Annotated in this window: 102 protein-coding genes, 2 rRNA genes and 2 riboswitches (2 of these 106 running past the window's edge); of the genes, 81 read left to right on the top strand and 23 right to left on the bottom strand. The window is 38.2% G+C overall.

The window, feature by feature from the left end; translation table 11 throughout:
• The 15 genes from AC3WSO_RS21615 to purD form a co-directional block, all read left to right on the top strand.
• A 23S ribosomal RNA gene (locus tag AC3WSO_RS21615) occupies positions 1-2106 on the top strand (it extends 822 nt beyond the left edge of the window).
• A gap of 186 nt (positions 2107-2292) precedes the next feature.
• Positions 2293-2408: ribosomal RNA gene (gene rrf / locus AC3WSO_RS21610) — 5S ribosomal RNA — on the top strand.
• Between the two features lie 821 nt (positions 2409-3229).
• Entirely contained in the window at positions 3230-3424 is a 195-nt protein-coding gene (locus AC3WSO_RS21605; protein WP_476427856.1) for an NETI motif-containing protein, read from the top strand.
• A gap of 93 nt (positions 3425-3517) precedes the next feature.
• A riboswitch (purine riboswitch) is annotated at positions 3518-3616 on the top strand.
• A 189-nt stretch (positions 3617-3805) separates the two neighbouring features.
• A complete protein-coding gene (gene purE, locus AC3WSO_RS21600; protein ID WP_492533555.1) occupies positions 3806-4294 on the top strand; it encodes a 5-(carboxyamino)imidazole ribonucleotide mutase in 489 nt (162 codons plus the stop codon).
• Positions 4291-5415 (top strand): 5-(carboxyamino)imidazole ribonucleotide synthase, encoded by a 1125-nt coding sequence (gene purK, locus AC3WSO_RS21595; protein ID WP_492533553.1) that lies wholly within the window; start codon positions 4291-4293, stop codon positions 5413-5415. Before purE ends, purK begins: the two co-directional genes overlap by 4 nt.
• 13 nt (positions 5416-5428) lie before the next feature.
• Positions 5429-6724: an adenylosuccinate lyase gene (gene purB, locus AC3WSO_RS21590; protein ID WP_492533552.1), complete on the top strand. Its 1296-nt coding sequence runs from the start codon at positions 5429-5431 to the stop codon at positions 6722-6724.
• Between the two features lie 216 nt (positions 6725-6940).
• Entirely contained in the window at positions 6941-7651 is a 711-nt protein-coding gene (gene purC / locus AC3WSO_RS21585; RefSeq protein WP_492533551.1) for a phosphoribosylaminoimidazolesuccinocarboxamide synthase, read from the top strand.
• A 2-nt stretch (positions 7652-7653) separates the two neighbouring features.
• On the top strand, positions 7654-7902 hold the full coding sequence (gene purS / locus AC3WSO_RS21580; protein WP_079562648.1) for a phosphoribosylformylglycinamidine synthase subunit PurS: 249 nt from the start codon (positions 7654-7656) through the stop codon (positions 7900-7902).
• Positions 7903-7904: 2 nt separating this feature from the next.
• Positions 7905-8588, top strand: coding sequence for a phosphoribosylformylglycinamidine synthase subunit PurQ (purQ, locus tag AC3WSO_RS21575; RefSeq protein ID WP_492533550.1), 684 nt, complete (start codon positions 7905-7907; stop codon positions 8586-8588).
• Positions 8575-10809 (top strand): phosphoribosylformylglycinamidine synthase subunit PurL, encoded by a 2235-nt coding sequence (gene purL, locus AC3WSO_RS21570; protein ID WP_492533549.1) that lies wholly within the window; start codon positions 8575-8577, stop codon positions 10807-10809. The genes purQ and purL overlap by 14 nt, the downstream gene beginning before the upstream one ends.
• Positions 10785-12209, top strand: a complete 1425-nt coding sequence (gene purF, locus AC3WSO_RS21565; protein ID WP_386829760.1) for an amidophosphoribosyltransferase — start codon at positions 10785-10787, stop codon at positions 12207-12209. Before purL ends, purF begins: the two co-directional genes overlap by 25 nt.
• A 67-nt stretch (positions 12210-12276) precedes the next feature.
• Positions 12277-13332, top strand: a complete 1056-nt coding sequence (gene purM, locus AC3WSO_RS21560; RefSeq protein WP_492533548.1) for a phosphoribosylformylglycinamidine cyclo-ligase — start codon at positions 12277-12279, stop codon at positions 13330-13332.
• On the top strand, positions 13332-13901 hold the full coding sequence (gene purN / locus AC3WSO_RS21555; protein ID WP_492533546.1) for a phosphoribosylglycinamide formyltransferase: 570 nt from the start codon (positions 13332-13334) through the stop codon (positions 13899-13901). Before purM ends, purN begins: the two co-directional genes overlap by 1 nt.
• A gap of 108 nt (positions 13902-14009) precedes the next feature.
• A complete protein-coding gene (gene purH / locus AC3WSO_RS21550) occupies positions 14010-15536 on the top strand; it encodes a bifunctional phosphoribosylaminoimidazolecarboxamide formyltransferase/IMP cyclohydrolase (protein ID WP_492533544.1) in 1527 nt (508 codons plus the stop codon).
• 74 nt (positions 15537-15610) lie between these two features.
• On the top strand, positions 15611-16867 hold the full coding sequence (gene purD, locus AC3WSO_RS21545; protein ID WP_492533542.1) for a phosphoribosylamine--glycine ligase: 1257 nt from the start codon (positions 15611-15613) through the stop codon (positions 16865-16867).
• A gap of 576 nt (positions 16868-17443) precedes the next feature.
• Here the strand turns inward: purD and AC3WSO_RS21540 are convergent.
• Positions 17444-17890 (bottom strand): hypothetical protein, encoded by a 447-nt coding sequence (locus tag AC3WSO_RS21540; RefSeq protein ID WP_492533541.1) that lies wholly within the window; start codon positions 17888-17890, stop codon positions 17444-17446.
• Positions 17891-18090: 200 nt separating this feature from the next.
• Here AC3WSO_RS21540 and AC3WSO_RS21535 point away from each other — a divergent pair, with 200 nt between their 5' ends.
• From AC3WSO_RS21535 to AC3WSO_RS21450, 18 genes are all read left to right on the top strand, one after another.
• Positions 18091-19812, top strand: a complete 1722-nt coding sequence (locus AC3WSO_RS21535) for an adenine deaminase C-terminal domain-containing protein (protein ID WP_492533540.1) — start codon at positions 18091-18093, stop codon at positions 19810-19812.
• Between the two features lie 70 nt (positions 19813-19882).
• Entirely contained in the window at positions 19883-20938 is a 1056-nt protein-coding gene (locus AC3WSO_RS21530; protein ID WP_492533538.1) for a DUF3048 domain-containing protein, read from the top strand.
• 15 nt (positions 20939-20953) lie between these two features.
• On the top strand, positions 20954-21274 hold the full coding sequence (locus tag AC3WSO_RS21525; RefSeq protein WP_004225717.1) for a YerC/YecD family TrpR-related protein: 321 nt from the start codon (positions 20954-20956) through the stop codon (positions 21272-21274).
• A gap of 110 nt (positions 21275-21384) precedes the next feature.
• The gene (gene pcrB / locus AC3WSO_RS21520) at positions 21385-22074 is read left to right on the top strand and encodes a heptaprenylglyceryl phosphate synthase (RefSeq protein WP_492533536.1); all 690 of its coding nucleotides are present in this window, start codon (positions 21385-21387) and stop codon (positions 22072-22074) included.
• Between the two features lie 155 nt (positions 22075-22229).
• Entirely contained in the window at positions 22230-24482 is a 2253-nt protein-coding gene (gene pcrA / locus AC3WSO_RS21515) for a DNA helicase PcrA (protein WP_492533534.1), read from the top strand.
• Positions 24483-24496: 14 nt separating this feature from the next.
• A complete protein-coding gene (ligA, locus tag AC3WSO_RS21510) occupies positions 24497-26503 on the top strand; it encodes an NAD-dependent DNA ligase LigA (protein WP_492533532.1) in 2007 nt (668 codons plus the stop codon).
• A 147-nt stretch (positions 26504-26650) separates the two neighbouring features.
• Positions 26651-27784 (top strand): CamS family sex pheromone protein, encoded by a 1134-nt coding sequence (locus AC3WSO_RS21505; protein ID WP_492533531.1) that lies wholly within the window; start codon positions 26651-26653, stop codon positions 27782-27784.
• A 410-nt stretch (positions 27785-28194) separates the two neighbouring features.
• A complete protein-coding gene (gatC, locus tag AC3WSO_RS21500) occupies positions 28195-28482 on the top strand; it encodes an Asp-tRNA(Asn)/Glu-tRNA(Gln) amidotransferase subunit GatC (protein WP_010857153.1) in 288 nt (95 codons plus the stop codon).
• Between the two features lie 24 nt (positions 28483-28506).
• Positions 28507-29970 (top strand): Asp-tRNA(Asn)/Glu-tRNA(Gln) amidotransferase subunit GatA, encoded by a 1464-nt coding sequence (gene gatA, locus AC3WSO_RS21495; protein ID WP_197143595.1) that lies wholly within the window; start codon positions 28507-28509, stop codon positions 29968-29970.
• Position 29971: 1 nt separating this feature from the next.
• The gene (gene gatB, locus AC3WSO_RS21490) at positions 29972-31399 is read left to right on the top strand and encodes an Asp-tRNA(Asn)/Glu-tRNA(Gln) amidotransferase subunit GatB (protein WP_492533529.1); all 1428 of its coding nucleotides are present in this window, start codon (positions 29972-29974) and stop codon (positions 31397-31399) included.
• 354 nt (positions 31400-31753) lie between these two features.
• Positions 31754-32314, top strand: coding sequence for a thioredoxin family protein (locus tag AC3WSO_RS21485; RefSeq protein ID WP_492533527.1), 561 nt, complete (start codon positions 31754-31756; stop codon positions 32312-32314).
• A gap of 125 nt (positions 32315-32439) precedes the next feature.
• Entirely contained in the window at positions 32440-33357 is a 918-nt protein-coding gene (locus AC3WSO_RS21480) for a diacylglycerol kinase (RefSeq protein ID WP_492533525.1), read from the top strand.
• A 468-nt stretch (positions 33358-33825) separates the two neighbouring features.
• Positions 33826-35172, top strand: coding sequence for a cytochrome ubiquinol oxidase subunit I (locus AC3WSO_RS21475; RefSeq protein ID WP_492533524.1), 1347 nt, complete (start codon positions 33826-33828; stop codon positions 35170-35172).
• The gene (locus tag AC3WSO_RS21470; protein WP_492533522.1) at positions 35169-36194 is read left to right on the top strand and encodes a cytochrome d ubiquinol oxidase subunit II; all 1026 of its coding nucleotides are present in this window, start codon (positions 35169-35171) and stop codon (positions 36192-36194) included. Before AC3WSO_RS21475 ends, AC3WSO_RS21470 begins: the two co-directional genes overlap by 4 nt.
• A gap of 13 nt (positions 36195-36207) precedes the next feature.
• On the top strand, positions 36208-36330 hold the full coding sequence (cydS, locus tag AC3WSO_RS21465; RefSeq protein ID WP_256469478.1) for a cytochrome bd oxidase small subunit CydS family protein: 123 nt from the start codon (positions 36208-36210) through the stop codon (positions 36328-36330).
• A 180-nt stretch (positions 36331-36510) separates the two neighbouring features.
• Entirely contained in the window at positions 36511-37884 is a 1374-nt protein-coding gene (gene rlmD, locus AC3WSO_RS21460; RefSeq protein ID WP_492533521.1) for a 23S rRNA (uracil(1939)-C(5))-methyltransferase RlmD, read from the top strand.
• Positions 37884-38072, top strand: a complete 189-nt coding sequence (locus AC3WSO_RS21455; RefSeq protein WP_132363450.1) for a hypothetical protein — start codon at positions 37884-37886, stop codon at positions 38070-38072. Before rlmD (AC3WSO_RS21460) ends, AC3WSO_RS21455 begins: the two co-directional genes overlap by 1 nt.
• A 512-nt stretch (positions 38073-38584) precedes the next feature.
• Positions 38585-39553 (top strand): tRNA dihydrouridine synthase, encoded by a 969-nt coding sequence (locus AC3WSO_RS21450; RefSeq protein WP_492533519.1) that lies wholly within the window; start codon positions 38585-38587, stop codon positions 39551-39553.
• 75 nt (positions 39554-39628) lie between these two features.
• On the opposite strand, the gene AC3WSO_RS21445 is transcribed toward AC3WSO_RS21450, so the two are convergent.
• The gene (locus AC3WSO_RS21445) at positions 39629-39826 is read right to left on the bottom strand and encodes an alpha/beta-type small acid-soluble spore protein (protein WP_079562673.1); all 198 of its coding nucleotides are present in this window, start codon (positions 39824-39826) and stop codon (positions 39629-39631) included.
• Positions 39827-40032: 206 nt separating this feature from the next.
• On the opposite strand from AC3WSO_RS21445, the gene AC3WSO_RS21440 reads away from it, so the two are divergent.
• The 4 genes from AC3WSO_RS21440 to AC3WSO_RS21425 all read left to right on the top strand — a co-directional run bounded on the left by AC3WSO_RS21440 (position 40033) and on the right by AC3WSO_RS21425 (position 42111).
• Positions 40033-40527 carry a YehS family protein gene (locus tag AC3WSO_RS21440; RefSeq protein WP_197143587.1) on the top strand — a complete coding sequence of 165 codons (495 nt, stop codon included), beginning with the start codon at positions 40033-40035 and terminating at the stop codon, positions 40525-40527.
• 262 nt (positions 40528-40789) lie between these two features.
• Entirely contained in the window at positions 40790-40987 is a 198-nt protein-coding gene (locus tag AC3WSO_RS21435) for a hypothetical protein (RefSeq protein WP_079562675.1), read from the top strand.
• A 146-nt stretch (positions 40988-41133) separates the two neighbouring features.
• The gene (locus AC3WSO_RS21430) at positions 41134-41256 is read left to right on the top strand and encodes a hypothetical protein (RefSeq protein WP_492533517.1); all 123 of its coding nucleotides are present in this window, start codon (positions 41134-41136) and stop codon (positions 41254-41256) included.
• 174 nt (positions 41257-41430) lie between these two features.
• Positions 41431-42111, top strand: a complete 681-nt coding sequence (locus tag AC3WSO_RS21425; RefSeq protein WP_492533515.1) for a hypothetical protein — start codon at positions 41431-41433, stop codon at positions 42109-42111.
• Positions 42112-42203: 92 nt separating this feature from the next.
• Here the strand turns inward: AC3WSO_RS21425 and AC3WSO_RS21420 are convergent, their stop codons facing one another.
• Together AC3WSO_RS21420 and AC3WSO_RS21415 are read right to left on the bottom strand one after the other, a co-directional pair.
• Positions 42204-43898 carry a methyl-accepting chemotaxis protein gene (locus tag AC3WSO_RS21420; protein WP_492533513.1) on the bottom strand — a complete coding sequence of 565 codons (1695 nt, stop codon included), beginning with the start codon at positions 43896-43898 and terminating at the stop codon, positions 42204-42206.
• Positions 43899-44303: 405 nt separating this feature from the next.
• Positions 44304-45305 carry a M23 family metallopeptidase gene (locus AC3WSO_RS21415; protein ID WP_492533511.1) on the bottom strand — a complete coding sequence of 334 codons (1002 nt, stop codon included), beginning with the start codon at positions 45303-45305 and terminating at the stop codon, positions 44304-44306.
• Between the two features lie 172 nt (positions 45306-45477).
• On the opposite strand from AC3WSO_RS21415, the gene AC3WSO_RS21410 reads away from it, so the two are divergent.
• The 4 genes from AC3WSO_RS21410 (at position 45478) to AC3WSO_RS21395 (ending at position 51808) form a co-directional block, all read left to right on the top strand.
• Entirely contained in the window at positions 45478-46743 is a 1266-nt protein-coding gene (locus tag AC3WSO_RS21410; RefSeq protein WP_492533509.1) for a saccharopine dehydrogenase NADP-binding domain-containing protein, read from the top strand.
• 220 nt (positions 46744-46963) lie between these two features.
• A complete protein-coding gene (locus tag AC3WSO_RS21405; protein WP_492534447.1) occupies positions 46964-48859 on the top strand; it encodes a PrkA family serine protein kinase in 1896 nt (631 codons plus the stop codon).
• 360 nt (positions 48860-49219) lie between these two features.
• Positions 49220-50377: a sporulation protein YhbH gene (gene yhbH / locus AC3WSO_RS21400; RefSeq protein ID WP_349661055.1), complete on the top strand. Its 1158-nt coding sequence runs from the start codon at positions 49220-49222 to the stop codon at positions 50375-50377.
• Between the two features lie 33 nt (positions 50378-50410).
• A complete protein-coding gene (locus AC3WSO_RS21395) occupies positions 50411-51808 on the top strand; it encodes a SpoVR family protein (protein WP_492534445.1) in 1398 nt (465 codons plus the stop codon).
• A gap of 159 nt (positions 51809-51967) precedes the next feature.
• Here AC3WSO_RS21395 and AC3WSO_RS21390 read toward each other — a convergent pair whose 3' ends face one another.
• Positions 51968-52333 (bottom strand): hypothetical protein, encoded by a 366-nt coding sequence (locus tag AC3WSO_RS21390; RefSeq protein ID WP_492533507.1) that lies wholly within the window; start codon positions 52331-52333, stop codon positions 51968-51970.
• Positions 52334-52520: 187 nt separating this feature from the next.
• Between AC3WSO_RS21390 and AC3WSO_RS21385 the strand changes: the two genes are divergently transcribed.
• Entirely contained in the window at positions 52521-53396 is an 876-nt protein-coding gene (locus AC3WSO_RS21385; RefSeq protein WP_492534443.1) for a radical SAM/SPASM domain-containing protein, read from the top strand.
• A 199-nt stretch (positions 53397-53595) separates the two neighbouring features.
• Here AC3WSO_RS21385 and AC3WSO_RS21380 read toward each other — a convergent pair whose 3' ends face one another.
• Positions 53596-53985: a helix-turn-helix domain-containing protein gene (locus tag AC3WSO_RS21380; protein WP_492533505.1), complete on the bottom strand. Its 390-nt coding sequence runs from the start codon at positions 53983-53985 to the stop codon at positions 53596-53598.
• 212 nt (positions 53986-54197) lie between these two features.
• Between AC3WSO_RS21380 and AC3WSO_RS21375 the strand changes: the two genes are divergently transcribed.
• Positions 54198-54833 carry a restriction endonuclease subunit S gene (locus tag AC3WSO_RS21375; RefSeq protein ID WP_492533503.1) on the top strand — a complete coding sequence of 212 codons (636 nt, stop codon included), beginning with the start codon at positions 54198-54200 and terminating at the stop codon, positions 54831-54833.
• A 71-nt stretch (positions 54834-54904) separates the two neighbouring features.
• On the opposite strand, the gene AC3WSO_RS21370 is transcribed toward AC3WSO_RS21375, so the two are convergent.
• Positions 54905-56578: a ribonuclease J gene (locus tag AC3WSO_RS21370; protein ID WP_492533501.1), complete on the bottom strand. Its 1674-nt coding sequence runs from the start codon at positions 56576-56578 to the stop codon at positions 54905-54907.
• Positions 56579-56747: 169 nt separating this feature from the next.
• On the opposite strand from AC3WSO_RS21370, the gene AC3WSO_RS21365 reads away from it, so the two are divergent.
• Complete coding sequence (locus AC3WSO_RS21365) at positions 56748-57512, top strand: DUF2935 domain-containing protein (RefSeq protein WP_492533499.1); 765 nt, start codon at positions 56748-56750, stop codon at positions 57510-57512.
• Between the two features lie 138 nt (positions 57513-57650).
• On the opposite strand, the gene AC3WSO_RS21360 is transcribed toward AC3WSO_RS21365, so the two are convergent.
• Positions 57651-58145: a L,D-transpeptidase family protein gene (locus tag AC3WSO_RS21360; RefSeq protein WP_492533497.1), complete on the bottom strand. Its 495-nt coding sequence runs from the start codon at positions 58143-58145 to the stop codon at positions 57651-57653.
• Positions 58146-58435: 290 nt separating this feature from the next.
• On the opposite strand from AC3WSO_RS21360, the gene AC3WSO_RS21355 reads away from it, so the two are divergent.
• The 5 genes from AC3WSO_RS21355 to AC3WSO_RS21335 all read left to right on the top strand — a co-directional run bounded on the left by AC3WSO_RS21355 (position 58436) and on the right by AC3WSO_RS21335 (position 60143).
• The gene (locus AC3WSO_RS21355; protein WP_197143573.1) at positions 58436-58669 is read left to right on the top strand and encodes a hypothetical protein; all 234 of its coding nucleotides are present in this window, start codon (positions 58436-58438) and stop codon (positions 58667-58669) included.
• Positions 58670-58713: 44 nt separating this feature from the next.
• Positions 58714-58926 carry a YczO family protein gene (locus AC3WSO_RS21350; RefSeq protein WP_492534441.1) on the top strand — a complete coding sequence of 71 codons (213 nt, stop codon included), beginning with the start codon at positions 58714-58716 and terminating at the stop codon, positions 58924-58926.
• 15 nt (positions 58927-58941) lie between these two features.
• Positions 58942-59139 (top strand): gamma-type small acid-soluble spore protein, encoded by a 198-nt coding sequence (locus tag AC3WSO_RS21345; RefSeq protein ID WP_492533495.1) that lies wholly within the window; start codon positions 58942-58944, stop codon positions 59137-59139.
• A gap of 132 nt (positions 59140-59271) precedes the next feature.
• Positions 59272-59457: a cysteine-rich CWC family protein gene (locus AC3WSO_RS21340; protein WP_492533493.1), complete on the top strand. Its 186-nt coding sequence runs from the start codon at positions 59272-59274 to the stop codon at positions 59455-59457.
• 104 nt (positions 59458-59561) lie between these two features.
• Positions 59562-60143, top strand: coding sequence for a DUF305 domain-containing protein (locus AC3WSO_RS21335; RefSeq protein ID WP_492533491.1), 582 nt, complete (start codon positions 59562-59564; stop codon positions 60141-60143).
• 111 nt (positions 60144-60254) lie between these two features.
• On the opposite strand, the gene AC3WSO_RS21330 is transcribed toward AC3WSO_RS21335, so the two are convergent.
• Positions 60255-60851, bottom strand: a complete 597-nt coding sequence (locus AC3WSO_RS21330; protein ID WP_492533489.1) for a metallophosphoesterase family protein — start codon at positions 60849-60851, stop codon at positions 60255-60257.
• A gap of 389 nt (positions 60852-61240) precedes the next feature.
• Between AC3WSO_RS21330 and AC3WSO_RS21325 the strand changes: the two genes are divergently transcribed.
• From AC3WSO_RS21325 to AC3WSO_RS21285, 9 genes are all read left to right on the top strand, one after another.
• The gene (locus AC3WSO_RS21325; RefSeq protein WP_492533487.1) at positions 61241-62743 is read left to right on the top strand and encodes a class I adenylate-forming enzyme family protein; all 1503 of its coding nucleotides are present in this window, start codon (positions 61241-61243) and stop codon (positions 62741-62743) included.
• Positions 62744-63025: 282 nt separating this feature from the next.
• Positions 63026-64012: a C39 family peptidase gene (locus AC3WSO_RS21320; protein ID WP_492533485.1), complete on the top strand. Its 987-nt coding sequence runs from the start codon at positions 63026-63028 to the stop codon at positions 64010-64012.
• Positions 64013-64208: 196 nt separating this feature from the next.
• Positions 64209-65438, top strand: a complete 1230-nt coding sequence (locus tag AC3WSO_RS21315) for a carboxylate--amine ligase (RefSeq protein ID WP_492533483.1) — start codon at positions 64209-64211, stop codon at positions 65436-65438.
• Entirely contained in the window at positions 65438-66139 is a 702-nt protein-coding gene (cuyB, locus tag AC3WSO_RS21310; protein WP_492533481.1) for a cysteate racemase, read from the top strand. The genes AC3WSO_RS21315 and cuyB overlap by 1 nt, the downstream gene beginning before the upstream one ends.
• A gap of 261 nt (positions 66140-66400) precedes the next feature.
• Positions 66401-67549, top strand: coding sequence for a DEAD/DEAH box helicase (locus tag AC3WSO_RS21305; RefSeq protein ID WP_492533479.1), 1149 nt, complete (start codon positions 66401-66403; stop codon positions 67547-67549).
• Between the two features lies 1 nt (position 67550).
• Positions 67551-68780, top strand: a complete 1230-nt coding sequence (locus AC3WSO_RS21300) for an aminopeptidase (protein WP_492533478.1) — start codon at positions 67551-67553, stop codon at positions 68778-68780.
• A 30-nt stretch (positions 68781-68810) separates the two neighbouring features.
• Positions 68811-69731 carry an SGNH/GDSL hydrolase family protein gene (locus AC3WSO_RS21295; protein WP_492533477.1) on the top strand — a complete coding sequence of 307 codons (921 nt, stop codon included), beginning with the start codon at positions 68811-68813 and terminating at the stop codon, positions 69729-69731.
• A 231-nt stretch (positions 69732-69962) separates the two neighbouring features.
• Entirely contained in the window at positions 69963-71120 is a 1158-nt protein-coding gene (locus tag AC3WSO_RS21290) for an exonuclease SbcCD subunit D (protein ID WP_492533475.1), read from the top strand.
• Positions 71117-74197, top strand: a complete 3081-nt coding sequence (locus AC3WSO_RS21285) for an AAA family ATPase (protein ID WP_492533473.1) — start codon at positions 71117-71119, stop codon at positions 74195-74197. Before AC3WSO_RS21290 ends, AC3WSO_RS21285 begins: the two co-directional genes overlap by 4 nt.
• Before the next feature lie 42 nt (positions 74198-74239).
• On the opposite strand, the gene AC3WSO_RS21280 is transcribed toward AC3WSO_RS21285, so the two are convergent.
• Both AC3WSO_RS21280 and AC3WSO_RS21275 read right to left on the bottom strand, forming a co-directional pair.
• The gene (locus AC3WSO_RS21280) at positions 74240-74356 is read right to left on the bottom strand and encodes a hypothetical protein (RefSeq protein WP_492533472.1); all 117 of its coding nucleotides are present in this window, start codon (positions 74354-74356) and stop codon (positions 74240-74242) included.
• 48 nt (positions 74357-74404) lie between these two features.
• Positions 74405-74737 carry a magnetosome magnetite crystal formation protein family gene (locus AC3WSO_RS21275; protein WP_492533469.1) on the bottom strand — a complete coding sequence of 111 codons (333 nt, stop codon included), beginning with the start codon at positions 74735-74737 and terminating at the stop codon, positions 74405-74407.
• A 126-nt stretch (positions 74738-74863) separates the two neighbouring features.
• Positions 74864-74971, top strand: a riboswitch (TPP riboswitch).
• 130 nt (positions 74972-75101) lie between these two features.
• Between AC3WSO_RS21275 and thiT the strand changes: the two genes are divergently transcribed.
• Both thiT and map read left to right on the top strand, forming a co-directional pair.
• Positions 75102-75662, top strand: coding sequence for an energy-coupled thiamine transporter ThiT (thiT, locus tag AC3WSO_RS21270; protein ID WP_492533467.1), 561 nt, complete (start codon positions 75102-75104; stop codon positions 75660-75662).
• Positions 75663-76087: 425 nt separating this feature from the next.
• On the top strand, positions 76088-76843 hold the full coding sequence (gene map / locus AC3WSO_RS21265) for a type I methionyl aminopeptidase (protein WP_492533466.1): 756 nt from the start codon (positions 76088-76090) through the stop codon (positions 76841-76843).
• A 22-nt stretch (positions 76844-76865) separates the two neighbouring features.
• Here map and AC3WSO_RS21260 read toward each other — a convergent pair whose 3' ends face one another.
• Positions 76866-77579 (bottom strand): TspO-related membrane protein, encoded by a 714-nt coding sequence (locus tag AC3WSO_RS21260; protein ID WP_492533465.1) that lies wholly within the window; start codon positions 77577-77579, stop codon positions 76866-76868.
• A 203-nt stretch (positions 77580-77782) separates the two neighbouring features.
• On the opposite strand from AC3WSO_RS21260, the gene AC3WSO_RS21255 reads away from it, so the two are divergent.
• Together AC3WSO_RS21255 and AC3WSO_RS21250 are read left to right on the top strand one after the other, a co-directional pair.
• Positions 77783-78613 (top strand): polyphosphate kinase 2 family protein, encoded by an 831-nt coding sequence (locus tag AC3WSO_RS21255; RefSeq protein ID WP_492533463.1) that lies wholly within the window; start codon positions 77783-77785, stop codon positions 78611-78613.
• A gap of 394 nt (positions 78614-79007) precedes the next feature.
• The gene (locus tag AC3WSO_RS21250; protein WP_492533461.1) at positions 79008-79595 is read left to right on the top strand and encodes a GNAT family N-acetyltransferase; all 588 of its coding nucleotides are present in this window, start codon (positions 79008-79010) and stop codon (positions 79593-79595) included.
• Between the two features lie 51 nt (positions 79596-79646).
• Here AC3WSO_RS21250 and AC3WSO_RS21245 read toward each other — a convergent pair whose 3' ends face one another.
• Both AC3WSO_RS21245 and AC3WSO_RS21240 read right to left on the bottom strand, forming a co-directional pair.
• Positions 79647-80210 carry a beta-class carbonic anhydrase gene (locus AC3WSO_RS21245; RefSeq protein ID WP_427484247.1) on the bottom strand — a complete coding sequence of 188 codons (564 nt, stop codon included), beginning with the start codon at positions 80208-80210 and terminating at the stop codon, positions 79647-79649.
• Between the two features lie 179 nt (positions 80211-80389).
• Entirely contained in the window at positions 80390-80524 is a 135-nt protein-coding gene (locus AC3WSO_RS21240; RefSeq protein WP_276569504.1) for a hypothetical protein, read from the bottom strand.
• A 910-nt stretch (positions 80525-81434) separates the two neighbouring features.
• On the opposite strand from AC3WSO_RS21240, the gene motA reads away from it, so the two are divergent.
• On the top strand, positions 81435-82238 hold the full coding sequence (motA, locus tag AC3WSO_RS21235; RefSeq protein ID WP_079562711.1) for a flagellar motor stator protein MotA: 804 nt from the start codon (positions 81435-81437) through the stop codon (positions 82236-82238).
• Positions 82222-82992, top strand: coding sequence for a flagellar motor protein MotB (motB, locus tag AC3WSO_RS21230; protein WP_492533460.1), 771 nt, complete (start codon positions 82222-82224; stop codon positions 82990-82992). The genes motA and motB overlap by 17 nt, the downstream gene beginning before the upstream one ends.
• A gap of 66 nt (positions 82993-83058) precedes the next feature.
• Here motB and AC3WSO_RS21225 read toward each other — a convergent pair whose 3' ends face one another.
• Positions 83059-83280, bottom strand: a complete 222-nt coding sequence (locus tag AC3WSO_RS21225; RefSeq protein ID WP_079562713.1) for a DUF1128 domain-containing protein — start codon at positions 83278-83280, stop codon at positions 83059-83061.
• Positions 83281-83604: 324 nt separating this feature from the next.
• Here AC3WSO_RS21225 and AC3WSO_RS21220 point away from each other — a divergent pair, with 324 nt between their 5' ends.
• Both AC3WSO_RS21220 and AC3WSO_RS21215 read left to right on the top strand, forming a co-directional pair.
• Positions 83605-83931, top strand: coding sequence for a YtxH domain-containing protein (locus AC3WSO_RS21220; protein WP_197143553.1), 327 nt, complete (start codon positions 83605-83607; stop codon positions 83929-83931).
• A 24-nt stretch (positions 83932-83955) separates the two neighbouring features.
• Positions 83956-84894: a YihY/virulence factor BrkB family protein gene (locus AC3WSO_RS21215; RefSeq protein WP_492533459.1), complete on the top strand. Its 939-nt coding sequence runs from the start codon at positions 83956-83958 to the stop codon at positions 84892-84894.
• A gap of 55 nt (positions 84895-84949) precedes the next feature.
• On the opposite strand, the gene AC3WSO_RS21210 is transcribed toward AC3WSO_RS21215, so the two are convergent.
• Together AC3WSO_RS21210 and AC3WSO_RS21205 are read right to left on the bottom strand one after the other, a co-directional pair.
• Positions 84950-86854, bottom strand: a complete 1905-nt coding sequence (locus AC3WSO_RS21210; protein WP_492533457.1) for a heavy metal translocating P-type ATPase — start codon at positions 86852-86854, stop codon at positions 84950-84952.
• Positions 86855-87245: 391 nt separating this feature from the next.
• Positions 87246-88784 (bottom strand): fumarate hydratase, encoded by a 1539-nt coding sequence (locus AC3WSO_RS21205; protein ID WP_492533455.1) that lies wholly within the window; start codon positions 88782-88784, stop codon positions 87246-87248.
• 391 nt (positions 88785-89175) lie between these two features.
• Here AC3WSO_RS21205 and AC3WSO_RS21200 point away from each other — a divergent pair, with 391 nt between their 5' ends.
• The gene (locus AC3WSO_RS21200; RefSeq protein WP_492533454.1) at positions 89176-89967 is read left to right on the top strand and encodes a YwqG family protein; all 792 of its coding nucleotides are present in this window, start codon (positions 89176-89178) and stop codon (positions 89965-89967) included.
• A 288-nt stretch (positions 89968-90255) separates the two neighbouring features.
• Here AC3WSO_RS21200 and AC3WSO_RS21195 read toward each other — a convergent pair whose 3' ends face one another.
• Positions 90256-90441 (bottom strand): SE1561 family protein, encoded by a 186-nt coding sequence (locus AC3WSO_RS21195; protein WP_049668848.1) that lies wholly within the window; start codon positions 90439-90441, stop codon positions 90256-90258.
• Positions 90442-90810: 369 nt separating this feature from the next.
• On the opposite strand from AC3WSO_RS21195, the gene AC3WSO_RS21190 reads away from it, so the two are divergent.
• The gene (locus AC3WSO_RS21190; protein WP_492533453.1) at positions 90811-91989 is read left to right on the top strand and encodes an MFS transporter; all 1179 of its coding nucleotides are present in this window, start codon (positions 90811-90813) and stop codon (positions 91987-91989) included.
• Positions 91990-92557: 568 nt separating this feature from the next.
• Here AC3WSO_RS21190 and rlmD (AC3WSO_RS21185) read toward each other — a convergent pair.
• Together rlmD (AC3WSO_RS21185) and AC3WSO_RS21180 are read right to left on the bottom strand one after the other, a co-directional pair.
• Entirely contained in the window at positions 92558-93937 is a 1380-nt protein-coding gene (gene rlmD, locus AC3WSO_RS21185) for a 23S rRNA (uracil(1939)-C(5))-methyltransferase RlmD (RefSeq protein WP_492533452.1), read from the bottom strand.
• A gap of 44 nt (positions 93938-93981) precedes the next feature.
• On the bottom strand, positions 93982-94800 hold the full coding sequence (locus AC3WSO_RS21180; RefSeq protein ID WP_492533450.1) for a polysaccharide deacetylase family protein: 819 nt from the start codon (positions 94798-94800) through the stop codon (positions 93982-93984).
• 311 nt (positions 94801-95111) lie between these two features.
• On the opposite strand from AC3WSO_RS21180, the gene recX reads away from it, so the two are divergent.
• From recX to AC3WSO_RS21165, 3 genes are read left to right on the top strand one after another with little or no spacing between them, the layout of a single operon-like run.
• Entirely contained in the window at positions 95112-95915 is an 804-nt protein-coding gene (gene recX, locus AC3WSO_RS21175; protein ID WP_492533448.1) for a recombination regulator RecX, read from the top strand.
• The gene (locus tag AC3WSO_RS21170; protein WP_492533447.1) at positions 95912-96241 is read left to right on the top strand and encodes a YfhH family protein; all 330 of its coding nucleotides are present in this window, start codon (positions 95912-95914) and stop codon (positions 96239-96241) included. Before recX ends, AC3WSO_RS21170 begins: the two co-directional genes overlap by 4 nt.
• Positions 96242-96511, top strand: a complete 270-nt coding sequence (locus tag AC3WSO_RS21165) for a YfhJ family protein (protein WP_492533445.1) — start codon at positions 96242-96244, stop codon at positions 96509-96511. It begins immediately after the preceding gene.
• 39 nt (positions 96512-96550) lie between these two features.
• Here AC3WSO_RS21165 and AC3WSO_RS21160 read toward each other — a convergent pair whose 3' ends face one another.
• On the bottom strand, positions 96551-97537 hold the full coding sequence (locus tag AC3WSO_RS21160; RefSeq protein ID WP_492533443.1) for a metal-dependent hydrolase: 987 nt from the start codon (positions 97535-97537) through the stop codon (positions 96551-96553).
• A gap of 217 nt (positions 97538-97754) precedes the next feature.
• Here AC3WSO_RS21160 and mutY point away from each other — a divergent pair, with 217 nt between their 5' ends.
• The 9 genes from mutY to nikC all read left to right on the top strand — a co-directional run bounded on the left by mutY (position 97755) and on the right by nikC (position 108230).
• Positions 97755-98789 (top strand): A/G-specific adenine glycosylase, encoded by a 1035-nt coding sequence (mutY, locus tag AC3WSO_RS21155; protein WP_492533442.1) that lies wholly within the window; start codon positions 97755-97757, stop codon positions 98787-98789.
• An 82-nt stretch (positions 98790-98871) separates the two neighbouring features.
• Positions 98872-99048 (top strand): gamma-type small acid-soluble spore protein, encoded by a 177-nt coding sequence (locus AC3WSO_RS21150; protein ID WP_492533440.1) that lies wholly within the window; start codon positions 98872-98874, stop codon positions 99046-99048.
• A gap of 354 nt (positions 99049-99402) precedes the next feature.
• Positions 99403-99951, top strand: a complete 549-nt coding sequence (gene ntdP / locus AC3WSO_RS21145; protein WP_349661097.1) for a nucleoside tri-diphosphate phosphatase — start codon at positions 99403-99405, stop codon at positions 99949-99951.
• Positions 99952-100202: 251 nt separating this feature from the next.
• Positions 100203-101948, top strand: coding sequence for an ABC transporter ATP-binding protein (locus tag AC3WSO_RS21140; RefSeq protein ID WP_492533438.1), 1746 nt, complete (start codon positions 100203-100205; stop codon positions 101946-101948).
• Positions 101949-102499: 551 nt separating this feature from the next.
• Positions 102500-103513, top strand: a complete 1014-nt coding sequence (locus AC3WSO_RS21135; protein ID WP_492533436.1) for an ABC transporter ATP-binding protein — start codon at positions 102500-102502, stop codon at positions 103511-103513.
• Positions 103488-104477 (top strand): ABC transporter ATP-binding protein, encoded by a 990-nt coding sequence (locus tag AC3WSO_RS21130; RefSeq protein ID WP_492533434.1) that lies wholly within the window; start codon positions 103488-103490, stop codon positions 104475-104477. The genes AC3WSO_RS21135 and AC3WSO_RS21130 overlap by 26 nt, the downstream gene beginning before the upstream one ends.
• Before the next feature lie 21 nt (positions 104478-104498).
• Complete coding sequence (locus tag AC3WSO_RS21125; RefSeq protein ID WP_492533432.1) at positions 104499-106118, top strand: ABC transporter substrate-binding protein; 1620 nt, start codon at positions 104499-104501, stop codon at positions 106116-106118.
• Positions 106119-106316: 198 nt separating this feature from the next.
• Positions 106317-107321, top strand: coding sequence for an ABC transporter permease (locus tag AC3WSO_RS21120; RefSeq protein ID WP_492533430.1), 1005 nt, complete (start codon positions 106317-106319; stop codon positions 107319-107321).
• Between the two features lie 15 nt (positions 107322-107336).
• Positions 107337-108230, top strand: coding sequence for a nickel transporter permease (gene nikC, locus AC3WSO_RS21115; RefSeq protein ID WP_492533428.1), 894 nt, complete (start codon positions 107337-107339; stop codon positions 108228-108230).
• 174 nt (positions 108231-108404) lie between these two features.
• On the opposite strand, the gene AC3WSO_RS21110 is transcribed toward nikC, so the two are convergent.
• A complete protein-coding gene (locus tag AC3WSO_RS21110) occupies positions 108405-109493 on the bottom strand; it encodes an FUSC family protein (RefSeq protein WP_492533426.1) in 1089 nt (362 codons plus the stop codon).
• Between the two features lie 306 nt (positions 109494-109799).
• Positions 109800-111086: a glutamate-1-semialdehyde 2,1-aminomutase gene (locus AC3WSO_RS21105; protein WP_492533424.1), complete on the bottom strand. Its 1287-nt coding sequence runs from the start codon at positions 111084-111086 to the stop codon at positions 109800-109802.
• A 131-nt stretch (positions 111087-111217) separates the two neighbouring features.
• On the opposite strand from AC3WSO_RS21105, the gene bcp reads away from it, so the two are divergent.
• A protein-coding gene (gene bcp / locus AC3WSO_RS21100; protein WP_492533422.1) for a thioredoxin-dependent thiol peroxidase crosses the window boundary here: on the top strand, positions 111218-111376 show its 5' portion. 318 nt of this gene lie beyond the right edge of the window; 159 of the gene's 477 nt are visible here — the first part of the coding sequence; the start codon lies at positions 111218-111220; the stop codon falls past the right edge of the window.

Here is a 111376-nt window from a genome sequence, read left to right as displayed (position 1 = left end):
CGGAGAAATTCCAATCGAACTTGGAGATAGCTGGTTCTCTCCGAAATAGCTTTAGGGCTAGCCTCGTGATGAGAATACTGGAGGTAGAGCACTGTTTGGACTAGGGGGCCATCCCGGTTTACCGAATTCAGACAAACTCCGAATGCCAGATATTTATACACGGGAGTCAGACTGCGAGTGATAAGATCCGTAGTCAAAAGGGAAACAGCCCAGACCACCAGCTAAGGTCCCAAAGTAATCGTTAAGTGGAAAAGGATGTGGCGTTGCACAGACAACCAGGATGTTGGCTTAGAAGCAGCCATCATTTAAAGAGTGCGTAATAGCTCACTGGTCGAGTGACGCTGCGCCGAAAATGTATCGGGGCTAAACGATTCACCGAAGCTGTGGATTGACATCTACGATGTCAGTGGTAGGAGAGCGTTCTAAGTGCGTTGAAGTCAGATCGGAAGGACTGGTGGAGCGCTTAGAAGTGAGAATGCCGGTATGAGTAGCGAAAGACGGGTGAGAATCCCGTCCACCGTATGACTAAGGTTTCCTGAGGAAGGCTCGTCCGCTCAGGGTTAGTCGGGACCTAAGCCGAGGCCGATAGGCGTAGGCGATGGACAACAGGTTGATATTCCTGTACCACCTCCTCACCGTTTGAGAAATGGGGGGACGCAGTAGGATAGGGTAAGCGCGCTGTTGGATATGCGCGTCCAAGCAGTAAGGCGTGTGTGTAGGCAAATCCGCACACTGTAACGTTGAGCTGTGATGGCGAGTCCGTATGGACGAAGTTCCTGATTTCACACTGCCAAGAAAAGCCTCTATCGAGGTGAGAGGTGCCCGTACCGCAAACCGACACAGGTAGTCGAGGAGAGAATCCTAAGGTGTGCGAGAGAACTCTCGTTAAGGAACTCGGCAAAATGACCCCGTAACTTCGGGAGAAGGGGTGCTCTTGAGCGTGCAAGCGCATGAGAGCCGCAGTGAATAGGCCCAGGCGACTGTTTAGCAAAAACACAGGTCTCTGCAAAACCGTAAGGTGACGTATAGGGGCTGACGCCTGCCCGGTGCTGGAAGGTTAAGAGGAGTGGTTAGCGCAAGCGAAGCTGCGAATTGAAGCCCCAGTAAACGGCGGCCGTAACTATAACGGTCCTAAGGTAGCGAAATTCCTTGTCGGGTAAGTTCCGACCCGCACGAAAGGCGTAACGATCTGGGCACTGTCTCAACGAGAGACTCGGTGAAATTATAGTACCTGTGAAGATGCAGGTTACCCGCGACAGGACGGAAAGACCCCGTGGAGCTTTACTGTAGCCTGATATTGAATTTTGGTACAACTTGTACAGGATAGGTAGGAGCCAGAGATTTCGGAGCGCCAGCTTCGAAGGAGGCGTCGGTGGGATACTACCCTGGTTGTATTGAAATTCTAACCCATGCCCCTTAGCGGGGCAGGAGACAGTGTCAGGCGGACAGTTTGACTGGGGCGGTCGCCTCCTAAAAGGTAACGGAGGCGCCCAAAGGTTCCCTCAGAATGGTTGGAAATCATTCGTAGAGTGTAAAGGCACAAGGGAGCTTGACTGCGAGACCTACAAGTCGAGCAGGGTCGAAAGACGGGCTTAGTGATCCGGTGGTTCCGCATGGAAGGGCCATCGCTCAACGGATAAAAGCTACCCCGGGGATAACAGGCTTATCTCCCCCAAGAGTCCACATCGACGGGGAGGTTTGGCACCTCGATGTCGGCTCATCGCATCCTGGGGCTGTAGTCGGTCCCAAGGGTTGGGCTGTTCGCCCATTAAAGCGGTACGCGAGCTGGGTTCAGAACGTCGTGAGACAGTTCGGTCCCTATCCGTCGTGGGCGTAGGAAATTTGAGAGGAGCTGTCCTTAGTACGAGAGGACCGGGATGGACACACCGCTGGTGTACCAGTTGTCTTGCCAAAGGCATCGCTGGGTAGCTATGTGTGGACGGGATAAGTGCTGAAAGCATCTAAGCATGAAGCCCCCCTCAAGATGAGATTTCCCATTACGCAAGTAAGTAAGATCCCTCAAAGACGATGAGGTAGATAGGTTCGAGGTGGAAGTGTGGTGACACATGGAGCTGACGAATACTAATCGATCGAGGACTTAACCAACATGTTTGAAACATTCAATGAACCGTTTATCCAGTTTTGAAAGAACAATTTTTTTCATATAGGGTTTCAAGATACGAGTAGTTCGAGGAAGCGATGGAGAGAGGGAAGGAGCGTACTTAAGTACGTGACTGACTGAACGACTGAAGCTGACGAAGAAATGCGACGTATATTGAAAGCCGAAAATAGTCTAGTGATGATGGCAAAGAGGTCACACCCGTTCCCATACCGAACACGGAAGTTAAGCTCTTTAGCGCCGATGGTAGTTGGGGGCTTCCCCCTGTGAGAGTAGGACGTCGCTAGGCACTTGGAAAAGTCGAGGATATATTCCTCGGCTTTTTTGTTTTATAAAAAGATAAAATTATTTAAAGATAGAATTCACATAATGAATTAGGTTGTATACTATACGTTGAGAAATGACTATAATGGTCCGTCACTCCTGCCGAGAAAACTGTCATATCAGACTGTCTGTGTAGTGTTTCTGGAGGAAGCTACGAATGAAGTAGGGCGAGTTTTACTAGCAAATTATGTAGTTGAAAATTGTTTATAAATAGGAGGACTAGGAATAATTAGTGCAATTTTTGGCTTTAAAGCTACTATTCGTAGAGTTCTTATTGTGCTTAATATTTTTTTATTGTTCCTTTTCTTAGGTGTATACGTACTGGGGTTTCAAAACCTTAATAAAGAACTGCAGATTTTGTCTCTGCAGTTCTTTTAATTTTTCTTGAAATAGTAACTGTAAAGCACAGATCACCCAAAAATAAGAATGGCATTTATTAAACGTATACCATTACCAAGTAGTTAATGTGGAGGTGTTCGGCTCCTTACAAAATAGCGTCACAGACGAGTCCCTGTAGAGAGCTAGAAGGGAAACGAAGGTTGAGCCTATCTTGTCCTGTGAGGACGCCTTCGTGACCAACATCACGTCGTTACTGCGCACATCTACTGGCACAAGCCGCTCATTGGATACCAACAGGAAAGTGCCTAACAGAATGGAAATCGATCTAACGTTAGGGTGAAGAGCATTTTATTAACAAATCAAACATACTAATGGGGCAAACTAAAGGTATAATGAAACTCATAAGAGTAAAAAATTATTGGATACAAGATCGAAAGGAAGAAAGATTTGGGAAAAAAACAAATTTGGTATGAAGTAGAAGAAAATGAGTCAATTGAAGATTGTTTGGAAAGAATGCGTCAAGATGGCTATATGGCAGTGGGAAGAAAAGAAGAACCTATTTTTCACTTAGTCAATGGAGAACCAACGTATTTGCGTCAAAAAATACAATTTAAAGCGATGAACTGCCAAGATTTTGAGTGATTTTGACTAAAATCCGAACGTTTATAAATGCCTAAAATAAATTGTTCGTATTTTTGTATTGACGATAGGGGAATGACTTGTTAAAATGTGAGAAGGAAAAACAAATAAATCCCACATATATGCTAGAGGATTGGCTCTAGTGTCTCTACCCGGCACCGTAAATGCCGGACTATGCGGGAAAGCACTTTTGGCATGTTACGGGAAGGTTTATGTGCAGAAATGTACATTTTCATATTCTTTTCATAATAAGTCCTCAAGTAAGCTGCTTTCACGTGTATGGTAGGGAGTAGTTTATTTGAGGATTTTCTTTGTTATAAAAAGAAAAGAATGTAGCTATATAATATTTGATCATTTTTCTAACGTTAAAAAGGAGCGACAATCATGAATCCGAAAATCGGTGTCATTATGGGGAGTTCAAGTGACTGGGAAACAATGAAACATGCATGTGATATTTTAGATGAATTACAAGTACCGTACGAGAAAAAGGTAGTGTCTGCACATCGTACTCCTGACTTAATGTTTGAGTATGCAGAATCAGCACGTGAGCGAGGAATTCAAGTAATTATCGCTGGTGCAGGTGGAGCTGCACATTTACCAGGAATGGTAGCAGCTAAAACAACGTTACCGGTAATCGGAGTACCTGTGCAATCTCGTGCTCTTAACGGTCTTGATTCACTATTATCAATCGCTCAAATGCCTGGAGGTGTACCTGTAGCAACAGTAGCGATTGGCAAAGCAGGAGCGACGAATGCAGGCTTGCTTGCAGCGCAAATTTTATCGACAACAGATGCACTGCTTGCTAATCAACTAGATGCTAGACGTGAAGCCACGAAGCAAAAAGTACTGGAAAGCACAGGTGACTTAGTGTGACAAAGATCATTTATCCAGGGCAGACGATAGGCATTATCGGAGGAGGGCAACTTGGTCGTATGATGGCACTTGCTGCAAAAGAGGCAGGCTTTAAAGTTGCTGTTCTTGAACCATTAATGGATTCACCATGTGGACAGGTTGCGGATGTTCGTATTGTAGCACCATATGATGATGAAGCAGCTTTAGAAGAACTTGCTGAGGTAAGTGACGTTATAACGTATGAGTTTGAAAACATCGATTATGATGGCTTAAAACGTTTAACACAAATGGCTTACGTTCCACAAGGAGCAGAGCTAGTACGCATTACACAAAACCGTGTGACTGAGAAAGAAGCGATTATGAACGCAGGTTGTCCGGTAGCCCCTTATTTGGTTGTAAATACATATGAAGAATTACTAGCCAATATCGATAGGATTAGTTATCCTTGTATAGTCAAAACAGCAAGAGGTGGTTACGATGGCAAGGGGCAGCAGCTTTTAAAATCTGCAGAAGACCTATCGTTAGCAAAGGGGCTTTTCTCTCATTCACAATGTATTGTTGAGGGATTTGTACCTTTCGTTAAAGAGGTGTCTGTCATTGTTCAAAGAAACGGTAATGGTGAATCATATTGTCAACCAGTTGGAGAAAATATTCATGTTCATCATATTTTACACGAAACGATTGTGCCAGCTCGTATAAAAGAGGAAACAGCACGGGCTGCAGAGCTCGAAGCTTTGAAAATTGCTGATTACTTAAATTTAGTGGGTACATTAGCAGTAGAAATGTTTGTATTAGAAGATGGTGGAATTGTTATTAATGAATTAGCACCAAGACCTCATAATTCAGGTCACTATTCAATAGAAGCATGTAATGTTTCACAGTTCCATCAGCATATACGTGCTATTTGTGGTTGGCCATTACGTAAACCACAACTTTGGGCACCATCAATTATGATAAATGTTTTAGGGCAGCATGTCATGCCACTTAGTAACTCAATTGCTAAATATCCTGAATGGTCTATACATCTTTATGGGAAAGATGAAGCTAAGGTGAACCGTAAGATGGGCCACGTAACGATTATGACGAAAAACTTAGAAGAAACACTACAACAAATCGAGAGTTCTGGCATTTGGCCAGAATAGAAGGAGAAACGCAATGATCGAACGTTACACAAGACCCGAAATGGGCGCAATTTGGACAGAACAAAATAAATATCAAGCTTGGCTAGAAGTTGAAATTTTAGCATGTGAGGCTTGGGCAGAATTAGGCGACATTCCAAAAGAAGATGTAGCTAAAATACGTGAAAATGCTTCATTTGATGTGGATCGTATTTTAGAGATTGAAAAAGAAACACGTCATGATGTTGTAGCATTCACTCGTGCCGTATCTGAAACACTTGGCGAAGAGCGAAAATGGGTGCACTATGGTTTAACTTCAACGGACGTAGTTGATACAGCCCTTTCTTTTTTAATTAAACAAGCGAATGATATTTTACGTAAAGACATCATGAATTTCATTGACATTATCGCAGCGAAAGCGAAAGAGTATAAGCATACTGTCATGATGGGACGTACACACGGTGTTCATGCTGAGCCAACAACTTTCGGTTTAAAATTAGCTTTATGGTATGAAGAAATGAAGCGTAACTTAGAGCGCTTTGAAGCAGCAGCAAAGGTAATTGAAACAGGAAAAATGTCCGGTGCAGTTGGAACATATGCCAATATCGATCCTCGAGTTGAGCAATATGTATGCGATAAATTAGGACTTACAGCATCACCTATTTCAACACAAACATTACAACGTGATCGCCATGCACAGTATTTTGGGGCGTTGGCATTAATCGCAACATCAATAGAGAAATTTGCAACAGAGATTCGCGGCTTGCAAAAATCTGAAACACGTGAAGTTGAGGAAGGATTTGCAAAAGGACAAAAAGGCTCGTCAGCGATGCCTCATAAACGTAATCCAATCGGATCTGAAAACATGGTTGGTATGTCACGTTTAATGCGTGGCTATATGCTAACTGCTTATGAAAACGTAGCATTATGGCATGAGCGTGATATTTCACATTCATCTGCAGAGCGTGTTATTTTACCGGATGCAACAATTACACTTAACTATATGTTAAATCGCTTCGGTAACATTGTGAAAAACTTAACAGTATTCCCTGAAAATATGAAACGTAATATGGGTCGCACTTTTGGTCTAATTTACTCTCAACGCATCTTATTAGCACTTATCGATAAAGGGTTAGTGCGTGAGGAAGCGTATGATACAGTACAACCTTTAGCGATGCAGGCGTGGGATGAGCAAGTTCAGTTCCGTACGTTGGTCGATGCAAGTGAAAAAATTACATCGTATTTAACGAAAGAAGAGCTAGATGAGTGCTTCGACTACAACTACCATTTACAGCATGTAGATATGATTTTTGAGCGTCTTGGACTTAACTAACATTTATCTTCATTCAGCAACTGAATGAAGATAATGCCTCCGGCGGATGTCACGAATTTTGAATTGTGCCAGACAATTCAAAATCCGGACGCAATTACGCCAAGGCGAAATTGATAGAGTAGAGCCACTAGCGGATGTTACAGAATTGAATCGTATACGTACGATTCAATTCTGAACAATACGTGTGTATTTCATAATATCAGGGGGAGTAACGAAATGACTACAGGTCAACTTTTGTATGAAGGTAAAGCAAAAAAATTGTATACAACAGAGGAACCAGATGTGTTACTCGTTGAATACAAGAATAGTGCAACAGCATTTAATGGTGAGAAAAAAGAAGAAATTGAAGGTAAAGGCATATTAAATAATCGCATTACCTCTCTAATTTTCGAAAAATTGCAAGCTAACGGAATTGCGTCACATTTCGTAAAACAATTATCTGATACGCAGCAGCTTGTAAAAAAGGTAGATATTATTCCAATAGAGGTCGTAGTTCGTAATATAGTAGCAGGTAGCTTAGCGAAACGTCTTGGCTTGGAGGAAGGTTCACCATTAAAACGCCCAATCGTTGAGTTTTATTATAAAGACGATGAACTAGGCGATCCGCTCATTACAACGGAGCATATTGACGTACTTGATCTTGCAACACCTGAGGAAGTGACAGCCATTTATGATGGGGCACTTGCAGTTAACGAAGTTATGCAACCTATATTTGCAGATATCAACGTTACACTAATTGACTTTAAATTAGAGTTCGGACGTGACAATGATGGAAATGTACTGCTGGCAGATGAAATATCACCAGATACATGCAGACTTTGGGATGCAACTACAAAGCAAAAGTTAGACAAAGATGTTTTTCGTAGAGACCTTGGTAATTTAACTGAAGTTTATACTATTATACTTTCTAGACTCGGAGGCAAATAACAATGAAAAAAGTTAAAATTTACGTAACATTACGTGAGAGCATTCTTGATCCACAAGGTTCAGCTGTACAAGGTTCTTTAGTGAAAATGGGTTACGCTGAAGTAGAAGATTTACGTATCGGTAAATATCTTGAACTAGCAATTAAAGATACAGAACGTGATATTGATACTCTAGTAAAAGAAATGTGTGAAAAGGTTTTAACTAACGTTGTAATCGAAGACTACCGTTACGAAGTCGAGGAGGCTAATTAATCATGAAATTCGCAGTACTCGTGTTCCCTGGGTCAAACTGTGATATCGATATGTATCATGCGATTAAAGACGAGCTAGGTGAAGAAGTAGAATATGTATGGCATACAGCAACAGATTTAAGTGGCTTTGATGGTATTTTAGTACCGGGAGGCTTCTCATACGGAGATTACCTTCGCTGTGGTGCGATGGCCAATCAATCTAATATTATGGCAGAGGTCAAGAAGGCAGCAGATGCTGGTAAGCCGGTATTAGGAGTATGTAATGGATTCCAAATCCTAACTGAAGCAGGTTTATTACCAGGTGCATTACTTCGAAACAAAAATTTGAAATTCATGTGCCGCACAATCCAGCTTAAAGTTGAAAACAATAATACATTATTCACAAATCAATATGAGCAAGGTCAAATGATCAATATTCCAATCGCACACGGAGAAGGTAACTACTACTGTGACGAGGAAACTTTACAAGCATTAAAAGATAACAATCAAATCGTGTTCACATACTCAGGCGAAAATCCAAACGGTTCTTTAGAAGATATCGCGGGGATTATAAACGAGCGCGGCAATGTACTAGGTATGATGCCTCACCCAGAGCGAGCAGTTGATGCACTGGTGGGCGGAGCAGACGGTCTAGCAGTATTTAAATCAATTGTGAAGCAGTGGAGGGAAAATCATGTCAACAACTAAGTTTGAGCCAACAGCACAGCAAATTAAAGAACAAAAGCTATACGCTGGTATGGGGATGTCAGACGAAGAATTTGCAATGGTAGAAGGTATTATTGGACGTCTACCAAACTGGACAGAGACAGGTCTTTTCTCAGTAATGTGGTCTGAGCACTGCTCATACAAAAATTCAAAACCAGTGTTACGTAAATTCCCTACGAAGGGTCCACAAGTTTTACAAGGTCCAGGTGAAGGTGCTGGTATCGTAGACATTGGTGATGAACAAGCAGTTGTATTTAAAATGGAATCGCATAACCATCCTTCAGCAATCGAGCCTTATCAAGGTGCTGCCACAGGTGTTGGTGGTATTATCCGTGACGTTTTCTCAATGGGGGCACGTCCAATTGCTATGCTGAACTCACTACGCTTTGGCGAATTAAAGTCAGCGCGTGGTAAATATTTATTTGAAGAAGTCGTTGCTGGTATTGCAGGTTACGGTAACTGTATCGGAATTCCTACAGTAGGTGGCGAGATTCAATTCGATCCTTGCTATGAAGGCAATCCATTAGTTAATGCAATGTGTGTAGGTTTAATTGACCACAAAGATATACAACGTGGAATCGCGGCTGGTGTAGGGAATACAGTCATGTATGTTGGCGCTAAAACAGGTCGTGACGGTATCCATGGTGCAACATTCGCCTCTGAGGAGTTAACAGAAGAATCTGAGAACCAACGTCCGGCAGTACAAGTAGGAGATCCATTTATGGAGAAACTTTTACTTGAAGCATGTTTAGAAGTTGTAAAATCTGACGCTCTAGTAGGTATTCAAGATATGGGTGCTGCTGGTCTTACTTCTTCATCAGCAGAAATGGCTTCTAAGGCTGGCTCTGGTGTAGAAATGAACTTAGACTTAGTACCTCAACGTGAAACAGGTATGACGGCATATGAAATGATGCTATCTGAATCTCAGGAGCGTATGCTACTTGTTGTGAAAAAAGGTCGCGAAGATGAAATTAAAGCGATTTTCGATAAATATGATTTAGACGCTGTGGCAATTGGTCGCGTGACGGATGATAAAATGCTTCGCCTTTTACATAATGGCGAAGTTGTAGCGGAAGTACCTGCTGATGCACTTGCAGAAGATGCACCAGTTTATCATAAGCCATCTGCAGAGCCTGCTTACTATGCAGAGTTCCAAGCGATGGAAAACGCAGAACCAGCGGTAACAGATTACAAAGAAACATTAAATGCACTTTTACAAGCACCAACAGTTGCTTCAAAAGAGTGGGTTTACGATCAATATGATTATCAAGTTCGTACATCAACAGTCGTTGCTCCAGGTTCTGATGCAGCCGTTATCCGTGTTCGCGGTACGAACAAAGGATTAGCGATGACTACAGACTGTAACTCTCGTTATATTTTCCTAGATCCTGAAGTAGGTGGTGCCATTGCTGTAGCTGAGGCGGCTCGTAATATTGTAGCAACTGGTGGTACACCATTAGCGATTACTGACTGCTTGAACTTCGGCAATCCTGAGAAACCAGAAATCTTTTGGCAAATTGAAAAATCAGCTGATGGTATTTCAGCTGCTTGTACAGCACTGAATGCACCAGTAATCGGTGGTAACGTGTCTCTTTATAACGAACGTTCTGGTGAAGCGGTTTACCCAACACCAACAATCGGTATGGTTGGCCTAATTGACGATTTAGCACATGTGACAACTCAAGAAGTAAAAGCTGCTGGTGATGTAGTATTTGTAATCGGCGATACAAAAACTGAATTCGGTGGTTCGGAGCTTCAAAAGTTGTTAAATGATGGGGTTATTTCAGGGAAAGCACCAGCGATTGACCTACAGATTGAAGCTGCCCGTCAACAAGCATTACTTAAAGCAATTAAAGCAGGAATTGTACAATCTGCACATGATGTAGCAGAAGGTGGTCTTGCAGTGGCGCTAGCTGAAACAACATTTGGCGCTAATGACTTAGGTCTTGATGTGACATTAATAGGCTCTGCTACAACAGCATTATTCAGTGAAACACAATCTCGTTTCGTTGTAACAGTGAAAGAAGAAAATGCATCTGCATTTGTAGAAATTGTAAAAGACGCAAAGAAAATCGGTGTCGTAACAAACGATGCGCTTGTTAAAATCAACGGTGACAACGGTGTGCTTGTAGAAGGTACAGTGGAGGAATTCCGTTCTAATTGGAAAGGAGCAATCCCATGCTTGCTGAACTCAGAGGCTTAAACGAAGAATGTGGGGTGTTTGGTATTTGGGGTAACCCGAATCCAGCACACCTTAGTTATTACGGGCTTCATGCTCTTCAACACCGTGGCCAAGAAGGCGCTGGGATCGTCGTTTCTGACGGTCAGCATCTTCGCGCGGTGAAAGGCGAAGGACTGGTTAATGATGTTTTCAACGAAGACAAATTAAAGGCAGTGGACGGAAAAGCAGCAATTGCCCATGTCCGTTATACGACTGCTGGAGGTGGCGGTATTGAAAATGTACAGCCGTTATTATTCCACTCGTCAACTGGTAGCCTTTCAATTGCTCATAACGGTAATTTAGTCAATGCAACGCACTTAAAACAGTATTTAGAGCGCCAAGGGAGTATTTTCCACTCTAGTTCCGATACTGAAGTGCTTGGGCATCTTATTAAGAAAAGCTCGCTTTCGCCATTCCGTGCAAAGGTGAAAAATGCCCTTTCATTATTAAAGGGTGCTTACTCGTTCTTAATTATGACTAAAGATGAAATGCTTGTCGCACGTGATCCACATGGTTTACGTCCATTATCTCTTGGAAAGCTAGGAGATGGTTGGGTTGTAGCCTCTGAAACTTGTGCATTTGATTTAATAGGTGCAGAATTTGTTCGCTCTGTTGAACCTGGTGAGTTATTAATTATTAACGATGAAGGTGTAAAATCTGATCGTTTTGTAGAGATGGATAAACGTGCAATGTGCGCGATGGAGTACGTATATTTAGCGCGTCCTGATTCTGATATTGATGGTATTAACGTCCACATGGCGCGTAAACGTATGGGAAAACAGCTTGCTCGTGAATGTGCACATATTGAAGCTGATGTTGTTACAGGTGTTCCAGACTCAAGTATTTCAGCAGCAATCGGCTTTGCAGAGGAAAGTGGAATTCCATATGAACTAGGTCTTATTAAAAATCGTTATGTAGGCCGTACATTTATCCAACCGACACAGGAATTACGTGAACGCGGTGTGAAAATGAAGCTTTCTCCAGTTGTTCAAGTTGTAAAAGGTAAACGAGTAGTGATGGTGGACGATTCGATTGTTCGTGGTACAACTTCACGTCGTATTGTAAAAATGTTAAAAGATGCAGGGGCAGCAGAAGTTCATGTTGTGATTTCTTCGCCACCGATGACGGATCCTTGCTATTATGGCATCGATACTTCAACACATGAGGAATTGATTGCCTCTAGCCACAATGTAGATGAAATCCGTGAAACTATCGGAGCCGATTCACTAACATTCCTTTCCGTTGAGGGCATGGTGGAGACGATTGCAAGACCTTATGAAGATGAAAACCGCGGATTATGCCTAGCATGCTTTACAGGTAAATATCCAACAGAAATTTTCCCAGATACAATCTTACCGCATGAAAAAGAACTATTACGTTAAGAAAAACATCTAAATACATCTAGCAATGATGACTGATCTAGATTTGGGTGATAAGGAGGAACTCTGCGTGTCAAAAGCATATGAACAAGCAGGTGTAAATATTGAAGCAGGCTACGAAGCCGTAAAACGAATGAAGTCTCATGTTGAACGTACAAACCGTCTAGGTGTGATGGGCACGTTCGGTGGTTTTGGTGGTATGTTTGACTTGTCAGAACTAAATCTTAAGGAACCTGTTCTTATTTCAGGTACAGATGGTGTTGGGACAAAGCTAAAGCTAGCGTTTATGGTGGACAAGCACGATACAATTGGTGTGGACTGTGTAGCGATGTGTGTCAATGATATCGTAGCGCAAGGTGCAGAACCATTGTACTTTTTAGATTATGTAGCCCTTGGCAAGGCAGAGCCAGCGAAAATTGAGCAAATTGTAAAAGGCGTTGCAGATGGCTGTGTGCAATCTGGTGCGGCATTAATCGGTGGTGAAACTGCAGAGATGCCAGGTCTTTACGAAGAAGATGAGTATGATTTAGCTGGTTTTGCAGTAGGAGCCTGTGAAAAATCAGCCATCGTAACGGGTGAGAAAATCGTAGAGGGTGACGTACTTGTTGGTATTGCTTCAAGTGGGGTGCATTCAAACGGTTACTCATTAGTGCGAAAAATTGTCTTTGCGGATAATCAGTACGCTGTTGATTCGATTGTGGATGGCTACGAGGATCTTGGTCCTATTGGGGAAGCCTTGTTAGTGCCAACAAAATTATATGCGAAACCTGTACTTGCATCTTTAAAAGTAGCAGACGTTCATGGTTGTGCCCATGTAACGGGCGGTGGCTTTTATGAAAACCTACCACGTATGATGCCAGAAGGTTTAGCAACTGAAATTGACTTAGGTTCTTGGCCAGTCTTACGTATTTTTGAGTTTTTAAAAGAAAAAGGACAGTTAGAGGACAAGGATTTATATAATGTCTTTAACATGGGCATTGGCTTCGTGTTAGCTGTACCTGCAGCTGAAGTAGATAAAGTGCTTGCTACAGTAGAGGCAAATGGTGAAAAAGCATACAAAATTGGTCGCGTTGTGAAAGGCGAAGGTGTTGTATTCAATGGCTCACATGATGGGAGTTTAGTGTAATGATTGCACCGACTAAAATTGCCGTTTTTGCTTCAGGTAGCGGCAGTAACTTTCAAGCTATTCAAGAGGCCATTGAACGTGGCGAACTACATGCAAAGATTGAACTTGTTGTGACAGACAAGCCTAGCGCATTTGTAGTGACACGTGCTGAAAACTATAGTATTCCAGTGCTAGCTTTAAGTCCGAAAGAGTTTTCATCAAAAGCAGATTACGAAACTGCTATTATCGAGGCTCTTCACGAACGTCATGTAGAATGGATTGTGCTTGCAGGTTATATGCGCTTAATTAGTGAAGTATTGCTATCTGCCTACCCACAGCGCATTGTGAATATTCATCCTTCACTATTACCGGCCTTCCCAGGTAAAGATGCCATTGGTCAAGCGATGGAACACGGAGTCAAGATAACTGGGGTAACAGTCCATTTTGTAGATGAAGGTATGGATACAGGGCCTATTATTGCACAAGCGGCAGTTCAAGTCGTTGAAGGTGACCGTGAGGCAACAGAAGCGGCAATTCATCAAAAAGAGCATGTACTCTATACAAAAGCTTTAGAGCAACTATTAAAGTAATAGATTGATGAGAGAGTTAGGTATTGCCTGATTAAAACCTAACTCTGTCCGACCAATAATAGCAAGACATATTCGTGGCTAACACGATAAAATTAGGAGGATTTCGTTGTGACAAAACGTGCATTAATCAGTGTTTCCAATAAAGATGGTATTTTAGAATTTGCAAAAGAACTAGTAGCATTAGGTTATGAAATTTTATCAACTGGTGGTACGAAAAAAATGTTACAAGACAATAATGTTGCCGTAACAGCAGTAGATGAAGTAACTAAATTTCCAGAAATTTTAGATGGCCGTGTAAAAACTTTAAATCCAATGATTCACGGTGGACTATTAGGAAAATTTGACGATGCTTCTCATCAAGCACAAATGAATGAGCATGGAATTGAGCCAATCGAGATTGTTTGTGTCAATCTTTACCCGTTTGTTGAAACAATTTCAAAGCCTAATGTAACATGGGATGATGCGATCGAAAATATTGATATCGGTGGTCCAACAATGTTACGTTCTGCAGCAAAAAACCATCAATATGTAACAGTAATTGTGGATAGCAATGACTATGCGAACGTATTAGAGGAACTGAAAGCTAATGGTGCAACGACTATTGAAACACGTCGTAAATTAGCTGCAAAAGTTTTCCGTCACACAGCCGCTTATGATTCATATATATCAAACCACTTAACAGAAGAAGAGTTCCCAGAGAGCTTAACAATGACATATGAATTAAAACAAAACTTACGCTATGGTGAAAATCCTCATCAAAAAGCAGCGTTCTATCAAAAACGTCTAGGTTCTGATTTTTCATTAGCTTATGCAACGCAATTGCATGGTAAAGAGTTATCATACAACAATATTCAGGACGGGAATGCAGCATTGCAAATTGTGAAAGAGTTTGAAATGCCTGCTGCTGTAGCTGTAAAGCACATGAATCCTTGTGGTGTTGGAACTGGCGCAACATTAGAAGAAGCGTTTGATAAAGCATATGAAGCAGATTCAACGTCTATTTTTGGTGGCATTATTGCTTTAAATATGGAAGTTGATGCAGCAACTGCTGAAAAATTAAGCCATATATTTTTAGAAATTATTATTGCACCAGCATTCTCTCAAGAAGCACTTGATATTTTAACGAAGAAGAAAAATATTCGTTTATTAATAATTCCTTTCGAGCAAGCAAAACAAGACAAATTCAATGTTGTATCAGTTGAAGGCGGCCTTCTTGTACAAGAACCAGATCGCTATGGCTTTTCTAATGCAGATATTAAAGTTGTCACAGACCGTGAACCGACAGCACAAGAATGGGAGGCATTACAACTAGGCTGGGCAGTTGTGAAGCATGTTAAATCTAATGCTATCGTCGTTACAGATTCTCAAATGACACTGGGTGTTGGCGCTGGCCAAATGAACCGTGTTGGAGCAGCTAAAATCGCATTTGAACAAGCTGGCGAAAAAGCAAAAGGTGCAGCGCTAGCATCAGATGCATTTTTCCCAATGAGTGATACTGTAGAAGCAGCTGCAGCGGCTGGTATTACAGCCATTATTCAACCAGGCGGCTCTATCAAAGATCAAGATTCAATCGATAAAGCAAATGAATACGGCATTGCAATGGTATTCACTGGCGTACGTCATTTCAAACACTAATCAGAACATGTTAAAAACTAGACCGAGATGTTGGTTCATCTCGGTCTTACTTACAAATAGGAGGATTCCCTAAAATGAACGTATTAGTAATTGGAAGCGGCGGTCGTGAGCATGCTATCGCCAAACAATTTAGTATTTCACCATCTGTGAATAAAGTATTTGTAGCTCCTGGTAATGATGGCATGAGAAATGATGCGGAAATCGTTGCGATAGATACGATGGATTTTGCAGGTCTTGCACAATTTGCAAAAGAAAATGCAATAGATTTAACCTTTGTAGGACCTGAGCAACCACTTGCTGGAGGTATAGTAGATTTCTTTAATGCTCGCGGTTTACGAGTATTTGGTCCAACAAAGGCAGCGGCACAAATCGAAAGCAGTAAATCATACGCGAAAGATATTATGAATAAATATAATATCCCAACAGCGGCCCATGAAACGTTTACTGAGGCTGCAAAGGCTATCGCTTATATTAAGGAACAAGGTGCACCAATTGTGATCAAAGCGGATGGATTGGCAGCTGGTAAAGGTGTAGTTGTCGCAATGACCGAAGATGAAGCAATTGAAGCTGTAAAGGATATGATTGGGAATCAACGTTTTGGTGAATCATCTTCACGTGTTGTCATTGAAGAATTCCTGGACGGAGAAGAATTCTCCTTTATGTCATTTGTCCATAAAGGTCACATATATCCAATGGTCATTGCTCAAGATCATAAACGTGCTTATGATGGCGATAAAGGACCGAACACAGGTGGTATGGGTGCCTATTCGCCGGTGCCTCAAATTTCACAAAACGTAGTGGATGAAGCGTATAAGACAATTGTCGAACCGACCGTGAAAGGTATGGAGGCAGATGGTGTATCATTTACAGGAATTTTATATGCAGGATTAATCTTAACGAAAAACGGTCCAAAAGTGATTGAGTTTAATGCACGCTTCGGCGATCCAGAAACACAAGTAGTTTTACCACGTATGGCATCTGACTTTGGAGAATTTATGATGGCATTAATGGATGAAAAGCCATTTGTTTTGCAATGGTCTGAAGAAGCAATGCTTGGTGTAGTCATTGCCGCTGAAGGCTATCCGGGGGACGTTGAAAAAGGAAATACATTACCTAATTTAGAAACTCTATCAGCTTCACATGAAGTATTCCATGCAGGTACAAAGATTGTAGATGAGAAGTTTGTCGGTAATGGTGGACGAGTATTATTAGTTGGAGCAAAAGCCTCCACATTAAAGGAAGCACAAGAAAAAGTATACGCTGGGATTGCAACTGAAACATGGGACAATTTCTTCTACCGCAAAGATATCGGTTGGCGCACGTTTAAGTAGCAGTTGAGTAACTGATAAAATAAATATCAAGCGTAAAGAGTAGGGAAATATAGAGATTTATAATTGTCCGATAGAAGGATAATTTTTTTACATTTTGCTTTATCACCATAGCGTGTGGTTGATTCCGTTCCGACTGGGCGCTTTGTAGCTGCCGCTTCGCTTTCGCACAGAAAACATCCGCTTCGCTGCAGGGTCTCGGGCCAACAGGATGTTGGTCACTAAATCTAATTAGAATAAGCGGGTTTGCGTTGCGGGTTACTAAATGATTAATGAAACAAATCAAGCTTGTCGATTAGGGAAATATAGTTATTTTATTTAGTGATAAAAGGATTTTTTGTTGATATTTCGCTAATATATGTCCATTTTAACTGATTGTAGCGAAGGGCTACTCGACGCTCGCCCGCAGGAAAGCGAGTAGCCCGTAAAGGAAATCTGAGCATTTGAATTAATGAAAATGATTAATATCGTACCTAAATTAAATATTTAATCATACTATGAAACTTCTTGTTGTTTTTAAACGTATGATTTACAAGGGTGAAAGCCGTCTCAACTATATAGTTGAGACGGCTCCTTTGACTAAGAAGGATTTTGTGCATTATTTGTGGAACTTTTACTTTCTGAGGAAGTTTGATTGGAAGTGCTGGAGTCAGATTGCTTTGACGCAGTTGCGGTTGCTCCTGACATATTTCCAGTTATAACGGAGGAGAAATCCTTCATGAGTTTTTCGATTTGTTCAGATGACATAGAATTTTGGCCACTGAGCATACTTTGCATAGAAGAGTTGCTATTATTGTTGCTGTTGTTCATAGCGCTCTCCATACTTGAGCTCAGTAAAGATTTAGTAGGGCAATACTTAAAAATACCCTCTGCCATTTTCATGGCACCAAAAGCAATCATCAATCGACCTGCCGTACAGTTAGGATTTCTTGAGACCTTAGCGATACCAAATGCCGTTAAACTCGTACCCATTGCAAAGCGACAGAAGGCATTTTTTTCGCTTAAATTCGTTTCCTGCATCATCATCATATTTCCTCCTTTAGTCATTGTGGAAAAAATAAAGCGGGGGGCACTTTGCTTTATGAAAGTGCTGTGTTACGATTGAAACAAGATGATTGCATAAAGCACTAAATTTATGAAAGAAAGCGTTTATGCAGTAGTAGTATGTGATTTCAAATAGGATTTACACGATGAAATTTTACGTAAATTAGGAAGGGGCGAATAGAATGGATCCAGTATGGAAAATTACAGAATTACGCCAACAATTAGCTGTAATTGATGGTAAAAAGGCACCTGATATTGTATTAAAAAATGCGCGTTATTTACATAGCATGCTCAAACAATGGGTAGTAGGGAACATTTGGATTTTAGGAGATCGTATTGTCTATGCTGGTGATAGAATGCCTCCGTTATCAGAGGGAACAGAGGTGGTCGATTGTACGAATAAAACAATTGTGCCAGGATATATTGAGCCACATGTTCATCCGTTCCAATTATACCATCCACAATCTTTTGCTGATTTTTGTGGACAGCTAGGCACTACAACTTTTATTTCAGATAATTTAAGCTTCGTTTTATCTTTAGAAAATAAGAAAGCGTTTTCAATTTTGGATGATTTGAAAAAGCTACCGTTTTCATTTTATTGGTGGACTCGTTTTGATTCGCAAACTGAAATGGAGCAGGAGGAAGAGATTTTTTCTAATACGTCCATTTTAGAATGGTTAGAACGAGATGACGTTTTACTTGGTGGAGAATTAACAGGCTGGCCAAGGTTGTTACATGGAGATGACCAAATGCTTTATCGCATGCAAATGGCTAAGGGCTACGGAAAAAAAATAGAAGGGCACTTCCCTGGCGCATCAGAACGAACTTTAGCACGTATGAAGCTACTTGGTGCCGATGGTGATCATGAAGCTATGACAGTGGAAGAAGTGGAGCGACGTATTATGCAAGGATATGCTGTAACGCTGCGTTATTCTTCAATACGTCCTGACTTACCACATCTATTAAAAGGAATTGTCGAAAAAGAACTGCCTATTTTTGATCATTTAATGATGACAACAGATGGCTCAACACCTTCTTTCCATGAAGATGGCGTGATGGATAAATGTATTCAAGCAGCTTTAGATGCAGGTGTAGCACCAATCGATGCTTATCAAATGGCTTCCTATAATGTGGCACGCTATTATAATATGACCAGCTTACATGGCTTTATCGCAACTGGTCGATTTGCTTCCCTAAATATTTTACAAGATGAATGGCACCCAGTTCCTGAGAGTGTACTATCGAAGGGGGTTTGGTTAAAACGCGATGGAGAGCAAGTGCAAAGACTTGCTGCAATTGACTATTCAGCGTTCCCTGCGTTTGACTTAGATTTTTCATTAACATCTCATGATTTTCAATTCTCGATGCCGTTTGGAATTGAGTTAGTAAATGATGTTATTACTAAACCATATAACTCATTAGTTACTAGAGAAGGGCAGCTTGCAAATCATGATGAATGTTATTTAATGCTTATTAATAGAGATGGCAATTGGCATGTTAACACGATGATTAAAGGTTTTGCTACTAGTGTTCAAGGCTTTGCTTCATCTTATTCGAATACAGGCGATATTTTGCTAATCGGAAAAAATAAAGATGATATGATTACAGCTTTTGAAGAAATGAAGGCAATGCGTGGTGGGATTGTACTTGCTGAAAAGGGTGAAGTAATTGCAGCTATTCCATTAACTATTGGTGGTCTTTTACATGATGGCGATGTTAAGGAGCTATCGGAAAAAGAGAAGGCCTTAAAACAAGCATTAGCGGAACGTGGTTACCACTTAGGAGACGCAATTTATTCTTTATTATTCTTACAATCTACACATTTACCATATATTCGGATAACACCAAAAGGGATTTTTGATGTTATGAAGAATAAGTTATTATTACCAGCAGTGATGCGCTAGTTGAAGCTTCCTTATGGTATAGCCACAACAAATACAGTTAGATGTAATTGATTAAAGGAGAGTAATGCTTGTGTTCAAATCGAAGAAACTATTTACCGTAATGGCTTTTAGTACTTTATTGATAGGAGGATGTTCTAAAGATTCGTCGGAAGTAAATAAAGACGATACGAACAAGGTTGATGAAGAAACTGCTATTGAAGAGCCTTTTCAAAAGGGGGATAAGGTTGCTCCATTAACAGGTGAAGCTGTGAAGGAAGAAATTACGCAACGCCCAATTATGGTTACAATTAATAATCATCCGAAAGCACGGCCACAATCAGGAATTGAAGCGGCGGATATTATTTATGAAATGCTAGCTGAAGGTGATGTTACGCGTTTATTAGCAGTGTATCAAAGTGAACTGCCAGAAACTGTAGGTCCAGTTCGTAGTGCTCGATCTTATTTTATTGATCTTGCAAAAGCCTTTGATGCATTTTATGTAGCACATGGCTATAGCCCTGAGGCAAAATCGATGCTTACTAATAATGTAGTCGACAATATAAATGGCATGGATTATGATGGAACTCTTTTTAAACGTTCAAAAGATCGTGTTGCTCCACACAACTCATATATTACATCTGAAAATATAGTAAATGGAGCAAAAAAAGTAGACGCTTCAATGAGTTACCGTGAAAAAGTAAGTCAGGCTTTTTATGAACCTGATGAACGTGGTAAAATAGGCATTGAAACAAGTCGAATTGACGTTACCTACGGAAATAGTGAGTATTTCCATAATTCGTATTTGTATGATCATCAAAGTAATCATTATGGACGACAATCGGCTGGCGTAGACACAAAGGATATGTTAACAGGCGACACATTATCAATTGCAAATGTTCTATTTTTTGAAATGAAACATCGAACGATTGATAATGAGGGGCGCCAAGAAATTGATTTAACTTCTGGTGGAAATGCGTATGTATTTCAAAATGGCTATATGAGAGAAGTCAAATGGGCTAATATTGATGGAATACCAATGGCTGTAGAAGAGTCTGGGGAACTTGTGAAGCTAGTACCAGGGAAGTCTTGGGTTCACTTCATACCAACTTCACCAGGGTTAAAAGCAATGGTGAAAACTCAGCCTTAAAGGGAGGAAGATTGCATGCAAATCGAAAAAATTCGTGGGCATCAAACAGATCAATTATTTAAAGCAGTATTAGAGCTGAAAGATATCGAAGAATGCTATAAGTTTTTTGATGATTTATGCACGATTAGTGAAATTCAATCGTTAGCACAACGCTTTGAGGTTGCACATTTACTACGTTTAAAGAAAACCTACGAATCAATTAAAAAGGAAACAGGTGCAAGTACAGCAACTATTTCGCGTGTACGTCGTTGCTTTGATTATGGGAACGATACATATGATGAAATGTTAGGTCGTTTGTATCCAGATGAAAAGCCATTTCAAGCACCAAAAGAATAGTAGGTAAAGAGGCTGGGTAGAGGTTCTGCTCAGTCTTTTTCATTTTTTTGTAGACTGTCATAAGCTATACTTGTAAACGAATAGATAGAAAATGATAGGTGGTAAAATAGATGGATTATTTAGAATGGAGACATGTGTTCAAGCTTGACCCAGCTAAGGATATTTCAGATGAGGCACTAGAAAGAATTTGTGAATCAGGGACAGATGTTATTATAGTTGGTGGAACAGACAATGTAACTTTAGATGGCGTATTAGATTTGCTTGTTCGTGTAAGACGCTTTGAAGTACCGATAGCGCTTGAAATTTCTAATATTGATTCGGTAACACCAGGTTATGACTATTATTTCATTCCAACCGTGTTAAATAGTGATGATCCAAAGTGGATTAAAAATCTACACCATGAAGCAATTAAAGAATATGGAGATATCATGGTATGGGATGAACTAGTAGCTGAAGGTTATTGTATTTTAAACCCGACTTGTAAAGTAGCGGAAGTAACGAAGGCAAAAACCGATATATCTATTGATGATGTTGTTGCCTACGCACGTATGGCTGAAAATTTCTTTAGATTACCTGTATTTTATGTAGAGTATAGCGGTACTTATGGGGATATTGAGGTTGTAAGTGCTGTTAAAAATGAACTGAAACATACCCGACTATTTTACGGTGGAGGCATTACATCTGCTAAGCAAGCAGCAGAAATGGCAAAATATGCAGATACAGTAGTAGTTGGTAATGTTATTTACGAAGATTTAAAAGCTGCACTTGCGACTGTTAAGGCTGTAAAAAATATTATATAATTTAACTTTTTCAGCAGGTGTCCAAACACCTGCTCAAAGAAGTTAAAGCCTCCGGCGGATGTTACGGGATCGGCTTTGTGCAAGCACAAAGCCGATTCCGGACGCAATTATGCCGAGGCATAATTGATAAATAAACGTTTGTAAGGCGGTGCGAAATGGAGCAGTTAACGAAAAACTTATTAGCAGGTATGAACACTGAGCAGGAAAATGCGGTCAAAACAACTGAAGGACCGCTCCTAATTATGGCGGGTGCTGGATCAGGGAAAACACGTGTGTTGACACATCGTATTGCATACCTAGTCATCGAAAAAGAGGTATATCCGTCAAAGATTTTAGCAATCACATTTACAAATAAAGCTGCACGTGAAATGCAAGAGCGTATAGATGGCATTCTCGGTAATGGAACTGGCGATAGTATGTGGGTATCGACCTTCCACTCCATGTGTGTGCGAATTTTACGACGCAATATCGATCAGCTAGGGATATCACGTAACTTTTCAATTTTAGATTCGACTGATCAGCTATCAGTTGTTAAAAATGTTATGAAGGATGAAAATATTGATACGAAACGTTTTGAACCGCGTGCGATTTTAAATGCGATTAGTTCGGCAAAAAACGAATGTATAGCTGCGGACGATTATGCAGGTCAAATCAATGAAAATAATCCTTACGAAAAAACGATTGCCCGAGTTTATAAAGGGTATGAAAAAAGACTACGCCGCAATCAATCACTCGATTTTGATGATTTAATTATGACGACTATTACCTTATTCAAGCGTGTACCAGAAGTGCTTGAATACTATCAAAATAAATTCCAATATATCCATGTAGATGAATATCAAGATACGAATAAATCTCAATATTTACTTGTTCAAATGCTTGCCAAGAAATTTAAAAATATTTGTGTTGTAGGTGATTCTGACCAATCGATTTATCGTTGGCGTGGTGCGGACATTGGCAATATTCTTTCATTCGAAAAGGATTATCCAAGTGCTAAGGTCATTATGCTTGAGCAAAATTACCGCTCCACAAAACGCATCCTACAAGCAGCAAATGACGTCATTCAAAATAATACAACACGTTATCCAAAAGAACTGCGTACAGAAAATGCTGAGGGTGAAAAAATCGTATTGTACAAAGCGTATAACGAGCAAGAGGAAGCACAATTCGTTGTACAAACAATCCAACAGCATATTCAACAAGAAAATCGTTCATTTGATGACTTTGCAATACTCTATCGTACAAATGCGCAGTCTCGTGTAATGGAGGAAGTACTTGTTAAGTCTAATATGGCTTATCAAATAGTTGGTGGTACTAAGTTCTATGATCGTAAAGAGATTAAGGATTTACTTGCCTACTTGCGTCTTATTGCCAATAACGATGATGATTTATCACTTGCTCGTATTATTAATGAACCTAAGCGTAGTATAGGTGCAACTTCCTTTGAAAAAATGGCGCGCTATGCGATTGATCAAGAGCGCTCAATTTTTGATGCCATGAATGATCTTGTATTCATGGGGCTTACAGGGAAAGCTGCTAATTCAGCGGAGCAATTTTATTCGATGATTAAAGGTTTTACAGAAATGCAAGAATATTTATCGGTGACAGAAATTGTAGAGCAGGTCATTGATAAATCTGGTTATCGTGCAATGTTACAAAACGAGAAGACAATTGAAGCAGAAAGCCGCTTAGAAAACATTGAAGAATTTTTATCTGTAACAAAGGCTTTCGAGGAGCGTAGTGATGATAAGAGCTTAGTTGCCTTTTTAACAGATTTAGCGCTAATTGCAGATATTGATGCACTTGATAAAGATGATGCATCGAAGGGCAACATTATTTTAATGACAATGCATGCTGCAAAGGGCTTAGAATTCCCAATCGTCTTTATCATTGGAATGGAGGAAAATATCTTCCCGCATTCTCGTTCACTTGATGATATGGATGAAATGGAGGAAGAACGTCGTTTAGCGTACGTTGGTATAACACGTGCAGAAGAACGTTTATTTTTAACGAGTGCACAAAGTCGTACGATTTTTGGTCGTTCTAGCTATAACAATGTCTCTCGTTTCTTAGGTGAAATTTCGGAGGATATTACCCAATCGATTTCCAGAGGTGGTACGAAGCCTGAAGTTCCGTTTGCCTCTAGCAATCGTTCAGCAGGCGGCTATCAAAAGCGTACACTTGGTGCAATTCAGAAAACACAGCCTGCAACAGCTCGTTTACAAACAACTGGTGGAGACCAATTTGGCTGGAAGGCTGGGGACAAAGCAATCCATAAAAAATGGGGAACAGGTATGGTTGTTAGTGTAAAAGGTGAGGGTGATAGTACAGAGCTAGATATTGCCTTTCCACAACCTATTGGTATTAAGCGATTACTAGCACAATTTGCACCTGTTGAAAAAGGGTAACCGGGGGAACTTAAATGAACGAAATTGAACAGCGCGTTGTTGAATTAAATAATTTGTTACATGAATATGGTCATGCCTATTATGTGTTGGATAAACCTGTCGTAGCAGATAGTGTTTATGATCAATTATTACATGAACTTATTGCGTTAGAGGAATCGAATCCGTCACTTATTTATCCAGATTCACCGACTCAGCGTGTTGGTGGAGCAGTGGTAGAAGGCTTTAAAAAAGTGACACACGATTACCCTATGCTAAGTTTATCAAACGCTTTTAATGAAGAAGACTTACGTGAATTTGACCGTAAAGTGCGTCAAGCAATCGGTGATAAATTCTCCTATGTTTGCGAGCTGAAAATCGATGGTCTTGCTATTTCTTTAAAATACGAAAACGGCGTTTTTGTACAAGGAGCAACACGAGGAGACGGTGTTGTAGGGGAAGATATTACAGCAAATTTAAAAACGATTCGAGCAATACCACTTCGATTGAATGAGCCACTTACAATTGAAGTACGTGGTGAGGCGTATATGCCTAAAAAATCCTTTGAAAAATTGAATGCTCTTCGTGCTGAAAATGGAGAAGAATTATTTGCAAATCCAAGAAATGCGGCTGCAGGTTCTTTACGCCAGTTAGATCCTAAAATAGCAGCGAGTCGTCAACTATCTACCTTTATTTATGCAATTGGAGGAGATGGTGAGGCATATGGTATTGACGGTCATGCAGAGATGCTTGATTATTTAGAGGGACTAGGTTTCCCATCGAACAAAGAGCGTCAACGCTGCTCAACGATTGAAGAGGTACTAGCATTTATCGAAAAATGGACTGAAAAACGTCCGAATTTAGCCTATGAAATTGACGGAATTGTCATTAAGGTGGATCGTTATGCCCAGCAGGATGAGCTAGGTTATACAGCAAAGAGTCCACGTTGGGCAATTGCTTATAAATTCCCTGCTGAGGAAGTAGTCACAACATTACTTGATATTGATTTAACTGTTGGGCGAACAGGGGTTGTTACACCAACTGCTATTTTATCGCCTGTTCAAGTGGCAGGTACGACAGTTCAACGTGCATCATTACACAATGAGGATTTAATTCGTGATAAAGATATTCGTCTAGGGGATACAGTCATTATCCGAAAAGCCGGAGACATTATTCCACAAGTTGTCGGTGTAATACTAGAGCAGCGACCTGAGGACTCAGTTCCGTATATAATGCCTGAAAATTGTCCTGTTTGTGATAGCGAACTTATTCGAATTGAAGGGGAAGTGGCTTTACGTTGTGTAAATCCTGCGTGTTTTGCACAAATCGCGGAGAGCATTAAATATTTTGTATCGCGTAATGCGATGAATATCGACGGACTTGGTGATAAGGTCGTTGAGCAATTATTACGTGCAGATTTAATTCATGATGTCTCTGATTTGTATCACTTAACGGAAGAACAGCTAGTCGAACTTGAGCGTATGGGAGAAAAATCAGCGGCGAATTTAGTCAATGCTATCCAGGCTTCTAAGGAAAATTCAATGGAGCGTTTACTAATTGGATTAGGAATACGACATGTTGGTGAAAAGGCTGCAAAAATTGTTTCAGAGGAGTTTGGAACAATGGAAGCGGTGATGGCAGCAACAGAGGAGCAACTCGTGGCGATTTACGAAATCGGCGATAAAATGGCTTCATCACTTGTCGAGTATTTTTTAAATGAGGATGCACGTGCAGTCATCGGGCGCCTTGCTGAAGTAGGCGTCAATATGACGTATAAAGGTAAAAAGGTAGAGGTAGCTGTAGGGGATAATCCTCTTGCAGGAAAAACAATCGTATTAACTGGTAAACTTGAGCAATTGACACGTAACGAAGCAAAGGCGAAAATAGAAGAGTTAGGTGGTATTGTTACAGGCAGTGTCAGCAAAAAAACTGATCTTGTTATTGCAGGAGCAGATGCGGGTTCTAAACTAACAAAAGCTGAGCAGTTAGGTATTGAAGTTTGGAATGAAGAACGCCTGATCGAACAATTTAACCTTGTCCAATAATGGATACTATCAAAATTGAAAAAGATGAATTAACTTAGTTTCTTAGTGGAAAGTAGAGGCATTTTATAAATGTCTCCTTCTGTCCACAGGCAGGTATGAACAATTCGTCAAGCAAAATCTGAACATCAGTAAAGGAGTACTAAAATAATGAAGTCATTTCGACTCATTCCAGCAATTATCGCTGCTGCAATGCTAGTCGGCTGTGTGCCTTCTGATAAGAAGGAGACAGAGCTAACACAGGAGACGCAACAGGAAAAAGCGGAAACAACAATTATTCCAAGCTTACAGATTGATAAATCATATTATAGAACGCTAACACCCTATAAAGAAAGTGCTAGTAGGGGATTAGTAGTTTCAAATATTTTTACAAAATATGATATGAAGGAAGTTGAAACAGGTTTAATGCGTCTTTCTCAAAATGAGTTCGACACAGAGAACTATTTCTTCCAAGAAGGGCAATATTTAGCGGAAAACACAGTAAAAAATTGGCTTCACCGTAGTTCACAAAAGAAAGAAGGCTTAAATCCTCCAACGACGGACTCAATGTCGGCAGAGGAACGTGCAACAAAGGCCCCAATCTATTTATCACATATTATTGAGCAAAATTATTTAACAAAAACTAGTGATAACAAAGTTAAATTAAGCGGTATTTCGATTGGACTTGCCTTAAACTCTATTTATTACTATCAAAAAGAAAAGTATGGGGAATACTATGAGCAACCAATTCCGGAGGCAGAACTGATTGAGCAAGGGAAGAAGATGGCTTCAGAAATTGTGTCTCGTCTAAGAACCCGTGATGAATTGAAAGATGTACCGATTGTAGTAGGCTTATTTAAACAAAAAGCGCGCAATGATATTATTCCAGGAACGTATTTTAACTATGGCGTAGCTAAAGCTGGACAAAACGAGGTAACTGATTGGAAAGCTATGGATGAAGAATATGTACTGTTCCCAACGAGTGAATCACAGGATGTATACCGTGATGATAGCAAAAACTTTCAGAATTTTAAACAAGATGTAGATAAGTATTTTTCAAACTATACTAGTGTAGTAGGAACAGGCTTTTACCAAAACAAAAAAATTCAAAAGTTATCGATTGAAATACCCATCCAATTCTTCAGTAAACTTGAAATTATTGGATTCACTCAATATTTAACAGGTGTTCTGATCAATCAATTTGATAACATTCATGTTGAAGTAAGCATCACTTCAATGAATGGTCCAGAGGCATTAATCGTAAAGGATGCCAACGAGAAAGAACCATACGTCCATATCTATTAAAAATATAGTCAGCCTTATGCTGACTATATTTTTTTATGGAATGAACGTGGAAGAGAGTATGAAGTGACAAAGCAAAAGCGACGGAAAGCCTCCACGAAGTGAAGGAAAACCTCATCGATATGATGGATAGAAAAGCAAAAATGGATAGACTCCTCAAAGTGCGGATACACAAGAAAGCACAAATAACGCGATCGTTGCTCCGCTCACAAATAGCAAAGCCTTAATGGAGGACTCTAAAAACAGTCCATAAAGACGACACTTCGTCATAGTAGTGAAAGTTTCTTTATTTTTGGTGAAAGTTGTGATTTTTAATATGAAAAATGTTATGATTATTTGCATGGTTAACTTTATTCAACCCTATTGTTATCGACAAAAGCAATGAATTGAATGCGTATTCGGAGGTGTGAAAAATGGCAAAATTAACAAAAGAAGAAGTTAAGCACGTGGCAAACTTAGCACGTCTTGCAATTACGGAAGAGGAAGCAGAGAAATTTGCTGAACAGCTTGGTAAAATTACTGACTTCGCAGAGCAACTAAACGAGTTAGATACAACGAATGTTGAACCAACAACTCACGTTTTACCACTAGTAAACGTAATGCGTGAAGATGTAGCAACAAAAGGTTTAGACCGTGAAGTAATGATGTTAAACGTAAAAGAACAAGAAGATGGTCAAGTAAAAGTACCAGCTATCATGTAATACTAAAACATAGGAGGATTCCTCATGACGTTATTTGAACGTTCAGCGAAGGAGCTACAAGCTGATATTAAAGCGGGTAACTTAACAATCGCTGATTTAACAAAAGAAGCATTCGAACGTGTGGCGAAGCTTGACGGCGATGTACAAGCTTTCCTTGCTTCAAATGAAGAAAAAGCAACTGCACAAGCAGCTGAAATGGATAAAGTGCCATTTGAAGAGCGTGGACCACTTTTCGGTCTTCCTATCGGTGTTAAAGACAACATCGTGACAGAAGGCTTAGAAACAACTTGTGCTTCTAAAATTTTAGAAGGCTTTATGCCAATTTACGATGCAACAGTAGTTAAAAAGCTACGTGATGCAGGTATGGTCACTATCGGTAAATTAAACATGGACGAGTTTGCAATGGGTTCTTCAAATGAAAACTCATACTATAAAACAACAAAAAATCCATGGAACTTAAACCACGTACCAGGTGGATCTTCAGGTGCGTCTGCAGCAGCAGTAGCAGCAGGTGAAGTACCATTCTCACTTGGTTCTGATACTGGTGGTTCAATCCGTCAACCAGCTGCTTATTGCGGTGTTGTAGGGATGAAGCCTACATATGGCCGTGTATCTCGTTTTGGTCTAGTTGCATTTGCATCTTCTTTAGACCAAATCGGACCAATTACACGTAATGTTGAAGACAATGCCCTTTTACTTGAAGCAATCGCAGGATTAGATGCAAACGATTCTACTTCTGCAGACGTAGAAGTACCAAACTACGCAGCAGCACTTACTGGTGACGTAAAAGGCTTACGTATTGCTGTGCCAAAAGAATTCCTTGGTGAAGGTGTTGGCGAAGCAGCACGTCAATCAGTGCTTGATGCATTAGAAGTATTAAAAGGCTTAGGTGCTACAGTAGAAGAAGTATCGCTTCCTCACTCGAAATATGCACTTGCAGCATACTATATTCTTTCTTCTTCTGAAGCGTCTTCTAACCTTTCTCGTTTTGACGGTATCCGTTATGGTTTCCGTGCAGAAAACGTTAATAATTTGATGGACCTTTATAAAGAAACACGTGCACAAGGCTTTGGTGATGAAGTAAAACGTCGTATCATGCTTGGTACTTACTCGCTAAGTGCAGGTACGTATGATGCTTACTACAAAAAAGCTCAACAAGCACGTACACTTATCAAAGCAGACTACGACAAAGTATTTGAAGACTTTGACGTGATCATTGGACCAACTTCTCCTACACCAGCATTTAAAATTGGTGAAAACGTTGATGATCCAATGACGATGTATGCAAATGATATTTTAACGATTCCTATGAACTTAGCTGGTGTACCAGCCATCTCAATCCCATGTGGTATTGAAAATGGTCTACCACTAGGCTTACAAATTATCGGTAAATATTTCGATGAAGCAACAATTTACCGTGTAGCTCATGCTTTTGAACAAGCAACGGAGTTCCATAAACAAGTTCCTCAAATTTGGGAGGGAAAATAACATGAACTTTGAAACAGTCATTGGTTTAGAAGTACACGTTGAGTTAAAAACGAACTCAAAAATCTTCTCACCAGCACCAGCTCACTTCGGTGCTGAACCAAATACAAATACTACAGTTATCGACCTAGGCTATCCTGGTGTCCTACCTGTACTTAATAAAAATGTTGTAGATTTCGCAATGCGTGCAGCACTTGCACTAAACATGGAGATCGAACAAGAAACAAAATTTGACCGTAAAAACTACTTCTATCCAGATAATCCGAAAGCTTATCAAATCTCTCAATTCGATAAACCAATCGGTAAAAATGGCTGGATTGATATCGAAGTAGATGGTTACACAAAACGTATCGGTATTACGCGTCTTCATATGGAAGAAGATGCAGGGAAGCTTTCTCACTCTGGTGACCACTCTTTAGTTGACTTTAACCGTCAAGGTACACCACTTGTGGAAATCGTTTCTGAGCCAGATATTCGTACAGCAAACGAAGCGTATGCTTACCTAGAAAAATTAAAATCAATTATCCAATATACAGATGTATCTGACTGTAAAATGGAAGAAGGTTCACTACGTTGTGACGCCAACATTTCAATTCGTCCATATGGTCAAGAAGAATTTGGTACAAAGACAGAGCTTAAAAACCTTAACTCTTTCAACTATGTTCGCCGTGGTATAGAGCACGAGGAATTACGCCAAGCTGATGTCCTTCTTTCAGGTGGGGTAATTGATCAAGAAACTCGTCGCTTCGATGAAAAAACAGGTAAAACAATTCTTATGCGTGTGAAAGAAGGAACAGACGATTATCGTTACTTCCCAGAGCCAGACTTAGTTCGTCTATCGATCTCTGATGAATGGTTAGAGCGAGTAAAATCAGAAATTCCTGAGCTTCCAGATGCTCGTAAAAAACGCTATGCAGATGAATTAGGCTTAACACCATATGATGCAGGAGTTCTTGTTATTTCAAAAGAAATCTCAGACTTCTTTGAGGCAATGGTAGCTAAAGGTGCGGATGCAAAGCTTTCAGCAAACTGGCTTATGGGTGATGTTTCTGCATACTTAAATGCAGAACAAAAAGACCTTAAAGATACTGCATTAACGCCAGAAAACCTTGCAGAAATGGTGAAATTAATCACTGACGGTACAATTTCTTCTAAAATCGGTAAAAAGGTATTTGCTGAATTAGTAGAAAACGGTGGTTCTGCAGGAGAAATCGTTAAAGCAAAAGGGTTAGTTCAAATTTCTGATGAAGGTGCATTACTTGCTATCGTTACAGAAGTTCTAGACAACAATGCACAATCGATCGAAGACTTCAAAAATGGTAAGGATCGCGCTATAGGCTTCTTAGTTGGTCAAATTATGAAAGCAACTAAAGGTCAAGCGAACCCACCTATGGTCAATAAATTATTACAACAAGAAATTGCAAAACGTTAATTTCAATTTCAAAGGAAGGTCAAGAGAGCAAATTTGCTTCTTGGCCTTTTATATTTAAAAATTAATACATACTAAAGAATCTTTAGGGCATCTATAACAATAAATGACCTTTACGAGTAAAGTATCAACAGGCTTAATGCTGATTTATAAAAAAGCGCAAATCTACAAAAATTCTAGATAATTTTTGAGTAGAGGCTGGGCGATTCCAGGAAAAGCTCAGCAGGAACAGAAATAAACTCGATTTTATGGAGAAAAGAACTAAAAAATACCAAATTAGCACTTTATAGTTGTCTAAATGGAGTATTCATAGCAAAATATAGAATAGAACATGATAAAACTTTAGGGGGTCTATCAATGAAAACTGAACAACAATATTTCAATGATGCGATTTCAATTCAACAATATATGGATCATATGACGACGTTAAAAGAGGAAAGCTTCCGTATTTACGATGGTTTCGAAGTGCCATTAAACGATGGCTTTATCGAACTATTGAAAAATAAGCAACCAAAAATATTAACAATTACTGAGGACTGGTGCGGGGACGCAATGTTAAACAATCCAATCATTCGCCGAGTTGCAGAGGCAGCAGAACTAGACATGCGCGCAGTATTACGTGATGCGGATACAGATTTGATTGATCGTTATTTAACAAACGGTGGCCGTGCAATTCCAGTTTATATTTTATTAGATGATGCTGGTCAGGTTGTAGGAAAATGGGGACCACGAGCACCAGAATTACAGGAATTAGTAGTAAGTAAACGAGCTACTTTACCTGATAAAGAAGACCCTACATTTGAAGATGCACAAAAAGCGCTATATGCAGAAATTCGTGAAGAGAATATGACGAATAAATCATATTGGAAATATGTTTACGAGGATTTTAAAAAGAAAGTAATAGCTGCATTGCAATAATTGTAAATCACAAGGCTTCATGTCAGAAAAATGTGGACATGCCTTGCTATTGTTGACTTCAATGCAACATTTAAAAGAATAATTCGTTGAAAGAAATAGAATCTTATGAAGCAGGAAGGTATGTTATGAAACGAGCAAGAATCATTTATAATCCTACATCTGGGCGTGAAGTGTTTAAAAAGCATCTACCAGAAGTATTGGCAAAATTAGAGGTAGCAGGCTACGAGACATCTTGTCACGCAACAACCTGTGAAGGCGATGCGACCATTGCTGCAAAAAATGCAGTAGAACGTGGCTTTGATATAATTATTGCAGTTGGTGGAGATGGCACATTAAATGAAGTTGTTGCAGGTGTAAGTCCATTTGAGAACCGGCCGAAAGTAGGTCTAATTCCGATGGGCACAACGAATGACTTTGCCCGTGCCGTGCACATTCCTCGAAATATTGAAGCTGCCGTTGACATTATTATTAAAGGTGAATCGTTACCAGTAGATGTTGGTTTATTAAATGGGGAACGCTATTTCATCAATATTGCTGCTGGCGGACGTATTACAGAATTAACTTATGAAGTGCCAAGTAAAATGAAAACAATGCTAGGACAGTTAGCTTATTACTTAAAAGCAGTGGAAATGATCCCATCGATTAAAGCTTCACACATGCGTATTGAATACGATGGCGAAGTGTTTGATGGGGATGCCATGATGTTTTTATGTGGCTTAACAAATTCGGTGGGTGGCTTCGAAAAGCTTGCCCCAGACGCAAGTATTAATGATGGCTACTTTACTTTAATCGTATTGAAAAAAGTAAATCTGCCTGAATTTATTCAGCTTGCTGCGATGGCATTAAGAGGCGAGCATTTAAATGATGATCGTGTAATTTATAAAAAGGCGAGTGTCGTCAAAGTATCTACTGAAGATGAAATTCATTTAAACCTAGATGGTGAATATGGTGGGGACGCGCCTGCAACATTTGAAAACTTAAAGCGTCATATTGAAATTTTTGTTCCACTAGCAGATATTCGTGAGGAAGACCGTATCCAATAAACATAAAAAGGGTTCTGCTTAATTTAGGAGTGAGCATCGCGAGTGAAGCGGCTCATCGGACACCCCAGGAAGCTCTGCGCGAAGGCGAAGCGTCAGCAATAAAGCGCCCAGTCGGAACGGAAATCAATCACACGTTTTGGTGATGATTCATATTAATAGGTTAATCACCATATTTATGAACATTCTCATCCTTTAATTGGTATTGTGAATGAATTAAGAAAAATGTTTGGCAAATGTGAGTATAATACTTGAACAAAATTTGAAACCTTTATAATAGGCCGAAATTCCGGCCCATTATAAAGGTTTTTTTCATTGCTATAGTGGAAAATGGGTATAGATAAGGGAAAGGAAGTGTTGCCGTTGTATAAGTCACAGGAAAGAAAGCTCATTTGGCTAAGCTTTGGTGTTGCAATTATCATGCTACTTTCCATACTTGGAAGAATATTTGGAGGTTAGGGGGGCAATGAAATGGTGAATGAATCAGCAGTCTTTTGGAGTAGAGCATTAACGGAGCTAACTTTATCGTTCCATATTATTTATGCAACGATTGGTGTTGGTGTCCCATTAATGATTATGATCGCGCAATGGACTGGGTATAAAAAGAATGATGAGCACTATATTTTAATGGCAAGACGTTGGGCACGAGGTTTTGTTATTACAGTTGCCGTCGGAGTTGTAACAGGGACAGCAATTGGCTTACAGTTGTCTTTACTATGGCCGAATTTTATGCAGCTTGCTGGCCAAACGATTGCATTACCACTTTTCATGGAAACGTTTGCATTTTTCTTTGAAGCCATCTTCCTAGGCATCTATTTATATACTTGGGATCGCTTCGATAGTCAGAAGAAGCATATGTTGCTGTTAATTCCGGTTGCTGTCGGTGCGTCGATGTCAGCTGTGTTTATTACAATTGTCAATGCGTTTATGAATGCGCCACAAGGATTTGACATTGTGGATGGACAGCTTGTAAATATTCAACCTTTTTTAGCGATGTTTAATCCGGCAATGCCGACAAAGGTAGCACATGTTCTCGTTACAGCCTACATGACGTCCGCGTTCGTATTAGCATCTATTGCAGGATACCGTCTACTTAGAGGTTCTAAGCATGTATACCATAAAAAATCTTTATATCTACTTATGAAGGTTGGTCTGATTTTCTCTATTGCAGCAGCGATTATTGGAGACTTTTCAGGGAAATATTTAGCTGAATATCAACCAGAAAAACTAGCCGCAGCTGAGTGGCACTTTGAAACGGGAGACAAAGCTTCCCTTATACTCTTTGGTGTATTAAATGGTGAAGAAGTAAAATATGCTATTAAAGTACCTTATGCTTTGAGTGTTTTAGCACATAATAATCCAAATGCAGAGGTAATTGGTTTAGATCAATTTGCAAAAGAAGATCGACCACCGCTGTATATTCATTACCTCTTTAATATCATGGTGTTTATTGGTATGTTCATGGCACTCGTTTCACTGCTTTACGTAACCGGGAAAGCACGTGATTGGCAGTTTATTCATAGCCGTTGGTTTAGATGGATTGTTGTTGCAGGTGGACCACTTTCCATTATTGCAATTGAAGCAGGATGGTGGCTTGCCGAAGTGGGACGACAGCCTTGGATCTTATATGGATTAATGCGAACACCAGAAGGGGCGACAACGAGTGATCATGTTGATTTAATGTTGCTCTTGTTTGCAGGTGTGTATGCCGTATTAGCAGTAGGAAGTATCGTAGTGTTAGTTCGTATGTTCAAAAATAATCCAATTGAGCGTGAAATAGAAGATCGCCATGATGAAAAAGGCGGTGACATCTTATGACATTAGAGATTTTAGGTATTTCAGTTTTATGGATTTTCCTATTTGGTTATGTCATTGTAGCTTCAATCGATTTTGGTGCAGGCTTTTTTAATGCCTACAGCCTACTTATCGGAAAAAATCACATTTTAACGAATATTATTAAACGTTATTTATCACCTGTTTGGGAAGTTACCAATGTCTTTTTAGTATTCTTCTTTGTGGGGATTGTTGGATTTTTCCCACAAACAGCTTTCTATTATGGAACGATTTTACTTGTTCCAGTTAGTATTTCGCTAGTGCTTCTTGCAATACGAGGCTCCTACTATGCATTTGAATCATATGGCGCACGTGGGCATATTGGTTACACGTTGACGTATGGTATAGCAGGGTTACTCATTCCAGCCTCACTTTCTGTTGTATTCGCGATTGCTGCTGGCGGCTATGTTGATATTGTTGACGGGCAACCGGTCTTGAATTATTGGACGTTGTATACGAGCCCGTTTGCTTGGAGTATTGTCGTGTTGAGCATTGCAGCGGTACTTTATATTTCAGCCGTGTTTTTAACTTGGTATGCACATAAAGCAAAGGATCGAGAAGCTACAAATTTAATGCGAAAATACGCACTTGCTTGGGCGATACCATTAATGGTGAGCGCGCTCGGCATTATGTACGAAATGAAATTCATTAACCCTGAAAGTTACAATAACATGGTTAATTTATGGTGGATGTTCGCCATATCCGCCGTGCTGTTTATTATTACTGTAGTGTTAATATGGATGCGAAAAAATTACGGTCTTGCGGTTAGTTTATTGATTGCCCAATTTGCAGTGGCATTCTTCGCATATGGAATTGCCCAATATCCATATTTACTGTATCCGTATTTAACGATTTACGATAGCTTTACAAGTACACAAATGGCGATTGCACTCGTCATTGCGTTTGTTTTGGGACTTTGTCTGCTTATTCCATCACTGTTCTTGTTGTTGAAATTATTCCTTTTCAACAAAAATTATGTGACAGGAAAAGAAGACAATCACGCATAGGAGGGATACAACTATGACAAGTTTTTTGATTTTTTATGCACCATTTATAGTCGTCATCCTAGGTGTAGTTGCTGCTTTCTGGTGGGCACCTAGAGATTACCATACAGTAAGGAAAGAGGGAAAGAGTCGCGAATAGCGGCTCTTTTTTCTACTCGTGTAAAGGTGATTAGTTTGAAGAGAGAGCGAATCCCATTCTTGTCTTACCTGATCAGTCTAGAAGGAGAGCCGACCACATTTGAGCCTAATATGAAGCCAAGTTCTTTTTTCATCCGCCTCAACATGCTACAATAAAGAGATTGAAATGGAGGATGTACGAATGTCAGCACCCGTGAAAAAGAATGACCGACTAACAGTTTATATAGAAGATTTAACACATGATGGCAATGGCGTCGCAAAGGTCGATGGCTATCCATTATTTATCCAAGGTGCACTTCCTAGTGAAACGGCGGAAATACATGTTGTGAAAACGTTAAAAAACTACGGCTTTGCGAAGGTCGTAGAAATTCTCGAGCCATCATCAGATCGTGTAGATGCTCCTTGTGAATATTTTAAACAATGTGGCGGCTGCCAATTACAGCACCTGTCTTATGAAGGTCAGTTAAAATGGAAAGAAAACATGGTGCGTAATGTCATGCAGCGCATTGGAAAAATTGATGCGCCTGTTCTACCAGTGAAGGGCATGGAAGAGCCTTGGCATTACCGTAATAAAGCGCAAATACCTTTCTCCTCAAATGAAGCAGGACAAGCAATTGCTGGTTTCTACAAAACGAAGTCTCACAGCATTGTGGATATGGAGCGATGCTTAATTCAGACTGGAGAAGCGGATGCTATTCTTGCAGGTTTGAAAAAGGAACTAGCGGCAATCGGTGTTCGACCATACAACGAATTATCGCATGAGGGAATGCTGCGCCACGTAGTTGTTCGTAAGGCACGGGCAACTGGTGAAGTGATGGTTGTTCTCGTAACTAAAAAGAAAAAATTCCCGCAAAAAGATGCTGCTGTTGCGACAATCCAGAAGCTTGTCCCGAATGTCACATCCATTATGCAAAACGTTAATAGCGACAAAACAAACGTTATTTTCGGTGATGAAACCGTAAATCTGTGGGGCAAAGACATTATTATTGATACAATTGGCGATGTTCGCTTTGAAATTTCAGCACGTTCATTTTATCAAGTAAACCCTGAGCAAACGGAAGTTCTATACAAACAAGCATTAGACTACGCTAACTTACAAGGTGATGAACGAGTAATTGATGCTTATTGTGGTATCGGCACAATTTCATTATTCCTTGCACAACAAGCAAAGGCTGTTATGGGTGTTGAAATTGTCCCACAAGCGATTGAAGATGCAAAACGAAACGCGGCACTAAATGGGTTTACAAATACGTATTTCGAGGCTGGCCCAGCAGAGGAAGTTATTCCACGTTGGTATAAGGAAGGCAAAGAAGCGGATGTTTTAGTAGTTGACCCACCACGCAAAGGCTGCGATGAGGCGCTTCTTAAAACGATTTTAGAGCAACGTCCTAAACGTGTTGTTTATGTGTCCTGTAATCCAGCTACACTAGCACGTGACCTTCGAATTTTGGAGGATGGGGGCTATCAAACACAGGAGATTCAACCTGTGGATATGTTCCCGCATTCGACGCATGTGGAGGTTGTTACGGAACTGACTCTAAAGGAGCGATCATAATGGACGCAGCAAAAAAATGGCTCTCTATCCCGAAAGATATCAGGGAAATGCTCGTAAAAAACGTATTTTGTGGCAATTGTGGTGTAACGACAATTGTGAAGTACACTATACAAGAGGGGGAGTATGCCCCTGTATTGAAGGGGAAATGCAAGACTTGTGGTAGGGATGTTGCTCGGGTGATTGATTAGTAAATGATAGAACTCTGAAAGGATGGAGTGAATATTCCATCCTTTTTGTGTAAGCATGGAAGGGTTTTTAGTTGAATCTTATGCTTGAATAGAAGAGGTTACTTTTGATATATGTGATGAAAATTATACACCCCATAATTGGTATTAGAACATAATAATAGGCAGTTCAAGAACGTGGGTTTGATATCAAATGGTTTATAATTCGATTGCTTATGATAAATTAACCGTTATCTTGAATTGCTTTTTTATGTTTTTGGAATAAAGTGTCCACTATTCGGGGGTCAGTTCAAAAATCTATGCCATCTGCTTTTTGTTTATAAACATACCATTCAGGGGCGATTTTCGTTAAAATAAACATTACCGATTTTTTAAAATTATAAATGCCAAATGTATTTGTGTTTGATAATCAGTTATTGAGCATGATATAAGTGTAAATGAAATAGAACATTTGGCTTCATATTTTTGATTGAGAGTTTAAAGTTGTATCCATATTGAGAGGAATTGAGTTTGAAATGATAGATAATTTTTGGCGTGATTTACCACGACCATTTTTTGTACTTGCACCAATGGAAGATGTGACGGATGTTGTTTTTCGTCACGTAGTAAGTGAAGCCGGTAAACCGGACGTATTTTTCACAGAGTTTACAAACTCAGATAGCTATTGTCATCCAGAGGGCATGAAAAGTGTGCGAGGCCGTTTGATTTTTACAGAAGATGAACAGCCAATGGTGGCACATATTTGGGGGGACAATCCTGAGTATTTCCGTCAAATGAGTATTGGTATGGCGGAGCTGGGTTTTAAAGGCATCGATATTAATATGGGTTGTCCTGTCCCGAATGTGGCATCGAGAGGGAAAGGTAGTGGCCTTATTTTGCGTCCAGACGTTGCGGCAGAGCTTATTCAAGCAGCAAAAGCAGGGGGACTACCTGTCAGCGTGAAAACACGACTTGGCTTTAAAGAGGTAAATGAGTGGGAGGAATGGCTAACGCATATTTTAAAACAGGATATTGCGAACCTTTCTATTCATTTACGTACAAGAAAGGAAATGAGCCAAGTAGATGCACATTGGGAGCTAATTCCGGAAATCAAAAAATTACGTGACCGTATCGCACCAAATACACTACTAACAATCAATGGTGACATTCCTGACCGTCAAACTGGGCTGCAGCTTGCTGAACAATATGGCATTGATGGCGTTATGATCGGGCGAGGTATTTTTAAAAATCCTTTTGCTTTTGAAAAAGAGCCGAAAGAGCATAGCAGTAAAGAGTACCTTGATCTTTTAAGACTTCAGCTTGATCTTCAAGATCAATATGCGGAAGTACTACCACGTTCAATCTCTGGGCTTCATCGCTTTTTCAAAATTTATGTCAAAGGATTCCGTGGAGCTGGTGAATTAAGAAATCAATTGATGAACACGAAATCAACAGATGAAGTGCGTACATTACTTGATAACTTCGAATCAAACAATGTTGAATAGAGTTATGTAACTGCAAAAACATGAAAGAACGAATTCCAATTAATAAAAGGGATTCGTTCTTTTTGAAATTTATTATTATAATAAACCTTTTGAACGTTTTTCAGCCATTTCTACGAGGCGTTTTGTAATTTCACCTCCGACTGAACCGTTTGCACGAGAAGAGGCTTCTGGCCCTAATTGTACATTAAATTCTTGTGCGATTTCATATTTCAATTGAGTAACAGCTTCATGTACACCAGGAACTAGAAGTTTATTTGAACTACGATTAGCCATTTTTCTCACCTCCTTGTGATTAGAATGGTCGAGAGTTGGCTAATCATACATTTAAAAAAGTAAAATGCGCATTCTAAATACTATAGTAAAGTAACTTTTGGAAAGCTAGCTAAAATTGTGAATGTCTCTGCTATAATAAAGTAATACTACAATCTTGAAGATACGATTGTTAGAAGCGCTTTACAGTTAAAATGGAGGTTTTTTAAATGACAAACAATGATATTTTAATTCGTTTAAGATATGCATTAGATATCAAAAATAAAGATATGGTTGAAATTTTTAAGCTAGGCGGTATGGATTTTACGAAGGAAGAAGTATTGAACATGCTTATTAAAGTTAATGATGAGGAAGAAGCGCCAGAAGAATACATTAAATGTAATAATAAAATGGTAGAGGCTTTTTTAAATGGATTTATTACATTTAAACGAGGTCCGCAAAAGCCTAAATCTGGTCAACCAGAAGGACCACCGCCTGTTTCAGGAAAAGAAAGCCCTAATAATATGCTATTAAAGAAAGTGAAGATAGCGTTAGCCTTAACGAGTGAGGAGATGCTTGATATCTTATATGATGGTGGCGTTAGCGTCTCGAAAGGCGAATTAGGTGCCATTTTAAGAAATCCAAGCCATCGTAACTATAAAGAATGTGGAGATCGCTTTGTAAGGAATTTTTTAAGAGGGTTAACATATAAATATAGAGACTAAAATGGTTCGAACTTAGTCAAGTGGTAATTTTAGTTAATAACCAACAAATTACTCATGAACAAAGCAGCTGCAATTTTGCAGCTGCTTTATCTATGAGGATTTTTACGAAAAAATCTATAATAAGGCGAAAATTTTCTGTAAAAAGCGCATTTTTCTTAGTCGAATGTAGTTGACAATTTGTGACGGAATTGTGTACACTGAAATTGACATAAAGTTGTCACAAAGATGGAAAATAAATGTTCACGAACAGAGGGGTGCTTTTATGTTCAGTTTAAAAATTTTATTAGTTGCTATCGCATGTGTTACTATCCCACTTGTTGTTGCTGCAATTATGATAGACATTTTTTATGCAGAAAAGAAACAAGTTCGTTTTTCATTACGCCGTACATCGATGTGGTATGCGAGTATGTTTGCTGTGTCATTTATACCGGCAGTTTTAGTCATGACACTAAACGGATAAGTATTTTTAATATGAACAATCATTTAGGGGTAATTGATTATTTTAAATTATAGTAACAGCTACAAATATTATGTTGTAGCTGTTTTAACTTTTTAAGGAAATATCTTTTGTAGCGCAAGCAATGGGTCGAATTCTGCTGGATTAGCTTGTCTGCATTTTTTAAGGAGATTACAGCAGGAGTTGTGGAAACGACGATGCTTTCGAATAAGGCTGCAAAGGAAACAGAAAGTGTTGTAGAGCTTACGATGGAACAAGAAAGCTACAATTAAGATATCCTCCATTCTATTTTAAAACTGAACAAAAAATCCGTTTCAAAGTTCAGATGCTAGTAGCGCGAATAATTCCTATAGAAATTAAGAATGAAAAGATAATCGTTAGAATAAAATTTCTATTAATATGGATGAAATAATCCTATCGATTATCTTTTTGAGGGTGGGAGATGGATGAAAACCTTTTTTATTTTATTTCTTGGGATGATCTATATATTACTAGCAAATTCAGTCGAAACGGCTATATTTAGTAAGGCATATTTTTTAATTGGCTTAGGGCTAGTAATAGCAGGGATTTTTCGGTATGTGAAAGAACGATTTATCTATATCAATACATTAAATGAAATGAAAGAGGCGAGTGAGGAGGAGCTTATGGCTATCCCTCATACACAGTGCATCATCTCAAATGATTGTTTAAGTGCTTTATTATTAAATGAACCTACAAATACACTTATCCTAGCAAGTAGAGAAGATTTAGAAGAAGATTTGATAAAAAAAGAAATTCCATTCGAAAAAATATATGAAGTAGCTATAGTAGAGGACGACATGTACATTGCTAGGACGAGCAATAACTTCATAAGTGGTTTATTACTTGGCGAAGATATGGATATAGAAGAAGAGGAATTAGGTAACGAGGACTATGAGTCTGACACTATGTCTTTGTTGATGTTGAAAATTGTAGCTGATAATTTATCTGATCCCATTTTAGAATATGTTTTTATGGATAACAGTGAGCCTCTATCAAGAGAAGAAGATGAGTATCAAGAAGTGCTGGAGCTATGTGAGGAATGGTTTCAGAAGATTAGCGTGATAATCAATCGTTATGAGCTGGAAAGGGTACCAGTTAGGCATTAGTATTAAGGTGAAAAAAGCTATCTCGAACGAATATGTCGAGATAGCTTTTTTAAGTAGAATCGCCCTGAAGTAATCAGGTACCACCTTGAACTTTAAATTTTAAAATGCTGTAATTGGCTATTTAGTTCTTCAGCCATACTAGCGAGATGATTTGCACCCCTTGAAATTTCCTCCATAGTAGCAGCTGTTTCCTCTACAGTTGCTGTTGTTTGTTCTACACCAGCTGCAGACTCTTGTGAAATAGAAGCCATTTCATCGATGGAGACATTGATGGATTTGGAATTTTGAGCAACTTTATTTAAATTGCTTGAAATGGTATTTATGTTAAGAATCATTTCCTCAACAGCTTCCGAAATTTGTTCAAATGTTTCATTTGTTTGATTTAGTTGTACGGTTCCTCTTTTTACTTCCTCGTAGCCGGATTGTAGAGCGGTTGTTACATTGCCAGTTTCACCTTGTATTCGGTTGACGATTGTTGAAATATCCGTGACAGAATACTGTACTTCTTCTGCAAGCTTCCGGACTTCATCGGCTACAACTGCAAAACCTTTTCCGTGTTCACCTGCGCGAGCTGCCTCGATGGCAGCGTTTAAGGCCAGTAAATTTGTTTGATTTGAAATATCATCAATGACAGAAACAAGCTTGGAAATTTCAGCAGACTGCACATTTAAGCCTTCAACTTTTTTTACTGAATCTAAAACAATTTCATTAATGGTTGTCATTTGTTGTGTTGATTGTACCATTAAGCCTTTACCTGTAGTTGTTAGTTCTTGTACATGATTTGAATGCGCTTTTAATTCAATGCCTTCTTGTGTTGTTTCATGAATACTACGTTGGAAAGAAGTCATTGTTTCGGCTAAATCACCTGCAGTCGATGCTTGTGTTTCAGTGCCAGAGGCTAGCTCCTGCATTGTTACGGTAATTTGCTCTGTACCTGATTGTACTTCATTAGCCGATTGGGCCAGCTCTTCGCTACTAGCTGCTACTGTTTCGGAAACAGTATGAATGGAGCTTATTGTTTGCTTTAACTTTTCATTCATATTATTTGCAGAAATCATTAATTGACCAATCTCATCTCGATGAGTTACTGGAAGGGGTTCATGTTGCAGATTGCCATCCGCTAATTCGCTCATGCGCTTTGAGACAATTGTAATAGGTTTAGAAATATTGCTAGCAGTAACAATAGCGACTAGGATACCTGCGACTGTCAATACAATGCTAACAATTAACCCAACTGTTTTATTGCTTAAACTTGTTGATACTACGTCATCCCCTACCTTAGTAATGGCGACTGAACGTTTATCGGCCAATTCTTCATAACCAACACGAACATCGGTTACGAGATTATTGATAGCTGTTAAATTTTTTAATGCTAATTCTTTATCCCCTTTTTTATAAACATCGAATACTTCGGTATTTACGCGATTACTCCATGTGCGTGCCATTTCTACTAGTGCCGCACGCTCAGGTGTATTTTCGTATTTTTCTACAATACTATTACTTTCCTCAGCAATTTGACGATATTCATTAAATGTTTCTATGTATTTTTCATCACCTGATACAACATAACTTAAAGCTGAAGAGAGACGAACACTCATAGACATTGCTAAATCTTTACTTGCAGTTAAGACTTGTAAATCTTCTTCCACTAAACCTTCTGCTTGTTTTTCCATCTTATCATTAGAAATGTACGTATATGCTGTGAAACCAACAACTAATACGATTAAAAGAAGAAATGCACTTAAAATTCGGGCTTTAAGTGTTTTAAACTGATATATTCCCTTCATCTTTTCCCATCCTTTTATTGTTCATTTTCAATGTAGAACTGTAAAAAAATCGAAATAATAATTGTTATAGTACAAATATATTTTATAACTAATTAGATATATACATAAGCCCTTTTAATGGAAAAATTTAAAAATGGTTTTTTAGTACAATAACAAATCCTAGTTATGAATGATAGATAGTTAAATATATACGTCTAAATAAAAATTAGGATGTTTTTTTAATGCTTTTATGTATTTATACCTAACTGATGAGCTTCTATAAAATCATTGCTATTATGATCTATATTTTAGTTTGAATGGTATATTTGTTCCGAAAAACAATGCGATTATAGGAGGGATATGGTATGAACAAATAACTAAAAGAAGGATAGAAAAAGTCAATTTTATCTATCCTTCTTTTTTTAATTACTGTTTTTGCTTTGCTTTTTTTGCTTGTCGTTCCCATTGTAGTAAGGATGGATATGGATCAAATGCCCATTCTGTACGTCCGTTGAATTTGTAGATGCCGTAGTGAAGATGAGGCGGGAATTTTCCAGACGTTCCTTCTTTACCGTAACCAGAGCTACCAACAGTACCGAGAACAGTTCCAGGTTCGACAAGGTCTCCTACGTTAATTTTCTTATTATAACTACCGAGATGGGCATAATAATGATAAGAGTTATGATTATCTCGAATTCCTATACGCCAACCACCGAATTGGTTCCAGCCCTTTATTTCCACTACTCCATAAGAGGTAGATAGCACTGGAGTACCATAGCTAGCGAAAACATCTGTGCCTTCATGAATACGGCGTCCACCCCAGCCCCTATTTGCACCCCATGTACTTCGATAGCTGTAATCGTAATTAGTAGGGAGTGGGAAAGTGTGATCGTCAAGCTCTGTTGTTTTGAAATGACTATACATTTTGGAAATGGTGAAGATTTGATTTACTGCCTGTTCGCTTCCGTAATACTCCCATAAAGCTAATTTAAAGTCTTCATCAGTTGTTCCAAATTTGCTTAAAAAAGTAGCCATGGAGAATATTGTATCGATATCATCCTTTGGACTGGCAACTCCATCACCGTTGCCATCTAGTCCCATCCCACCAAAGTAACTAATGGTTTCTGGGCGAGTATCATCTCTTACAGGATTTAAAGCACCTGACCAATATTCATCAGAAAATTGAATGGAAATAATACTATCCCGTTTCGGAATATCTTTACGAACGGATTGCAAATTGCGTTCATATTGGTCAATGGCTGCTAAGAAATGCCACGGGATGAGTAATTCGTCAAATTGTACGTAATGGGCCATACGTTGCTGCACAATTTCTTCTTGTGTGGGCTCTTCTTTTGCGAACGCGACAGTGGGGGGAGTAAAACTCCATAATAACATCCATGATAAAAGGAATATAAAATGGCGATTCAATAGTGGACCTCCTTTCTACAGTTAGAATAACCGAAAAAATTTTTTTCATAAGTCAGTTTGTACACTATAAATAATCATAAAATGTCAATCTATTAACGCTTATTTACAGATTACTACCTAAGGCAAATGCTTTCTAATACATATGCTATGTATACGAAAGCGAGGTTATAGAATGGTAGTATATAACAACTCTATTACAGTACTAGGTAGCTGTGGAGGTGTTGCAAAAGCAGTACTTGCGATATTAAATAAAACAGTTCAAGACAAGTCTGATTCTATTAATCCTATCATCGAAAAAAGCTTAATTCATTTAGTAGACAAGAGGGAAATTAATCAGAAGTCTCTTGCGCATCTATATCCAAATTTAAGAAACCAGCTTGTCGTTCATCAATTTGATTTAATTGATCAATCGACATTAATGGAACATCTGAAAAAAACAAATACTACTGTTGTCATTGATGTTTCTTGGGCGGATACAGTAGAAATGATGCAATGTTGTAATAATCTGGGCATTGATTATATAAATACAGCTTTAGAAAATCCATTTATAGATGAAAATGAGGAATTGTATGAGGGTTTTGGTTTAATTGAAAGGATTAGGCATTTAGAAAAATATAAAGATGAAATTTCAAATGCTGTTGCAATAATTTGCTCTGGCATGAATCCTGGTGTTGTACAATGGATGACATTTGAATTACAAAAGGAAGTAAACGATGATGCATTATTAGCCTGCTATATTGTTGAGCATGATACTTCTTTCTTTAAGGATAAAAGCAAAGCCAAGAAAAATGTTATTTATACAACTTGGTCACCGGAATGTTTCTTAGATGAAGCCATAATGAGCTATCCCATGTTCATGAGTCAAAGGACTCCACTTTTTCTTTATGAAAAAGTATATGATTTAGAATTTAAGGTGAATCTAGGGGATAAACAATTTTTTGGCTGTTTAATGCCTCATGAAGAGGTGTATAGCTTAGGGAAAATGTTGAATGTGGAAAGTGGGTTCCTATATAAAGTCAATGACCATACGACAGAGTTAATAGAATCTAATATCGATGATTTAGATAATTTATGGGATTTTGAAATGGAGGTGCTTGATCCACTTAATGCTCCATTAGAAGGAGAGGATTTATGCGGTGTTCTGCTTGTCTATAAAGACCGTGAGAAATTTATGTACAATGTTATGAAAAACGAAGAGATCTTTTCTCAGTATCAAACGAATGCTACGTATTTTCAAGTTGCATGTGGTGTCTATGCATCTTTAGCTGTTGTACTAATGGATAAAATTGAAAAAGGTGCTTATTATGTTGATGAACTATTGAAAAACACAACAAATCAGTTTGGTAATTATTTAACTTATTATATGAAGGACTTTGTCATAGGCGAAAATAATCAGTCGGATGGATTATTATTAGAACGAATTAAGAGAAAGCGTTAAAACTAAATATTTTTAATCCATCTACTGGATATAATGTAGGTGGATTTTTTTATCTTCATTCTGGGCAATAAGTTGATTTTTCAAAGTAAAGTCCTTTAGGAAATGGTGTAGTTAGGCACTTTACATAGAAATCTTTAAAGAATGCAAAAAAGTATTGGGTATCATAATGTCATTTCCTTCATACTATGTTATAAATCAAGCCCTGAATGGAGGGAAGGCTATTAACATTTTAGATAAAGTGAAAAGCTATCGCGAAGAAGAAAATCGCCTAAAGTGGGAAGGTACATTTGCAGATTACTTAAACATCATCAAGGAAAGACCTGAAGTCGCTCAAACAGCCCATTCACGCGTCTACAATATGATAAAGTGTAGTGGTGTAGAGGAACGCGATGGGCAAAAAATGTACAAATTTTTTGGGCAAGAAATCTTTGGGCTTGAAACAGCAATTGAAAGACTGGTGGAGGAATACTTCCATCCGGCAGCACGAAGATTGGATGTTAGAAAACGTATTTTGTTATTAATGGGACCAGTAAGTGGTGGTAAATCAACAATAGTGACCTTGTTGAAACGCGGACTTGAACAATTTTCGCGAACAGATGAAGGCGCGGTTTTCGCAATTAAAGGATGTCCAATGCATGAAGATCCTCTACATTTAATTCCACATCATTTGCGTAATGAATTTTACGAGGAGTATGGTATACGAATTGAAGGAAGTTTATCGCCTTTAAATACGATGCGACTTGAAAAGGAGTATGATGGACGCATTGAAAATGTGATGATTGAACGTATTACTTTTTCGGAAGACAAACGTGTAGGCATAGGAACATTTACACCATCAGATCCTAAATCGCAAGATATTGCTGATTTAACAGGTAGTATCGATTTTTCAACAATTGGCGAATTTGGTTCAGAATCTGACCCTCGTGCTTATCGTTTTGATGGTGAGCTGAATAAGGCAAACAGAGGTATGATGGAATTCCAAGAAATGTTAAAGCTTGATGAAAAATTCTTGTGGAATTTATTATCTTTAACGCAGGAAGGTAATTTTAAAGCAGGTCGATTTGCGTTAATTAGTGCAGATGAGTTAATTGTTGCGCATACAAACGAAACGGAGTATCGCTCATTTATTTCAAATAAAAAGAATGAAGCATTACATTCACGTATTATTGTGATGCCGATTCCGTATAACTTAAAAGTTAGTCAGGAAGAATTGATTTACGAAAAAATGATTAAAGAAAGCGATATGTCCCATGTTCATATTGCGCCACATGCATTAAAGGCCGCAGCAATCTTTTCGGTTCTAACAAGACTGGAAGTACCGAAAAAACAAGGTGTGGATCTTATTAAAAAAATGCGACTGTACGACGGAGAAAATGTGGAGGGATTTAATTCCGTTGACTTAGAGGAGCTTAAAAAAGAGTTTCCGAACGAAGGCATGAACGGTATTGATCCACGGTATATTATTAATCGTATTTCTTCTGCTATTATCCGAAAAGAGGTACCATCCATTAATGCATTAGATGTTCTGCGTGCACTAAAAGATGGGCTTGACCAGCATGCTTCGATTTCTCAGGAAGATCGAGAAAAATATATGAACTATATTGCCGTTGCTCGAAGAGAGTATGATGAAATTGCGAAAAACGAAGTGCAAAAAGCTTTCGTTTATTCATATGAAGAGTCTGCAAAAACATTAATGAATAATTATCTTGATAATGTAGAAGCGTTTTGTAATAAAAATAAAATTTTAGATCCATTGACTGGTGAGGAAATGAATCCAGATGAAAAATTAATGCGCTCTATCGAGGAGCAAATTGGCATTTCGGAAAATGCGAAAAAAGCATTCCGTGAGGAGATACTCATTCGTATTTCTGCTTATGCTCGAAAAGGTAAGCGTTTTGACTATAATTCGCATGAAAGATTACGAGAGGCAATACAGAAGAAACTCTTTGCGGATCTCAAGGATGTCGTAAAAATTACAACATCTTCAAAAATGCCAGATGAATTACAGCTTAAGAAGATTAATGAAGTTGTAGCGAGACTTGTTGATGAACATGGCTATAATACAACATCTGCTAATGAATTATTGCAGTATGTAGGTAGTCTGTTAAATCGTTAATAATTTTGACCTATTCAGAGGGAATTATAAGACTATTGATAGGAGTGAATAGGAGTGTCCATTTAAGGACACTCCTTTTATCTTCATTCAGTGGGTGTCCAAACACTACTGAAATAGAGGAACTCGCCATGTACTGTGGCAAATTTCTGTGCGACAGCAATAATAAGGTTTTATCTGTGCGAAAGCGACAGCGACAACTACAATTACGTCAAGGTGAAATTAATCTTCATCTTCATTCACTTAGTTTTGCCATAGGTGAAGTAACCACGAAGTGTAATTGATTTTTCTAAAAAAGTTCAAGAAAGTGAATCACTAGCATAGTATAGAAAAAGCGAATTTGATAGATGGGAGAGGATAAAAATGACTGAAAACGAAAATAAACGTTTTGCCATTTCTCAGGAAAATTGGTCCCTCCATCGTAAAGGGCACCAGGACCAGCAACGGCATATGGAAAAAGTAAAAGATGCTATTAAAAATAATTTACCTGATTTAGTTAGTGAAGAAAGTATTGTCATGTCCAATGGTCGCGAGGTTATAAAAATCCCTATACGTTCACTTGATGAATATAAAATTCGATATAACTATGATAACTCTAAGCATGTTGGGCAAGGGCAAGGAGACAGTAATGTAGGTGATGTGGTTGCACGTGATGCTAGCAAAGGCAATCAAGCTAATGGTAAAGGAAAAGAAGCTGGTGACAAACCAGGCCATGATTATTATGAAGCTGAAGTAAGTATTGAAGAGGTTCAAAATGTGTTATTTAACGAGCTTGAGCTCCCGAACCTACAGCAAAAAGAAAAAGCGGATATTAAAACGGAAAAAATCGAGTTTAACGATATTCGAAAAAAAGGTTTAATGGGAAATGTCGATAAAAAGCGCACAATCCTTAATGCGCTAAAGCGTAATGCGATGAAAGGAAAACCAGAAATTACGCCGATTCATAATGATGATTTGCGTTTTAAAACGTGGGATGAAGTGGAAAAACCTGAATCGAAGGCAGTAGTTCTTGCCATGATGGATACAAGTGGCTCGATGGGTTCCTTCGAAAAATATTGTGCTAGGAGCTTCTTCTTTTGGATGACAAAATTTTTGCGCTCCAAGTATGAAACCGTGGAAATTGAGTTTATTGCGCATCATACAGAGGCAAAAGTTGTGACAGAGGAAGAATTTTTCACAAAGGGAGAAAGTGGTGGAACGATTTGTTCATCTGCTTATATAAAGGCATTGGAGCTAATTCGGGAAAAATATAATCCTTCTCGCTACAATATTTATCCAGTACATTTTTCAGATGGTGAAAATATATCAATGGATAATGAAAAGTGCTTGAAGCTAGTGGGAGAGTTGATGGAAGTATCGAGCATGTTTGGATATGGGGAAGTCAATCAGCATAACCGCTTCTCTACACTTATGTACACCTATAAAAAAGTAGATGATCCTAAGTTTAGGTATCATATTTTGAGAAAAAAAGGCGATGTATACGATGCTTTAAAGAGCTTTTTCAAAAAAAGTGAATCATAAACCATGTTCAAAGGAGGGGACTAAAAAGTGGAGATGAAAGAGCTTGAACGAGCGATTGATGAAATTACAGAAATTGCCTCAAGCTTTGGCTTAGATTTCTTTCCGATGCGTTATGAAATTTGTCCGGCAGATATTATTTATACATTTGGCGCATATGGTATGCCTACTCGATTTTCACATTGGAGCTTCGGTAAACAATTCCATAAAATGAAACTTCAATATGATTTAGGGCTAAGTCAAATCTATGAGCTAGTGATTAACTCAAACCCATGTTATGCATTTTTACTTGATACAAATACGTTAACACAAAATAAATTAATTATTGCGCATGTATTGGCGCACTGCGATTTCTTTAAAAATAATGTACGCTTCTCCAATACTAGAAGAGATATGGTGGAAAGCATGACGGCAACAGCTGAAAGGATAGCTGGTTATGAAAGAGAATATGGAAAGGATGAAGTTGAGCAGTTTTTAGATGCAATTTTAGCGATTCAGGAGCATATCGATCCATCCCTTTTACGACCAAAATTGGCTTGGAATACGGAGGATGAATTTGAAGAGGAGATTTCTCAATCAAAATCGCCGTATGATGATCTATGGAAGTTAGATGAAAAGGAAAAAGAGTATAAATCGATCAGGCGAAAAATAAAGCACTTTCCCCCGAAACCAGAAAAAGATTTATTGCTATTTTTAGAGGAGCATAGTCGAGAGCTCGAGGACTGGCAGCGAGATATACTAACGATGATGCGTGAGGAAATGCTTTATTTTTGGCCACAATTAGAGACAAAAATTATGAATGAGGGTTGGGCTTCTTTTTGGCATCAACGTATTATGCGTGAGCTCAAGCTAACGACAGCTGAAACGATTGAGTATGCGAAATTAAATGCAGGTGTTGTGCAGCCTTCAAAAACGACGATTAATCCTTACTACCTTGGTGTGAAAATTTTCGAGGATATTGAAAACCACTATAATAATCCGACAGAAGAGATGAGAAAACTAGGTGTTCAACCTAACTCAGGTCGAGAGAAAATGTTTGAGGTAAGAGAGATAGAGTCAGACATATCCTTTATACGCAACTATTTAACGAAGGATTTAGCAAAACGAGAGGATCTTTATTTGTTCCAGAAAAAGGGGAATGAATACCGTATTACTGATAAGGATTATGAAATGGTACGTGATCAGCTCGTATCGATGCGTGTAAACGGGGGATTCCCGTATATCGTCGTTAAAAATGGCGATTACCTTCGCAATGGAGAGCTCTATTTATCGCATGGCTTTGAGGGAATGGAGCTTGATCCGCACTATTTAGAGAACGTTTTGCCATATATTTATCAGCTATGGGGTCGTCCTGTTCATTTAGAAACATATGTGGATGGAAAGCCAATGCTTTATTCATATGATGGAACAAAAAATTATAAGCGTAATGTGTAACAAAAAACTTCTATCTGTTGGTATAAAATATTCCAGCAGATAGAAGTTTTAATTATTGACAGAGCGCTTCCAAGGGGGCGACAGAAGTTTTGGCGCTGAGTCGCCCAGCCGTAATGAAGATCAACTTATAACAATTATGGTGCTGTACCCAAATAAACTTTATTCATTTTCATCTTCACTACTTTCACTATGATTCGAAGATGAGTGGATATCGCTATCGATTACTACGCTGTCTCTTACTTTTATTCCTTGTTGTCCGCCAGCTTCGTCATTATTGTCACCAGCAATACCGCTGCTGCCGTTTCCGTCGGCAAATTGGGAGTTTACATTTCTAGTGCTACCGTTTATAGCATTTTGGCCGCCTTGGTTGGCATTGGTTCCTACATCTTTATTTATTTGTCCTCCACCTTTAGCCCTTTGCTCAACATGGATATCTGTATTGCCAATGTTAATAGTAAAATTGATAGTAATATGATTTTTTGAAGGATCTTTTGAACGTTCATTATCAGCTTTATAGTCAGACATAGTCTTCACCTCCTTTATTTCAGCATTACTATTAAGTTATTAATTTTTCTTAGGTTTCCTTGTTCATGTGGCCCTAAAAAGTATAAATAATGTGAGGGGATGGAGACTGAAAAACTGTTCCTTATCGTAAAATTTGTTAAAATGAATAGGATTTGAATATATGAAGAACTGGAACGGTGAATCAACGTTGAGAACATTTAAAAAGGTTTATATAGAAATAACGAGTGTCTGTAATTTAGCATGTAGCTTTTGTCCTCCAACTGCTCGTGCAAAGGGACTTATTAAAGTAGAACAATTTAATAAAATATTAGATGAAATACGACCTCATACGAAATATATTTATTTGCACGTAAAAGGAGAGCCACTTTTACACCCGCGTATTGATCAGTTGCTTGACGCAGCGCATGAGAAAGGCTTTAAAGTTAATATTACAACGAACGGTACACTGATTAAAAAGAATCGTGAAAAGATATTAGGGAAACCAGCTTTACGCCAAATCAATTTTTCATTGCATAGTTTCGACGGTCATGAAGGATCGGAAAATCGTGAGAAATACTTAGGGGATATATTAGACTTTGTGCGTGATTCAAAAGACTATAATACGATTATTTCATATCGCTTATGGAATTTACAAAAGGATAATGTGACAGATATTGCGGCACGAAGAAATCGTGAAACACTCGAAATTCTAGAAAATGAATATAATCTGGATTATCGCATCGAAGAAAAAGTACAGCCTGGAAAAGGTGTAAAGATTGCAAATAATATTTATTTAAATCAGGATCATGAATTTAAGTGGCCAAGCTTATTGGAGCCTGAGGATGAAGGAAAAGGCTTTTGTCATGCGCTTAGAAGTCAAGCTGCTATTTTAGTGGATGGTACAGTAGTGCCTTGCTGTCTTGACGGTGAGGGTGTCATTAATTTGGGGAATGTGAACGAGAAATCCTTCACAGACATTGTTCAAGGAGAACGTGCAAATAATATTGTCGATGGATTTTCACGTAGAGAAGCAGTTGAAGAGCTATGTAGAAAATGCGGCTATCGTCAAAAATTTGGAATGTAATAAATAGATCCATTTGGTTTCAGACTAAATGGATTTTTTTGTATAGGGGTTTTTATTCTATTCAAGCAAATAGAGCATTCCACATTAAAAATGAGGCACTTGTTCATACATATGCGATTTATTAAGTGTGAGCGAAGCGGCTCATCGGAAGCTCTACACATTAAGAAAAAAATTATAGCTCGCTATAATAGCTCCAACGTTATTGATTATTGGAGCTATTTTTCTTTGATTGTGAATCAATCGTATTTAAAAAATCATTCGTAATACGTACTACGTATTTCACTTCGTCTAAATTGCGCTCCCTTAAAACGGATCGATGTATGTCAAGCATAATGTTCTTTTCTTCAATATCAGTGACACCAGATAATTTTTGAAAATTAAAAAGCTCCTCAGGTGCAATATCTAATGCTTTCATTAGCGTTTCTAAAGTGCTTAATGTGATATTAGATTGCCCGTGTTCAATGTTTGAGATTCGTCCTTTACTAAAACCTAGTTTCCCCGTTTTTTCTGCTACTTCTTCCTGACTAAGCCCCTTTGAAACTCTAATAATACGGAGTTGTTCGCCTACTAGCTTTAAAAAGTCTGACATATGATTCACCTCTATGTAAAAAGCTAGTGAAAAACATTAAAAATGCCTATACCATTATAGTGGTATAATAGACAAAATGTTATAGTAAAATGGTACAATGGTTAGTGGGAGTATTTATTATGAGAAAAGACTTGTGTAAAACAGTGTGATTGATTCTTCAGTAGCTTGTTTTAGAGTATACCTAATTAAGTGAAGGATTGGAGGATTCGGGCATGGTAAAGCGTTATCGATTACATGAGGTTGCTAAAATAGAGGAGGGAAAAATAATACCGAGCAAAAAGTACTTTACAAACATCGGTGTACCATTCATTACAGCAGATAATTTAAAAAAGTTAATGCTAGACGGTGAAATTGAGCAATTACCAAAAGTTAATATTACCTTTGAAGAACATTGCAAATATGCACCAGTACCAGCTAAAACCATCATTTTTACTAATGCTAATTTGAAGGACACCAATAAATATATATATCAGAGTGAAACTGAACTATATATTGCAAGCGATATCGTTGCGATTATTCCAAATGAAACAATTGTTTTAAGTGATTATTTATTACATTTTTTTAGATGGTATAAAGTGAATAAAGAATGGCAGCATTTGTACTATATACCGATTGATATTCCGAAGATAGATATCCAATATAAAATGGTGCAAATTTTAAATACGATTCAGCAATTATTAAAAAGTAAAGAGTCATTGCTGGCTGCAGTAGAGGGGTTATCGCGGCATTTTGACAATGTTTCTGTGCAAGTTGAACATCACTCAAAAAGTTTACATCATGGGTTTCATCAGGCTCAGTATCTTTACAATCATATGTTATATAAAATTTTTAATAGTGAGCATAAATAAATCCATCACAGCCTTAATTTTACGGGATAAAAAAAGTCGGTGTTTGGGCTTGTGCCTTTACACCGACTTTTTTAAATTTCAATGATTATAGGTAAAATCATTGGTTTTCTTTTTGTTTGTGAAAATAGATACTGACCGACAGCTCTTTTGATTTCTCTTTTTAAAACATGTATTTGCTGCTTATTTTCTTCCTGAAGCTCATTTACCGTTTCTTTAACGAGAATATTTACTTTCGTTAAAAGTTCTTCAAAGTCTTTTGCATAAACAAAGCCTCGTGAAATTGTATCTGGTTCTGAAATAAAGGCACCATCTACTTTATTAAGTGTGATTACGATGACAAGCATGCCGTCTTCAGAAAGCTGTTTGCGATCGCGTAAAACTATTCCTTCAACTTCACCGATACCGATACCGTCGACATACGTATCACCTGAAGGGATTTTACGTGTTTGTCTAGCCGTGGAGTTTTCAATATCAACAACATCCCCGTTTTTCATAATAAACGTATGCCCTCTTTTGACACCAACGGACTCAGCTAGTAAACGATGCTGATGTAACATTCGGAATTCACCATGAATCGGTATGAAAAATTTAGGTTTCATTAGTGTCAGCATTAGTTTTAAATCTTCCTGATGACCATGACCAGAAACGTGCATACCTGTATGACTAGAGGAACCATAAATAACTTTCGCACCTAGCTGGAATAAATTATCAACGATTCGTGAAACACCTTTTTCATTCCCTGGAATAGGTGATGAAGCTAAAATAACTGTGTCATCAGGTAAAATTTTCACTTCACGATGATTGCCGCTTGCTAAGCGAGAGAGTGCAGCTAATGGCTCTCCCTGACTTCCCGTACATAGTACAACAACTTCTTCAGGGGGGAGATATTTCACCTCGCGTGCATCAAGTAACAAATCCTCTGGAATGTCTAAATAGCCTCGCTCAAGTGCGACATCTACAACATTCACCATACTACGACCAAGTAATGCAAGCTTCCTATTTGTAGCAATCGTTGCATTTACAATTTGCTGTATGCGATTAACATTAGAGGCGAAAGTAGAGATAACAATTTTACGGTCGGCATGTAAAAAAGCATCCTCAATATGATTACCGACAAGCTTCTCGGAAGGCGTTAGACCAGGTCGTTCTGCATTTGTACTTTCAGAAATAAGCACTAGTACACCTGCTGATCCAATCTCGGACATCTTATGAATATCTGCAAACTGATCATTGACAGGTGTTAAATCAAATTTAAAATCGCCAGTGTGTACAACATTTCCTTCAGGTGTATTCATAACGATTCCTAAGCAATCAGGTATACTATGGTTTGTTCTAAAGAAACTAACGTCAACTTGTCCGAAATTTAAAGATGAATCGGAATGAATTTCTATTAATTCTGTCTCTCTTAAAAGCTTATGTTCTTTCAGCTTCAGCTGGATTAAACCAAGCGTAAAGCGTGTTGCATAAATAGGGACATTTATTTTTTTTAGCAGATAAGGGATACCGCCAATATGATCCTCATGACCATGTGTCACAATTAACGCTTTAATTTTCTCTTTATTTTCCTGTAAGTACGTAATATCAGGAATGATTAAATCGATGCCTAATAAGCTTTCGTCTGGAAATTTAGCGCCACAGTCGATAATTAAAATATCATTCCCATACTGTACTACATACATATTTTTACCAATCTCATTAATGCCACCTAAGGCGAAAATCGATAGTGTATTTTCTTTTGTGGACAAGTATATCCCCTCCTAATTTTCAATTGTTTTGATGTCATTTAATTTTTTTCGCATTATGTAGTATAGCTTTAAGCGTTTCATCCTATACGAAAAGAACATTTGGCAATAATATTACGTTTTCAAGAAGAATAGAATAGAGGAGCGTAGAGAACAAAGGGGATGTGACTGGTTGTCGAATTACTTGCAGCATGCGATGTTTGAACATAGGTTTTGGCTAAGGATATTAAAAGACCATTCTCAATTTATTCATGATTCATTGTATCCATCGGAAACAGAGGATATAAAAAGAGCAAATTCATTTATTCAAAAATTTTCTCAGCTTCTTGCCTATGTGAATTCGATCGATGCCAATAATGCGGTTTCTTTTTCACTCACTGTCGATGAAGCTGTAGCGCAATTAAAGCAATTTAAATTTTATATCCTGCGAAAGCAATTATCGGGAAATATTAATATCCATTTATCACCTACCTTTATTAATCACATGGTGAATGAACTAGAAGAATATCAAAATGTACTTAGCTATCTGAAGAAGGGCGAAGTCCCACCAATCTTTCATGAGCTACATCATCACTTACTCTGGCTTTTAGATGCTTCAGGACATGCAGGTATTATTCATGACGATTTGGATGCTGTAGAAAGAAGATTGAGACAAAAAAGTACTACCTTTGCCCAACATTTTGAACAGTTTTATTTAAAAGCAGTGGAGCTTACAGGATATTTACGTTCAAATATAGACTCTTTCCCTGCATTAACTCGCTTTAGTCAGGATGTAGATCTAGAAATGAAATTATTCAAAACGTTTTTACGCGAGTTAGAGGAAATGGAGTTAAGTGCAGAAGTATTAGGAACGTTTACAGCTCTAATGGCGGATCATATGCTAAGAGAGGAGCAATACTATTTATCGAAGCTTGCACAATCTAGAGGTGAAGGTTAATTTGCACTAAAGGAAGTGATGGCAATCTGAGGGTTGATTTCAGGTTGCTTTTTTATTCCGATAAATCAGCATAATGTACCGATAAAACTAAAAAACATTCCGATAAAATTTTAGGAATGTTTTTAGTCTGGAGATCTTTTATGGATGAATAAAAACTCTAGTGCCGATTGGGACGATGCTCGCGAGCTCTTCGACATCCTTATTATGCATACGAATACAGCCACGTGAAACAGCATGACCAATAGAGCTAGGATCACTAGTTCCATGAATACCGTAGTGCTCTTTAGATAAACTCATCCACATTGTTCCAAAAGGTCCACCGGGATTTGGAGCCTTGTTAATGATTATAAAATCGCCAGTAGGTGTATCATGTAACATCCTTCCAACCGCAATTGGGTATTGCTTTTGAAGAACATTATCCTTATATAACCGTAGCCATCGATTTTCAGTAGAAATATCTATTCTATAAGGGATCGTATTTGGATTAGGAAATCCAGGAATAACAATTTGTTGTCCTATATAAAGTACATTCGGATCTATCCCTGGATTAGCAGCAATTATGGACGACAACGGTGTACGATAATTTCTAGCTATTTGGGACAAGGTTTCTCCTACTTTAACTGTATGGATCAAAATCATCACCTCCTATAAAATAAGGCACATCCCCAAAAGTAGGGATGATATTTGTTTAAACATATCCCCATATATAAGTTGATTTCCGTTCCGGCTGGACGCCCCCAGGAAAGGGCCCAGCCGGAATGGAAATCAACCACACGTTATGATGATGAGCCTAAAATAATTTCCTTAATACAGGTTATGCGGAAGAAGTAGAAAATACCTTTATATTTTCATGAGAATAACAACTGCTGTTAGTTGGATAGGATAAGCAGTAAACAACCATATCCAGTAATCGAGGAGTTATTATGAAAGAATTTAAAATTACTTATTTTTTTGATGAAATGCATTATGTACGGAGATTTATCCATATAGAATCACAAGAAAAAGCAGAGGCATTAGTTCGAAGTGAACGAGATCAATATATATCCTTTACTGATAGTAGAGGGATGTATCATGAGCTGCATACAAGACATGTTCGGGTCATTCAAATATCAGAATATCATCGCATCGATAAAAGCTCGAAAACGAAAGGTACATGATTTGTTCAACACTGCACATTCTATAAGTAAAGGAGTGAGCAATGATGGACATAGAAAAAAACGTACCACATGAAAAAAAGATATTCATGAACTTAGCGAGTAAGGATAAACCAGACATGGTGGAATCTGATAATATAAGTATTTTTGATTTACACGAAGATATGCAAACGGTTGATGCTATACCGGTTAGAGAGCTCAATAAAAGAGTAGAACGAGAAGGCGATGAATTGATCGAATTGCAGCCAGATGAATTATAGAAGGTAGGGATTTTCATGACTGATCATAACGAAGCTCAGTTTACTTCTGCTGGAACGGATATTAATGAAGTAAAAAGACAAAATGCGGAAAGTGGTTTATCTTACAATGAAGTGAAAAAACTGCTAGCCCAAAGCGGTGGGGTTGGTACGGGAAAATATAGTGATACAGATGTTGAAGAAGTAAAGCGAGAGATTCAAGGGAAAAGCCAATAAATTATTATGAGGGGTATGAAATGAAGTACTCCTCTCTTTTTATGCCGTAAAGCTCTCGATTGAGATGAAGAAAATCCCTGATTAACATCTCGCTTTATTATAAAATATAAGCACATGTAAGGAGGTGGACGAATGAAGGAAAAACGTTGTCCGTTATGTGGGCAAGAAAATCATTGTGGGGTAGTAAAAGGGCAAAAGGATTGCTGGTGTATGACAGAAAGTTTTCCTAAAGAAATTTTTGAAGAGGTACCTAAAGAGCAATGTATTTGTCAAAAATGCTTGGATACATATAAAAAAGATGAATCGTTTAAAACTTAAAAATAACTTCAACTGCTGTTACGAAACAATAAAGAGCATTTGGTACAATTGTCTACCGCACAACAACCTATCGGACATATATTACTCTGAAAGGAGTGTGTCTAATGACTAAACCAATTGTACTTAGTAATGTAACAAAGGCATATTTAGAGGAATACGAAAGGATCCTCAATAAAATGATGCAGGGCATGACCTATGTGACAATTACCTGCAGTATTTCAGAAAATTTTATTAAGCAAATATTACCGCATCAAGTAGCTGCTATTAAAATGTCGGAAAATGTTTTACGATATACCACTAATTTATTTGTGCAAAATCTCGCATTAGAAATAATAGCGACAAGTACTGAAATTGTTGAATGCCTGGAAGCGATACAAAATAGATGCTGTATCGTACAAAATTCGGAATGTGAATTGTATGAATATATGTGTGCATACAAAGAAATTACCGGGGCTATGTTCCAAGCAATGAGTTTACCACCAGTATCTAATAATATTAATATAAACTTCCTTCGAGAAATGATTGTTCACCATCAAGGAGGCGTTAGGCTAGCACAAAATGTTTTAAGGTTCTGTATTTGCCAGGAATTAATACCGATTCTTCAAAATATGATTAAAACTATGTGCGATCGTATTTGTGAAATGGAAAAATTACTGGATGCTTTAAAAGATTGCGAAAATTGCTAGTTTGAACACGGAGCTAAAAAACGCTAGGGTCGAAGCCGACTTTAGCGTTTTTTGTGAGTGCTATGTATATTAGCGAAACTGCAGAGTGAGGCTTTCTTTGGATTAAAATAATCAATCCTTCTCAACAGATGGAGCGCACATAAATGTTACTGTTCGTTTAGAACTATCGTAGAGACACCATTCACGGTGATCGACAACTGATCCAACATTAATGCCATACTGCTTTTCTTGTAATGCGATCGGTTCGCCAAAGCGAATACGAATACGTAATTTTTTATTGCGATGATAAAGACCTGATTCATGACTATGTCCGAAGAAAAGGAGCGATTTTTTGAATGGCGGAAATGTTGGTTGCCACGTCACACTCCATTGAAATTGATGGCCATGCATAAGCGTAGCACCATCAATCTCCATTGTTTCAGGTAGCTTTTTAAAACGTTCAATGCCAGTTACGTGCGTAATTCGCTCCTCTTGATTGCCTCGAATAGAGGGGAATGTTAGTAAACTTTCAAAATCATTTTCCACAATTGCAGCTTTTTGAAGCGATAAACCCGACATTGTTTGTGCTTTTTTCTTACTTACAGTACATTCGTATAAATCACCTAATCCTAATACTTTTGCATCTTTCGCAGTGTGCTGAATATGGGCTAGAACTGCCTTCGTATCTTCTATATTAGAATGTAAATCTCCTAAAAGTGCGTACAGCATTTTAATCAGGCCTTTCTTAAAACTTTTTTCAGCAGGTGTTCAAACACTTGTACCTGTCGCTGTGCTTTCACTACATAAACAATTGCTGAAAGAAGTTAATCATTATATAAATATCATACACCTAACAGAAATTGATAGAAAAGTAAAATGTTTATGTATATTTAGTTACATATTCGTCATCACTATAATGTGGAGTTTATTTCAGTCCCCAATTGGTGCCTTCAGGGCTTTCACTAAGAATCTCATATTTTTATGGGAAGAAAAATTGCCAACCATTTCATAGATTGATAAAATATAATTGTAATTTTCTGAATTTTTTTATTGTTATTTGGTTTATAGTGATTCCGTACGGTTTGAGGGTAATGAATTAAAGATTTGGGGGGCTTATGATGACGATGTTAATGACAGACATTTTACAAAACTATGCTATGCAACAACCAAAAAGGATTGCGACGATATACGATGGGACAGAGCTATCCTATAGTGAATTTTATAAAAGTGCAGAAAAATTCGCAACGTACTTACAAGAGCAAGGCTTTGAAAAAGATGATGTAATTGCATTATATACGCTCAATTCAGATTTATTTTTAATTGCTTACATCGGTGTTCAGTTAGCGGGTTACGTTGTCATGCCCATTAATACAAAATTAGCAGCTCCAGAAGTCGAATATATTTTTAATCATTCAGAAGCTAAAGGACTTATTTATGATGAAAGGTTAGAGGATGTACTCACAACGATTGCAAATCCATTTCAACATATTGTAGGGCTCAATGAAATGAAAGACATTATTAAAAATAATCCAGGTCAAAGAAAAGTTATCAAATTGGAGCCTCATGATACTGCTGTTGTTATGTACACTTCTGGAACGACGGGAAAACCAAAAGGAGTAATGCTAACTCATCAAAATATTGTTTCAACAGCGGATATATGGTCGTCATCAATGGACATGACCAATGAGGATCGAATGTTTATTTGTACGCCTTTATTTCATTGTGCAGGTCTTCATGTATTTGCGATACCGATGTTTTATAAAGGCGGTACGATTGCTATAGAAGAGGCTTTTTCTTCGTCAGATACATTAGCACAGCTTGCCGCTACAGCTGCGACAATTTTCTTTGGTGTTCCATCAATGTATACAATAATTTTAAACACACCTAATTTTAAGGAACATACATTTAAAAATTTACGTTTATTATGTTACGGGGCGGCACCGATGCCTTATGAGCTTGTTAAGCAAGTGAAAGAGACTTTCCTTAATGTGAAAGTACAAAACCTGTATGGACAAACTGAAAATTCGCCTGCGACCTCTTCCCTTTTAGATGCCGATGCATTGACGAAAATTGGATCAGTAGGAAAACCTTTAGCACAAACAGACGTCCGTGTTGTTGATAGCTTTGGTGAAACTGTACCAACGGGTGAGGTAGGAGAAATATGTGTTAAAGGACCCCAGGTAATGAAAGGCTATTTACGTAATCCTGAAGAAACAGCTAGAACAATTAAAGATGGATGGCTCTATTCAGGAGATTTAGGGCGTTTTGATGAGGAAGGTTATCTCTATATTGTAGATCGTAAAAAGGATATGGTCATTCGAGGCGGCGAAAATATTTATCCTATCGAGATAGAAGAGGTTTTATATCAACTACCAGAAATTTTAGAGGCAGCTGTTGTAGGTTTACCACATGAAGTATATGGCGAAGTTCCGAAAGCGTTTGTTGTATTAAAGGAAGGGGAGTCTTCTGATGAAGAGACGATATTGACGTACTGTCAGAAGCAGCTTGCAAAATATAAAGTGCCACATGAAATAGAATTTTTAACTGAACTGCCGCGTAATGCTTCTGGTAAGGTTTTGAAGCATTCATTACGACCAAGCGTAAGCAGCACTATAAACTAAGCGTGTAAAGTGAAACTCGAAAAGAGCAAAGCCAATAATACCTTCATTGGGCAATAACCTCATCGATAAAGTGTGAATGAAGAATCAATGATGCCTCGGCCTAATTCCGTAACTTTCGATAGAGGTTTAGGCCAGTGGCAGTCTTTCGCTACAAAAAACATCTGCTGAAAGAGGTTAAAATAGGAACGCCCATGAAATTAGCGTATAATAGAGTCTATGACAAATTGAAATATAATAGAGTTGAAGTTATTGTCTTCAAACAAGATAGGAGCGGAATTTGTCTTGTGGACGAGGTATAAACGCCTTTTACTAATAGGTATTATGATCATCATGCTACTTTCGAGTTGCAATTCGTTTTCTCAGCAGGAAACGCAAAACAATGGATTAACTGTGTTAACGGTAGAGTTTAATAGTGGTGCACCGATACCTAACCTTTATATCACTGCTACAGATGTAAAGACAGGTGAGGTAGTGGAGGATGTGGTTGGCTCTGAAGAGGGCGAAGCGAAATTTTCGAAACTTAAAGAGGGACAGGAATATGCGATCGCTGCAACTACACTTGAAAATAGTACGAAAAACGATGGTTATACGACAATCGAACATATTACATATGATGCGACAAAGCCGTATTATCGATTGCAAACATATTTTTCAAGAGACGAGCAGGAGCTGGGGGTACCAGTTGTTATGCAAAATCCGGAACTACCACATGGATGTGAAATAACATCATTAACAGCTGTATTAAATTATTATGGGCTGGATGTTACGAAGCTGGAAATGGCTGATCACTATTTACCAAAGCAAACTATAAGCAATGTCAACGGACAACGATTTGGTCCAAACCCAGATCAGGCTTTTGCAGGTAACCCTCGTGATAAAACACATGGTATGTATGTCTTTGCAGCTCCGATTGTCAAAGCAGCAGAGGCAGTAATAGCAGATAAACATGCAGACTTACGAGTGTCAAATAAGAGTGGTTCCACGCAGGACGAAATTTTACAGCTTGTTCGAGAGGGAGTCCCTGTTGTCACATGGGTTACATTGGATTTATCAGAGCCAAAAAGAAGTCTAGATAAGGGCTGGATCTATGAAGGTGAACCAGTGCCGCATGAAGCGTATATGAACTTACATGCTGTTGTTTTAACTGGGCATTTAGGCGATAAAGTAGTGGTCATGGACCCATTAAAAGGCTTTGTTACTTATAATGTAGATCAATTTTTTAAAAGCTATAGAGATTTAGGTGAACAAGCTGTAGCCGTTCATAAATGATTCAAAGAAGAGGTATAAGTAGTACAAGGAAAGTATGTTACACTTATAAAAAAGACTCATCACCAAGTAATAAGGATGACATTCGATAAAAAGTCCATTTATATAAGTTGATTGGAGTGGAGGCTGGTAGCCGGAACGGAAATCAACCCCACGTTATGGTGATAAGCCTAAAAAAAGCTAAAGTGAGTTGAGCAGAATGGTCATTGAGCACGCTTTTTTACCGGTTTTATTAGGAGATGAAATGAATGCTTATGGCATGGCAAGAGCATTTTACGAGTCCTATGGCGTTAAACCACTTGCATTAAACCATACGAATATGGAGAAAATACAGCACAGTGATTTATTAACATTTCGTGAAGTTCCAAGACTCCATATTGAAGATCGTTTTGTCGTGGCATTAAAGGCAATTGCAGAGGAATTTACAGGTAAAAAATTGCTTTTATTAGCCTGCGATGAATTTTACGTAAAAAAAATTGTGCAACATAAAGAGGAGCTAACAGAGTATTTTGAAGTTCCTTATGTAGATGCAAACCTTGCTCAAGAGTTATTAACACGCGAGAGCATGTATGAACTTTGTGCAAAGTTCGGCTTTCACTATCCGGCAATGCATGTTTGCACCGTCAATGACTATGAGGAACTTGACATCCCTTTTGAATATCCAGTAGTCATTAAACCGCTGAATATGACAAAGTATGCTGCATGTATTTTTCCAGGCAAGAAAAAAGTATATATTGCACAAGATAACGATGAAAAGGATGCTATTTTCCACGCCATTTATAAGGAATCTGCATACCGAGATGACATAATGGTACAGCAATATATTCCAGGCGAAGATGCTCATATGTGCGTCGTCAATGCTTATGTTGGGCAAGATAATAAAGTAAAGCTGCTTTCTGTAGGTAACCCGATTTTAGAAGAGCATTCTCCAGAGGGGATTGGTCGCTATGTAGCCATAATGACGGCATATGATCAAGACTTAATGGATCGCGTCAAATTGTTTCTAGAGGAGATTCGATTCCACGGGTTTGCCACGTTTGATATGAAGTATGATGAACGCGACAGTCAATATAAGTTATTAAGTATTGAATTACATAATGAACTTTCCAATTATTATGTGACGGCAAGTGGCTATAATTTAATGCAATATGTTGCGGATGATTTTATTCGAGGAAGTAAGCAACAGCTAACTTATGTTCAGAATAAGCATCTTTGGACGATAGTGCCAAATGGTGTACTCTTTAAATATGTACAAAATGAACAGCTAGTAATTGAAGCGAAGAGCCTTATTCGCCAAGGGATGGCTACGGATTCCATCTTTAATTATAAGGATATGAATGCGAAACGTTGGTTGAATATAACGCTAGATAATTTAAGTTTTTATCGCCAATATAAGAAATATTTTAACAACAAAGGTCTGTCAAACTAATGAAAAAACAAACTTTAGGTATAATAGGTGGCGTAGGTCCACTAGCAACGATGTTTATCGGTGAAATGATTGTAAGACGTACGAAGGCAACGAAGGATCAGGAGCATTTACATACAATCATTGATAATGATACGAATATCCCTGATCGTACTGCCTTTATTTTAGATAGTACAAAGGAAAATCCTGTACCAGTAATAGTCGCAGATGCTAAAAAGCTTGCTTCTGTTGGGGCAAATATGATTGCTATTCCATGTAATACAGCACATACCTTTTACGATGAGATTGTTGAAGGTTCTCCAGTCCCTGTATTACATATGATAAGGGAAACAGCAAAGCGTGCCTCGGATTTAGGGGCTGAGCGTGTAGGTATTTTAGCGACAACAGGTACATTGACTTCACGTATGTATCAAGATGCGTTAGAGGAATTTGGTATAACACCAGTTGTCCCAGACGATGGGATGAAAGAAAAAGTCATGTCTATTATTTATGATTATGTAAAGGCTGGGAAAGATGTCTCTCAAGAGGATTGGCAACCGATAGAAGAGGCAATGCTTGCACTTAATTGTGATCGTATCGTATTAGGATGTACAGAATTATCTATCGTCAATCGAGATTTAAAATTAAGTGACACCTATATCGACTCATTAATTGTTTTAGCAGAGCGTGCTATAGAAGCATGCGGCTATGAAATAGTAGATTAACAATTGAATCAACCAAATAAAAATCTGCTCGCTCTTCGCGGGTAAGCTGTAAACCTTCAAAGAAGCTCCGGTGTCTATGAGGGCTTGAAGGCTTACAATTCCCGTGCATGAATCGTGCAGATTTTTTTCGCATTATTGTGCAAGAAGATGCCCATCTCAAAATTCGTTAGGTGAGATTATAAAATGGTTTATGTACATATGAAGTAGGAAAATGATTAGTGTGTTAAACTAGTGTCAAGTAGATAGAAGGTGGGAAATTACATGTCAGTAATAAATTTATTAAATGAAGATTTACAAGCAAAATGGAAATTTGAAGAACCGATGAAAATTCAAGAAGAAATGATTCCAGCAATGCTTGAGGGCAAGGATATGGTAGCTGAATCGCCGACAGGATCGGGGAAGACGTTAGCATATGTACTTCCTTTACTAAATAAAGTAAACGGTTCAAAAAAACAAACACAAGGACTTATCGTAGCCCCATCACAGGAGCTAGCGATGCAAATTGTAGAGGTTATCCGTGAATGGACAGCAGGTTCTGATATTTCGGTTCAGCAACTAATTGGTGGTGCAAACTCTGCACGTCAAATCGAAAAGTTAAAGAAAAAACCGACGATCGTTGTAGGAACACCAGGCCGATTAAATGAATTAGCACGTGCCGGAAAATTAAAGCTAAAAGAAATAGAAACAGTTATTTTAGATGAATGTGATCAGTTACTTAGTCGTGAATATCGCGTTGTCGTAAAATCCTTTATCGAAGGTTCAGCATATGGACGACAAGTAGTTGTTGTTTCAGCAACAATTACGGAGGAAATTGAATTAGTAGCTAGTCGCATGATGTTCGAGCCAGTACGCTTCAAAATTAAACCTGAAGATATGTTAAAGGTTGGTAAAGTTGTACACTCTTTCGTGAAAGTAGAGGAGCGAGATAAAACTGATTTCCTACGTCGACTATCACATACTGAAGGATTACGTGCACTAGCTTTCGTTAACAATATAGATCAATTGCTGATGAAGGAAACGAAATTACAATACCGTGCGGCACCGATTGTGACATTACACTCTGACATGAAAAAAGAAGAACGTAAAAAGACATTAGATGCATTCCGTAAAGGAGATGCGCGTATTTTAATTGCTACAGATATTGCTGCACGTGGTTTAGATATTGCAGGTTTAACACATGTTATTCATGTTGATGTTCCAAGAACAATTGAGCAGTATTTACATCGTTCTGGCCGTACAGGTCGTGCAGGAGCAGATGGCGAAGTATTAACATTATTATCATATCGTGATGAAAAAACATATAAAAAATGGACTAGAGAAATTCCTGGGAAACCTGTACAGAAAGTATGGCATGAGGGTAAGATAGTGGAGGGCAATTCAAAAACAATTGGACAAAAGCGAGGTAAATAATATGACTTTTGAAGAAAAATTACAAGCATATGCAGAACTTGCGGTAAAAGTCGGTGTTAATATTCAACAAGGGCAATATTTATTAATCAATACATCAGTCGATGCATTGGATTTCGCCCGTTTAGTTGTGAAAGAGGCCTATAAGGCTGGGGCAGGACGTGTTCATGTTAACTTATCAGATGATGAAATGGATCGTGCTTACTTTGAGCATGCCTCAGATGAAGAATTTAATCGTTTTCCAGAATGGGTAGTTAAAATGCGTGATGAGGTAATCGAACGTAAAGGGGCATTCTTATTGATTGATGCTGCAGACCCTGATAAATTAACAGGTATTTCAGCAGACCGTCTAGCTACTCATCAAAAGGTATCAGGAGCTGCTCTAAGAAACTATCGTAACGCTGTCATGAAGGATTTAATCGCTTGGTCGATTGTAGCCGTTCCTTCACCAAAGTGGGCATCGAAAGTGTTCCCAGACTTAGCGGCCGAGGAACAAGTGCCAGCATTATGGGAGGCTATATTTAAGACTGTTCGTATCGGTGAAGGCAATGCTGTTGAAAACTGGCGTGAGCATGTAACAAATTTAGAATCTCGTGCAGACCTTCTGAACAATAAAAAATATGCGAAGCTTCACTATAAAGCGCCAGGTACTGATTTAACAATTGCATTAGCGCCACAGCATAAATGGCTTACTGGAGGTAGTAGAACGCCAGATGATACGATATTTATTGCTAATATGCCTACAGAAGAGGTTTATACATTACCGATGAAACAAGGTGTTAATGGCTATGTCAGCAATACAAAACCATTAGCTTATCAAGGGAATATTATCGATGGCTTTAAACTGACATTCGAAGAAGGAAAAATTGTTCAGGCTGAAGCACAGGTAGGGCATGAATTATTACAGGAGCTTATTAATGTGGATGAAGGCTCTTGCTATTTAGGTGAGGTAGCACTTGTACCGCATGAATCACCAATTTCAGCATCGGGAATTTTATATTTTAATACATTATTTGATGAAAATGCATCGAACCATTTAGCGATTGGTGAAGCTTATCCAACTTGCTTAGAGGGTGGAAGAGATTTAGAAAAAGGTCAGCTTGAAGCATTAGGTGCAAATATTTCAGTAACACATGAGGACTTTATGATTGGCAGCGGTGAGATGGACATCGACGGTATTTTACCAGACGGAACTGTAGAGCCGATTTTCCGTAAAGGTAGCTGGGCATTTTAAGTACTTGATGGAAAGAAAGGAGTTGAGCAGATGAAACGATACCTATGCTTAATGGGTACAGTTATACTTACGATGGTATTTAGTGTTTCATCTGCTTTAGCTCAGACTGAAAACTACCTGTCAATTGGAGATTCCTTGGCGGCTGGTCAAACACCTTATCAACAGATTGATACAGGCTACAGTGATTTAATCGCCATGAAATTAGGAATGACTGGGCAATTGAGCTTCTATACGAAGGAGCTCGCTTTCCCAGGCTATACAACAGCCGACGTTTTGAAACGAGTAAAATCAGAGGAAGCAAGTGATTTATTAGCTAATGCAACACTTATTACTGTTTCGGCAGGCGCCAATGATTTACTGCGGCTAGTGCAAGCAAATCCAACTGCTGGTACATTAGCCTTTTCTCAGCTACAAACTGATTATGCATTAAACATTGCCAGAAAAAATATGGCGGAGATTTTAGAAGCGTTAAAAGTGCGGGCACCTAAAGCAAAGGTCTATGTAATGGGCTATTATTTTGCTTATCCAAATGCTCATGCTACCCAAAAAGAAGGTACAAATGCACAGCTCGTTAAGCTAAATACGATTTTGCAGCAACAGGCAGAGCATGCTGGAGCAGCTTACGTAGACGTATATGATGCTTTTGGGTTAAACGCTAGAAACTTTTTACCCAATATCTCTGATGTACATCCTAATTTTGAAGGCTATCGCCAAATGGCAAATGCATTTTTACATGAATATAGTGGAAATAAAGCTTTAGCCATTTCTTCAAACGAATTACCAAAGCCCAACCCTATTTCATTTGACCAGATTTTAGAACAACTAGTGAAGGCAGAGCAGAAAAAAGAGGACAGTGAAAAAGAAAAAACAACTCCTACGGCGCGTGCCATCCCAAGTTTTAAAGGATATGCTGCTTTTATGGAGAAGGTAAGAGCTAAAGAAATTTTTTAATGGACAGGGCATTCGACAAGGATGCTCTTTTTTATGTTGAAGATCTATCAAAATATTGGCGATGGAAAGAATCATTGAAGCAACGGATAGTATCGCCGAAGCGACGGATACACCCCGGCACGTCGTCTCCCAAATTATGATGAGAAGCCTATTATAATTTTCAAACTAATAAAAGGAAAAACAAACAATCCAACAGCCATGATAAAATGAAATAGACAGGAGGCGCACAAAATGAAAATATTTCATACAGCAGATTGGCATTTAGGGAAGCTTGTACAAGGCGTCTACATGACCGAGGATCAACATTTTATTTTACAGCAATTTAAGCTAGCTATAGATGAAGAGAAACCAGATGTTATCGTTATAGCAGGTGATTTATATGACCGTTCGATGCCCCCGATTGAGGCAGTGAATTTATTAAATGATATTTTGGCGGAAATTGTGCAGGATAAGAAAATTCCTGTGTTAGCAGTTGCCGGGAACCACGATAGTGCGGGTCGATTAAACTTTGGTAGTAGTTTAATGAGTGATAGTGGATTACATATTAAAGGCCAGTTTACGAAAGATCATGCACCAATCGTTTTACATGATGAATATGGTGAAGTACATTTTCATCTCGTCCCTTATGCAGAGCCAGCGTCAGTACGGACGATTTTAGAGGATGATTCCATTCGCTCTCATCAAGATGCGATGGAAAAAATTATTGAATATATTGGGCAAAGTTTAGATTCTTCAAAGCGTAATGTTTTTGTTGGACATGCCTTTGTGACGAAGTATGGAGAAGAAGAAGCAAATACGAGTGAATCAGAGCGACCTTTATCAATAGGGGGCTCAGATTGCATAAATGCTGCGCTGTTTAAGCCTTTTCATTACACTGCGCTTGGACATTTGCATAAAGCGCATTTTGTGTTGAACGAAACGATTCGATATGCCGGTTCTCCATTGAAGTATTCATTATCAGAGCACCTACATGAGAAGGGCTTTTTAATAGTTGAGCTAGATGCACAGGGGGAAACAACTGTCACGAAGCGAAAGCTTATACCGAGACGAGACTTACGAGTGGTAGAGGGGAAACTGGATGATTTATTGCAATTACCACCAAGTGATGATTATGTATTTGTACGTTTAACAGATACTACGCCAGTAACTTCGCCGATGGAACGTATTCGTACAGTGTTTCCTCATGCGATGCATGTTGAGCGTAAAACAATACGCCAAGAAGTAGCACAAGAAATTCAAGCGGTCGAGACAGAGAAGATAGAAGACATCGATTTATTCCGATCATTTTTTACAGATATTATAGGTATACAGCCAGATGAAGATACAGAGCGTCTATTTACAGAGATGCTGCAAGAATTATTAGATGAGGAGCGAGAGACAGTAAAATGAAGCCTTTAAAGTTAACGATTACTGCATTCGGTCCATATAAAAATACAGAGGTTATTGATTTTCAACAGCTAGGTGAACATCGTCTATTTGCGATTTCTGGAAAAACAGGTGCAGGGAAAACGACGATTTTTGATGCTATATGCTATGCACTTTACGGATCGGGTAGCGGTGAAGATCGTCAAGATACGGCAATGTTACGAAGCGGGTTTGCAGATGATGATGTGTATACTGCTGTGGAACTTGTTTTTGAAATGCATGATAGAGTGTATCAAATATTACGTCAGCCAGGTCATATTAAAGAAAAGAACAAAAGTGTTACTGGTAAGAAAATAGAACTGGCTGAAATCAAAGGAGACACACTTGATTATAGTATTGTAGAAAAGCAGCAAACACTTGAGGTAGATAAAAAGCTACAGGAAATAATAGGCCTCACAAAGGATCAATTTAGTCAAATTGTTATGCTGCCACAAGGTGAATTTCGCAAGCTATTAACTTCGGATTCTACGAATAAAGAAGTTATTTTGCGCAAGATTTTTAAAACAGACCGTTTTGGTGCTATGACAAAAAGACTTGATGCGAAACGAAAAGAAGCAGAAAGTGATTTACTGCGCGCGAAGCAATTAAAAGAGCATCTTCTTGGCCAAATTGCGGGGGCATTGCCACAGCGTTCGTCATCTTTATTTACTTGTATTACTAATAATACTGAAAATATGTATCAGTTAAAGAAGGCTCTGGAAGAAGAGCAAACCTACTATACTGAATGTATACAATTGGAACAGCAGCGTTATAAAGTAGCTTATGCGCATCATCAAAAAGAGCAAGAGTTTTATAGTATGGCGAAAACATTGAATGAGCAATTTGATGAGCAAACGAATCGTCAGAACCGTCTGCAAGTATTGCTACAAGAGCAAGATGTATATAGCGCAAAAGAACGTGAAATTGCATTAGCAGAGAAAGCAGAACGTCTTGTTATATTTGAGCAACAATGCGTCGATTTACGTACTGAGCAAAATCGTAAAGAACAATCCTGTCAGCAAGCAGTGACAGAGCAACAAAACGCAGAAGCTCAGTTAAAATTAGCTCAGGAAAAATTTAATGTTGAAGAGGCGAAGGAACCTGAACGCCAACACGTTCTACAACAGGAGTTACAGCTTCAAGCATTATTACCAACTTTTGAGGCGTATGAGAATAATCTTCAGCAACTACAAATAGCTAAACAATATGTTGCAACAGCCAAGCTAGCAGTAGACGATAATCGTAAAATCGTAGAAACAGGTCAAATGCAAGTTCAGCATCTAGCAACAACAATTGAACAATATGAAAAACAACTTGAGCCATATGAAGGTTTTTTAGAGCAGCTACCGAAGCTAAAAGAGCAAGTATCATACTTAGCGCAAGTTGAAAAATATACTAGAGCAGTAGAAATGGCAGAGCAGGATGTAGCTACGACTAATGTCCACTATCAAGAAAGTAAGAAAGCTCTTCAAAAGTTGGAGCAACAATGGATTGCGAGTCAGGCAAGTATTTTAGCACAGCAGCTTAAGGATGGCGAGGCTTGCCCAGTATGCGGTAGTACAATACATCTCGAAACACATCGTGAGCAATTAGAGATGATCGAATTAGGACAGGTGGAATCTTTACGAGTAAAGGCTACTAATGATGAGCGTAAGTTTTTAGAGAAAGAAGCTTTATTGAATTCTACAAATCATCTTCTACAAGAGGCATTAGAACAGTTAGAGACGAATGAGATTGATCAATCGAACCAAGCACAAATTGTAGCTTCCTTACAAAATATAGAGCAACAAATTACAATCTTAAAAGTAGTGAGCAATCAATTGTCTGATGTACGCATGCAACAAAAGGATCATCGTGTACGAATGGAGCAGCTACAAGAAAAGCAATTAAAGCTAGAGCAATATTTAGCTGAAAAGACGAAGGAATTGACTAAACAACAAGCAGTTGTGGAAGAGCAGCAAAAACATATTCCAGAAAATCTTACGACGCTACATGCATTGAAACAGGCAATTGCTCAAATAGGTTCTCAAAAGGTTGCCTTACAAACTGCGTGGACTATCAGCCAACAAAGTTTGCAAACTGCCAAGGAAACAGCAAACAATGCTAGAATGACCGTCGAAATAGCGAAGCAGGCTTTTGAGGAGTTAAAACTGAAGATGGATGAAAAGCGCGAGCAATTTTCAGTAAGTATGAAGGAAGCTGGCTTTGAAAGCTATGAAGAATTTGCTACTGGAAAGCGTAGCGTGTTGCAAATGGATGCTTTACGGAAGGCTTGCAGTGATTATGCTATGCAAATCCACACTTTACAGGTACAAATTACTGAGGGAGCGAAGCACCTTAAAGGGCAAGAGAAGCAAGATTTAACGGCAATGGAAGAAAAGTTAGAGGTGCTTCGTGTAACCTATGAGGAAGCCTTTAAAGTATTGCAGCAGATGGAAGGATTTGTGAAAGTTTGCGCAGACTTTATTGAAAAAGTGGAGGAAGCGGAGCTGGAAATACGCTTACTTGAAAAAGAAGCTGGACGAGTAAAAGAACTCTATACAATGTTAAATGGGCAAAATGCGAAAAAGCTGTCCTTTGAGCGTTATATTCAAATCAATTATTTAGATAAAATTACAGAGGCAGCAAATGTCCGACTTTATCATTTATCGAACGGTCAATTTGAGCTACGACGTTCAGATCGTTTAGAAAAGCATGCTAAGCAAAGTGGGCTTGGCCTAGATGTGTATGATGCCTATACAGACCAATTACGTGATGTAAAAACATTATCAGGGGGAGAAAAGTTTAATGCTTCTTTAAGTCTTGCCCTTGGGATGGCAGATGTTATTCAAAGCTTTCAAGGTAATATCCGTATTGAAACAATGTTTATTGATGAGGGCTTTGGTTCTCTTGATGAAGAGGCATTAAATAAGGCGATTGATACTCTTATTGATTTACAAGATTCTGGACGCATGATTGGCGTCATTTCACACGTTGCAGAGTTAAAAGCTACAATGCCTGCAGTGTTGCACGTTGAAAAAACAATGAACGGACATAGTCAAACATATTTTGAAGTGAAATAAAGAAAGAGGCGTATTTCCGATGTGTGGAAATACGCCTTTTTATCACTTTTTAGTTATGTTAGGATTTGTTCCTTTTTTTGCAGCGATTACTTTTTTAACAATTGGAATAACGATCGGTGCTAATTTTACGGCGGTTTTGACAACTTTAGATACTTTCAAAAAATAACAGCTCCTTTTAGTACGTTCTGTTCAAGGTTGAAATGAAACTTATCGGATAACGCGAACCGCTTGAATAATATTCCAAATAAGAATTCCGATTGAAACAAGAATGTAAATCACAAATGAAACTAACCAAATGATAAGAAATGAACTACTACCTGAATCTGGTTCAAAAGTGTTGAATGATAAAGTTGAGAAAATAAAGACTGCAAAAAATATTATTCCAAATACGACTGGGATTAAATGTGATATTAGTGCTCGAAGAGAATGACTTTTTACGTCGTTATCTTTTGAAACAAAGTAAACGACTAATGGCACAATAAAGGGTGCAAAAAAGATACTGAGATAACTAAAGGCAGATAAAATTTTTTGGTTCTCCATAGTTGTACCTCCTTTTTAAATATTTACGCATGAAAAACAGTAAAGTTTCAAAAAAATTAATGTGGAAGAGGTTGTAATCGTTACAGTGTTTGCGTACAATGAGGTTGTTCAACTAAATTAAGATGTAACGACCACAAGGGGAGCTGATGATGTCAGCTGAGACTGGGCACGTAATGCCTTAACTCTTTGAACCTGTAAGTTAACACTTGCGTAGGGATGTGGATAGAAACCGACACTTTTACGATGTGAGGCTCTGTCCTGGCATCGTTTTTTTATCTTTATTGATGCTAGATAGGGACATATTTGCCAACTGATTTCTATTCCTGCTCTTGTATCCTACATCGGAACAAAGGAGAGAATAATTATGGACAATAAAAAACTTTTAATGCTTGTGGAGATTGCGATTTTCGCAGCGATTGGCCTTGTGCTCGATCAGGTTTCCTTTAAAGTATGGGCACAAGGAGGCTCTGTTAGTCTCGTAATGGTGCCAATAATGTTAATAGCATTCCGCTGGGGTCTTATTCCAGGCATGGTAACGGGTTTACTTATTGGTGTTATGCAAACAATGTTTGGCGCCTATATTATACATTGGCTTCAAGGAACACTTGATTATGGTGTTGCCTTTACGGTAGTAGGCTTAGCGGCCGTTGTACGTGGGCCAGTGCTTGAGGCTGCAAAAGATTTAAACAAAAAGAAAATGGCGCTTTATATTATTTTAGGAACGGTATTAGCGGGCTTTTTACGTTATGCAGCACATACCATTGGGGGCGCTGTATTTTTCGCAGAGTATGCAGGTGATCAAAATTCATGGGTTTATTCAATCATCTATAATGGAACATATATGCTACCAGCAACGATTTTAACAGCGATAGTCGGTGTTCTGTTATTTACGGCAGCACCTCAATTAATGCAACGAAAATCATAATTATTATGCCCTTCACATGAGTGAAGGGTTTTTATTATTATTTAGTTCCTCACCATAACATGGGGGTGATTTCCGTTCCGACTGGACCCTTTGTTGCTGCCGCTTCGCTTTCGCACAGATAAAACATTTGCTAACGAAACGGCAGCGGCACCGATGTTGGTCACGAAGGCGTTATCACAGGATGTGATGATTTTAGCCTTCGTTCCCCTATTGCTAATCCCCGAGGAGTCGCCCAGTCTCCACTCCAATTAACATATGCACATTGTTTACGTTTTAATAAATGTCATCCTCAACTTATGGAGATAAGCCTGTTTTCGGCACTTTATAATTTATGATGGCATATAATATTTAAAGCGTTTAGCGTTTTAAGCATAGAAAGTTATGTTATATTAAATAGTAGATATTAGATGAAAGGGACGTTAAAAATGATTGTAAAAACGCAAGAAGAGATTGAAGCCTTTAAAAAAATCGGCCGTATTTGTGCTGAAATTCGTGAAGCAATGAAGGCTGCTACAAAACCAGGTGTAACAACACTAGAACTAGATGAAATTGCAGGCCGTATGTTTGCTGAGGCCGGAGCAGTTTCTGGACCTAAAGGGGAGTATGATTTCCCAGGATACACATGTATTAGTGTTAATGAGGAAGTCGCACACGGTATTCCAGGTGGACGTGTGATTAAAGAGGGAGATATCGTCAATATAGATGTATCTGGTTCATTAAACGGCTATTTTGCTGATACAGGCATTTCATTTGTAGTTGGTGAAGGCTATGAGGATAAAGAAAAGTTGTGTCGCGTAGCCAAAAGTGCTTTTGATCGTGCGATGACAAAAGTAAAAGCTGGATCAAAATTAAACCAAATCGGCAAAGCTGTTGAGCGTGAAGCATATGCTAATGATTTAACAGTGATTATGAACCTAACAGGACATGGTTTAGGTCGTTCTTTACATGATGAGCCAAACCATATTTTAAACTATTATGATGCATGGGATTCTACAATTATGAAAGAGGGCATGGTTCTTGCAGTTGAGCCATTTATCTCAGCGAAAGCGGAGCATATTGTGGAGTCTGGTGATGGCTGGACATTCGTTACGCCAGACAAATCATTAGTTGCTCAAATCGAGCATTCAATTATCGTTACAAAAGACAAACCAATTATTTTAACTTCACTTGATGAACAATAAAAATTAAAATCCTGCTACCAATTTATTTTTGGTAGGCAGGATTTTTTTTAATAAATAATATACCGACAAGTAGCACTCCGCATAAAAACAAGGCTGCCGTTGACACAAGTAGCTCATCAAAACCATTATGTAATACGACCCCTATATAGGACCAGATAAATACACTTGGATAGATAATATCAAAATAATGGAATCGAATATGTAGTGCTATTGCTACCCCAAGTGTCAGTAAAATAACTGCCCACAGTGGATCGCTAAGTCCAAAACCATTCCATTGATAAGATGTCAGCGTGAAGCTTACATTTGTCATCAGGCTGAATGTAACCCATGCGAAGTAAATCGAGAAGGGTAAACGACCTGTAAGTGAGTTATTGATGAGAGGGTACGTTTTGTACAACTTAGATAAATACAGTACTAAAATAAACGTGCTGACGATTGACACGATAAATAATTCGTGATGCCAAACAACAATTGCTAGCGCCTGCATGATACATATGCTACTAAAGAGAACAGTCTGTTTAATAGATGTCTTTTTTAGATTCATGACTAACCAATAACCAAGTAACATGTAAACCACAATCCAAATCACATAACTAACATTAAAAGGTGCAAATATTACTGGAAAACGATTTGAAATCTCTAAGGAAGATTGACCGTTTATTTTCATGAAATAGGATGAAAAGGTTAGGATAAGTGAGACAACGTAAGTGATTGTCATCAAAAAAAATCGAGGCATGTTTTCCTCTCCCTTCGTGTTAAATTGTATAGGGAAAAGACAAATAAGTATAGGACTGTAACGTTATATTTTCATTATAACGGAAATTTCCAACAATGTATCGTGTTGTTTCGCTAAAATTATCTACAATTTACCATTTGAATGGGCATGCATATATTTCTTTAGTACAATGGAAGTATACAAATGTAAGGAGTGAAGTTTTAATGACTCAAAATTTAAATGATCTAGATCTATCAGTTAATCTAGATAAGAAAATGTATAAAAAGAAATTAAAAGTACTCCAGTATGAAATGTTAAATGCTCAACAGTTTTTATTAAACAATAAAATAGGGTTAATTTTAGTATTTGAAGGTATGGATGCTGCTGGTAAGGGAGGCGCAATTAAGCGTCTAATTGAACGTGTTGATCCACGTGGTTATGTCGTACATCCGATTTCAGCGCCTCAGCCCCATGAGCTACGCTACAATTATTTACAACGCTTTTGGAGAAAGCTGCCACAGCATGGACAAATCGCAATTTTTGATCGCTCTTGGTATGGTCGTGTATTAGTTGAGCGTATTGAAGGATTTGCAACAAATGAAGAGTGGTCTCGTGCATACGAAGAAATGAATAATTTTGAAAAGATTCTAACGGCAGGAGATTATATTGTCATTAAGTTTTGGCTTCAAGTATCTGATGAGGAGCAACTTAAACGTTTTAAAGAACGTGAGCAGGATCCGTATAAGTCTTGGAAGCTAACAGATGAAGACTGGCGAAATCGTGAAAAAACGCCACTGTATGTAGAAGCTGCAAATGAAATGTTTGAGAAGACTGATAAGAAAAATGCTCCATGGGTTCTAATACCAGGAGACGATAAAAAGTATGCTCGTGTACAGGTACTGCAAGAAACACTAGCACATATCGAACGTGAAGCAAAAAAACGTGGCCTTCATTTAACGAATGTCTTAGACAAAGCGCATTTAGAAGATGCAGAATCGTCTAGCCTTGAATTGTTAGAAGAGAAGCCTAAAAAACAAAAACAAAAAATGAAATAATGTTATGGATGCTGTAACAACAAGACGAGATGTTTTAGTTGTAGCAGCATCTTTTTTTACATACAATAAAGTAAAATTTCAATTCGGTGGGTGTTTACCCACAAATTGGACATATTACTAAAAGTTGAGGACGATATTTGTTGCAATTTATACCATATATAAGTTGATCTTCGTTACAACTGGGCGACTCCTTAGGGATCAGCAAAAAAGGAACGGAGGCTAAAAGCATCACATCCTGTGATAACGCCTCCGTGACCAACATCGGAGCGCCCAGTCGGAACGGACATTAATCACACGTTGTGATAAATATTTACAAATCGTTTGTTAACCATTGATAAAATGAACGCAGGCATTAAAAACGTATTGACAATTATCGGAAGGTTAGTGTGGAGAAATGGTGCTTAAAATTTGGAAACTATTGAGGAAAAAGGGTGAAAATGTGGTATCAATTCAGGGGGAGAAATGCTACATTCGCACATTTTTTGAAAAAGATGCACAAAGTTTAACTGATCTCGTAAGCCGCAATAAATATTTTTGGTCTACATACGAACCGTTACAACGACCTGAATATTATACAATTAATGCTCAATATAAAAAAATTCAAGAAAGCTTATACTTAATGGACTCAAAGAGGGAGTTTACTTTCGGTATTTTTGAGCCGGGTACAAATAATCTAATAGGACATATTGCTCTTTATGCAGTAAAACGTTTACCGTATTCCAGTGCATTTGTTGGCTATGCGATGGATGAAATTTATGTGGGGAAAGGGATCGTAACAGAAGCGGTTAATATGGTCGTGCAATTTGCATTCGAGCAAGTAGGCTTACATCGTGTAGAGGCTTATGTTTCGACACAAAATAATCCTTCTATCCGTGTTTTAGAAAAGTCCGGGTTTCAGCAAGAAGGCCTTTTGAGAAAGCTGCTGTACATTAATGGCCAATGGGTGGATCATTACATGTATGCACGTTTAGAGAACGAATAAAAAGAAGCGTCCATCTTTCAAGTAATGAAGGATAGACGCTTCTTATTTTTACTATTGTTTACTACCGTCTATGATTAAGTCAAGGCGACCTGTATTTGGATCAACTACTAATCCATGAACGGGCACATCTTTCACCATTAACGGGTGATTGCGAATTGTATCTACGCTTTTCTTAACACTTGTTGCTACGTCGCCAAAGCCACGTAAAAACTCTTTTAAATCGAGACCTGAATTTTCTACCGTTTTGATAGTTTCAGGGTTAATTCCTCTAGCAACCATTTTACTTAGCATTGCTTCTGGGTCAACTGCGCTCATGCCGCAGTCGTAATGCCCGACAACATACACTTCATCTGCTTGTAGTTCATAAACAGCTACAAGTAAACTACGCATAATTGCACCAAAAGGATGACTAACTAATGCCCCGGCACTTTTAACGATTTTTACATCACCATTACGTAAATTCATAGCTTTAGGTAACAGCTCTACAAGGCGAGTATCCATACAAGATAACACAACGATGCGTTTATCAGGATACTTTGTTGTAATAAAAGGCTCATATTTTTTTTCTTGAACGAAATCTTCATTAAACTTAAGAATATCTTGTAACATTGTCATGAAAGATTGCTCCCTTCCCTACAAATATTTTAGAGCAAAATGATCAATATGCAAATAATAATGACAATATTCACGCAATATTTTTACGAAAAAAAAGAAGTTTAGTTATCTTTAAGCGAAACGAAATAATTGAAAAAATAAAAAACAGCTACGTTATGTAGCTGTTTTTTATAGATAGATTAGAATTTTTCACTTGGTTTTGGATCTACAGTTACTGAAGACTTAGTATCTAAACCAACTTGTAAGTAGTGGATGAAGAATGCCGTAGCAATTAGTAAAACAACCGAAAAACCTAGTACAGTCGTAATGAACATAATGAAAGCTCCTCTCTACTAAAATAATCTAAAATAATATCTAAAGTAATTATACAATAGGTTACTAGGAAAATCTAAGGAGAATTTATGACAACCATAAGATACCTAGTCTGGACAAAAAATAGTAGGTATAAAATACTTGAAATCCCTAGTTTTTATCACAACGAACAGATTCTTTTTTACCTATCCGCAGTAATGTTATTTATACTCATTTATCTCAAAACTGATCGTAAAGCCATGTGACAAGCTTAGATTTAGCTAATTCTTCAATAGCTCTTACATTCTCTTCCTACCTTCTATATGAAAATAATAGGCAGCATTCTCAATAACGAATTGATTAGAGGCATTTTCATCAAAAATAATAAACAAGAATTTGAAATAGGTATTTCCGTGTCTTTAGGTGGTGAAAGGAGTTTTTTTGCCCAAGTACAAAGCCGAATCAAGGCGCAATTATGTTGAGGTATATTTGATTAAATAGAGGAAAAAAATAAATGATTCTTTAGGAGTACTTTAAGTGTGAGCGTGAAAAAAAGTATCGTCTGACACATCGGTAAACAGTTGTTTTACACTATTTTTCTATAAAGTTATAATAAATATCTGAAGCTGGTTTTGATTATCCGTCGAATAGCTTATATAGTAAAATTGATATTTTTGGGTATTTACTCCTTCTTTTGCGACACGTTCAGCATTTTTTGATAATTTTGTGTTGAAGGATAATAACAAATTCTTAAGTAATTTCAAATAAAGACAATTTAATGTATTATTCTTAATTCAATATAATCAAATATCGTCGGAAAGTGAATAAAAAGTATTTATTACATCGAAAAAAATGTGAAATACATTTATACTATATTAAAATTATGGAAAAAAGGACGAAATAAAGCTTAATAGGAGATTTGGAGGTTCTAGAATGGATATATCGTCGATTGTAGGGTTAATACTTGCGCTAGTAGCGCTATTAACAGGAATGGTACTAAAGGGTGTAAGTTTAAGTGCGTTTTATAACCCAGCTGCCATTTTAATTATCATCTTCGGTACAATTTCCGCAGTAACAATTGCCTTCCCAATGAAGGAGTTAAAGCGTGTACCAAAGCTATTTAAAATTCTTTTTAAAGAAACAAAATTAGCAGATGATATTGAGATTATTAAGATGTTTTCACAATGGGCTGATTTAGCTCGCCGTGAAGGTCTGTTAGCGCTTGAAAGTAAAGCTTCAGAAATTGAAGACCCATTTTTGAAAAATGGACTTACGTTAGCAATTGATGGTCAAAATGCGGATTATATTCGTGACGTCCTAACAGAAGAAGTCGAAGCAATGGAAGAACGTCATGCTAGTGGTTCTGCAATCTTTACACAAGCTGGTACATATGCCCCGACTTTAGGGGTACTTGGTGCGGTAGTAGGTTTAATCGCCGCGTTAGCAGATATGAATGACATAGAAAAGCTAGGACATGCTATTTCAGCTGCTTTTATGGCTACATTACTAGGTATTTTTACAGGTTATGTTTTATGGCATCCATTTGCGAATAAATTAAAACGTAAATCTGCTATCGAAGTTAAGCAAAAAAGAATGATGATTGAAGGCATCCTATCTGTCTTAGAAGGGGAGGCGCCGCGTGTTATCGAACAAAAATTATCTTCTTACTTAACAATGGAAGAACGTCGTCAAATTTCTGATGAAAGCGGGGCGGGCGGCCTTGGCAAAGAAAGCTAAGAAAAAAAAGCATGATGAGCATATCGATGAGTCTTGGTTAGTTCCGTATGCAGATATTTTAACATTGCTATTAGCTGTATTTATCATATTGTTTGCATCCAGTTCGGTAGATCAAGACAAGCTAGAGAGAATGTCACAAGTGTTTAATCAAGTATTTGATGGTGGTACAGGCTTTTTAGAGCAGCCTGCACCGATACAAAGTCCAAATGCAGAAAGTGACAAAACACCACAACAAGCTCAAAACTCCGCGTATTTAAAGGATCAGAAGGAGTTAGCTGAAATTAAAGATAGTGTTGATAATTTTATCGCAGTTAATGAGATGGAAGGTCAATTTGCAACAGCAATGACTGATGAGGGTTTACTTGTAACAATTCGTGATAGTATTTTGTTTGATCCAGGGAAAGCAGAGATTAAACCAGAATATAATGCGATAGCTAAAGAGCTTTCAGATGTATTAGTTTCTAATCCACCACGTAGTATTGTGATTACGGGTCATACGGATAATGTTCCAGCTGGTCCTAACTTCACTTCTAACTTACAACTCTCAGCATTGCGTGCAGTGAACTTTGCAGAAATTTTAATAAACAGTAACTCGGCGTTAGATCGTCGAAACTTTAGTACACAAGGTTTCGGTGAAAACCGTGCCATTGCACCAAATGATTCTGCAGAAGGACGTTCTAAAAACCGTCGTGTAGAAGTGTTAATACAACCTCTTATAACTGAGGATGGTACTGCTGCAAAAAAAGCAAAATAGAAAAAAGCTATTAGTAACAGGCTCTGATGCCGTATTGCTAATAGCTTTTTATTTACAAAATCCTATTTATTTGCGTAAAGCGCCTAATTCAGCAACGATAGCCTGCATTTCGCTTGGACTAAATGTATCACGCTTCATGACCATTTCGTATAAATAAACAAGATCTTCGTAATCAGCTTCATTGAAATTTTCCGATTTCATTGCATCGACATTCACCATACGAAGCTTTTCTTTCATTTGATCAACCATATAAATAACGTTCTCTTTTGACGGTACTGATAAATCCATTATTTAAACCTACCTTTCATAATCCTCGGAAATATCATTTCATTGAATAAAAAAAATGTCAACACTGATTTGGGCATTGCTTTAAAAATAGACTGTTATTGGGTAGAATAAGGGCAGTGATAGTTTAATTATGGTTCATCACCATAACGTAGGGTTGATTTCTGTTCCGACTGGGGATGATTCGCTTTCGCGCAGAGCAAAGTTTCTTGGGGGACGTCCAGTCACCACTCCAATCAACTTGTATACAAAATCATCCCTAACTTTTGATGATGAGTCTTAATTGTTCTAAAGGAATATACATTTACCAAGCAGGGGGTATTTAATATGGGACGAAGTAAATTATTAGCATCCATCGTAGTTGGTGCTGCAGTTGGTGCTGCATTGAGCATGTTAGACCGTACAACGCGTGAAAAAACAATAGCTACAACAAAACAGATGAAAGAAGCAATCACGTATTATGCAGCCAATCGAGAGGAATTACAAGTGTTAGTTGAGGAAAAAGTATTAGCCGCTAAAGTGCTATGTGAAGGTGTGTCAGAAAATGTAAATGCGATTGCTGAAAAAGTGGATGAATTTAAAGAATTACCTTCCACAATCGAAAGCATGATTAATGATACAAAAGCAGCCTTTGCTTTACCTGATAAAGAATAGTTGTTCGTACAGGAGGAAATTTGTATGAAAAAGAAAAAAGCATCGATACGTACAGCTGTTGGGATGGTGAAGTCATTTGTCTCGCCCGACGAAGACACTGTAAATGTGATGACATCAAGGGGCTTTATGCAAGATTTAATTCTCCGCTTTCAGCGAGTGGAAATATCAGCTCTTGCCGCAGAATTGGCTTATTTCTTTTTATTATCTTTTTTCCCGCTATTAATTTTTTTAGTTACATTACTACCGTATTTGAATTTAGAGACGACGCAAGTGTATTCCTTTCTAGTGAATGTTATGCCGGACGAGGTGTATAGGCTTATTGAAAATACATTAAATGAAATTTTAACAAGCCGTAATAGTAGTCTGTTATCCATCGGGGTGCTTGGAACAATTTGGTCTGCTTCTAAAGGGATTAATGCGTTGATTAGAGCCTTGAATAAGGCCTACGATACAGAAAATAGGGGAAGTTTATTGGAACGAGGGTTATCCCTTGTTTTCACTATAGCGTTTGTCGTTGTATTTGCTGTTGCACTACTTTTACCGGTTTTTGGGCAACAAGTGGGGCATTTCTTATTTTCGATTGTTGGCATTGAGGAGCAATTTGAAATTATCTGGCATAGAATGCGTTGGTGGATACCCCCTTTACTTATTTTCATCGTATTAATAGGGGTCTATAGATTTATTCCGAATACAAATCCACGTTTGAAATTAATGAGTGTTTGGCCGGGTGCGTTGTTTTCGACGTTGGGCTGGCTGGCAGTTACGTTTGTTTTCTCTTTTTATATTAATAATTTTGCGAATTATTCCGCTACATATGGCAGTATTGGGGGCGTTATTATTTTAATGCTTTGGCTATATTTCACGGGGATTATTGTAATTTCTGGTGGCGTTTTAAATGCGACGATGCAGAAAAAAGCATTGCAAAAAGAACTTGTAATGCAGGAGACTTTAATAAATAGTTAGGAATATTAAAAAGGACAGCCTCGAGATCACGTTTTGTGATACGAGGCTGTTTGTTTTAGACGTTTTTATTCAGCATACGTAAGCCGTTTAAAATAACTAAAATGGTGCTTCCTTCATGACCGATTACACCTAGTGGTAAATCGACGACTTGTAAAAAGTTTGAGGCAATTAATAAAACGATAACGCCGATTGAGAAGAAGATGTTTTGTTTGACGATACGTTGCATTTTACGTGATAAACGTACGGCATAGGCAATTTTTGATAAGTCATTTTTCATTAAAACGACATCAGCTGTTTCTAAAGCAACATCTGTTCCTTCTCCCATAGCAATTCCGGTAGTGGCAGTTGCTAATGCGGGTGCGTCATTAATGCCGTCACCGACCATCCCCACAAATTTATGTTCAGAAAGAAGTCGTTTCATCTCAGTCACTTTTGTTTCGGGGAGACATTCTGCGACGTATTCTGTCACACCTGCTTCCTTGGCGATTACCTTTGCTGTTTTCTCATTGTCGCCCGTTAGCATGACAACGTTAATACCTAGTTCTTTTAGTAATGAAACTGCTTTTTTTGCTTCGTTTCGCACGGTATCCTTTAAGGCTGCTAATGCAACGATGCCATCCTTGTCACGAATGAAAATAACCGTTTTTCCTTCTGAAGTGAGTTTTTCTGCTACGCCATTTGCAAATTCATTTGCCTCATCTATACCAACAAAATCTGGTTTACCAACAAGGTACTCGACCTCATTAACGTAACCTTTAATACCCCAACCTGGGATATCTTTAATAGTGGTCTGAGGAAATTGTGTGATCCCTTCTTTTCTTGCGAATAAAGTAATTGCCTGAGCAAGTGGGTGGTTCGATTGAGCTTCAATACCTGCAAGGTTGGCCAGTGCGTTTTTACGGTCTAATCCTTCGCGAACAATGAAATCAGTAACGGTTGGTTTACCTTGTGTTAAAGTACCTGTTTTATCTATTGCAAGTGCACGCAATGCACCTAGATGCTCTAAGTGTAAGCCTCCTTTGAATAGTACACCATGTTTTGCGCCATTTGAAATGGCAGCAAGTGTTGCTGGCATAATAGATGCAACAAGTGCGCATGGAGAAGCAACTACTAGGAGTACCATTGCTCGGTAGAATGTTGTCGTCCAGTCCCAACCTAGTACAAAGTGAGGTAGAAACATCATGATGGCAACGGCAAGTAGCACGAATTTCACATACGTACCTTCGAATTTTTCTATAAACTGTTGTGATGGAGATTTTTCACTCTGAGCATTTTGTACAAGCTGGATAATTTTTTGGAATAGTGTTTCGGAATTTGGTTTTGTCATTTCCATTGTAATGGCACCATTTAAGTTCACTGTTCCTGCAAATAACTCGTCGCCTTCCTGTTTTGCTACTGGAAGTGGTTCGCCGCTAATGGCAGATTCATCGATAGAAGACTGCCCTTTAAAGATTACGCCGTCTGCCGGTACACGTTCACCGGGCTTGATAAGTAGGTGATCACCAATTTGTAGAGTTGATACAGCAACTTTCATTGGTTCAAAACCACCACGAACAAGCCAAGCCTCTTCAGGTTGTAAATTCATGAGTGCAGAAATTTCACGGTGACTTTTGTTCATTGCGTATGTTTCAAGAGCACCACTCACAGCAAAGATGAAAATAAGAATAGCACCCTCCGTCCAATAACCAATTGCTGCTGAACCAATCGCGGCTAATACCATCAATAGTTCAACGTTAAGCGCCTTATTCTCAATGGTTTCTTCAATACCTTCTTTTGCTTTTGCAAATCCACCAACGCAAAATGCAATAATATATAAAAGAATAGAGGCTGTTGTTTGTCCGCTAGTATCTAAACGCCATGCAAGCAAAATAAACAAACCTGCTATAAGGGCGGCGATTAATTCAGCGTGTTCTTTCATTTTCTCAATTAAACTAATTTTTTCTCGATTAGAATGTTCCACTTTTATCCCTCCTGATAATGAAAATCAATATCAAAATCTATATAAATCAATGATTATAAACTTTTTCTAATTGAAAATAGATTTCAATTAATATCTTTTTAATTTAGAATTATTATAACAAAAGAATTTTAAAAAAGAAAGTGAGAAATTAGAAGGGATTTTAACTTCTTTCAGCAGTCCTAAACACGAAGCCGATTTTGAATGCAATTATGCCAAGGCAATTGATAGAAAGTGGAATAAAAGTGGCATTAGATTGAGTTTGGGGTGATTATGAAGGCTTTTTGAAATGTTTTTGAACATATGAAAAGCACAGATATTCATAGGAATATTCTGTGCTTTTCAAATTTGTGTAGTAGAAATGGCTTAACTTCAGAAAGAAATTGCTTCTTTATTAGAATACTCGTTCTGCGTGAAGTGCAAGTTTTTCTAGAGATGATTTATCTACATCTGCATGTAGTGAGTTACCGTGAGAGTCCATTGTTACAACAGCTGTGAACTTCTCAACGTTTAAGTGCCACATCGCTTCTGGAATACCGAATTCCATTAGGTCAACACCATCAACACCTTTAATGCAGTCTGCGTAGTATTGTGCAGCACCACCGATTGCATTTAAGTAAACGCCACCGTGTTCTTCTAATGCAGCAAGTGTTTTTGGTCCCATACCGCCTTTACCGATTACAGCACGGATACCGAATTTTTTCATGATGTCACCTTGATATGGCTCCTCACGAATAGAAGTAGTTGGACCAGCTGCTTTTACTGTCCAGTTACCTTCTTCGTCTTTTGCCATTACAGGACCACAGTGATAAATAACTTGTCCATTAAGATCAACTGGAGCATCGTGGCTCATTAAATGATGGTGAATTGCGTCACGGCCTGTATACATACGACCAGTAATTGATACAACATCACCAACTTTTAGAGAGCGAATTTGTTCTTCAGAAATAGGAGCAGTAAGTTCTACTACATTTGCAGTAGTATCTTCTGTTGTTGCTGCGACTTCATCTTCTTTAAATGTAATTTTTTCGCCTTCTTGATAATGCCAGTTAATAATTTCGCCAGTTTGAGGATTGATGTCCACAGCCATACGACGGTATGCCCAGCAGTTATAAGCTACTGATACGTAGAATGAAGCAGGGATACGGTGCATAACACCAATTTTACAACCAAGTAATGTTGCTTCACCACCGAAGCCCATTGTACCGATTCCAAATGTATTAGCAGTTTTCACTACATACTCTTCTAATTTTGCTAGATCAGCATTTGGATTTGTATCTTCCACATGACGGAATAATTGTTCTTTCGCTAAGTCGTAACCAGAAGAGCGATCGCCACCGATTCCTACACCGATGAAACCAGCTGAACAGCCTTGACCTTGAGCTTGGTATACTGAGTGAAGGATACATTTACGAATACCATCTAAATCACGACCAGCACGGCCAAGACCTTCAATCTCACAAGGTAGGCTATACTGAATGTTTTTATTTTCACAGCCGCCACCTTTAAGGATTAATTTAATTGTAATATAGTCTTTTTCCCATTGTTCGAATTTCATAACAGGTAGACCGTCACCTAGGTTATTACCGCTGTTAGCACCTGTTAATGAATCAACCGCATTTGGACGCAATTTTGCATCTGCAGAAGTATCGACAATAGCTTTTTTAATAGCTGCTTTAATTTCTAATTGGTTTACACCAACAGGCGTATAAATTTTGAATGTTGGTAGTCCAGTATCTTGACAGATTGGTGATACATTATCTTCTGCCATAATAATATTATTTGAGATTGTGTCTAAGCTCATTGCCGCACGAGTACCTGAGTTCTCAGCTTCTTTAGCTTTCTTAATAGCACGACGTACGTCTTTTGGTAGATTCGTAGACGTTTCAGTAATTAAATCATAAAGACTTTTCTCCAAAGTTTGGATATTCATTTAGTATTGCCCCCCATAAAAATTTGATTATTTCCACGTATATTATACTCTTTTCAACTAATGAAAAAAAGAGTTCAACTCATTGGGGTCGGAATTAAAGGCCTATTCTCAAAAAGAGGAAATTTATATGTTAAATTATGTTAATCAATTTGTTGTTAAGGTTGTAATAAGATAATTGCAGCAGGGTAATAAATAATATCTTTAAACGAATATAGTAGGACTCGAAGCCGTTTTCTCGAGAAGCACTTGATTTATGCACTTATATGATTAACCTACCGGTGAACGGAAGTTTCTTGCCTTATTCATAAGCAGTAGTTTCATCATCATGAAGGTTGTTAAAACGGAACATTCGTTCTATAATGAATTTAAATTTACTTTAGGAGGTAATAGAATGAAGTTACTTAATTTACCTGAAGCATTTGAACAAAATAGGACTGTAATAGAGGATACGATACAGCCGACTGTATTGATTGAAACAGAAGTACGAAAAACTTCTTTATTTGAAAGTAAGTTTGCTGGCGATCCGTATTTTCCACTGTCAATGGAGTATCCGAAAAGTCCAGAAGGGCGACCATTAAAATTACTGGCTCAAATTAATTTTGCAGATGCTCCGAAGCATTTACCAAACTTCCCTAAAGAGGGAATCTTGCAGTTTTATATTGATGGATACGATGATGTACTAGGGATGGATTTTGACAATGGTCAAAATCATGAGGGCTTCCGTGTTGTTTTCCACGAACATATTGTTAGTGATGAGTCACAGCTAGTACAAGATTTCTCATTTGTTGAAGCGAACGAAGAAGAATTATACTTTCCTGTGGAAAAGGAAATGGCATTGTCCTTTGGAACGGGCTATGAACCATTATCAGCAAATGACTTTAGAAGTGAAAAAACATATGCGAAGATTCTTGCTACTATAGAAGACGACGATCAATTAGTAGACTCATTTTATGAAACATTAAATAGTACAGGGCATAAAATCGGGGGATACCCATTCTTTACTCAGGAAGATCCAAGAGCTTATGGTGACTATACAGATTCAACAATTTTGTTGCTTCAAATTGACAGTGTAGGTGATCATATTCTGTGGGGGGATGTCGGGGTCGGCAACTTTTTCATCACAGAGGATGAACTAAACCGTAAAGATTTTAGTAAAGTTCTATATAATTGGGATTGCTATTAATTTAATAAAAAGCAAGTGGATATGAGTTTCCACTTGCTTTTTTATCTTCAATCAGCAAATTTTTATTCTGAAGGTAGTGAGATGGATGTTGATAGGATCCTTTTTAAAACCTACTGAAATAGAAAAGAACTCAGTCTAAGAACGCCACGTCCTGTGGAATGTCTGAGTGGCCAATATCACGTTGGCCTAAAGCCTCCGGTGGATGTCACGGATTTTGTAAGGAATGAATTGCGCTGGGCACAATTCAAAATCCGGACGCAATTACGCTAAGGCGGAATGGATTAGTAATTATTGTTCACGAGCATTAAATTGCTCCATTTTGTCCTCTAAATCATCCATCATTTGAATTAAACGATCAATATCCTCTAATTCAGTTGTTTCAGGATCAATAGCATCTAAAACTTCTAAAAACATTTCAAGACGCTCTTTTAAGTAATTCATTTGCTGTTTTTTATCAGTGATTGGATTTGACATACATACACCTCATTTCGTCCCCTCCATCTTAGCTGATTCGGGACTAAATTTCAATGTTTAGGTAAACACCTAGGACTTAGCGATTATTTTTAAAAAAAAATAGACAGAATATTTACAATATTGAGGGCGTGTGTTAAATTAATATTAAGAAAAAGCAAAGGAGCTGATTTAAAAAATCCAAAAAGACTCTAACTCGAAAAGGAGGGAGTTTAAACAAGTACTCGGCCAATATAAAAGCCGAAATTCGTGTTTATACAATTAAATGGAGATAAGTGTTAGTTAGGCCTTAGCGTAAAATCACATGTGGTGAGCGCTAAGGCTTTTTGATATGCTGTTCTTTGGAAGAATGATTGTATGTTGGAGGAAAAGATGACGTACTTCTCAGATTACAGTAAAAAAAGATTTGCCATTCTAGTGTTGATTGTATCTATTTCAGGCTTTTCACAAGGGATGCTTTTACCGTTAATTTCAATTATTTTCGAACGTGATGGGGTATCCTCCGCGTTGAACGGATTGAATGCAACAGGTCTTTACATAGGAACTTTATTAATCTCACCATTTATCGAGCAGCCATTACGAAAATGGGGCTATAAACCGATTATATTAATTGGCGGTGCATTTGTGTTTGTTTCACTGCTAATATTTCCTTTATGGAAAAGTGTGACTTTTTGGTTTGTCCTGCGCTTACTCATTGGAGTAGGAGACCATGCATTACACTTTGCAACACAAACGTGGATTACAAGCACCACAGATCATAAAAGCTTAGGAAAGGGTATGGCCATTTATGGCTTGTCCTTTAGTACAGGCTTCGCAGTTGGACCTTTAATGGTAAAACTTATACAAGTTGCAGAAGCATTACCGTTTATTGTGTCCTCTGCTATGTGTTTATTTGCATGGGCTTTTGTATTCCTTTTACAAAATGAAAAACCAGAGCGTTTAACGGGAGACTTACATGCAAGAGGCTGGCATCGTTATAAAATAGCCATTGCATTTGGATGGATTGCATTTTTAGGGCCATTCGCTTATGGGTTTTTAGAATCTGCTTTAAATGCTTTGTTCCCGGTCTACGCTTTACGTAAAGATTTTGATGTGAATATGATTCCTATTATGTTATCAGTCTTTACATTTGGCGGAATATTAACGCAGGTGCCGCTTGGCGCAGTAGCGGATAAAATAGGACGACGTTATGTCCTGATGATTGGCTCATTTGGAGGGGCTATTATTTTTGGGATTGCCAGTTTTTTAGAGCATTCTCAAATGGCAGTAGCCGTAGCATTTTTCTTTACAGGTACATTAGTAGGTTCGATGTTTTCATTAGGTATTACCTATATGGCAGATTTAACACCAAAAGAGCTACTGCCAACAGGAAATCTGCTTTGTGGCATTGCCCTTAGTATCGGTAGCTTAACAGGGCCATTTTTAGGGGGCATTTATTTAGAATATGTAAATTACAGCTTCCTTTTATTAGTAGCGATGCTTTTGCTAATTATAGCTATTATTTTGTTAGTATTTGGGCGAAATAAAAATAAGCGAATGGTGTCGATGTAATGTTTTTTTGAAATCATCCTTGAAGCGGAAAGAAGAGAGTCAGTCAAATAGTTCAGGTAGAGGAAGTAACAGCTCAAGTAAATTGCTAGCTTATAAGCTTTTGTGCTATGTATAATTTGGGGCAAAATAAAAGAGCGGGGCTCATCTTCCCGCTCATAAAACAAAAAAACGCCCAGCAAATCCGTGCTGTTATGGCGTTCTTTGCGTGACAAGGATGTTCCGTCCAAGTCACATAGGTTTGGCACCTAGAATGATATTATACAGACAAGCAAACATAAAATCAAATAAAATTTGTAAAGTAATTTTTGGACTTTTGGATGACTATCTCTATATAATAGAAGAACTTTAACGAAGATGGCTAATCCATGCATCCGTAGCTGTGCATTACATAGAAAAATAAAATACAAAACAAGCGTCTCTTAATTTTAGGAGACGCTTGTTTTGCTTTTATAAGAACTTATTTTAGAGGGCATGGCATTAGTATTTATTTTGAAGGCCACTGAATTGGATAATTTAAAACGATTAAAAAAGGACGCCTAGAGTATGCTAAAGACGTCCTTCTTCATCATTATTTATTCTTCAACACAAGCTTCGCAACGCATTCCACCTGCGCCGTCTGTGCAAACATATCCACTGGCTGAATGTACTCTACATCATAAAACTTCGATAATTCATTTAAATCCTTCGCTAATGTTGAAGGATTACAAGACGTATAGACAAAGCGTTTCGGTTTTAGCTTCAACACCGTGCGGATAAACTCTGGTGCAAGGCCTGTGCGTGGTGGATCAACCGTAATAACATCTGGTGTAAATCCTTCCTTGCGCCATTTTGCTAAAACACTTTCTGCTGTGCCGACTGCGTATTTTGTATGCTTGAATCCATGGTTTCGGGCATTTTTACGTGCATCCTGAATGCTTTCCGGTATAACATCCATTCCACGAACTTCTTTAGCTTTGTCAGCTAGCCATAAACCGATTGTTCCAACACCGCAGTAAGCATCTACAACTGTTTCTTTGCCTGTTAATGCTGCTGCTTTTTTGATTTCATCATAGAGATGAACAGTTTGTGTTGGATTCAGTTGGAAAAAGGCACGAGCTGATAAATCAAAGGCTAATTCACCAAGCTCCTCGTGAATCGTTTCCTTACCATCGAGGACAATCGTTTCGTCGCCAAAGATTAACGATGTTTTCTCACGATTAATATTTTGAGCGATCGATACGATGCTTGGGTCGATTTTTTTAATACGTGCAATGAGCTCGGCTAGATGTGGAATTTCCTTACGTGTTGTGACAAGCACGACTTGTGTTTCACCCGTACGAATCCCTGTACGTACAACAATCGTACGCACTAAGCCATCAAGCGTACGACCATCGTAAATAGTAATATTCAGTTTTTGTAAAATTTTACGTGTTGCCACCGTGATTTTTGATGTAATCGGATGTTGCACTAGGCAATCATTGATGTTCAGTAACTTGTTGCTACCTTCTGCAAATAGCCCAGCATAGACACGCTTACCCTCTTTACGTACTTGATATTGACTTTTGTTTCGATAATTCCATGGATTATCCATCCCTAGGGTTTTACGAACTTCAACTGAAGTAGCTAATGGTTTAGCGTAACGTTCTAATGCTTGAACGACAATATCACGCTTTTCAATCATCTGTTTTTCATATGTCATATGTTGAAGCTGACAGCCGCCACATTCGTTGTAAACTGGGCATGGTGCTTCTTGGCGATGTTTTGAAGCTTTACGAATCGTTACTATTTCTGCTTCGGCGAAATTTCGCTGTGTTTTAGTTACTTGTGCTGTAATTTCTTCCCCAGGAATGGCACCCTTTACAAATACGACATTACGCTTATAAAAGCCTACGCCTTCACCATTAATACCTAGTCTTTTTATTATTAGAGGAAATTTTTGTCCTACTTCCATTGTTGTTTGTTGCGTCAAGCTTTCCACGTCCCTGTTCTTTTAATATCATCTCCCCATTATAACTAAGGAGTAGACGATTGCAAAGCGACAGGGAAATCTTCATGTTCTAAAACTAAATCGTTAAGGGATAAAAATGTATAGCCTTGTTTTTTCGCATCGGCAATAAACCTAGGGAGCGCTTCAGCGTTATCCTGCGCAACAGTATGCATTAATATTACGGCACCTGGATGAAGCTGTTCCATTAATGCGTTATACGCATAATCTGCGCCACGTCGTACATCTCTTTCCCAATCCTTAAAGGCAACAGACCAGAAAATATGACGATAGCCTTCAGCATTGCCTACCTCTAATAATTTCGCATTAAATGTACCTTCAGGCGGGCGAGCGTATGTTGTACGTTCAATACCCGTCAATTCACGCAGTTTATCGTCAAGCTTTTTCCATTCTTTACGCATACCATCGGGCGTTAGTCTCGCCATATTTGGGTGCCCATATGAATGGTTGCCGATCATATGGCCATCTTTAACCATGCGTTTCACTAAATCAGGGGCACTTTCTAAATAATGACCAGTTAAAAAGAAGGTAGCTGGTGCGTTTTCTTTCTTTAACGTATTCAAAATGCTTTCCGTAAACCCATTTTCATATCCGTTATCAAAAGTTAAATAAGCAACTTTATTATCAGGCTTTCCTTTATAAATGGCGTCATATTTCTCAACTATCTGATCAAGCTGTGCTCCAGCCTCTGCTTGTTCACCGTTCTTCGCTCGCTTAAAGCCCCAGTTGTATTCATCAGATCCAGAGGCCGAAAATGGATTAAAGCTAATTGCCGCGGCAATAATAAAAGTAGCAATTACCGATCCTACTATATGCTGTTTCCACATAAAAACGCATCCTTTCTTTTTTATTAGAATGTGTTATTTTTTTAAAAATTATCCTACTTGATGTCATTAAAAAAGTTCCTTGTTGATGGGGATTTGATTTTTTTAGCGGAAGTCTCTCATTTCTATAGATAGTGAAATGAATGCAGATTTAAGCTGCTTTTCTGCGGGTGTTCAAACATTCGCGGAAGAGGAGCGAATACCCACGGAAGCGAGGGAAATACCTGCGGAAGGAGAATACCCGCGAACCGAGAAAATACCTAAAAAGCAATACCCACGAAAAATGTTATAATGGTTATAGTGAGGTGTTACGAATGCGTGTTATTACGAAGATTGCACGTCAAAAAAACAATCCAGAACGTTATAATATATATTTGAACGAAGAATACGCTTTTCCTGTAGATGAGGCAATTCTCATTCAATTTGGGTTAACGAAAGGCAAAGTGCTGGAGGAGTTTGATATTCAGGAAATTGCCTATGAGGATGAGATTCGAAAAGCTTTTAATAAAGGATTAAATTTTTTATCTTATCAAATGCGCAGTGAGCATGAGGTTAAGAAAAAGCTACTCTCATTAGAATTTGGGGAAGCTGTTATTTTAGAGGCTATACAAAAGCTTAAGTCGTATGGTTTTTTAAATGATGAAACTTACTCCAAGGCGTTGCTCGATACGAAAAAGGCTACGATGAAAAAGGGACCCAAAGCAATTAGGCAGGACCTTATGAAAAAAGGGATTGATAAAAGCTTACAGGATGAGGTATTGGCTACATATAGTCATGGGGAGCAGGTAAAGCTTGCGATACAATTGGCTGAAAAGGTCATTCGATCGGAAAAAAAGAAAACGCCAACTCAAATAAAAGCTAAAATTCAAGATTTTTTAATGAGAAAAGGTTATTCTTTTAGTGTTTTTGATGAGGTGCTTAGTCAAATAGAGATTGAGCAAGAGGAAGATGAATGGCAACAGCTACTGGATGTACAAGGCGAAAAAGTTTGGAAAAAGTATTCATCGAAGTATACTGGTTTTGAATTGAAGATGAAAATAAAGCAGGCGCTCTATCAAAAGGGTTTTCCTATAGAAGTTATAGATCGTTTTATAGAAGAGAAGGAGAATGAGGAATGAACGAAAGAAATTATGCTGCGATGTCAGAGCATGAACTACGTGAAGAAATAGCTAGAATTAAGGAAAAAGCACGTAAGGCGGAACAGCTAGGCATCATTAATGAATTCGCAGTATACGAGCGCAAGGCTTTAATGGCTGCAGCTTATTTAGTGGATTTAGATACAATAATTCCTGGAGAGATGTATCGTATTGACGGTTCTGAAAATGAATTTTTCCAAGTGGATTATTTAAAAGGACGTTTCGCATGGGGCCATCGCTTAGGGGGCGAAAAATACCAAGAGGCTTTACCTGTTTCAATGCTATCTCCTGTAAAGGTGGGCAAATAAATGGATGAAAAAATTGAAAAGCTAACAGCTGAGTTACTTGAAAAAAATCCGGAAATGTCAGTAGGTCGTGCACGAGTATGGATTGAGCTTTTATGGAGTGATTTCGAATCGACTTCTGCGAAAGCTGGTTACGCTTATCGTGGTGCGGAATACACTGAAAATTTGGTGCGTCAATTAATTGCCAGCTATGGTGATAAACTTCATGCATTTGCGGGACGTAACCCCAAATACGCACATTTACTTGATGCTAGTGATGATATGGTACAATAACAAAACCCTGGCCAAATTATGGCCAGGGTTTACTGATGTTTAATTACTTGCGCCAACTTGTAATTTTTTCTGGAGTTTATCTTCTGTAAAAATCCAGCCTGTGTATGAAGTGATAATCTCATTGTCCTCGTTTAAATGAGCGACAGCCACGAAAGGATAGCGATTGTCACTACGGTAACGCAGATCAATTAATCTTACTTCTGTTAAGCCATTATCGAGTTCTGAAATTTCCCAACGATACAATGGTGAGAATGACAGGAATGCAGCAAGATTGGGATCTTTCAATGCTATTTCAATAAGAGGCGTTTTCGGCAAAGGTTTTATTTCGAATTTATCATAAATATTAACAGCTCGCCCATAAGCACGGCCAACATAATAATGCGTTTTGGATTTTGCTGCAATACGCCAGTGGAAGAACCGCATTGTAGGGGCTACAATAACATACTCTTCATCCTGAATTGTATTATGCACAGCTTTCTTTACAGCCTTTTGAACCGAAAATCGTAAAATGTAGTAAACGATAATTATGAGATACATGATACTAAATGTCCAAACAGGATTAACACCAAATGCCCAAAGCAAAATGCCAATGCAATGTAGTGTAAAAATAATAGGATCAAATGTATTAATGACACCAAGTGCAACCCATCTTCTAGAAAACGGTCGAAGTGCTTGTGTCCCATAAGCGTTGAAAATATCAACAAAGACGTGAAGTGCTACAGCTAAAAATGTCCAAAGCCATAAATGAAACACATTTGCGTCTTGAATAATAAATGCTAAAACCGCTGTAATTAAGATGGGCCAAATAGCTACTGCTGGTAGTGAATGTGTAATTCCACGATGATGTCGAATATAAATTGCGTTGTTGCGCAGTTTTAAAACTGTATCGACATCAGGTGCCTGCGAGCCAATAATTGTACCTGCCATTACTGCGGTAAAGGTCATTGAATGACTTGCTACAACGGGATCAGCTAATGCAAGACCACCGAGGGCTATACCCATAACGAAATGTGTACCTGAATCCAAAAATATCCACTCCTTGTATGCATCTAAATAGAGTACAATTTGCATACATGTATATTTCAATAATCCGTAATACTTGATATTTCTCTATTAAGACTGTCGTGCTAAAATCTTAAAGCTAGAAAATAATGGCGCTTTTTGTCGTTTTAGACAGATGATCTTTTCTTAATTGTATACTCTTTTTACCATAAATAAAATCGTAAAAACACTGGAGGTCACTGTGAATTATCCATATGTAACAGAATTTCGACAATCTTTAGTCGAATGGTTTAATGTTGAGAAACGTGATTTACCTTGGAGGCATACAACGGACCCTTATAAAATTTGGGTATCGGAAGTGATGCTACAGCAAACACGTGTCGACACAGTTATTCCTTATTACAATCGTTTCATGGAAAGTTTTCCTACATTAGAATTACTCGTGGAAGCTCCACAAGAATACTTATTAAAGCATTGGGAAGGCCTCGGCTATTATTCCCGTGCACGTAACTTACAAGCGGGTGTTCGCGAGGTATTAGAAAACTACGGTGGGGTAGTACCCGATAATCGCCATGAGATTTCAAAATTAAAAGGCGTAGGTCCGTATACTGCTGGAGCTATTTTAAGTATTGCCTATAATAAGCCCGAACATGCAGTGGACGGCAATGTTATGCGTGTTTTAAGTCGTGTGCTCACTATTCATGATGATATAGCTATTCCAAAGACTAAAAAGATTTTTGAAGAGGCTGTTGAAGAACTAATTGATCCTGAAAATGCTTCGTCCTTCAATCAAGGCTTAATGGAGCTGGGTGCACTTATTTGTACGCCAACTTCACCAAAGTGTTTATTGTGTCCGGTTCGGGAATACTGTACCGCTTTTCAAGAAGGCGAGCCTGAAAAATTACCAATCAAATCTAAAAAAGTGAAGATGAAGCATCTCACATACGATGTGCTTGTATGCCAAGATGACAAAGGGCGAATTTTATTAGAGCAGCGTCCAGCAGAGGGTTTACTAGCTAATCTATGGCAGTTCCCAATGCTAGAGGACGGTAAAGATTCAATAGATACTTTTATTAATGATTATGCTATGAATGTTCAATCGCAACAGAATTTGCTAACATTTAAACATGTTTTTTCACATTTAACATGGCATATAAATAGCTATTCTATGAAATGTAATTCAGCAGAAAAGGGCGAATGGCTGACTCCCGAACAAATAGAATTGTTACCAATGTCCGTTCCAATGCTGAAAATTTGGCAGGAAATAAAGGATTAACCTGGAAAAATATTTATATAAAATTTGTAGGCATAAAAGCATTCACCTCGGTACACAATAATGAGCGTGGAGGTGAATGAAAATGAAAAAGCAAAACAACCAGAATTTCCAACCGAATAAAAACATGCAACGTCAAAGTCAAGAATTTGGTTATGAAACAGACGTTAATGAAGTGCAAAAGCAAAATACTAAAGCAGAGCAGAAAAAAGCTCAAGCTTCAGGTAACTTCAACAAAACGAACCAAGATCTTGGTGAATAACACTTTGTAATTGCATAATTGCATTTACCTCTGAGGAGCTGTCTAAAATCGAAAAGATTAAAAAGGGCAGCTCCTTTTGAATTTTTATATAGCAAGATAAGAAAACGGTTCAGGTGATAAGAAACTGCTCGGGTAGCTGATAAAACCATGCTCCGATACATGAATATAAACAAAAAATTCCAATCGGGTTAGTGTTATAATTAAATTTGCTTTAAATTAACGAAATTTTGTACAAATTAAAAAAAGCGCAGGGAAATTTGTGGTTTTCTAACTACACCTTTCGCGTACACATTGCTATAATATACTAGAGACTGCTAGATTTAGGTAGCATAGACGAAAAGGTGGGCTTCAAAGATGGCAATACCGGTAGAAGGAGAAACGATACAAATACATAGTTATAAACACAATGGCCGCATCCACCGTGTTTGGCAAGAAACAACGGTTTTAAAAGGCACAAAAAATATCATTATCGGTGCGAATGAGCGGACACTTGTAACAGAATCCGATGGTCGAACGTGGCTAACGAGAGAGCCTTCTATTTGTTATTTCCATGCGGAGTACTGGTTTAATATCATTTGCATGCTACGTGAAGATGGTGTGTATTATTATTGTAATCTAAGCTCACCATTTGTTTTCGATAATAATGCCATTAAATATATTGACTATGATTTAGATATTAAAGTTTTCCCCGATATGTCTTATTCACTCTTGGATGAGGATGAATATGAGTTGCATCGTAAGGAAATGTCATATCCAGATGTCATAGATAAAATTTTAAAACGCAATGTCGATAAATTAATTAGCTGGATTCAACAAAAAAGAGGACCCTTTGCACCTGATTTTATCGATGCCTGGACAAGTCGATATAAGTTTCAGCTCGATATGCAAGCAGATGATTATTAGTTGCACCTATTAGTTTTACTAATAGGTTTTTTTTATTGGGAAATAAGTATTAAAGGAAAAAATGTAAAAAGGAATGTTATATAAGCTGATTGCAAAATAGTTCGTGACAAAGCTAAATTAACTGTATTTAAAACAAAATATTGCTATAATACGTTTGGGCATTCATTTTGTGGATGTCTGTTTCTTTTTATGTAGAAGGGGTTCCCCTTACATTTGCTAAATATGGTTTTTGATAAGGATGTGATAATAAATTGGGTAGTATAAAGCGTTATATGAGATTTGTAAAACCATATACATGGGAAATAATTTTAACGATTTTAATTGGTATAGTGAAATTTGCAATTCCGTTATTTATTCCATTACTCATAAAAATTGTGTTAGATGATATTATTGCTGCAGATCATTTAACGGATGCAGAGAAGACTAAAGAACTGTTTTATTGGTTAGGTGGCACGATCATTGTATTCTTTATTATTCGACCACCGATTGAGTATTACCGTCAATATTTTGCTCAAAATGTCAGTAACAAAGTGCTTTTCGATATTCGAAAACAAATATATGCACATTTACAGCGACTAAGTTTAAGATATTATGCCAATACAAGAGCTGGCGATGTGATTTCAAGAGTGATTAATGATGTGGAACAAACAAAAAACTTTATTATGACAGGCTTGATGAATGTTTGGCTGGACCTTGCGACAATTGTTATTGCAATCGGTATTATGTTTGCTATGGATGTTAAGCTAACGCTAGTAGCATTGATTGCGTTCCCATTCTATGCGTTTAGCGTAAAGTTCTTCTTTGGTAAACTTCGATCTTTAACACGTAAACGGTCACAAGCACTAGCTGGAGTGCAAAGTTATTTACATGAACGTGTAGCTGGAATGAGTATTATTAAAAGCTTCACGCTAGAAAAACATGAGCAAAAATTATTCGATGATGCAAATGGAGAATTTTTAGAGAAAGCGCTGGATCATACGAGATGGAATGCTAAGTCATTTGCAGTGGTGAATACAATTACAGATGTAGCACCACTCCTAGTCATTGCTTATGCAGGCTATCAGGTTATTAATGGACCTCTTTCAATCGGGACGATGGTTGCTTTTATTGCCTATATCGAACGACTTTATGGTCCACTTCGTCGCCTTGTAAGTTCATCAACAATGTTAACACAGTCCATTGCATCAATGGATCGAATGTTTGAGTTAATAGATGAACCTTATGAAATAAAAAACAAGGCCAATGCGTTAGAGCTACCTCGGGTAAAAGGTGAAGTTCGTTTTGACAATGTGAACTTTCAATATGAAGAAGAGAGCTCACAAATTTTAAACAATATCAATTTTACAATTAATCCTGGGGAGACAGTTGCGTTTGTAGGAATGAGTGGTGGAGGAAAATCAACTATCATTAGTTTAATTCCTCGTTTTTATGACACAACGAGTGGCACCGTATGTATTGATGACTATGATGTGCGTGACGTATCTCTACATTCTTTACGCTCACAAATTGGAATAGTACTACAAGATAATATTTTGTTTAGTGATTCTGTAAAAGAAAATATTTTAATGGGCATGCCAGATGCTTCTGATGAAGAGGTTATTGCTGCAGCAAAAGCAGCGAATGCACATGATTTTATTATGAGCTTACCAGATGGTTATGACACAAAGGTCGGGGAGCGCGGTGTGAAGTTATCAGGTGGACAAAAGCAGCGGGTAGCGATCGCTCGTGTGTTTTTAAAAAATCCTCCTATTTTAATACTGGATGAAGCAACCTCTGCGTTGGATTTAGAAAGTGAGGCACTTATTCAGGAATCATTGGATGTACTTGCACATGAACGTACGACCATTATAATTGCTCACAGACTTTCTACAATTACACATGCAGATAAAATCTTTGTTATAGATCATGGACAATTAATTGAAAGTGGTACTCATGAGCAATTAATGCATAAAGAGGGGACTTACTTTAATTTATTCCAGGTGCAACATTTAGATTGATATACAACGTTATGATAGAAAAAAACTGGCTCACCATAATGTGGGGTTGATTTCCGTTCCGGCCAGGCGCTTTGTTGCTGCCGCTGCGCTTTCGCACAGTTAAAACATTTGTTGCTGCCGCTGCGCTTTCGCACAGAGCAGAGCTTCCTGGGGGCGTCCGATGAGCCGCTTCACTCGCGATGCTCGCTCCAGGGTCTCATCTGTGACGCTGATCCCCAAGGAGTCGCCTGGCCTCCACTCCAATCAACTTATTCTCATGACATATGTTTTAACAAAATGTCATCTCTATATTTTATTAATGAGTCAATAATTTAAAAATAGCCTTCCGTTTAAGCATAAATGGAAGGCTATTTTTTTGTCTTATTTATAAATTAGTATCAATTAATAAGACATTATTAATATGAAACTCGAACGATGTAGAAAATCTATGTTTATTGCAGAACAATTATGATTGAAAGAGCGATGCTTTTTGGTTAGAATTATCTGAAAATAGGGAATTGAGTGATAGTTAGAGTGATTAAGTAAAAATATAGGACGATGGGAGATTGATCATGAGAAAAAAGCTGCTAGAAATAAAAGGCTTAAAGACAACCTTTTTTACAGATGATGGACAAATTCCTGCCGTAGATGATATTGATTTTTCTGTTCATGAGGGAGAAATACTAGGGATAGTAGGGGAATCAGGAAGTGGAAAAAGTGTTACATCCCTGTCCATTATGGGTTTAATACCGTCACCGCCTGGAAAAATAACAGGGGGGGAAATACGGTTAGATGGTAAAAACCTCGTAACATTATCTGATAAACAAATGCAGAAAGTTCGTGGGAAAGATGTGGCGATGATTTTCCAAGAACCTATGACATCCTTGAATCCTTTATTTACAATTGGGGATCAGCTAAAAGAAGCGATTTTAATCCATAATCCCAAATGGTCGAAAAAAGAAGCCTTTGCAAGGGCAGTTGAAATTATGAAGCTTGTAGGTTTACCTCGTGCTGAGGAATTATTAAAAGATTATCCACATCAGCTATCTGGGGGAATGCGACAACGAGTCATGATTGCGATGGCGCTTGTCTGTGATCCGAAGGTGCTAATTGCTGATGAGCCGACTACTGCGTTAGACGTTACGATTCAAGCTCAAATCTTGCAGCTGATGAAAGATTTAAATAAACGTTTAAATACAGCTGTTTTATTAATTACGCATGATTTAGGCGTTGTGGCAGAAACATGCGAGCGAGTGATTGTGATGTATGCAGGTCAGATAGTAGAGGAGGCACCTATTCAGGAGATATTCGTTAATCCAAAGCACCCCTATACACAAGGACTTATTAAGTCTGTACCAGATATGCGCTATAAGAAGGACAACCTTTACTCTATACCAGGCAGTGTACCAAAACCCGGAAGTATTCAGGTAGGCTGCCGTTTTGCAGCACGTTGCGAATTTGCGATGGAACGCTGTATACAAGAAACACCACCTTTATATGAAGCTGGAGAGCAGCATAAATCAAGATGCTTTTTACTAGAGAAACAGGAGGTGGAGCAACATGTCGAAAACTTTATTGAAAGTTGATGGTTTGAAAAAATACTTCCCCATTCGGAAGGGGGTCCTTAATAAACAAGTTGGGGACGTAAAGGCAGTAGATGATGTTTCCTTTGAAGTTTTTGAAGGAGAAACATTAGGTATTGTAGGTGAGTCCGGGTGTGGTAAATCAACGACTGGTCGACTTTTAATGCGATTGCTTGAGCCAACTGAGGGCAAAATTGAATTCGCAGGAAAGGTAATTTCTGAATTATCCAATAATGAAATGCGCAAAGCCCGTAGAGATATTCAAATGATTTTCCAAGATCCTTATGCCTCTCTTAATCCTAGGCATAATATTGGGAAGATATTGGAGGAGCCTCTTATTGTTCATGGAATGGGCAATGCAAAAGAACGGAAGAAGAAAGTGTTAGAGCTTCTCGAAATTGTTGGGTTAAATGAATATCATGTGAAACGGTATCCACACCAATTTAGTGGTGGTCAAAGACAGCGTATCGGCATTGCCCGTGCACTGATGACGAATCCGCGCTTGATTATTGCGGACGAGCCTGTCTCTGCTCTTGATGTATCTATACAGGCTCAAGTATTGAATTTATTGCAAAACCTACAAAAGGATTTAAAGCTAACTTATATTTTTATCTCCCATGATTTAGGGGTTGTACGCCATATTAGTAATCGTGTAGGTGTGATGTATTTAGGAAAATTAGTGGAGTTGACAGCAAGCGAAGATTTATATGCTGAGCCACTTCACCCATATACACAGGCGTTGCTATCCTCGGTACCTGTTCCGGATCCTACGTTTGAACGTGAACAGCTTGTTATTTCTGGAGATATTCCGAGTGCTTCGAATCCACCAAGTGGTTGCACTTTCCATACGAGATGTCCATTTAAAAAAGAAGAATGTTCTCAAGTAGTTCCTAAAATGCAAGAGGTGAAACCGGGTCATTATGTTGCTTGTCATCTTTACGATGCAAACCAACATTCAATGATATAAAAAAACTTAGGGGGAAATTGAATGAAGAAAAAAAAGCTTTGGACTTTGGGTGTAATGCTTATCCTTGTTCTTTCGACAATCTTAGCTGCTTGTGGCGGTTCAGATTCTAAGGATACGGGTAGTAAAGATACATCAAGTGGTGGTGACTCAAGTAGCAGTAGTGAACTAAAAACATTAGTATATGGTCGTGGTGGCGATTCTACTGCTCTCGATCCAGCGACAGTAACAGAAGGTGAATCGTTTAAAGTTACCGTTAATATCTATGAGACTCTAATTAACTTTGGAGAGAAGGATGTAACGTTGCACCCAGGGCTAGCAAAATCTTGGGAATCTTCAGAAGATGGGTTAACGTATACTATGCAACTTGAAGAAGGGGTTAAGTTCCATGACGGTACTGACTTTAATGCTGAAGCAGTCGTGAAAAATTTTGAGCGCTGGAAAGCTGGTGGTGCTGATAAATTCCCATACTACGCTTCTCAATTTACGGTAAATGAAAAGCCAGTAATAGAGTCGATCACTGCTGATGGGGATAATAAAGTTATATTTAAACTAGCTCAGCCACAAGCACCATTCTTGAAAAACTTAGCGATGTCACCATTTGCTATTGCTTCACCAACAGCATTTGAAAAGAATGATGAGGCACTTAAAGATCATCCAGTAGGTACTGGTCCATTTAAATTTGTAGAGTGGAAACGAAATGATTCTATCACTATTGAGAAAAACCCTGATTACCGTATTGCAGATTTGCCGAAGTTAGATAAAGTTATTTTCCGTTCTATCCCAGATAACTCCGCACGATTCAATGCATTAACTAATGCTGAGGTTGATGTAGTTGATGGCTTAAGTCCATCTGATAAAGCTTCAATCGAATCAAATGGAGATTTACAATTAATCGAACGTCCGTCTATGAATGTTGGTTATCTTGGATTAACAGTAACTCGTCCACCGTTCGATAATGTAAAGGTTCGTCAAGCGGTAAATCATGCAATCGATAAGCAAGCATTAGTAGATGCATTTTATGAAGGCTTAGGCGAGACAGCAAAAAATCCGATGCCTTCAATAATTGCAGGCTACAACGATGAGGTTGAAGGCTATGATTATGATCCAGAAAAAGCAAAAGCGTTATTAGCTGAAGCTGGCTATGATGGTAAAGAAATTGAGCTATGGGCAATGCCTGTACCACGTCCGTACATGCCTGACGGTCAAAAAATTGCAGAAGCCATTCAGAAGAATTTAGCAGATGTTGGTATGAAATCTAAGATTGTAACGTTTGAATGGGCTACGTATTTAGAAAAGGCGGAAAATGGAGAGGCAGATGCGTTCTTACTTGGTTGGACAGGTGATAACGGGGATGCAGATAACTTCCTTTACACTTTATTAGACGGAGATAATATTCATTCTAACAACTATACCTTCTATGACAACAAAGAAGTGCACGAATTATTTGTTGCAGCACAAACTGAAATGGATGAGGACAAGCGTAATGACCTTTACAAGCAAGCGCAAGTGATTATCTCTAAAGATGCACCATGGGTTCCGCTTGCTCACTCTACGCCAATTTTAGCTGCTAATACTAAAGTTACAAACTATGTTGCACATCCGACAGGTTCTGACCGCTTAGATACAGTAGATGTGAAGTAGGTTTAAACGGCTATCCCAACAGGTTTTAATTTAAGAAGAGAAGAAATTTTAAAGAATCTGCTTGCTTTCTGCGGGTGAGCCGTAGAAATCTAGCGGATTCTTTTGTTGGTGAAAGCTGACCCTTTCTACAGTATGTGTAAAGACCTCAATGCTTTTCGTGCAAAAGTATATTATGAAAATAACAGAGGGGTGAAAAAAATGCTTCACTATATGGGGAAACGATTATCCCAACTAATCCCAGTTTTGCTTGGAATGACTTTCATCGTCTTCATGTTAATTCGTGCAATTCCTGGTAATCCAGCACAAGTAATTTTAGGGCAGCAGGCTACGAAAGAAGCGGTCGAAGCGTTAAACGCAAGTTTAGGATTAAATAAGCCGTGGTATACACAATATTTTAGTTATTTAGGTGGCATTTTTCAGGGGGATTTAGGAGTATCATTACGTACTAAATTACCCGTATCAGAGGAAATTTTTCCGTATTTAGCAGCAACAGCTGAGCTAGCGCTGTTTGCCATGATTATTGCAGTGATTGTTGGCGTAAATGCAGGCATTATTTCTGCATGGTTCCAAAATTCTTGGTTCGATTATGTGGCAATGGTAGTTGCTTTAGTCGGGGTGTCTGTACCGGTTTTCTGGCTCGGTTTAATGGAACAATGGGCATTCAGTAATCAGCTTGGCTGGTTCCCGACATCTGGGCGAGAAGATGTGCGAGATCCAATAACCGCCATTACTCATTTTTATTTACTAGATACGCTCATCCAAGGCCGCTTTGATCAATTTACTGAAGTAGTAAAACGATTAGTATTACCGGGCATGGCTCTTGCGACAATTCCAATGGCGATTATTGCAAGAATGACTAGGTCGTCTATGCTTGAAGTAATGCGCTCTGACTATGTACGCACCGCTAGAGCAAAAGGGCAAAAAATGTTTATTGTGGTTTATAAGCATGCATTGAAAAATGCCATTATCCCAGTGTTAACTGTCATAGGGTTGCAAACAGGATTGCTACTAGGTGGTGCAATTTTAACAGAGACAATTTTCAGCTGGCCTGGAATTGGTCGTTATATATATGATGCCATTGGGTTCCGAGACTATCCTGTAATTCAATCAGGTATTTTAGTAATTGCTTTTATTTTTATCATGATTAACTTAATTGTGGATTTACTGTATACAGTAATTGATCCGCGCATTAAATACAAATAGAGGGGAGATGCAATAATGACTGGAGCCATGGATGTAAAAACAGAAGCAGCACCAAGTCGTGAACGAGCGGCAGGTCCTTGGAGAGAAGGCTGGCGTAGCTTTAAAAAGAGTAAAATCTCCCTGGTAGGTGCAGGCATTGTACTATTTTTTATTATGCTTGCTATATTTGGCTCGATGATTGCTCCTGAAGGAATGAATGAACAAAATCTTTCGAATCGTTTATTAGCACCGTCAAGTGAGCATTGGTTTGGCACAGATGACTTCGGGCGGGATATCTTCTCTAGAGTTATACATGGGGCTAGTATTTCTTTGAAGGTAGGCTTTTTTTCAGTTATTCTTTCTGTAATTGTAGGTAGTTTCCTTGGCATTATTGCGGGTTATTATGGAAGATGGATTGATACGATAATCTCGCGTATTTTCGATATTTTGTTAGCGTTCCCTAGTATTTTACTAGCTATTGCGATAGTAGCAGTACTTGGACCATCATTACAAAATGCATTGCTTGCCATTGCTATTATTAACGTGCCGAATTTCGGGCGCTTAATTCGTTCGAAAGTATTGAGTGTTAAAGAAGAGGAATATATTGTAGCAGCAAAGGCCATCGGAATGCGTGATTCACGGATTTTATTCTCGCATATTTTGCCAAATTCGATGACGCCAATCATCGTACAAGGAACACTAGCGATAGCGACAGCAATTATTGAAGCAGCGGCATTAGGCTTCCTTGGATTAGGAGCTCAAGCACCCGCACCAGAATGGGGGAAAATGCTGGCGGATGCCCGCGTATATTTATTAAAGGCTCCGTGGACGATGATTTTCCCAGGCTTAGCTATTATGTTAACGGTTCTCGGTTTTAATCTTATGGGTGACGGTCTACGTGATGCGCTTGACCCGAAAATGAAAAGCTAATAAAAAAGAGCGAAGGGGTGGATATAATGCCAACCCTTCGCTCTTTTGCTAATCAATTATGCCTCGGTATAATTGCGTCCAGAATCGGCTTTGTGCTTAGGTTTCACTTACGTTACATAAAACACTTGTAACTGCCGTTTCACTTACGTTACATAAAACACTTGCAGAAAGAAGTTAAACAAATTCCTCTTCAAATTCCACATTGATTTCATGACCATGATGAGTTTGATACGACACAATGAGCGTATCCAAATGCTCCAGGTTTTCTTCGTAATCTAAAATACGCGATAAAATATAAAGCAAGTGATAGCTCGAGAATTCTGTATCGCCTTCATCATGCGCATAAGTTATTTGTTTTATGAATATTTCCATTAACTCGTTACGCTGAACATAATCAATATGTTTACTCCACTCTGAATGCTCGGGCTTTAATTTCCCTGTATATTTCAGTAGTAGCTGTTCATGGTAAGTTAGTAGGAAATCAAGTCGCTCTTGAATCATTAAATGAAATTGCGTCGGTAGCTGCGCTAATTCATTTTCATGATTATGAAGACGATGAAGCAGCTCTAAACTTTTCTTTGACGTTGTGATCATTTGACGATAAACAACTAATTTACGTGATTTTACAAACTTTTTATTTTTAAAGTAATTACGCTCTTCCTTATAAAAATCATACAGTGTGTCAACTCGTTGCATACGAGACTTAAATTTGCTTAATGCTTCTTTTGTAGAAGTATGCTCAGATGCCTGGCGAACAGCAAGTCGCGTCCATCGGATAATATCATCTTGTAAAAAGTAAATCTTACGGAAAAGCTTTACTTCATATTTTGGTGGTAGGAAGAACAGATTGACAACAAATGCTGCTAACACCCCAACTAGTATGGTAACAAAGCGAATAAGACCAAATGTAAGAAAGTCATCTCCTTGAAACTCCATAATTGCTACAACTGTAACAAGTGCGAGAGACAACGATTTTTCAAGTTTAAATTTCAACATGATACCGATCGCAACAATGACTGCAATGCCAATTGCCACTACGTGGTGACTAAAAAGCAAGCCGAAAATGACCGCGATGGTAGCTCCTATAATGTTGGCTTGTACTTGCTCAACAATTGTTTGATAGGAACGATAAATAGATGGCTGAATCGCAAAGATTGCTGCAATTCCTGCGAAAACAGGTGAAGGTAGCTCTAGCAGCTCAGCAATAAATAGTGCAAACACGATGGCAACACCAGTTTTAAATACACGGGCACCTAATTTCATAGAAAATGGATGTCCTTTCTGTCTAAAATTTTAACTTCTTTCAGTAGAAGTTCCCTGCCTCAATAGGGATGATCTAAATACGGTTTAGTTCCTTTTTAGCAGATGTCTAAAAATCCGTTGAAGAGGAACTCAGGCTTCATAATTGATGCTTCTCTACATTATAGAAGGAAGTGCTCATAAAATACATAGATTTGTATGTCATTTACAGAAAAAGACGACTCACAGGGGAGTCGTCTTTAAAAGTTAACTTTAGCAACTGTTCTAAATTGCTCTAATTACTAAGCGTTTAGCCGTTACATTTACAAACTACAATTGTGAAAATGCAATATCTACCGCTTTAATTGTTTCAAGAATATCTGCTTCTGTATGCTCTGTTGTTAAGAACCATGCTTCATATTTTGATGGCGCTAAATTAATGCCTTGTGCAAGCATTAATTTAAAGAAGCGACCAAAGATTTCACCGTCTGAGTTTTCAGCCTGCTCATAGTTTTCTACTGTCACATCTGTAAAGTAAATTGTAAGAGCACCTTTAAGGCGATTAACAGTAATTGTTACATCGTGTTTTTTAGCTGCAGTCAGGATACCTTCCTCTAAAATAGCTCCAAGACGATCCATTTCATCATAAATACCTGGAGTTTGTAATACTTCTAGACAGGCAATACCAGCTTGCATAGAGGCAGGGTTTCCTGCCATTGTACCCGCTTGATAGGCTGGTCCAAGTGGAGCAACTGTATCCATTATTTCTTTGCGGCCGCCGTATGCACCGATTGGTAAACCACCGCCGATTACTTTGCCTAGCGCTGTTAGGTCAGGTGTTAAGCCTAACAAGTTTTGGGCACCGCCGTAGTGGAAGCGGAAAGCAGTAATAACTTCATCGTAAATAGTTAATGCACCTTTTTCCTTCGCTGTAGCATGCACTAATTCTAGGAAGCCAGGGTTTGGCTCTACAATACCGAAGTTCCCAACGATAGGCTCTATTAAAATGGCTGCGATTTGATCGCCCCATTTATCCATTGCTTCTGTAAATGCTTCAGGGTTGTTAAATGGTACTGTGATTACTTCTTCGGCTGTTGAAGTTGTAACACCCGCTGAGTCTGGAGTACCTAATGTCGCAGGACCAGAACCAGCAGCTACTAATACTAAGTCAAAGTGACCATGGTAGCATCCAGCAAATTTCATAACTTTCGTACGGCCAGTATAAGCACGTGCTACACGAACTGTAGTCATGACAGCTTCTGTACCAGAGTTATTAAAGCGTACTTTATCCATAGATGGCATTGCTTCTTTAAGCATTTTAGCAAAAGTAACCTCGTATTCAGTTGGAGTCCCAAATAAAGTGCCATTTTCAGCTGCGTGTGTAATAGCCTTTGCAATATGTGGGTGACCGTGACCAGTAACGATTGGACCGTAAGCTGCTAGATAGTCGATATAACGGTTGCCATCAACATCCCAAAAATAAGCACCTTTCCCACGAGCCATAGCAACAGGTGAACCTCCACCGACTGCTTTATAAGAACGAGAAGGGCTATTTACTCCACCAACGATATGCTGTAGCGCTTCTGCGTGTACTGCTTCAGATTTTGTGTGATTCATATATACTGCCTCCTAAATCTTTATACTTCATCTATTGTAGACCTATCAGTGCAAGAAATCCAAAGAAATTAAGGGATATGATTTGTTTTGCTATTTAGAGTAAAATAAAGCGTACAGAGGAGGAGATTGATATGGCTTTAATAGAAGGTAAAAAAGCACCGGATTTTTCCCTTATGAATGAAAAAGAAGAAGTAGTAAAGTTAGCGGATTTCAAAGGACAAAATGTTATTTTATATTTTTATCCTAAAGATATGACACCAGGCTGTACTACGGAGGCTTGTGACTTCCGT

Source organism: Lysinibacillus sp. EB106-09-02-XG168 (assembly GCF_058791475.1).
Note: the sequence above shows the minus strand (reverse complement) of the source record. Positions and strands in the feature narration are given on the sequence as shown.

Coding starts and splice junctions, on each gene's coding strand:
- purE (WP_492533555.1), top strand. CDS start 3,806: ATGAATCCGAAAATCGGTGTCATTATGGGGAGTTCAAGTGACTGGGAA.
- purB (WP_492533552.1), top strand. CDS start 5,429: ATGATCGAACGTTACACAAGACCCGAAATGGGCGCAATTTGGACAGAA.
- purC (WP_492533551.1), top strand. CDS start 6,941: ATGACTACAGGTCAACTTTTGTATGAAGGTAAAGCAAAAAAATTGTAT.
- purS (WP_079562648.1), top strand. CDS start 7,654: ATGAAAAAAGTTAAAATTTACGTAACATTACGTGAGAGCATTCTTGAT.
- purQ (WP_492533550.1), top strand. CDS start 7,905: ATGAAATTCGCAGTACTCGTGTTCCCTGGGTCAAACTGTGATATCGAT.
- purL (WP_492533549.1), top strand. CDS start 8,575: ATGTCAACAACTAAGTTTGAGCCAACAGCACAGCAAATTAAAGAACAA.
- purF (WP_386829760.1), top strand. CDS start 10,785: ATGCTTGCTGAACTCAGAGGCTTAAACGAAGAATGTGGGGTGTTTGGT.
- purN (WP_492533546.1), top strand. CDS start 13,332: ATGATTGCACCGACTAAAATTGCCGTTTTTGCTTCAGGTAGCGGCAGT.
- purD (WP_492533542.1), top strand. CDS start 15,611: ATGAACGTATTAGTAATTGGAAGCGGCGGTCGTGAGCATGCTATCGCC.
- AC3WSO_RS21540 (WP_492533541.1), bottom strand. CDS start 17,890: ATGATGATGCAGGAAACGAATTTAAGCGAAAAAAATGCCTTCTGTCGC.
- AC3WSO_RS21535 (WP_492533540.1), top strand. CDS start 18,091: ATGGATCCAGTATGGAAAATTACAGAATTACGCCAACAATTAGCTGTA.
- AC3WSO_RS21525 (WP_004225717.1), top strand. CDS start 20,954: ATGCAAATCGAAAAAATTCGTGGGCATCAAACAGATCAATTATTTAAA.
- pcrB (WP_492533536.1), top strand. CDS start 21,385: ATGGATTATTTAGAATGGAGACATGTGTTCAAGCTTGACCCAGCTAAG.
- pcrA (WP_492533534.1), top strand. CDS start 22,230: ATGGAGCAGTTAACGAAAAACTTATTAGCAGGTATGAACACTGAGCAG.
- ligA (WP_492533532.1), top strand. CDS start 24,497: ATGAACGAAATTGAACAGCGCGTTGTTGAATTAAATAATTTGTTACAT.
- AC3WSO_RS21505 (WP_492533531.1), top strand. CDS start 26,651: ATGAAGTCATTTCGACTCATTCCAGCAATTATCGCTGCTGCAATGCTA.
- gatC (WP_010857153.1), top strand. CDS start 28,195: ATGGCAAAATTAACAAAAGAAGAAGTTAAGCACGTGGCAAACTTAGCA.
- gatA (WP_197143595.1), top strand. CDS start 28,507: ATGACGTTATTTGAACGTTCAGCGAAGGAGCTACAAGCTGATATTAAA.
- gatB (WP_492533529.1), top strand. CDS start 29,972: ATGAACTTTGAAACAGTCATTGGTTTAGAAGTACACGTTGAGTTAAAA.
- AC3WSO_RS21485 (WP_492533527.1), top strand. CDS start 31,754: ATGAAAACTGAACAACAATATTTCAATGATGCGATTTCAATTCAACAA.
- AC3WSO_RS21480 (WP_492533525.1), top strand. CDS start 32,440: ATGAAACGAGCAAGAATCATTTATAATCCTACATCTGGGCGTGAAGTG.
- AC3WSO_RS21475 (WP_492533524.1), top strand. CDS start 33,826: ATGGTGAATGAATCAGCAGTCTTTTGGAGTAGAGCATTAACGGAGCTA.
- AC3WSO_RS21470 (WP_492533522.1), top strand. CDS start 35,169: ATGACATTAGAGATTTTAGGTATTTCAGTTTTATGGATTTTCCTATTT.
- cydS (WP_256469478.1), top strand. CDS start 36,208: ATGACAAGTTTTTTGATTTTTTATGCACCATTTATAGTCGTCATCCTA.
- rlmD (WP_492533521.1), top strand. CDS start 36,511: ATGTCAGCACCCGTGAAAAAGAATGACCGACTAACAGTTTATATAGAA.
- AC3WSO_RS21455 (WP_132363450.1), top strand. CDS start 37,884: ATGGACGCAGCAAAAAAATGGCTCTCTATCCCGAAAGATATCAGGGAA.
- AC3WSO_RS21450 (WP_492533519.1), top strand. CDS start 38,585: ATGATAGATAATTTTTGGCGTGATTTACCACGACCATTTTTTGTACTT.
- AC3WSO_RS21445 (WP_079562673.1), bottom strand. CDS start 39,826: ATGGCTAATCGTAGTTCAAATAAACTTCTAGTTCCTGGTGTACATGAA.
- AC3WSO_RS21440 (WP_197143587.1), top strand. CDS start 40,033: ATGACAAACAATGATATTTTAATTCGTTTAAGATATGCATTAGATATC.
- AC3WSO_RS21435 (WP_079562675.1), top strand. CDS start 40,790: ATGTTCAGTTTAAAAATTTTATTAGTTGCTATCGCATGTGTTACTATC.
- AC3WSO_RS21425 (WP_492533515.1), top strand. CDS start 41,431: ATGAAAACCTTTTTTATTTTATTTCTTGGGATGATCTATATATTACTA.
- AC3WSO_RS21420 (WP_492533513.1), bottom strand. CDS start 43,898: ATGAAGGGAATATATCAGTTTAAAACACTTAAAGCCCGAATTTTAAGT.
- AC3WSO_RS21410 (WP_492533509.1), top strand. CDS start 45,478: ATGGTAGTATATAACAACTCTATTACAGTACTAGGTAGCTGTGGAGGT.
- yhbH (WP_349661055.1), top strand. CDS start 49,220: ATGACTGAAAACGAAAATAAACGTTTTGCCATTTCTCAGGAAAATTGG.
- AC3WSO_RS21395 (WP_492534445.1), top strand. CDS start 50,411: ATGAAAGAGCTTGAACGAGCGATTGATGAAATTACAGAAATTGCCTCA.
- AC3WSO_RS21390 (WP_492533507.1), bottom strand. CDS start 52,333: ATGTCTGACTATAAAGCTGATAATGAACGTTCAAAAGATCCTTCAAAA.
- AC3WSO_RS21380 (WP_492533505.1), bottom strand. CDS start 53,985: ATGTCAGACTTTTTAAAGCTAGTAGGCGAACAACTCCGTATTATTAGA.
- AC3WSO_RS21375 (WP_492533503.1), top strand. CDS start 54,198: ATGGTAAAGCGTTATCGATTACATGAGGTTGCTAAAATAGAGGAGGGA.
- AC3WSO_RS21355 (WP_197143573.1), top strand. CDS start 58,436: ATGAAAGAATTTAAAATTACTTATTTTTTTGATGAAATGCATTATGTA.
- AC3WSO_RS21350 (WP_492534441.1), top strand. CDS start 58,714: ATGGACATAGAAAAAAACGTACCACATGAAAAAAAGATATTCATGAAC.
- AC3WSO_RS21345 (WP_492533495.1), top strand. CDS start 58,942: ATGACTGATCATAACGAAGCTCAGTTTACTTCTGCTGGAACGGATATT.
- AC3WSO_RS21340 (WP_492533493.1), top strand. CDS start 59,272: ATGAAGGAAAAACGTTGTCCGTTATGTGGGCAAGAAAATCATTGTGGG.
- AC3WSO_RS21335 (WP_492533491.1), top strand. CDS start 59,562: ATGACTAAACCAATTGTACTTAGTAATGTAACAAAGGCATATTTAGAG.
- AC3WSO_RS21330 (WP_492533489.1), bottom strand. CDS start 60,851: ATGCTGTACGCACTTTTAGGAGATTTACATTCTAATATAGAAGATACG.
- AC3WSO_RS21325 (WP_492533487.1), top strand. CDS start 61,241: ATGACGATGTTAATGACAGACATTTTACAAAACTATGCTATGCAACAA.
- AC3WSO_RS21315 (WP_492533483.1), top strand. CDS start 64,209: ATGGTCATTGAGCACGCTTTTTTACCGGTTTTATTAGGAGATGAAATG.
- cuyB (WP_492533481.1), top strand. CDS start 65,438: ATGAAAAAACAAACTTTAGGTATAATAGGTGGCGTAGGTCCACTAGCA.
- AC3WSO_RS21305 (WP_492533479.1), top strand. CDS start 66,401: ATGTCAGTAATAAATTTATTAAATGAAGATTTACAAGCAAAATGGAAA.
- AC3WSO_RS21300 (WP_492533478.1), top strand. CDS start 67,551: ATGACTTTTGAAGAAAAATTACAAGCATATGCAGAACTTGCGGTAAAA.
- AC3WSO_RS21295 (WP_492533477.1), top strand. CDS start 68,811: ATGAAACGATACCTATGCTTAATGGGTACAGTTATACTTACGATGGTA.
- AC3WSO_RS21290 (WP_492533475.1), top strand. CDS start 69,963: ATGAAAATATTTCATACAGCAGATTGGCATTTAGGGAAGCTTGTACAA.
- AC3WSO_RS21285 (WP_492533473.1), top strand. CDS start 71,117: ATGAAGCCTTTAAAGTTAACGATTACTGCATTCGGTCCATATAAAAAT.
- AC3WSO_RS21275 (WP_492533469.1), bottom strand. CDS start 74,737: ATGGAGAACCAAAAAATTTTATCTGCCTTTAGTTATCTCAGTATCTTT.
- thiT (WP_492533467.1), top strand. CDS start 75,102: ATGGACAATAAAAAACTTTTAATGCTTGTGGAGATTGCGATTTTCGCA.
- map (WP_492533466.1), top strand. CDS start 76,088: ATGATTGTAAAAACGCAAGAAGAGATTGAAGCCTTTAAAAAAATCGGC.
- AC3WSO_RS21260 (WP_492533465.1), bottom strand. CDS start 77,579: ATGCCTCGATTTTTTTTGATGACAATCACTTACGTTGTCTCACTTATC.
- AC3WSO_RS21255 (WP_492533463.1), top strand. CDS start 77,783: ATGACTCAAAATTTAAATGATCTAGATCTATCAGTTAATCTAGATAAG.
- AC3WSO_RS21250 (WP_492533461.1), top strand. CDS start 79,008: ATGGTGCTTAAAATTTGGAAACTATTGAGGAAAAAGGGTGAAAATGTG.
- AC3WSO_RS21245 (WP_427484247.1), bottom strand. CDS start 80,210: ATGACAATGTTACAAGATATTCTTAAGTTTAATGAAGATTTCGTTCAA.
- AC3WSO_RS21240 (WP_276569504.1), bottom strand. CDS start 80,524: ATGTTCATTACGACTGTACTAGGTTTTTCGGTTGTTTTACTAATTGCT.
- motA (WP_079562711.1), top strand. CDS start 81,435: ATGGATATATCGTCGATTGTAGGGTTAATACTTGCGCTAGTAGCGCTA.
- AC3WSO_RS21225 (WP_079562713.1), bottom strand. CDS start 83,280: ATGGATTTATCAGTACCGTCAAAAGAGAACGTTATTTATATGGTTGAT.
- AC3WSO_RS21220 (WP_197143553.1), top strand. CDS start 83,605: ATGGGACGAAGTAAATTATTAGCATCCATCGTAGTTGGTGCTGCAGTT.
- AC3WSO_RS21215 (WP_492533459.1), top strand. CDS start 83,956: ATGAAAAAGAAAAAAGCATCGATACGTACAGCTGTTGGGATGGTGAAG.
- AC3WSO_RS21205 (WP_492533455.1), bottom strand. CDS start 88,784: ATGAATATCCAAACTTTGGAGAAAAGTCTTTATGATTTAATTACTGAA.
- AC3WSO_RS21200 (WP_492533454.1), top strand. CDS start 89,176: ATGAAGTTACTTAATTTACCTGAAGCATTTGAACAAAATAGGACTGTA.
- AC3WSO_RS21195 (WP_049668848.1), bottom strand. CDS start 90,441: ATGTCAAATCCAATCACTGATAAAAAACAGCAAATGAATTACTTAAAA.
- AC3WSO_RS21190 (WP_492533453.1), top strand. CDS start 90,811: ATGACGTACTTCTCAGATTACAGTAAAAAAAGATTTGCCATTCTAGTG.
- AC3WSO_RS21180 (WP_492533450.1), bottom strand. CDS start 94,800: ATGTGGAAACAGCATATAGTAGGATCGGTAATTGCTACTTTTATTATT.
- recX (WP_492533448.1), top strand. CDS start 95,112: ATGCGTGTTATTACGAAGATTGCACGTCAAAAAAACAATCCAGAACGT.
- AC3WSO_RS21170 (WP_492533447.1), top strand. CDS start 95,912: ATGAACGAAAGAAATTATGCTGCGATGTCAGAGCATGAACTACGTGAA.
- AC3WSO_RS21165 (WP_492533445.1), top strand. CDS start 96,242: ATGGATGAAAAAATTGAAAAGCTAACAGCTGAGTTACTTGAAAAAAAT.
- AC3WSO_RS21150 (WP_492533440.1), top strand. CDS start 98,872: ATGAAAAAGCAAAACAACCAGAATTTCCAACCGAATAAAAACATGCAA.
- ntdP (WP_349661097.1), top strand. CDS start 99,403: ATGGCAATACCGGTAGAAGGAGAAACGATACAAATACATAGTTATAAA.
- AC3WSO_RS21135 (WP_492533436.1), top strand. CDS start 102,500: ATGAGAAAAAAGCTGCTAGAAATAAAAGGCTTAAAGACAACCTTTTTT.
- AC3WSO_RS21130 (WP_492533434.1), top strand. CDS start 103,488: ATGTCGAAAACTTTATTGAAAGTTGATGGTTTGAAAAAATACTTCCCC.
- AC3WSO_RS21125 (WP_492533432.1), top strand. CDS start 104,499: ATGAAGAAAAAAAAGCTTTGGACTTTGGGTGTAATGCTTATCCTTGTT.
- AC3WSO_RS21120 (WP_492533430.1), top strand. CDS start 106,317: ATGCTTCACTATATGGGGAAACGATTATCCCAACTAATCCCAGTTTTG.
- nikC (WP_492533428.1), top strand. CDS start 107,337: ATGACTGGAGCCATGGATGTAAAAACAGAAGCAGCACCAAGTCGTGAA.
- AC3WSO_RS21110 (WP_492533426.1), bottom strand. CDS start 109,493: ATGAAATTAGGTGCCCGTGTATTTAAAACTGGTGTTGCCATCGTGTTT.
- AC3WSO_RS21105 (WP_492533424.1), bottom strand. CDS start 111,086: ATGAATCACACAAAATCTGAAGCAGTACACGCAGAAGCGCTACAGCAT.